The sequence below is a fragment of the Candidatus Thiodubiliella endoseptemdiera genome, from assembly GCF_964212635.1.
Taxonomy (GTDB): Bacteria; Pseudomonadota; Gammaproteobacteria; order PS1; family Pseudothioglobaceae; genus Thiodubiliella; species Thiodubiliella endoseptemdiera.
Genome location: NZ_OZ156463.1, coordinates 1307712 through 1417017, shown reverse-complemented (window position 1 = coordinate 1417017; position 109306 = coordinate 1307712). Strand labels below are relative to the sequence as shown.

142 protein-coding genes, 5 tRNA genes and 5 pseudogenes (2 of these 152 only partly in view) are annotated in these 109306 nt (G+C 38.0%); 47 read left to right on the top strand and 105 right to left on the bottom strand.

Annotation, left to right across the window (positions count from 1 at the left end; genetic code table 11):
• From rpoA to AB8525_RS07635, 32 genes are all read right to left on the bottom strand, one after another.
• Positions 1 to 419 carry the 5' portion of a DNA-directed RNA polymerase subunit alpha gene (gene rpoA, locus AB8525_RS07790; protein WP_369150679.1) on the bottom strand. It extends 562 nt beyond the left edge of the window, so 419 of the gene's 981 nt are visible here — the first part of the coding sequence; it begins with the start codon at positions 417 to 419; the stop codon falls past the left edge of the window.
• 10 nt (positions 420 to 429) lie between these two features.
• The gene (gene rpsD, locus AB8525_RS07785) at positions 430 to 1056 is read right to left on the bottom strand and encodes a 30S ribosomal protein S4 (protein ID WP_369150677.1); all 627 of its coding nucleotides are present in this window, start codon (positions 1054 to 1056) and stop codon (positions 430 to 432) included.
• A gap of 9 nt (positions 1057 to 1065) precedes the next feature.
• Complete coding sequence (gene rpsK, locus AB8525_RS07780; RefSeq protein ID WP_369150675.1) at positions 1066 to 1449, bottom strand: 30S ribosomal protein S11; 384 nt, start codon at positions 1447 to 1449, stop codon at positions 1066 to 1068.
• Positions 1450 to 1464: 15 nt separating this feature from the next.
• Entirely contained in the window at positions 1465 to 1818 is a 354-nt protein-coding gene (gene rpsM / locus AB8525_RS07775; RefSeq protein WP_369150673.1) for a 30S ribosomal protein S13, read from the bottom strand.
• A 137-nt stretch (positions 1819 to 1955) separates the two neighbouring features.
• On the bottom strand, positions 1956 to 2069 hold the full coding sequence (rpmJ, locus tag AB8525_RS07770) for a 50S ribosomal protein L36 (protein WP_010646235.1): 114 nt from the start codon (positions 2067 to 2069) through the stop codon (positions 1956 to 1958).
• Between the two features lie 12 nt (positions 2070 to 2081).
• Positions 2082 to 3377, bottom strand: a complete 1296-nt coding sequence (secY, locus tag AB8525_RS07765) for a preprotein translocase subunit SecY (protein ID WP_369150669.1) — start codon at positions 3375 to 3377, stop codon at positions 2082 to 2084.
• 5 nt (positions 3378 to 3382) lie between these two features.
• Positions 3383 to 3817 (bottom strand): 50S ribosomal protein L15, encoded by a 435-nt coding sequence (rplO, locus tag AB8525_RS07760; protein ID WP_369153093.1) that lies wholly within the window; start codon positions 3815 to 3817, stop codon positions 3383 to 3385.
• A 13-nt stretch (positions 3818 to 3830) separates the two neighbouring features.
• Entirely contained in the window at positions 3831 to 4094 is a 264-nt protein-coding gene (gene rpmD, locus AB8525_RS07755) for a 50S ribosomal protein L30 (protein ID WP_369177235.1), read from the bottom strand.
• Positions 4094 to 4612: a 30S ribosomal protein S5 gene (rpsE, locus tag AB8525_RS07750; RefSeq protein WP_369150665.1), complete on the bottom strand. Its 519-nt coding sequence runs from the start codon at positions 4610 to 4612 to the stop codon at positions 4094 to 4096. Before rpsE ends, rpmD begins: the two co-directional genes overlap by 1 nt.
• A gap of 26 nt (positions 4613 to 4638) precedes the next feature.
• A complete protein-coding gene (gene rplR / locus AB8525_RS07745) occupies positions 4639 to 4980 on the bottom strand; it encodes a 50S ribosomal protein L18 (RefSeq protein WP_369150663.1) in 342 nt (113 codons plus the stop codon).
• Positions 4981 to 5007: 27 nt separating this feature from the next.
• The gene (rplF, locus tag AB8525_RS07740; protein ID WP_369177233.1) at positions 5008 to 5553 is read right to left on the bottom strand and encodes a 50S ribosomal protein L6; all 546 of its coding nucleotides are present in this window, start codon (positions 5551 to 5553) and stop codon (positions 5008 to 5010) included.
• Positions 5554 to 5565: 12 nt separating this feature from the next.
• On the bottom strand, positions 5566 to 5961 hold the full coding sequence (rpsH, locus tag AB8525_RS07735; protein WP_369150660.1) for a 30S ribosomal protein S8: 396 nt from the start codon (positions 5959 to 5961) through the stop codon (positions 5566 to 5568).
• Between the two features lie 11 nt (positions 5962 to 5972).
• Positions 5973 to 6278 carry a 30S ribosomal protein S14 gene (rpsN, locus tag AB8525_RS07730; RefSeq protein ID WP_369150657.1) on the bottom strand — a complete coding sequence of 102 codons (306 nt, stop codon included), beginning with the start codon at positions 6276 to 6278 and terminating at the stop codon, positions 5973 to 5975.
• Positions 6271 to 6822 carry a 50S ribosomal protein L5 gene (gene rplE, locus AB8525_RS07725; RefSeq protein ID WP_369150655.1) on the bottom strand — a complete coding sequence of 184 codons (552 nt, stop codon included), beginning with the start codon at positions 6820 to 6822 and terminating at the stop codon, positions 6271 to 6273. The genes rpsN and rplE overlap by 8 nt, the downstream gene beginning before the upstream one ends.
• A 27-nt stretch (positions 6823 to 6849) precedes the next feature.
• Positions 6850 to 7161: a 50S ribosomal protein L24 gene (gene rplX, locus AB8525_RS07720; protein ID WP_369177232.1), complete on the bottom strand. Its 312-nt coding sequence runs from the start codon at positions 7159 to 7161 to the stop codon at positions 6850 to 6852.
• Positions 7161 to 7529, bottom strand: a complete 369-nt coding sequence (gene rplN, locus AB8525_RS07715) for a 50S ribosomal protein L14 (protein ID WP_066043068.1) — start codon at positions 7527 to 7529, stop codon at positions 7161 to 7163. Before rplN ends, rplX begins: the two co-directional genes overlap by 1 nt.
• Positions 7530 to 7559: 30 nt before the next feature.
• Complete coding sequence (gene rpsQ, locus AB8525_RS07710; RefSeq protein ID WP_369150652.1) at positions 7560 to 7826, bottom strand: 30S ribosomal protein S17; 267 nt, start codon at positions 7824 to 7826, stop codon at positions 7560 to 7562.
• Positions 7823 to 8011, bottom strand: a complete 189-nt coding sequence (rpmC, locus tag AB8525_RS07705) for a 50S ribosomal protein L29 (RefSeq protein ID WP_369150649.1) — start codon at positions 8009 to 8011, stop codon at positions 7823 to 7825. The genes rpsQ and rpmC overlap by 4 nt, the downstream gene beginning before the upstream one ends.
• Entirely contained in the window at positions 8011 to 8421 is a 411-nt protein-coding gene (gene rplP, locus AB8525_RS07700; protein ID WP_369150647.1) for a 50S ribosomal protein L16, read from the bottom strand. Before rplP ends, rpmC begins: the two co-directional genes overlap by 1 nt.
• A gap of 11 nt (positions 8422 to 8432) precedes the next feature.
• On the bottom strand, positions 8433 to 9125 hold the full coding sequence (rpsC, locus tag AB8525_RS07695; RefSeq protein ID WP_369150646.1) for a 30S ribosomal protein S3: 693 nt from the start codon (positions 9123 to 9125) through the stop codon (positions 8433 to 8435).
• A 2-nt stretch (positions 9126 to 9127) separates the two neighbouring features.
• The gene (gene rplV, locus AB8525_RS07690) at positions 9128 to 9463 is read right to left on the bottom strand and encodes a 50S ribosomal protein L22 (protein WP_071564514.1); all 336 of its coding nucleotides are present in this window, start codon (positions 9461 to 9463) and stop codon (positions 9128 to 9130) included.
• A gap of 16 nt (positions 9464 to 9479) precedes the next feature.
• Positions 9480 to 9749, bottom strand: coding sequence for a 30S ribosomal protein S19 (gene rpsS / locus AB8525_RS07685; protein WP_369150642.1), 270 nt, complete (start codon positions 9747 to 9749; stop codon positions 9480 to 9482).
• A gap of 8 nt (positions 9750 to 9757) precedes the next feature.
• Positions 9758 to 10585, bottom strand: a complete 828-nt coding sequence (rplB, locus tag AB8525_RS07680; protein WP_369150640.1) for a 50S ribosomal protein L2 — start codon at positions 10583 to 10585, stop codon at positions 9758 to 9760.
• 10 nt (positions 10586 to 10595) lie between these two features.
• Positions 10596 to 10886, bottom strand: coding sequence for a 50S ribosomal protein L23 (rplW, locus tag AB8525_RS07675; protein WP_369150638.1), 291 nt, complete (start codon positions 10884 to 10886; stop codon positions 10596 to 10598).
• Positions 10883 to 11497: a 50S ribosomal protein L4 gene (rplD, locus tag AB8525_RS07670; RefSeq protein ID WP_369150636.1), complete on the bottom strand. Its 615-nt coding sequence runs from the start codon at positions 11495 to 11497 to the stop codon at positions 10883 to 10885. The genes rplW and rplD overlap by 4 nt, the downstream gene beginning before the upstream one ends.
• A gap of 10 nt (positions 11498 to 11507) precedes the next feature.
• Entirely contained in the window at positions 11508 to 12287 is a 780-nt protein-coding gene (gene rplC, locus AB8525_RS07665) for a 50S ribosomal protein L3 (RefSeq protein ID WP_369150635.1), read from the bottom strand.
• A gap of 29 nt (positions 12288 to 12316) precedes the next feature.
• Positions 12317 to 12628 carry a 30S ribosomal protein S10 gene (rpsJ, locus tag AB8525_RS07660; protein ID WP_369150633.1) on the bottom strand — a complete coding sequence of 104 codons (312 nt, stop codon included), beginning with the start codon at positions 12626 to 12628 and terminating at the stop codon, positions 12317 to 12319.
• A 91-nt stretch (positions 12629 to 12719) separates the two neighbouring features.
• On the bottom strand, positions 12720 to 13910 hold the full coding sequence (tuf, locus tag AB8525_RS07655) for an elongation factor Tu (RefSeq protein WP_369150815.1): 1191 nt from the start codon (positions 13908 to 13910) through the stop codon (positions 12720 to 12722).
• A gap of 26 nt (positions 13911 to 13936) precedes the next feature.
• Complete coding sequence (gene fusA, locus AB8525_RS07650; RefSeq protein WP_369177230.1) at positions 13937 to 16039, bottom strand: elongation factor G; 2103 nt, start codon at positions 16037 to 16039, stop codon at positions 13937 to 13939.
• Between the two features lie 21 nt (positions 16040 to 16060).
• The gene (gene rpsG / locus AB8525_RS07645) at positions 16061 to 16528 is read right to left on the bottom strand and encodes a 30S ribosomal protein S7 (protein WP_369150627.1); all 468 of its coding nucleotides are present in this window, start codon (positions 16526 to 16528) and stop codon (positions 16061 to 16063) included.
• Between the two features lie 25 nt (positions 16529 to 16553).
• Positions 16554 to 16928, bottom strand: a complete 375-nt coding sequence (gene rpsL, locus AB8525_RS07640; RefSeq protein ID WP_066042982.1) for a 30S ribosomal protein S12 — start codon at positions 16926 to 16928, stop codon at positions 16554 to 16556.
• Positions 16929 to 17033: 105 nt separating this feature from the next.
• Positions 17034 to 17510 (bottom strand): low molecular weight protein-tyrosine-phosphatase, encoded by a 477-nt coding sequence (locus AB8525_RS07635; RefSeq protein WP_369177228.1) that lies wholly within the window; start codon positions 17508 to 17510, stop codon positions 17034 to 17036.
• Positions 17511 to 17558: 48 nt separating this feature from the next.
• On the opposite strand from AB8525_RS07635, the gene AB8525_RS07630 reads away from it, so the two are divergent.
• Entirely contained in the window at positions 17559 to 18524 is a 966-nt protein-coding gene (locus AB8525_RS07630) for an SIS domain-containing protein (protein WP_369177226.1), read from the top strand.
• Positions 18525 to 18728: 204 nt separating this feature from the next.
• Here the strand turns inward: AB8525_RS07630 and AB8525_RS07625 are convergent, their stop codons facing one another.
• From AB8525_RS07625 to AB8525_RS07580, 10 genes are all read right to left on the bottom strand, one after another.
• Positions 18729 to 19652, bottom strand: coding sequence for an autotransporter outer membrane beta-barrel domain-containing protein (locus tag AB8525_RS07625; protein ID WP_369177224.1), 924 nt, complete (start codon positions 19650 to 19652; stop codon positions 18729 to 18731).
• 151 nt (positions 19653 to 19803) lie between these two features.
• Positions 19804 to 20142 (bottom strand): hypothetical protein, encoded by a 339-nt coding sequence (locus tag AB8525_RS07620; protein ID WP_369177222.1) that lies wholly within the window; start codon positions 20140 to 20142, stop codon positions 19804 to 19806.
• Between the two features lie 181 nt (positions 20143 to 20323).
• A complete protein-coding gene (locus tag AB8525_RS07615) occupies positions 20324 to 20962 on the bottom strand; it encodes a hypothetical protein (RefSeq protein ID WP_369177220.1) in 639 nt (212 codons plus the stop codon).
• 256 nt (positions 20963 to 21218) lie between these two features.
• Positions 21219 to 21341 carry a hypothetical protein gene (locus tag AB8525_RS07610; RefSeq protein WP_369177218.1) on the bottom strand — a complete coding sequence of 41 codons (123 nt, stop codon included), beginning with the start codon at positions 21339 to 21341 and terminating at the stop codon, positions 21219 to 21221.
• 300 nt (positions 21342 to 21641) lie between these two features.
• Positions 21642 to 21989 carry a hypothetical protein gene (locus tag AB8525_RS07605; RefSeq protein ID WP_369150608.1) on the bottom strand — a complete coding sequence of 116 codons (348 nt, stop codon included), beginning with the start codon at positions 21987 to 21989 and terminating at the stop codon, positions 21642 to 21644.
• Positions 21990 to 22339: 350 nt separating this feature from the next.
• On the bottom strand, positions 22340 to 23887 hold the full coding sequence (locus tag AB8525_RS07600) for a tetratricopeptide repeat protein (protein WP_369177216.1): 1548 nt from the start codon (positions 23885 to 23887) through the stop codon (positions 22340 to 22342).
• Positions 23888 to 23927: 40 nt separating this feature from the next.
• Positions 23928 to 24074: a hypothetical protein gene (locus AB8525_RS07595; RefSeq protein WP_369149988.1), complete on the bottom strand. Its 147-nt coding sequence runs from the start codon at positions 24072 to 24074 to the stop codon at positions 23928 to 23930.
• Between the two features lie 30 nt (positions 24075 to 24104).
• Complete coding sequence (locus AB8525_RS07590; protein ID WP_369177214.1) at positions 24105 to 25220, bottom strand: HupE/UreJ family protein; 1116 nt, start codon at positions 25218 to 25220, stop codon at positions 24105 to 24107.
• Positions 25221 to 25967 carry a DUF4395 domain-containing protein gene (locus AB8525_RS07585; protein WP_369177212.1) on the bottom strand — a complete coding sequence of 249 codons (747 nt, stop codon included), beginning with the start codon at positions 25965 to 25967 and terminating at the stop codon, positions 25221 to 25223. It lies immediately after the preceding gene.
• 6 nt (positions 25968 to 25973) lie between these two features.
• Positions 25974 to 27863, bottom strand: coding sequence for a 5'-nucleotidase C-terminal domain-containing protein (locus AB8525_RS07580; protein ID WP_369177210.1), 1890 nt, complete (start codon positions 27861 to 27863; stop codon positions 25974 to 25976).
• A gap of 134 nt (positions 27864 to 27997) precedes the next feature.
• On the opposite strand from AB8525_RS07580, the gene AB8525_RS07575 reads away from it, so the two are divergent.
• Positions 27998 to 29413: a UDP-N-acetylmuramoyl-L-alanyl-D-glutamate--2,6-diaminopimelate ligase gene (locus AB8525_RS07575; protein WP_369177208.1), complete on the top strand. Its 1416-nt coding sequence runs from the start codon at positions 27998 to 28000 to the stop codon at positions 29411 to 29413.
• Here AB8525_RS07575 and AB8525_RS07570 read toward each other — a convergent pair.
• Positions 29308 to 29538 (bottom strand): hypothetical protein, encoded by a 231-nt coding sequence (locus AB8525_RS07570; RefSeq protein ID WP_369177207.1) that lies wholly within the window; start codon positions 29536 to 29538, stop codon positions 29308 to 29310. The two genes, AB8525_RS07575 and AB8525_RS07570, sit on opposite strands and share 106 nt — an antisense overlap.
• A gap of 149 nt (positions 29539 to 29687) precedes the next feature.
• Between AB8525_RS07570 and AB8525_RS07565 the strand changes: the two genes are divergently transcribed.
• Complete coding sequence (locus tag AB8525_RS07565; protein ID WP_369177205.1) at positions 29688 to 30560, top strand: Fic family protein; 873 nt, start codon at positions 29688 to 29690, stop codon at positions 30558 to 30560.
• 84 nt (positions 30561 to 30644) lie between these two features.
• Here AB8525_RS07565 and AB8525_RS07560 read toward each other — a convergent pair whose 3' ends face one another.
• Together AB8525_RS07560 and AB8525_RS07555 are read right to left on the bottom strand one after the other, a co-directional pair.
• On the bottom strand, positions 30645 to 31235 hold the full coding sequence (locus tag AB8525_RS07560; RefSeq protein ID WP_369177203.1) for an outer membrane beta-barrel protein: 591 nt from the start codon (positions 31233 to 31235) through the stop codon (positions 30645 to 30647).
• A 362-nt stretch (positions 31236 to 31597) separates the two neighbouring features.
• A complete protein-coding gene (locus AB8525_RS07555) occupies positions 31598 to 31777 on the bottom strand; it encodes a hypothetical protein (protein WP_369177201.1) in 180 nt (59 codons plus the stop codon).
• Between the two features lie 40 nt (positions 31778 to 31817).
• Between AB8525_RS07555 and murF the strand changes: the two genes are divergently transcribed.
• The 6 genes from murF to AB8525_RS07525 all read left to right on the top strand — a co-directional run bounded on the left by murF (position 31818) and on the right by AB8525_RS07525 (position 34425).
• A complete protein-coding gene (gene murF / locus AB8525_RS07550) occupies positions 31818 to 33062 on the top strand; it encodes a UDP-N-acetylmuramoyl-tripeptide--D-alanyl-D-alanine ligase (protein WP_369177199.1) in 1245 nt (414 codons plus the stop codon).
• A 135-nt stretch (positions 33063 to 33197) separates the two neighbouring features.
• Positions 33198 to 33274 (top strand) — tRNA-Arg (locus AB8525_RS07545).
• 56 nt (positions 33275 to 33330) lie between these two features.
• Positions 33331 to 33918: a CDP-diacylglycerol--glycerol-3-phosphate 3-phosphatidyltransferase gene (gene pgsA / locus AB8525_RS07540; protein WP_369177197.1), complete on the top strand. Its 588-nt coding sequence runs from the start codon at positions 33331 to 33333 to the stop codon at positions 33916 to 33918.
• Positions 33919 to 33943: 25 nt separating this feature from the next.
• Positions 33944 to 34019 (top strand) — tRNA-Gly (locus AB8525_RS07535).
• 57 nt (positions 34020 to 34076) lie between these two features.
• Positions 34077 to 34150: transfer RNA gene (locus tag AB8525_RS07530), tRNA-Cys, on the top strand.
• Between the two features lie 77 nt (positions 34151 to 34227).
• Positions 34228 to 34425 carry a hypothetical protein gene (locus AB8525_RS07525; RefSeq protein ID WP_369150576.1) on the top strand — a complete coding sequence of 66 codons (198 nt, stop codon included), beginning with the start codon at positions 34228 to 34230 and terminating at the stop codon, positions 34423 to 34425.
• On the opposite strand, the gene AB8525_RS07520 is transcribed toward AB8525_RS07525, so the two are convergent.
• Genes AB8525_RS07520 through efp form a run of 8 tightly spaced genes read right to left on the bottom strand, consistent with a single transcriptional unit; the run spans position 34375 to position 39222 of the window.
• Complete coding sequence (locus tag AB8525_RS07520) at positions 34375 to 34824, bottom strand: RDD family protein (RefSeq protein WP_369150574.1); 450 nt, start codon at positions 34822 to 34824, stop codon at positions 34375 to 34377. The two genes, AB8525_RS07525 and AB8525_RS07520, sit on opposite strands and share 51 nt — an antisense overlap.
• 12 nt (positions 34825 to 34836) lie before the next feature.
• A complete protein-coding gene (locus AB8525_RS07515; RefSeq protein WP_369177195.1) occupies positions 34837 to 36033 on the bottom strand; it encodes an argininosuccinate synthase in 1197 nt (398 codons plus the stop codon).
• Positions 36030 to 36413, bottom strand: a complete 384-nt coding sequence (locus tag AB8525_RS07510; protein ID WP_369177194.1) for a DUF2914 domain-containing protein — start codon at positions 36411 to 36413, stop codon at positions 36030 to 36032. Before AB8525_RS07510 ends, AB8525_RS07515 begins: the two co-directional genes overlap by 4 nt.
• Before the next feature lie 35 nt (positions 36414 to 36448).
• The gene (locus AB8525_RS07505) at positions 36449 to 36577 is read right to left on the bottom strand and encodes a hypothetical protein (RefSeq protein WP_369177192.1); all 129 of its coding nucleotides are present in this window, start codon (positions 36575 to 36577) and stop codon (positions 36449 to 36451) included.
• 52 nt (positions 36578 to 36629) lie between these two features.
• On the bottom strand, positions 36630 to 37070 hold the full coding sequence (locus AB8525_RS07500) for a YcgN family cysteine cluster protein (RefSeq protein ID WP_369177190.1): 441 nt from the start codon (positions 37068 to 37070) through the stop codon (positions 36630 to 36632).
• Positions 37060 to 37800, bottom strand: a complete 741-nt coding sequence (locus AB8525_RS07495) for a tetratricopeptide repeat protein (RefSeq protein WP_369150566.1) — start codon at positions 37798 to 37800, stop codon at positions 37060 to 37062. Before AB8525_RS07495 ends, AB8525_RS07500 begins: the two co-directional genes overlap by 11 nt.
• A gap of 5 nt (positions 37801 to 37805) precedes the next feature.
• A complete protein-coding gene (gene epmA / locus AB8525_RS07490) occupies positions 37806 to 38675 on the bottom strand; it encodes an EF-P lysine aminoacylase EpmA (RefSeq protein WP_369177188.1) in 870 nt (289 codons plus the stop codon).
• Complete coding sequence (gene efp, locus AB8525_RS07485; RefSeq protein WP_369177186.1) at positions 38659 to 39222, bottom strand: elongation factor P; 564 nt, start codon at positions 39220 to 39222, stop codon at positions 38659 to 38661. The genes epmA and efp overlap by 17 nt, the downstream gene beginning before the upstream one ends.
• Positions 39223 to 39294: 72 nt before the next feature.
• Here efp and AB8525_RS07480 point away from each other — a divergent pair.
• The 6 genes and pseudogenes from AB8525_RS07480 to sucD all read left to right on the top strand — a co-directional run bounded on the left by AB8525_RS07480 (position 39295) and on the right by sucD (position 43874).
• Positions 39295 to 39925, top strand: a pseudogene (locus AB8525_RS07480) (DNA cytosine methyltransferase).
• A gap of 32 nt (positions 39926 to 39957) precedes the next feature.
• On the top strand, positions 39958 to 40740 hold the full coding sequence (locus AB8525_RS07475; protein ID WP_369177184.1) for a DUF3883 domain-containing protein: 783 nt from the start codon (positions 39958 to 39960) through the stop codon (positions 40738 to 40740).
• Positions 40734 to 40982, top strand: a complete 249-nt coding sequence (locus tag AB8525_RS07470; RefSeq protein ID WP_369177182.1) for a hypothetical protein — start codon at positions 40734 to 40736, stop codon at positions 40980 to 40982. The genes AB8525_RS07475 and AB8525_RS07470 overlap by 7 nt, the downstream gene beginning before the upstream one ends.
• A 270-nt stretch (positions 40983 to 41252) precedes the next feature.
• Positions 41253 to 41642 carry a hypothetical protein gene (locus tag AB8525_RS07465; protein ID WP_369179041.1) on the top strand — a complete coding sequence of 130 codons (390 nt, stop codon included), beginning with the start codon at positions 41253 to 41255 and terminating at the stop codon, positions 41640 to 41642.
• 196 nt (positions 41643 to 41838) lie between these two features.
• Positions 41839 to 42999, top strand: coding sequence for an ADP-forming succinate--CoA ligase subunit beta (gene sucC, locus AB8525_RS07460; RefSeq protein WP_369177180.1), 1161 nt, complete (start codon positions 41839 to 41841; stop codon positions 42997 to 42999).
• Positions 42996 to 43874 (top strand): succinate--CoA ligase subunit alpha, encoded by an 879-nt coding sequence (gene sucD / locus AB8525_RS07455; RefSeq protein ID WP_369177179.1) that lies wholly within the window; start codon positions 42996 to 42998, stop codon positions 43872 to 43874. The genes sucC and sucD overlap by 4 nt, the downstream gene beginning before the upstream one ends.
• Here the strand turns inward: sucD and AB8525_RS07450 are convergent.
• Positions 43857 to 44003: a hypothetical protein gene (locus AB8525_RS07450; RefSeq protein WP_369149988.1), complete on the bottom strand. Its 147-nt coding sequence runs from the start codon at positions 44001 to 44003 to the stop codon at positions 43857 to 43859. The genes sucD and AB8525_RS07450 overlap by 18 nt on opposite strands.
• A gap of 300 nt (positions 44004 to 44303) precedes the next feature.
• Between AB8525_RS07450 and AB8525_RS07445 the strand changes: the two genes are divergently transcribed.
• The 3 genes from AB8525_RS07445 to AB8525_RS07435 all read left to right on the top strand — a co-directional run bounded on the left by AB8525_RS07445 (position 44304) and on the right by AB8525_RS07435 (position 45696).
• A complete protein-coding gene (locus AB8525_RS07445) occupies positions 44304 to 44672 on the top strand; it encodes a HigA family addiction module antitoxin (RefSeq protein ID WP_369177177.1) in 369 nt (122 codons plus the stop codon).
• On the top strand, positions 44669 to 45439 hold the full coding sequence (locus AB8525_RS07440) for a hypothetical protein (protein ID WP_369177176.1): 771 nt from the start codon (positions 44669 to 44671) through the stop codon (positions 45437 to 45439). Before AB8525_RS07445 ends, AB8525_RS07440 begins: the two co-directional genes overlap by 4 nt.
• 98 nt (positions 45440 to 45537) lie before the next feature.
• A complete protein-coding gene (locus AB8525_RS07435) occupies positions 45538 to 45696 on the top strand; it encodes a hypothetical protein (protein WP_369150545.1) in 159 nt (52 codons plus the stop codon).
• 25 nt (positions 45697 to 45721) lie between these two features.
• Here AB8525_RS07435 and AB8525_RS07430 read toward each other — a convergent pair whose 3' ends face one another.
• From AB8525_RS07430 to AB8525_RS07405, 6 genes and pseudogenes are all read right to left on the bottom strand, one after another.
• Positions 45722 to 46660, bottom strand: a complete 939-nt coding sequence (locus AB8525_RS07430) for an MBL fold metallo-hydrolase (protein WP_369177174.1) — start codon at positions 46658 to 46660, stop codon at positions 45722 to 45724.
• A 67-nt stretch (positions 46661 to 46727) separates the two neighbouring features.
• The gene (locus AB8525_RS07425; protein ID WP_369177172.1) at positions 46728 to 47159 is read right to left on the bottom strand and encodes a hypothetical protein; all 432 of its coding nucleotides are present in this window, start codon (positions 47157 to 47159) and stop codon (positions 46728 to 46730) included.
• Positions 47160 to 47246: 87 nt separating this feature from the next.
• A complete protein-coding gene (locus tag AB8525_RS07420; RefSeq protein WP_369177170.1) occupies positions 47247 to 47813 on the bottom strand; it encodes a Crp/Fnr family transcriptional regulator in 567 nt (188 codons plus the stop codon).
• A pseudogene (locus tag AB8525_RS07415) lies at positions 47806 to 47892 on the bottom strand (NAD(P)/FAD-dependent oxidoreductase); the annotation flags it as partial. The pseudogene AB8525_RS07415 and the gene AB8525_RS07420, both read right to left, overlap by 8 nt.
• A 52-nt stretch (positions 47893 to 47944) precedes the next feature.
• A pseudogene (locus AB8525_RS07410) lies at positions 47945 to 48597 on the bottom strand (NYN domain-containing protein).
• Between the two features lie 246 nt (positions 48598 to 48843).
• Positions 48844 to 49506: a transposase gene (locus AB8525_RS07405; RefSeq protein ID WP_369150530.1), complete on the bottom strand. Its 663-nt coding sequence runs from the start codon at positions 49504 to 49506 to the stop codon at positions 48844 to 48846.
• A 59-nt stretch (positions 49507 to 49565) separates the two neighbouring features.
• On the opposite strand from AB8525_RS07405, the pseudogene AB8525_RS07400 reads away from it, so the two are divergent.
• A pseudogene (locus tag AB8525_RS07400) lies at positions 49566 to 49823 on the top strand (succinate--CoA ligase subunit alpha); the annotation flags it as partial.
• Positions 49820 to 50602 carry a hypothetical protein gene (locus tag AB8525_RS07395; protein WP_369177168.1) on the top strand — a complete coding sequence of 261 codons (783 nt, stop codon included), beginning with the start codon at positions 49820 to 49822 and terminating at the stop codon, positions 50600 to 50602. The pseudogene AB8525_RS07400 and the gene AB8525_RS07395, both read left to right, overlap by 4 nt.
• Here the strand turns inward: AB8525_RS07395 and AB8525_RS07390 are convergent.
• From AB8525_RS07390 to AB8525_RS07370, 5 genes are all read right to left on the bottom strand, one after another.
• On the bottom strand, positions 50592 to 51356 hold the full coding sequence (locus tag AB8525_RS07390) for a hypothetical protein (RefSeq protein ID WP_369150531.1): 765 nt from the start codon (positions 51354 to 51356) through the stop codon (positions 50592 to 50594). The two genes, AB8525_RS07395 and AB8525_RS07390, sit on opposite strands and share 11 nt — an antisense overlap.
• A gap of 168 nt (positions 51357 to 51524) precedes the next feature.
• A complete protein-coding gene (locus tag AB8525_RS07385; protein WP_369149933.1) occupies positions 51525 to 52187 on the bottom strand; it encodes a transposase in 663 nt (220 codons plus the stop codon).
• A gap of 54 nt (positions 52188 to 52241) precedes the next feature.
• Positions 52242 to 52661: a hypothetical protein gene (locus tag AB8525_RS07380; protein ID WP_369177166.1), complete on the bottom strand. Its 420-nt coding sequence runs from the start codon at positions 52659 to 52661 to the stop codon at positions 52242 to 52244.
• A gap of 299 nt (positions 52662 to 52960) precedes the next feature.
• Positions 52961 to 53575, bottom strand: a complete 615-nt coding sequence (locus AB8525_RS07375) for an L-threonylcarbamoyladenylate synthase (protein ID WP_369177165.1) — start codon at positions 53573 to 53575, stop codon at positions 52961 to 52963.
• Positions 53576 to 53869 carry an antitoxin gene (locus AB8525_RS07370; RefSeq protein ID WP_369177163.1) on the bottom strand — a complete coding sequence of 98 codons (294 nt, stop codon included), beginning with the start codon at positions 53867 to 53869 and terminating at the stop codon, positions 53576 to 53578.
• Between the two features lie 148 nt (positions 53870 to 54017).
• Here AB8525_RS07370 and AB8525_RS07365 point away from each other — a divergent pair, with 148 nt between their 5' ends.
• Complete coding sequence (locus AB8525_RS07365) at positions 54018 to 54167, top strand: hypothetical protein (protein WP_369150050.1); 150 nt, start codon at positions 54018 to 54020, stop codon at positions 54165 to 54167.
• Positions 54168 to 54361: 194 nt separating this feature from the next.
• Positions 54362 to 54514 (top strand): hypothetical protein, encoded by a 153-nt coding sequence (locus AB8525_RS07360; protein WP_369150519.1) that lies wholly within the window; start codon positions 54362 to 54364, stop codon positions 54512 to 54514.
• A gap of 7 nt (positions 54515 to 54521) precedes the next feature.
• On the opposite strand, the gene AB8525_RS07355 is transcribed toward AB8525_RS07360, so the two are convergent.
• Positions 54522 to 55379 carry a PHP domain-containing protein gene (locus tag AB8525_RS07355; protein ID WP_369150518.1) on the bottom strand — a complete coding sequence of 286 codons (858 nt, stop codon included), beginning with the start codon at positions 55377 to 55379 and terminating at the stop codon, positions 54522 to 54524.
• Between the two features lie 20 nt (positions 55380 to 55399).
• On the opposite strand from AB8525_RS07355, the gene glmS reads away from it, so the two are divergent.
• The gene (glmS, locus tag AB8525_RS07350) at positions 55400 to 57241 is read left to right on the top strand and encodes a glutamine--fructose-6-phosphate transaminase (isomerizing) (RefSeq protein WP_369150515.1); all 1842 of its coding nucleotides are present in this window, start codon (positions 55400 to 55402) and stop codon (positions 57239 to 57241) included.
• Between the two features lie 13 nt (positions 57242 to 57254).
• Here glmS and AB8525_RS07345 read toward each other — a convergent pair whose 3' ends face one another.
• The 3 genes from AB8525_RS07345 to AB8525_RS07335 form a co-directional block, all read right to left on the bottom strand.
• Positions 57255 to 58703: a TolC family protein gene (locus tag AB8525_RS07345; RefSeq protein WP_369150513.1), complete on the bottom strand. Its 1449-nt coding sequence runs from the start codon at positions 58701 to 58703 to the stop codon at positions 57255 to 57257.
• Between the two features lie 401 nt (positions 58704 to 59104).
• Positions 59105 to 59938, bottom strand: coding sequence for a UTP--glucose-1-phosphate uridylyltransferase GalU (gene galU, locus AB8525_RS07340; protein WP_369177161.1), 834 nt, complete (start codon positions 59936 to 59938; stop codon positions 59105 to 59107).
• 2 nt (positions 59939 to 59940) lie between these two features.
• Positions 59941 to 61140 (bottom strand): glucose-6-phosphate isomerase, encoded by a 1200-nt coding sequence (locus tag AB8525_RS07335; RefSeq protein ID WP_369179039.1) that lies wholly within the window; start codon positions 61138 to 61140, stop codon positions 59941 to 59943.
• A gap of 50 nt (positions 61141 to 61190) precedes the next feature.
• On the opposite strand from AB8525_RS07335, the gene AB8525_RS07330 reads away from it, so the two are divergent.
• Positions 61191 to 62873, top strand: a complete 1683-nt coding sequence (locus AB8525_RS07330; protein WP_369177159.1) for a glutamine--tRNA ligase/YqeY domain fusion protein — start codon at positions 61191 to 61193, stop codon at positions 62871 to 62873.
• Between the two features lie 71 nt (positions 62874 to 62944).
• Positions 62945 to 63021 (top strand) — tRNA-Pro (locus tag AB8525_RS07325).
• A 47-nt stretch (positions 63022 to 63068) separates the two neighbouring features.
• Here the strand turns inward: AB8525_RS07325 and AB8525_RS07320 are convergent.
• The 3 genes from AB8525_RS07320 to clpA all read right to left on the bottom strand — a co-directional run bounded on the left by AB8525_RS07320 (position 63069) and on the right by clpA (position 68119).
• The gene (locus tag AB8525_RS07320) at positions 63069 to 64739 is read right to left on the bottom strand and encodes a phosphoethanolamine transferase (protein ID WP_369177158.1); all 1671 of its coding nucleotides are present in this window, start codon (positions 64737 to 64739) and stop codon (positions 63069 to 63071) included.
• A 32-nt stretch (positions 64740 to 64771) separates the two neighbouring features.
• Positions 64772 to 65515: a 5'/3'-nucleotidase SurE gene (gene surE / locus AB8525_RS07315; RefSeq protein ID WP_369177156.1), complete on the bottom strand. Its 744-nt coding sequence runs from the start codon at positions 65513 to 65515 to the stop codon at positions 64772 to 64774.
• Between the two features lie 378 nt (positions 65516 to 65893).
• Positions 65894 to 68119 carry an ATP-dependent Clp protease ATP-binding subunit ClpA gene (clpA, locus tag AB8525_RS07310; protein WP_369179037.1) on the bottom strand — a complete coding sequence of 742 codons (2226 nt, stop codon included), beginning with the start codon at positions 68117 to 68119 and terminating at the stop codon, positions 65894 to 65896.
• 31 nt (positions 68120 to 68150) lie between these two features.
• Between clpA and AB8525_RS07305 the strand changes: the two genes are divergently transcribed.
• Complete coding sequence (locus tag AB8525_RS07305; RefSeq protein ID WP_369150498.1) at positions 68151 to 68309, top strand: hypothetical protein; 159 nt, start codon at positions 68151 to 68153, stop codon at positions 68307 to 68309.
• Here AB8525_RS07305 and clpS read toward each other — a convergent pair.
• A complete protein-coding gene (clpS, locus tag AB8525_RS07300; RefSeq protein ID WP_369150496.1) occupies positions 68298 to 68597 on the bottom strand; it encodes an ATP-dependent Clp protease adapter ClpS in 300 nt (99 codons plus the stop codon). The two genes, AB8525_RS07305 and clpS, sit on opposite strands and share 12 nt — an antisense overlap.
• Positions 68598 to 68665: 68 nt before the next feature.
• Between clpS and guaA the strand changes: the two genes are divergently transcribed.
• Together guaA and tadA are read left to right on the top strand one after the other, a co-directional pair.
• On the top strand, positions 68666 to 70240 hold the full coding sequence (gene guaA / locus AB8525_RS07295; RefSeq protein WP_369177154.1) for a glutamine-hydrolyzing GMP synthase: 1575 nt from the start codon (positions 68666 to 68668) through the stop codon (positions 70238 to 70240).
• Positions 70231 to 70686 carry a tRNA adenosine(34) deaminase TadA gene (gene tadA / locus AB8525_RS07290; RefSeq protein ID WP_369177153.1) on the top strand — a complete coding sequence of 152 codons (456 nt, stop codon included), beginning with the start codon at positions 70231 to 70233 and terminating at the stop codon, positions 70684 to 70686. Before guaA ends, tadA begins: the two co-directional genes overlap by 10 nt.
• Here tadA and fabG read toward each other — a convergent pair.
• From fabG to rplU, 4 genes are all read right to left on the bottom strand, one after another.
• The gene (fabG, locus tag AB8525_RS07285; protein ID WP_369177152.1) at positions 70683 to 71429 is read right to left on the bottom strand and encodes a 3-oxoacyl-ACP reductase FabG; all 747 of its coding nucleotides are present in this window, start codon (positions 71427 to 71429) and stop codon (positions 70683 to 70685) included. The genes tadA and fabG overlap by 4 nt on opposite strands.
• On the bottom strand, positions 71429 to 72358 hold the full coding sequence (fabD, locus tag AB8525_RS07280) for an ACP S-malonyltransferase (RefSeq protein WP_369177150.1): 930 nt from the start codon (positions 72356 to 72358) through the stop codon (positions 71429 to 71431). Before fabD ends, fabG begins: the two co-directional genes overlap by 1 nt.
• A gap of 86 nt (positions 72359 to 72444) precedes the next feature.
• A complete protein-coding gene (gene rpmA / locus AB8525_RS07275; RefSeq protein ID WP_369150483.1) occupies positions 72445 to 72702 on the bottom strand; it encodes a 50S ribosomal protein L27 in 258 nt (85 codons plus the stop codon).
• 12 nt (positions 72703 to 72714) lie between these two features.
• Complete coding sequence (rplU, locus tag AB8525_RS07270; RefSeq protein ID WP_369150481.1) at positions 72715 to 73026, bottom strand: 50S ribosomal protein L21; 312 nt, start codon at positions 73024 to 73026, stop codon at positions 72715 to 72717.
• Positions 73027 to 73123: 97 nt separating this feature from the next.
• On the opposite strand from rplU, the pseudogene AB8525_RS07265 reads away from it, so the two are divergent.
• Both AB8525_RS07265 and AB8525_RS07260 read left to right on the top strand, forming a co-directional pair.
• Positions 73124 to 73603: pseudogene (locus AB8525_RS07265) on the top strand (peptidylprolyl isomerase); the annotation flags it as partial.
• 190 nt (positions 73604 to 73793) lie between these two features.
• Entirely contained in the window at positions 73794 to 74501 is a 708-nt protein-coding gene (locus AB8525_RS07260) for a UDP-2,3-diacylglucosamine diphosphatase (RefSeq protein ID WP_369150478.1), read from the top strand.
• Here AB8525_RS07260 and AB8525_RS07255 read toward each other — a convergent pair.
• The 5 genes from AB8525_RS07255 to AB8525_RS07235 are packed head-to-tail and all read right to left on the bottom strand — an operon-like array spanning position 74494 to position 78646.
• Positions 74494 to 76305: a ribonuclease catalytic domain-containing protein gene (locus AB8525_RS07255; RefSeq protein ID WP_369177148.1), complete on the bottom strand. Its 1812-nt coding sequence runs from the start codon at positions 76303 to 76305 to the stop codon at positions 74494 to 74496. The genes AB8525_RS07260 and AB8525_RS07255 overlap by 8 nt on opposite strands.
• 10 nt (positions 76306 to 76315) lie before the next feature.
• Positions 76316 to 76690: a glycine cleavage system protein GcvH gene (gene gcvH, locus AB8525_RS07250; RefSeq protein ID WP_369150472.1), complete on the bottom strand. Its 375-nt coding sequence runs from the start codon at positions 76688 to 76690 to the stop codon at positions 76316 to 76318.
• A 12-nt stretch (positions 76691 to 76702) separates the two neighbouring features.
• On the bottom strand, positions 76703 to 77782 hold the full coding sequence (gene gcvT / locus AB8525_RS07245; protein ID WP_369177146.1) for a glycine cleavage system aminomethyltransferase GcvT: 1080 nt from the start codon (positions 77780 to 77782) through the stop codon (positions 76703 to 76705).
• Between the two features lies 1 nt (position 77783).
• Positions 77784 to 78446: an inner membrane-spanning protein YciB gene (locus AB8525_RS07240; protein ID WP_369177144.1), complete on the bottom strand. Its 663-nt coding sequence runs from the start codon at positions 78444 to 78446 to the stop codon at positions 77784 to 77786.
• Positions 78443 to 78646, bottom strand: a complete 204-nt coding sequence (locus tag AB8525_RS07235) for a PP0621 family protein (RefSeq protein ID WP_369150468.1) — start codon at positions 78644 to 78646, stop codon at positions 78443 to 78445. Before AB8525_RS07235 ends, AB8525_RS07240 begins: the two co-directional genes overlap by 4 nt.
• A 78-nt stretch (positions 78647 to 78724) precedes the next feature.
• Here AB8525_RS07235 and AB8525_RS07230 point away from each other — a divergent pair.
• Positions 78725 to 78811: transfer RNA gene (locus AB8525_RS07230), tRNA-Leu, on the top strand.
• Positions 78812 to 78890: 79 nt separating this feature from the next.
• Here AB8525_RS07230 and AB8525_RS07225 read toward each other — a convergent pair.
• Positions 78891 to 79541 carry a transposase gene (locus AB8525_RS07225; protein ID WP_369177143.1) on the bottom strand — a complete coding sequence of 217 codons (651 nt, stop codon included), beginning with the start codon at positions 79539 to 79541 and terminating at the stop codon, positions 78891 to 78893.
• Between the two features lie 156 nt (positions 79542 to 79697).
• On the bottom strand, positions 79698 to 80717 hold the full coding sequence (locus AB8525_RS07220) for a hypothetical protein (protein ID WP_369177141.1): 1020 nt from the start codon (positions 80715 to 80717) through the stop codon (positions 79698 to 79700).
• A 325-nt stretch (positions 80718 to 81042) separates the two neighbouring features.
• Between AB8525_RS07220 and AB8525_RS07215 the strand changes: the two genes are divergently transcribed.
• The 5 genes from AB8525_RS07215 to cmoA are packed head-to-tail and all read left to right on the top strand — an operon-like array spanning position 81043 to position 84845.
• Positions 81043 to 81429, top strand: a complete 387-nt coding sequence (locus AB8525_RS07215; protein ID WP_369150461.1) for a RidA family protein — start codon at positions 81043 to 81045, stop codon at positions 81427 to 81429.
• Positions 81430 to 83490: an ATP-dependent DNA helicase RecG gene (recG, locus tag AB8525_RS07210; RefSeq protein ID WP_369177139.1), complete on the top strand. Its 2061-nt coding sequence runs from the start codon at positions 81430 to 81432 to the stop codon at positions 83488 to 83490. It abuts the gene before it with no gap.
• 18 nt (positions 83491 to 83508) lie between these two features.
• On the top strand, positions 83509 to 83661 hold the full coding sequence (locus tag AB8525_RS07205; protein ID WP_369150457.1) for a hypothetical protein: 153 nt from the start codon (positions 83509 to 83511) through the stop codon (positions 83659 to 83661).
• 10 nt (positions 83662 to 83671) lie between these two features.
• The gene (locus AB8525_RS07200) at positions 83672 to 84139 is read left to right on the top strand and encodes a chorismate lyase (protein WP_369177137.1); all 468 of its coding nucleotides are present in this window, start codon (positions 83672 to 83674) and stop codon (positions 84137 to 84139) included.
• A complete protein-coding gene (gene cmoA, locus AB8525_RS07195; protein WP_369150454.1) occupies positions 84132 to 84845 on the top strand; it encodes a carboxy-S-adenosyl-L-methionine synthase CmoA in 714 nt (237 codons plus the stop codon). The genes AB8525_RS07200 and cmoA overlap by 8 nt, the downstream gene beginning before the upstream one ends.
• An 88-nt stretch (positions 84846 to 84933) precedes the next feature.
• Here the strand turns inward: cmoA and AB8525_RS07190 are convergent, their stop codons facing one another.
• The gene (locus AB8525_RS07190; protein WP_369150451.1) at positions 84934 to 85083 is read right to left on the bottom strand and encodes a hypothetical protein; all 150 of its coding nucleotides are present in this window, start codon (positions 85081 to 85083) and stop codon (positions 84934 to 84936) included.
• Positions 85084 to 85133: 50 nt separating this feature from the next.
• Between AB8525_RS07190 and AB8525_RS07185 the strand changes: the two genes are divergently transcribed.
• Genes AB8525_RS07185 through AB8525_RS07160 form a run of 6 tightly spaced genes read left to right on the top strand, consistent with a single transcriptional unit; the run spans position 85134 to position 88600 of the window.
• Positions 85134 to 85712: an aminodeoxychorismate/anthranilate synthase component II gene (locus tag AB8525_RS07185; RefSeq protein ID WP_369150449.1), complete on the top strand. Its 579-nt coding sequence runs from the start codon at positions 85134 to 85136 to the stop codon at positions 85710 to 85712.
• Between the two features lie 9 nt (positions 85713 to 85721).
• Positions 85722 to 86144, top strand: a complete 423-nt coding sequence (locus AB8525_RS07180; RefSeq protein WP_369150447.1) for a rhodanese-like domain-containing protein — start codon at positions 85722 to 85724, stop codon at positions 86142 to 86144.
• 9 nt (positions 86145 to 86153) lie between these two features.
• Positions 86154 to 86405 carry a glutaredoxin 3 gene (grxC, locus tag AB8525_RS07175; protein ID WP_369177135.1) on the top strand — a complete coding sequence of 84 codons (252 nt, stop codon included), beginning with the start codon at positions 86154 to 86156 and terminating at the stop codon, positions 86403 to 86405.
• Entirely contained in the window at positions 86398 to 87369 is a 972-nt protein-coding gene (locus tag AB8525_RS07170) for an NAD(P)H-dependent glycerol-3-phosphate dehydrogenase (protein ID WP_369150442.1), read from the top strand. Before grxC ends, AB8525_RS07170 begins: the two co-directional genes overlap by 8 nt.
• A complete protein-coding gene (locus AB8525_RS07165) occupies positions 87366 to 87896 on the top strand; it encodes a histidine phosphatase family protein (protein ID WP_369177133.1) in 531 nt (176 codons plus the stop codon). The genes AB8525_RS07170 and AB8525_RS07165 overlap by 4 nt, the downstream gene beginning before the upstream one ends.
• Positions 87893 to 88600 (top strand): glucosaminidase domain-containing protein, encoded by a 708-nt coding sequence (locus AB8525_RS07160; RefSeq protein WP_369177131.1) that lies wholly within the window; start codon positions 87893 to 87895, stop codon positions 88598 to 88600. Before AB8525_RS07165 ends, AB8525_RS07160 begins: the two co-directional genes overlap by 4 nt.
• Before the next feature lie 81 nt (positions 88601 to 88681).
• Here AB8525_RS07160 and AB8525_RS07155 read toward each other — a convergent pair whose 3' ends face one another.
• The 4 genes from AB8525_RS07155 to rplM all read right to left on the bottom strand — a co-directional run bounded on the left by AB8525_RS07155 (position 88682) and on the right by rplM (position 90256).
• Positions 88682 to 89158, bottom strand: a complete 477-nt coding sequence (locus AB8525_RS07155; protein WP_369177129.1) for a hypothetical protein — start codon at positions 89156 to 89158, stop codon at positions 88682 to 88684.
• Positions 89148 to 89339: a hypothetical protein gene (locus AB8525_RS07150; protein WP_369177127.1), complete on the bottom strand. Its 192-nt coding sequence runs from the start codon at positions 89337 to 89339 to the stop codon at positions 89148 to 89150. The genes AB8525_RS07155 and AB8525_RS07150 overlap by 11 nt, the downstream gene beginning before the upstream one ends.
• Before the next feature lie 71 nt (positions 89340 to 89410).
• The gene (gene rpsI / locus AB8525_RS07145; RefSeq protein WP_369150437.1) at positions 89411 to 89806 is read right to left on the bottom strand and encodes a 30S ribosomal protein S9; all 396 of its coding nucleotides are present in this window, start codon (positions 89804 to 89806) and stop codon (positions 89411 to 89413) included.
• A gap of 21 nt (positions 89807 to 89827) precedes the next feature.
• On the bottom strand, positions 89828 to 90256 hold the full coding sequence (gene rplM, locus AB8525_RS07140) for a 50S ribosomal protein L13 (protein WP_369177125.1): 429 nt from the start codon (positions 90254 to 90256) through the stop codon (positions 89828 to 89830).
• Between the two features lie 265 nt (positions 90257 to 90521).
• Between rplM and AB8525_RS07135 the strand changes: the two genes are divergently transcribed.
• The 3 genes from AB8525_RS07135 to AB8525_RS07125 are packed head-to-tail and all read left to right on the top strand — an operon-like array spanning position 90522 to position 92513.
• Positions 90522 to 91196 (top strand): TatD family hydrolase, encoded by a 675-nt coding sequence (locus AB8525_RS07135; protein ID WP_369177123.1) that lies wholly within the window; start codon positions 90522 to 90524, stop codon positions 91194 to 91196.
• Entirely contained in the window at positions 91196 to 91933 is a 738-nt protein-coding gene (locus tag AB8525_RS07130; RefSeq protein ID WP_369177121.1) for a ThiF family adenylyltransferase, read from the top strand. Before AB8525_RS07135 ends, AB8525_RS07130 begins: the two co-directional genes overlap by 1 nt.
• 16 nt (positions 91934 to 91949) lie before the next feature.
• Positions 91950 to 92513, top strand: coding sequence for a thioredoxin family protein (locus AB8525_RS07125; protein WP_369177120.1), 564 nt, complete (start codon positions 91950 to 91952; stop codon positions 92511 to 92513).
• Between the two features lie 155 nt (positions 92514 to 92668).
• On the opposite strand, the gene AB8525_RS07120 is transcribed toward AB8525_RS07125, so the two are convergent.
• From AB8525_RS07120 to AB8525_RS07045, 16 genes are all read right to left on the bottom strand, one after another.
• Positions 92669 to 92980, bottom strand: a complete 312-nt coding sequence (locus AB8525_RS07120; protein ID WP_369177118.1) for an ArsR/SmtB family transcription factor — start codon at positions 92978 to 92980, stop codon at positions 92669 to 92671.
• Positions 92981 to 93033: 53 nt separating this feature from the next.
• On the bottom strand, positions 93034 to 93912 hold the full coding sequence (gene ccoP, locus AB8525_RS07115) for a cytochrome-c oxidase, cbb3-type subunit III (protein WP_369150425.1): 879 nt from the start codon (positions 93910 to 93912) through the stop codon (positions 93034 to 93036).
• Positions 93905 to 94063 (bottom strand): hypothetical protein, encoded by a 159-nt coding sequence (locus tag AB8525_RS07110; RefSeq protein WP_369150423.1) that lies wholly within the window; start codon positions 94061 to 94063, stop codon positions 93905 to 93907. Before AB8525_RS07110 ends, ccoP begins: the two co-directional genes overlap by 8 nt.
• Positions 94063 to 94665, bottom strand: coding sequence for a cytochrome-c oxidase, cbb3-type subunit II (ccoO, locus tag AB8525_RS07105; protein WP_369150422.1), 603 nt, complete (start codon positions 94663 to 94665; stop codon positions 94063 to 94065). Before ccoO ends, AB8525_RS07110 begins: the two co-directional genes overlap by 1 nt.
• Positions 94666 to 94675: 10 nt before the next feature.
• The gene (gene ccoN / locus AB8525_RS07100) at positions 94676 to 96115 is read right to left on the bottom strand and encodes a cytochrome-c oxidase, cbb3-type subunit I (RefSeq protein ID WP_369177116.1); all 1440 of its coding nucleotides are present in this window, start codon (positions 96113 to 96115) and stop codon (positions 94676 to 94678) included.
• 4 nt (positions 96116 to 96119) lie between these two features.
• A complete protein-coding gene (locus tag AB8525_RS07095; protein ID WP_369177114.1) occupies positions 96120 to 96689 on the bottom strand; it encodes a Yip1 family protein in 570 nt (189 codons plus the stop codon).
• Positions 96690 to 96821: 132 nt separating this feature from the next.
• Positions 96822 to 96980: a hypothetical protein gene (locus AB8525_RS07090; RefSeq protein WP_369177112.1), complete on the bottom strand. Its 159-nt coding sequence runs from the start codon at positions 96978 to 96980 to the stop codon at positions 96822 to 96824.
• A 2-nt stretch (positions 96981 to 96982) separates the two neighbouring features.
• Positions 96983 to 97768: a Crp/Fnr family transcriptional regulator gene (locus tag AB8525_RS07085; protein WP_369177111.1), complete on the bottom strand. Its 786-nt coding sequence runs from the start codon at positions 97766 to 97768 to the stop codon at positions 96983 to 96985.
• Between the two features lie 819 nt (positions 97769 to 98587).
• Positions 98588 to 99196, bottom strand: a complete 609-nt coding sequence (locus AB8525_RS07080) for a 4Fe-4S binding protein (RefSeq protein ID WP_369177110.1) — start codon at positions 99194 to 99196, stop codon at positions 98588 to 98590.
• Positions 99190 to 99672, bottom strand: a complete 483-nt coding sequence (locus tag AB8525_RS07075) for a hypothetical protein (protein ID WP_369177108.1) — start codon at positions 99670 to 99672, stop codon at positions 99190 to 99192. The genes AB8525_RS07080 and AB8525_RS07075 overlap by 7 nt, the downstream gene beginning before the upstream one ends.
• A 104-nt stretch (positions 99673 to 99776) precedes the next feature.
• Positions 99777 to 100355 (bottom strand): 4Fe-4S dicluster domain-containing protein, encoded by a 579-nt coding sequence (locus tag AB8525_RS07070; RefSeq protein WP_369177106.1) that lies wholly within the window; start codon positions 100353 to 100355, stop codon positions 99777 to 99779.
• Positions 100355 to 101173, bottom strand: a complete 819-nt coding sequence (locus AB8525_RS07065; protein ID WP_369177104.1) for a 4Fe-4S binding protein — start codon at positions 101171 to 101173, stop codon at positions 100355 to 100357. Before AB8525_RS07065 ends, AB8525_RS07070 begins: the two co-directional genes overlap by 1 nt.
• 160 nt (positions 101174 to 101333) lie before the next feature.
• Entirely contained in the window at positions 101334 to 101912 is a 579-nt protein-coding gene (locus AB8525_RS07060; RefSeq protein WP_369177102.1) for a 4Fe-4S dicluster domain-containing protein, read from the bottom strand.
• A complete protein-coding gene (locus AB8525_RS07055) occupies positions 101899 to 104598 on the bottom strand; it encodes a molybdopterin oxidoreductase family protein (RefSeq protein ID WP_369177101.1) in 2700 nt (899 codons plus the stop codon). The genes AB8525_RS07060 and AB8525_RS07055 overlap by 14 nt, the downstream gene beginning before the upstream one ends.
• 67 nt (positions 104599 to 104665) lie before the next feature.
• Complete coding sequence (locus tag AB8525_RS07050; protein WP_369177100.1) at positions 104666 to 105325, bottom strand: cytochrome c; 660 nt, start codon at positions 105323 to 105325, stop codon at positions 104666 to 104668.
• A gap of 582 nt (positions 105326 to 105907) precedes the next feature.
• Entirely contained in the window at positions 105908 to 106060 is a 153-nt protein-coding gene (locus tag AB8525_RS07045) for a hypothetical protein (protein WP_369177098.1), read from the bottom strand.
• 97 nt (positions 106061 to 106157) lie between these two features.
• Between AB8525_RS07045 and AB8525_RS07040 the strand changes: the two genes are divergently transcribed.
• Positions 106158 to 107993 (top strand): DEAD/DEAH box helicase, encoded by a 1836-nt coding sequence (locus AB8525_RS07040; RefSeq protein WP_369177096.1) that lies wholly within the window; start codon positions 106158 to 106160, stop codon positions 107991 to 107993.
• Between the two features lie 4 nt (positions 107994 to 107997).
• Positions 107998 to 109306, top strand: the 5' portion of a protein-coding gene (locus AB8525_RS07035; RefSeq protein ID WP_369179035.1) for a SulP family inorganic anion transporter. Its footprint extends 428 nt past the window's final position; the window shows 1309 of its 1737 coding nt (coding positions 1-1309); its start codon is at positions 107998 to 108000; the stop codon falls past the right edge of the window.

Below are 109306 nucleotides of genomic sequence, written 5' to 3'. Positions count from 1 at the left end.
ATATGTCCGCCTGCATTGACAGTAGCGATCACTTTATCTTTATTAAATACTTTTACATCAGTGCCATTTGCTTCAATATCAGCCACTGTAATTTCACAAGGGCCTTTTTTATCAATAACCACTTCTGTTGATTCAGATGTATTTAGTGCAACTGAAACCTCTTTAAGGTTTAACAGAATGTCTAGGACATCCTCTTGAACACTGTCAATAGTTGAAAATTCGTGCATTACACCGTCAATCGCTACTTCTGTGATTGCTGAACCTGCCATAGAAGACAATAGCGTTCTCCTAAGTGCATTACCCAAAGTATGTCCAAAACCCTTTTCCAAAGGTTCAAGAATAACTCTATATTGGTTATTTGCTGTTTCAGTTAGTTCAACTAACTTTGGCTTTAAAAAATCTTTTGCGCTTCCTTGCATAATATTCCCTTTATTTTGAATATAATTCAACAATTAAATGTTCTGCGATATCAGATGACAAATCATCACGAGCAGGAACATTTTTAAATACACCTTTCAGTGCCTTAATATCAACATCAATCCATTCTGCCTGTTCGCCTTGCTCAGACAATTCAACAGCCAACTGAATACGACTTTGTTTTTTTGCTTTTTCTCTAATAGAAATCTCATCATTAGCACTCACTTGGTAAGAAGGAATGTTAACCACTGAACCATTTACTAAAATAGACTTATGCGAAACCAATTGTCTAGATTCGGCGCGTGTAGAACCAAAACCCATACGGTAAACAACATTGTCAAGACGACACTCTAAAAGACTCAGTAAGTTTTCACCTGTTGAACCTTTCTTTTGAGAGGCTTTCTTGTAATATGAGCGGAATTGCTTTTCTAAAATACCGTAAATGCGTCTTACTTTTTGCTTTTCGCGTAATTGTAAACCATATTCAGTAGGTTTTGCTTGACGGGCAGTTGCACCGTGCATGCCAGGTAGTTGTGTTACTTTACATTTAGAATCTAATGATCTAATGCCACTTTTTAGAAATAAGTCCGTGCCTTCGCGACGGGCTAATTTACAAGTAGGTCCAGTATATCTAGCCATAATTTATCCTTATACTCTGCGTTTCTTAGAAGGACGACAACCGTTATGAGGGATTGGCGTCACATCTGTGATTGATTGAATTTTTAAGCCCTCTGCATTCAAACCACGAATGGCTGAATCTCTACCAGGACCAGGACCCTTAACACGAACTTCTAAGTTCTTCATGCCAAAAGCCAGTGCTTTTTCACCACAGTTTCCCGCTGCTACTTGCGCTGCAAATGGCGTTGATTTTCTAGAACCTCTAAAACCAGAACCACCAGAAGTTGCCCAGCATACTGCGTTGCCATGACGGTCTGTAATCATAACAATGGTGTTATTAAATGTTGCATGAATATGTGCAATACCGTCGGTAACGACTTTTTTATTCTTTTTCTTTGCAGGTGCCTTAGCCATAATATTTACCTATAATTATTTAATTAAACGACGAGGACCCTTGCGAGTTCTAGCATTTGTTTTTGTTCTTTGACCACGAAGTGGTAATGATTTTCTGTGACGAATACCACGATAACAGCCTAAATCTTTTAAGCGTTTAATATCCATTGCGATTTGACGACGAAGGTCACCTTCAACTTCGAATTTTGCAACGGCTGCACGAATTAGCTCTAACTGGTCTTCAGCCAAGTCCGATACTTTAGCACTCTCGTCTAATTTAAGTTCTGCACAAATCGCTTTTGCACGCGTTGCGCCAATACCGAAAATTGACTGCAAGCCAATTACGATGTGTTTATGTGTTGGAACATTTATTCCCGCTATTCTAGCCATTTACCTTTCCCTTATATCCTATTTTTATTAAAATTCATTATTGCTATTTTTTTAACTCTTTCTTTAAAGCAATAACGAAGTTAAAATTTGCAAAGCGGGCAATTATACCTTGCCAACCTCTCCCTGTCAATTATCAATTAACCTTGTCTTTGTTTGTGTCTAGGTTCTTTACAAATCACACGAACCACGCCATGTCGCTTAATAATTTTACAATTGTTACAAATTTTCTTGACTGATGCTCTTACTTTCATAATACTTACCTTCTAATTTAAACCTGATTTTTTCATTAATGACTCATACTGATTAGACATTAAATGCGATTGCGCTTGTTGAATGAAATCCATTACTACAACCACGATAATTAACAAACTGGTGCCGCCAAAATAAAATGGCACATTCCAATATAAAATCAAAAACTCTGGCAACAAACAAACTGCGGTAATATAAACCGCACCAGATGCTGTTAAACGCGATGTTACTGCGTCAATATAATCTGCCGAATGCTGACCCGGGCGAATACCTGGGATAAAACCACCCGATTTACGCAAATTATCAGCCATTTCTTTTGAATCAAAAGTTAACGCTGTGTAGAAAAATGTAAAAAATACAATCGCCAAACCATAAAACATAACATATAGCGGTTGACCTGGAGAAATACTCGCAGTCAAATCAGCTAGCCAACCCATGCCTTCCGATTGTGAAAACCAACCCCCTAAAGTCGCTGGGAATAAAATAATCGAAGAGGCAAAAATCGGTGGAATTACGCCCGCCATATTAATCTTCAATGGCAAATATGAACTCTGACCACCGACCATATTACGGCCCTGCTGGCGTTTGGCATAATTCACCGTAATACGGCGTTGCCCTCGTTCCATAAATACCACAAATGCCGTTACTAATAAGGTCATTGCCAATAAGATTGCAACCAAAATAACTGCCAACTCGCCAGTAGAAACCAACGATAAAGTTGAACCTAATGCCGAAGGTAAGCCTGATACGATACCTGCAAAAATAATCATCGAAATACCGTTACCAATACCTTTTTCTGTAATCTGTTCGCCTAACCACATCAAAAATAAGGTGCCTGTGGTTAAAGTAACTACAGTAACCAAGCTGAATGTAAAACCACCATTGGTTACCAAAGCGACACCACCTGCACTTTGTGACTGCAAAGCAATCGAAATACCATACGACTGAAACACTGCCAATATCACTGTACCCAAACGCGTATATTGGGTAATTTTGCGTTTTCCAGTCTCACCTTCTTTTTTAAGTTGTTCTAATTTTGGCACTACCGAAGTCATTAATTGAACAATAATCGATGCCGAAATATAAGGCATAATACCCAGTGTAAAAATAGACAATCTTTCTAGCGCACCGCCAGAAAACATATTAAACATATCCAAAATCGTGCCTTGCTGATCTTGCACCAAAGACGCCAATGCGGTTGATGAAATAAAGGGAATGGTAATATGTGTACCCAGTCTAAAAACAATTAACGCGCCCAATAAAAAGAAGATGCGTTTTGATAAATCTTGAGAAATTCCAGGCTGACTCATATAAGTTATTCTTTTACTGAACCTTTGGCAGCTTCAATTGCTGCTTTTGCGCCTTTAGTTGCCTTAATACCTGTCAATGTTATTGCTCTAGTAATTTCACCCGAAAGCATCACTTTAACCCGCTTAATATTCTTAGTAACTAAGTTGTGTTGCTTTAACACTTCAACGGTAATTTCTTTTTCTTCTAATTTGTTTAACTCAGATAAAGTAACTTGAGAAGTAATAATTGAAACACGCGAAGAGAAACCGACCTTAGGAAGACGACGCTGTAATGGCATCTGACCACCTTCAAAACCAATCTTACTAAAACCACCTGAACGAGATTTTTGACCCTTGTGCCCACGGCCACAAGTTTTACCAAAACCACTACCAATACCACGGCCAACGCGTTTTCTAGATTTCTTTTCACCTTCAGCAGGTGACAATGTATTTAATTGCATAATATTCATAATTTTAACCTTCTACCTTCAATAGGTAAGATACCTTGTTAATCATACCTCTAACTTCAGGTGTATCAACCAGTTCTACTGTATGGTTAATACGCTTAAGCCCAAGACCTTTTATTGTTGCACGATGTGTTGGCAAGCGACCGTGAAAACTCTTAATCAAAGTAACACTGACTGTATTCTTAATTGCTGCTTTCTTTACAGGTGTCTTTTTGGCTACTGCTTTTTTAACAGGTGCTTTTTTAGTCGCTACTTTTTTCTCTTCAGCCATTAGGTTTCTCCTCTAATTTCTTCAACACTCTTACCTCGTTTAGCCGCTACCGATTGTGGAGATGACATTGAAGTTAAACCCTCAATCGTTGCACGAACAACACTAATAGGGTTACGAGTACCATTACATTTAGCTAAGATATTATGTACACCTACTGCTTCTAATACGCTGCGCATTGGACCACCAGCAATAACACCAGTACCTTCTGAGGCAGGTTGCATATAAACTTTAGCCGCACCCACATTAGAAGTAATCGGATAATAAAGCGTACCATCTTTAAGTGGGACGCTTTTCATTGCTTTCTTCGCTTTATCCATTGCTTTTTGGATAGCCATAGGCACTTCACGCGCCTTACCCGTGCCGTAACCTACTTTACCATTGCCATCACCCACAACGACCAATGCTGAGAAGCCGAAGATACGACCCCCTTTAACTACTTTTACAACACGGCGGATATTAACCAACTTTTCAATATAGTCGTCGCCGTCTTCTTTGTTATTTTTTCTAAAATCTGCCATTCTTTATGCCTTTTTTATAATTTTTTTTAAAAGTCCAAACCGCCATCCCTGGCCGCTTCTGCTAATGCTTTAACGCGACCATGGTATTTAAAACCAGAGCGGTCAAATGCCACTTTGGTTACTTTTACCGCTTTTGCCGCTTTGGCAATCTCAGTACCAATCTTTTTTGCTGCTACGACATTGCCGCCATTTTTTTCTTTTATGCTAGAAGCAGAAGCTAAAGTCTTCGTGCCACAAGCACTGATTAGTTGAACATAAATGTGCTGAGAAGACTTATAAACGCATAAACGCTCAACGCCTTTTTCAGCATGCTTTGCTCTAAACTTAGTTGCTCTTCTTAAACGAGCTTGTTTTTTAGAAAGTTTCATACAATACCTTTAATTAATTAATTCGCTCTATTTCTTTTTCGCTTCTTTGCGAACCACATACTCATCGGTATAACGCACACCTTTACCTTTATAAGGTTCTGGCGGACGATAAGCACGAATTTCTGCAGCCACTTGACCTACTTTTTGCTTGTCCATACCTTTAACAATAATCTCAGTTTGAGAAGGTGTTTCAGCAGTAATGCCTTCTGGCAATTCATACTTCACAGGATGTGAAAAACCCAAAGTTAAATCTAATGCTTTACCTGCTACTTTGGCACGATAACCAACACCAATCAGTGTCAATGTTTTTACCCAACCTTCTGAAACGCCTTTAATCAAATTAGCGGTATTGGCTCTTGCAGTTCCTGCTTGTGCCCATGCTTTCTTTTGATTTTTTTTATCAAGTTTGGCAATATCGAATGTTAAAACATTTTCTGCATTGGTAATCGTTACTGCTGGATGTACCTCCATTTGCATTTGACCTAATTTGCCCTTCACTGTCATTGAGGAACCATTTAAGGATACTTCAATACCTGCTGGGATTGCGATGGGTTCTTTTGCGACTCTAGACATCTTATAACTCCTTTAAGAAACGCTGCACAAAACTTCACCACCCACATTTTGGGCGGCTGCTTTTTGTCCAGTCATTACACCTTTGGGCGTTGAAACAATAACGATACCTAAGCCATTCATAATGCTTGGCATTTCGGTACTCTTTACATAAACGCGTAAACTTGGCTTTGAAATTCTTTGTAACGAATCAATGACCGGCTTGTTGTCATAATACTTCAACTTAACGCTCAAAGTTTTAGCGGCTTTTTCACCGGCAACACTAAATGATTCAATATAACCTTCTTGCTGCATCACACTAGCGATAGCAGACTTTAAACTTGATGCTGGAATGTTAACTTCTTTCTTTTCAACCATTTGTGCGTTGCGAATGCGGGTTAACATATCAGCGACTGGATCAGACATACTCATAATCTATTCTCCTACCAACTTGCTTTAGATAAACCAGGAACTTCACCGTTCATGGTACGCTCTCTTAGTTTAATCCTAGAGAGACCAAATTTACGGTAAAAACCATGTGGACGACCCGTCAAACCACAACGACTACGTTGTCTTGTTGGTGAAGCGTCACGCGGTAATGCCTGTAACTTAATTGTTGCCTGAAAGCGTTCTTCATCAGAAGAATGTACACTTTTAATTATTTTTTTGAGTTCAAGACGCTTAGTTTGGTATTTTGCAACCAACTTAGTGCGTTTGAGGTCTCTATTTATCATAGACTTCTTAGCCATTATCTTTATCCTTAAATGGGAAATTAAACATTGCCAATAGTTTCTTAGCGTCTTCATTATTTTGTGCACTGGTAGTGATAGCAATATCCATACCGCGCGTTCTTGTTACTTTTTCAAAATCAATTTCTGGGAATACGATTTGCTCCGTTAAACCCATATTGTAATTACCACGACCATCAAACGATTTCTCATTCAAGCCACGGAAATCACGAATTCGTGGAATCGCAATATTAACCAAGCGATCTAAAAATTCATACATCTTTTCTTTGCGTAATGTTACTTTGCAACCAATCGCGTTACCCTCTCTTAACTTGAAACTGGCAACGGATTTGCGTGCAATACAGGTCATTGGTTTTTGACCTGAAATTAAACTCATTTCTTCCAATGCACTTTGCAAAATTTTCTTATCACCTAAGGCACTCCCTAATCCCATGTTAATGGTGATTTTTTCAATCCTAGGGATTGCCATTGGATTTTTCTGACCCAACTCTTTTTGTAGAGCAGGTAGAATCTCATTTTTATATTGTTGTTGTAATCTAGACACTGTATTTTCCTTTATCCTTTAACTGTCTCAAACGATTGCATCGCCGTTTGATTTAAAAAATCTTTCTTTGTTACCGTCTTTGTTGGTGCGAATACCAACTTTGTCCGCTTTCTCAGTCTTTGCATTGTAAAGTGCAACATTTGAAATTGCTATTGGCATTTCTGTATCAACAATACCGCCAGTAACGCCTGCATTTGGATTGGGTTTAACATGCTTTTTAGCAATATTTAAACCTTCGACCACAACTTTGTTTGTAGTTACTTTTGTTACTGTACCCATTGCACCTTTGTCTTTACCTGCAATAACAATAATCTCATCATTTAATTTAATTTTTTGCATTATAGTACCTCTGGTGCTAATGACACAATTTTCATAAATTTCGCATTACGCAATTCACGTGTTACAGGACCAAAGATACGCGTACCTACTGGCTCAAGTTTTGTGTTTAATAACACCACTGCATTGTTATCAAAACGAATGCGTGAACCATCGGCACGGCGAACACCTTGTGCTGTGCGAACAACAACGGCATCATAAACATCGCCTTTTTTCACTTTGGCACGCGGTGCAGCTTCTTTAATACTGACTTTCACCACATCACCAATATTTGCATAACGACGCTTAGAACCGCCCAATACTTTAATACACATTGCTTTGACACCACCGCTATTGTCGGCAATATGTAATTTTGTTTGCATTTGAATCATATCTTATTCTCTTTATTAATAGGCTAACAATTAATCAATCGCAACTGATTTTTCAAGGACTTCTAACAACGCCCAACATTTGGTTTTAGAAAACGGCTTTGCTTCAACAACTCTCACTGTATCACCTAAACCACACTCATTGTTTGCATCATGGGCATGCACCTTGGTGCTGCGTTTGATGTATTTTTTATAAATTGGGTGACGAACTTTACGCTCAATTTCGACCGCAATTGTTTTATCACGACTATTACTAACAACTTTACCTGTTAATACGCGTTCTACTTTTTTATCGTTCATACTTTTTTCTCTTCAATAATAGTTTTAACTCGTGCAATTGACCTCTTAATATTCTTTAACTTGGAAGTGTCATCTAATTGCGCACTTTTATGTTGCATACGCATTTCAAAGTGTTCTTTCAAAAGCCCCATCAAAGTTTCTTTAAGTGCAGAAGCATCTTGACTTCTTAATTCTTTTGCGTTCATTACATTGCCATCCTTTTAATTACTTTCGTTTTTACTGGTAATTTTGCTGATGCAAGTGCAAATGCTTCCATTGCAACAGTTTCATCAACCCCTTGCATTTCAAATAACATTTGACCTGGCTTAATCTGTGCAACCCAATATTCAACACTACCTTTACCTTTACCCATTCGAACTTCTAATGGTTTTTTGGTAATGGGCTTATCTGGAAAAACACGAATCCAAATTTTACCTTGGCGTTTTACATGGCGAGTCATTGCTCTTCGTGCAGATTCAATTTGTCTTGCAGTCATACGGCATCTGCCAACAGCTTGTAAGCCAATTTCACCGAAACTGACTTTGTGACCAGTTGCAAGGCCACGATTACGGCCTTTCATCATTTTTCTAAATTTTGTGCGTTTAGGTTGTAACATTTCTCAATCCTTTATTTCTTACCAATTTGATTAGTAGCACCGCGACGAGCAACCTCATCTAGCGTGCCTTTTTTATGGTCTAAGATTTCACCTTTAAAGATCCAAACCTTAATACCAATCACACCATACTGTGTATTTGCACCATAATGGGCATAATCAACATCAGCTCTAAATGTGTGCAATGGCACACGGCCTTCACGATACCATTCAGAACGCGCAATTTCTGCACCATTCAAACGACCGCTAACCATTACTTTAATACCTTGTGCGCCTAAGCGAGTGGCATTGCCTAATACTCGTTTAACTGCACGACGATACATTACTCGCTTTTCTAATTGTTGTGCAATGTTTTCTGCCACTAGACGTGCATCCAGTTCCGGTTTTTTAATTTCTTCAATACTAATATGAACTGGAATTTCCATCATTTTAGCAACTGTGTTTTTTAATTCTTCAATATCGGCACCTTTTTTACCAATAACGATACCTGGGCGAGCCGTATGAATGACTACTTTGGCATTATTTGCTAAACGTTCAATTTGAACACGACTCACTGAAGCATCTTTGAGTTTTTCAAATAAGAAATCTCTTACTTCGATATCAGATAATAAGTACTTAGAATAATCTTGAGAATTCGCATACCACTTAGAATCCCAATCTTTAACGATGCCTAATCTAATACCTTTTGGATTTACTTTTTGACCCATAATTAACCTGCGCTTACGCCAACTGTAATGTGGCTTGTTCTTTTTAAAATACGATTTGCCCTGCCTTTTGCTCTGGGGCGAATTCTTTTCATTGTTGAGCCTTCGTCAATATAAACGCTGCTCACTTTTAATTCATCAATATCCAGCCCATCATTGTTTTCAGCATTTGAAATAGCTGAATTCAACACTTTCTTAACAAGCACTGATGCTTTTTTATTGCTAAACGACAAAATATTAAGTGCCTCTTCAACTGACTTAGAACGGATTTGATCCGCTACCAATCGCGCTTTAAAAGCCGAGGTCTTTGCATATTTATGTATTGCTTTAACTTCTTTCATTTTTCAATCCTTTAATTTAAGCCTTGCGGTCGCCAGTATGTCCGTGGAAGGTTCTGGTTGTTGCAAACTCACCCAATTTATGTCCTACCATTTGCTCATTAATAGACACTGGCACATGTGCTCTACCATTATGTATTGCAATTGTCAAGCCAATCATCTCAGGCACAATTACCGAACGCCTAGACCAAGTTTTAATTGGTTTTCTTATTTTATTTTCCTGAGCAATTAATACTTTCTTGATTAAATGCTCGTCAACAAATGGACCCTTTCTTAATGATCTAGACATAATTATTCCTATTTATTCCTACGACGCACGATAAGTTTATCGGTGCGTTTATTGCTACGCGTTTTATAACCCTTAGTTGGTGTACCCCAAGGTGAAACTGGGTGACGACCGCCACTAGTTTTACCCTCACCACCACCATGCGGGTGATCAACTGGGTTCATCACTACACCACGAACGGTAGGTCTAACACCTCTCCAACGAGTTGCACCCGCTTTACCTAATTTTCTCAAACTATGTTCCTTCTTAGAAACTTCGCCAATGGTTGCACGACAATCTGCCAATACCTTGCGCACTTCACCAGAACGCAATCTTAAAGTTACATATGTACCTTCTTTTGCAATTAACTGTGCTGAAGTACCTGCACTGCGAGCCATCTGTGCCCCTTTACCTGGCTTTAATTCAATACAGTGAATAACGCTTCCCAATGGAATGTTTGCACAAGGCATTACATTGCCCACTTGAATAGCAACGCTATTACCTGAAACCACTTCATCACCCGCATTCAAACCATTCGGTGCAATAATATATTTCCGCTCACCGTCTGCATATAAAACCAAAGCAATGTTAGCGCTACGATTTGGATCGTATTCTAAACGCTCAACTTTTGCAACGATATCGTCTTTATTGCGTCTAAAATCAATAGCACGATAGCGACGCTTGTGACCACCGCCCTTGTGACGAACTGTAATCTTGCCGCGATTATTACGACCGCTAATTCTATTTTTACTTTCTGTTAGGGGTGCATAAGGTGCACCTTTATGTAAATCTTTATCAACAACATTAACAACAAATCGTCTGCCGGGTGAAGTTGGTTTTCTTTTAATTACTTGTGCCATAATCTCTCTCTTAAGAAGCGCTTACATCAATCATTTGACCTTCAGACACTTTTACCATTGCCTTCTTCCAATTAATACGACGACCCTTCTTACCTTTATAAATTTTTGTTTTACCTTTAACAATAGAAGTAGTTACATTTTCTACAGTAACGCTAAATAATGTCTCAACTGCTGCTTTAATCTCTTTTTTATTACTATCAATACGCACTTTAAATGCATACTGATTGTAGGCTGACAACAATGATGTCTTCTCAGAAACAATCGGTGCCAATAAGGTTTTTAATACTTTTTCTTGGTTCATAATTGTGCCTCAATTTTTTTCAATGCTGCCTCTGTGATAACCACATTTTCATAACCAATCAAACTGACTGGGTCAATACTTTGAGTATCACAAACGCCAACATGGTATAAATTACGCGAAGAAAGATATAAATTTTCATCTAACTCTTCTGTCATTAATAGTGCGTCTTTTATATTTAATGCTTTCAGCAATGCTGTTACATTTTTTGTTTTTGCTTCTGTAATACCAAATTCTTTTACTACTTTTAAACGCTCAGTGCGTGCTAACTCAGAAAAGATAACAGAGATTGCACCTTTGTACATTTTCTTATTCACTTTCTGTGCAAAACTCTTAGGTTTTGCAGCAAATGTAACGCCACCTGAACGCCAAATAGGACCACGGGAAGTACCTGCTCTCGCACGACCTGTACCCTTTTGTGCCCAAGGCTTCTTGCCACCACCACTCACTGCTGCACGATTTTTCTGTGCTTTAGAGCCTTGGCGACCTGTTGCCATGTAAGCCGTTGTTACTTGATGAACCAACGACTGGTTATAGTCTTTTGCAAATACCTTATCCGCAACTTCGGTAGCAGTGGATTTATTGGTACTAATATTTAATACTTTTAATTTCATCTTAAAAACCTTATTCTTCTGTTGCAGTTTCTGTTACTGCTGCCTTCTCGGCTTCTGTTGCTACCTTAGCCGCTTCTTCCTCAGCCAATTGTGCGTTTTTTTGTTCTTGCAATTGCTTGCTGATAGTCTGGTTTACTTTGTCCTTTTTAGCAGACAAATTAACCTTAACAAAACCTTTAGGCGCGCCAGGAATTGCACCTTTAACTAAAATCAAATTTCTTTCACTATCAACACGGATAACTTCTAAACATTCCTGAGTAACTTGTGCGTTACCCATTTGACCTGCCATTTTCTTACCTTTAAAGACACGACCAGGATCTTGACACTGTCCGGTAGAACCAATCGCTCTGTGAGAAATTGAGTTACCATGTGTAGCATCTTGCATTGAGAAATTATGTCGCTTCACACCGCCTTGGAAACCTTTACCTTTAGATTGTCCAGTAACATCAACAAATTGACCTTCGCCAAAAATTGATAAGTCAAAACTGCTTGCACCTGCAATCTCATCAGCATCTACTCTAAATTCCCAAAGACCTAAACCGATGTCTTGTGAAGCCTTAGCATAATGACCTTTAGTTGCTGAGGAAACACGACGCAATTTTGCTTCGCCTTTTTTGTTAACTTTAGCACCAGTAGTCACTTGTATAGCGCTATAACCATCCACTTCTACTGTTTTTGTTTGAACAATACGATTGGACTCAACTTTAATAACGCTTACTGCAGTTGCTGAACCGTCGTCAGCCAAAATACGCGTCATTCCTAATTTTTGCCCTACTAAACCAATTGCCATGATAATTTTTCCTATTACTTATTCGTTTGTTAATTAAGCTGAATTGCTACATCAACACCTGCCGCTAAATCTAATTTCATTAGTGCGTCAACTGTTTTATCTGTTGGGCTGATAACATCCATCAATCTAACATATGTCCTTAATTCGTATTGATCTCTTGCTTTCTTGTTAACATGCGGAGAAGTCAATACAGTCCAACGCTCTTTCTTTGTTGGTAAAGGGATTGGACCTCTAACACTAGCACCTGTACTTTTTGCTGTAGCAACAATCTCAACGGCTGACTTATCGATTAAACGATGGTCAAATGCCTTTAACTTAATTCTAATATTTTGATTGCTCATGTCTTAAATCCTATTTAAAATCGACTTTGTCTTTCAACGAAAAAGCGAACATTATACAATAACATCTGCCTTCTTATTAACTAATTTTTCCTTAATCCGTCACCTTAGCAACAACACCCGCACCAACCGTGCGACCCCCTTCTCTAATTGCAAATCTTAAACCGTCTTCCATTGCAATTGGTGATAATAATTCTACTTCCATCTTAACATTATCACCTGGCATAACCATTTCTACATCTTTTGGTAATTGACAAGCACCTGTTACATCGGTTGTTCTAAAATAAAATTGTGGACGGTAGTTGTTAAAGAATGGCGTGTGTCGTCCACCTTCATCTTTGCTAAGTACATATATTTCTGCTTCAAACTTTGAATGTGGCTTAATTGAACCAGGCTTAGCCAATACTTGACCTCGCTCTACATCTTCTCGTTTTGTACCTCTTAGAAGAACGCCAACATTATCGCCTGCTTCTCCTGAATCTAATAACTTACGAAACATTTCAACACCTGTACAGGTTGTTGTTTGTGTGTCTCTAATGCCAACGATTTCAATTTCGTCATTGACATTAACAACACCCGCTTCAATACGCCCTGTTACTACAGTACCACGACCAGAGATTGAGAATACATCTTCAATTGGCATAATAAAATCTTTATCCGTATCTCGTTTAGGTGTAGGAATATACGAATCTAGCGCTTCAACTAACTTAATAATTGAAGGTACGCCAATATCTGAAGTGTCGCCTTCTAATGCTTTAAGTGCAGAACCGAAGATAACAGGAGTGTCATCACCTGGGAAGTCATATTCAGTGAGTAGTTCACGGATTTCCATTTCAACTAATTCTACTAATTCTTCGTCGTCAACCATATCTGCTTTGTTCATATAAACAAGAATGTATGGAACACCTACTTGCTTAGACAAAAGGATATGCTCACGAGTTTGAGCCATTGGGCCGTCTGTTGCAGCAATAACGATGATAGCACCGTCCATTTGGGCGGCACCCGTAATCATATTTTTAACATAGTCGGCGTGTCCTGGGCAATCAACATGGGCATAATGACGGTTCTCTGATTCATACTCTACATGGGCTGTTGAAATGGTAATGCCGCGTTCTCTTTCTTCAGGTGCATTATCAATATCTGCATAATCGTTAAATTCACCGCCATTTGCTTCTGCCATTACTTTGGTCATGGCTGCTGTTAGGGTTGTTTTGCCGTGGTCAACATGGCCGATTGTGCCGACATTGACATGGGGTTTGGTTCTTTCGAATTTTTCTTTTGACATTTTATTGCTCCTGCTTAACTTTAAATTTATTTGTTTAATTTTTCAATAACATCATCAGCAACATTTTTCGGTGCTGCTGTGTATTTTGAAAATTCCATTGAATAACTTGCGCGACCTTGTGTCATTGAACGCAAATCGTTGGCATAGCCAAACATTTCTGCTAATGGCACATCAGCTTTTAATTGTTTGCCGTTTGGCAAGTCTTCCATAGCACCTACTAAACCACGACGACGATTAAGGTCGCCCATCACATCACCCATATAATCCTCAGGTGTTACAATTTCTACTGCCATCATTGGCTCAAGTAATTGTGGATTAGCCAATCTAACGCCTTCTGCTAAACATTTAGAAGCGGCAATCTTAAACGCCATTTCATTTGAGTCAACATCGTGATAAGAACCATCATAAACGGTAACTTTCATATCTACCAATGGGAAACCTGCCAATACGCCATTTTCCATTTGCTCTTGAATACCTTTGTTAACCGCAGGCACATATTCCTTAGGAATCACACCGCCTTTAATTTCATCAACGAACTCATAACCTGCACCCGGCTCTTGTGGTTCAATGCGTAAATATACATGACCATATTGACCACGACCGCCTGATTGTTTAGCAAATTTATGTTGATGCTCAACTAAGGTTGTAATTGCTTCACGGTAAGCCACTTGTGGTGCACCGACATTACATTCAACATCAAATTCACGCATCATACGGTCAACAATAATATCCAAATGTAATTCACCCATACCGGCAATAATCGTTTGTCCTGATTCCTCGTCACTTGACACACGGAATGAAGGGTCTTCGCCTGCTAATTTACCTAGGGCAATACCCATTTTTTCTTGGTCTGCTTTAGTTTTAGGCTCTACCGCTAAGGCAATGACTGGCTCAGGGAATTCCATTCTTTCCAGCACGATTTTCTCTTTCATATCACATAGAGTATCGCCTGTAGTTACATCTTTAAGTCCAATCGCTGCGGCAATATCGCCAGCACGAACTTCTTTAATTTCTTCTCGTTCATTTGAGTGCATTTGCACCATACGACCAATGCGTTCTTTTTTGCTTTTTGATGAATTGTAAACAAAATCACCTGCTTTTAAAACACCTGAATACACACGGAAGAAAGTCAATGTTCCTACAAATGGGTCGGTTGCAATCTTAAATGCTAATGCCGAAAATGGCTCATCGTCAGATGCAGGTCTAGGGGCTTTGGTTTCATCTTTGTCATCTAAGATACCTTCAATCGCATCAACATCTAATGGCGAAGGCATATACATAATCATTGCGTCTAATGCCGCTTGCACTCCTTTGTTTTTAAAGGCTGAACCACAAAACATTGGAATGATTTGATTGCCAATAGTTTGAATACGAATACCCGCTTTAATTTCATCTGCTGATAATTCACCTTCTTCTAAGTATTTTTCCATTAACTCATCATTGGCTTCCGCAGCGGATTCAATCATAATTTCGCGTTGGGTATCCGCTAAATCTTGTAAATCAGCAGGAATGTCTTTCGCTTCATAAGTTGCCCCCTGATCTGCTTCATTCCAATAGATAGCTTTCATTGTAATTAAATCAACCACGCCCTCAAAATCTTCTTCTGCGCCAATTGCAATTTGCATTGGCACTGGGTTGCCGCCTAAACGCGTTCTAACTTGCTCACAAACGCGTAAGAAATCTGCACCTGCACGATCCATTTTATTAACAAAACCAATTCTTGGCACATTGTATTTATTCGCTTGACGCCATACTGTTTCTGATTGTGGCTCTACACCGCCAACCGCACAAAATAAGGCACAAGCACCGTCTAATACTTTAAGTGAGCGTTCCACTTCAATAGTAAAGTCCACATGTCCCGGTGTGTCAATGATATTAATACGGTGCTCTTCAAACTGTTCATCCATACCTTTCCACATACAGGTTGTTGCCGCAGAAGTGATGGTAATGCCACGCTCTTGCTCTTGCTCCATCCAATCCATAGTGGCACCACCGTCATGTACTTCACCAATTTTGTGGGTGCGACCTGTGTATAAAAGAATGCGTTCTGTTGTGGTGGTTTTACCCGCATCAATATGCGCCATAACACCGACATTGCGGTAGCGTTCAAGTGGATGATTTCTTGCCATTGTTCCTGTCCTTAATTTATATTACCAGCGGAAGTGTGCAAACGCTTTGTTTGCCTCTGCCATTCTGTGTGTGTCTTCTTTTTTCTTAAATGCGGTGCCACGATTTTGCACGGCATCTAATACTTCGCCTGCCAATCTTAACTTCATACCTTTTTCACCGCGTTTGCGTGAGGCTTCAATAATCCAACGCATTGCCAAAGCAATTTTACGCTCTGCTCTTACTTCAACAGGCACTTGATAAGTTGAACCACCTACACGACGAGATTTAATCTCAACTTGTGGACCAATATTATCTAATGCTTGCTTAAAGGTATCAATTGGCTCAGCATTGCCTTTTGCTTCAATGGTGTCTAACGCATCATAAACAATCTTCTCAGCTACCGATTTTTTACCATCTAACATTAAGATGTTAACAAACTTAGCCAATACTAAATCGCCAAACTTCGGGTCTGGTAGGATTTCTCTTTTAGGTGCGGATCTTCTTCTCATAGTTTTTCTCTTGTTTTAAATTAGTTTACTTCTTTGGTTTCTTAGTGCCATACTTAGAACGCCCTTGCATTCTACCATCAACGCCCACAGTATCTAATGCACCACGAACTGTATGGTAACGAACACCTGGTAAATCCTTAACACGACCCCCACGAATTAAAATCACCGAGTGTTCTTGTAAGTTATGCCCTTCACCACCAATATAAGTGGTTACTTCGGCAGCATTTGTCAATCTAACACGAGCAACTTTACGCAATGCTGAGTTAGGTTTTTTAGGGGTTGTTGTATAAACGCGGGTACACACACCACGCTTTTGTGGGCAACTGTCTAACGCAGGTACGCCACTTTTTGTTACTTTCTTTTTACGCGGGTTACGCACTAATTGATTAACCGTTGACATAAGTACAAATCTCCAAATATTTTGTATAAAAAATTTAAGTGCCCACATTTTTTTGGGCAATAAAGGGAAGCATTATACTGTGATTTTTATTTTCGTCAATATGTTTTATGGATTTTTTATCAACTTATTTAATAAAAAACCACTAGCACGGTTCAACATCTGAAAAACATCATCAAAACGCCCCTCAAAATACGGGTCTGGTACACCTTTACCATTGTTATCTGGAATATTATCCAACATCAAAGACAGCTTATATCGATGCTCTGCTGGGCAAATATCCAACAATTCTGCCAAGTTACTCTCATCCATCGCAAAAATATAATCATAATGATAAAAATCAGAATCATGCACCTGTCTAGCACGCTGAGATGATAAATCCACCACATACTTATTTGCCGATAGTTGTGAGCGAGAATCAGGTTGCTCACCTATATGATAAGCGTGCGTCCCTGCTGAGTCGATTTCAAATAAATGTTCAACGCCCTGCTTCTGCATTTGCATACGAAATGTGCCCTCCGCAGTCGGTGAGCGACAGATATTGCCCATACAAACAAATAAAATTTTAGTTTTTTCACTACTCATACTTAATATTAGATAAAATTCACCATTATATCCATTTGTTGCCTATTTATGTCCAACTCACTTTTACACTCTGCCAAGCAAGTTATTCTAACTGAAGCACGGGCTGTTACCCAATTAGCCGACAAACTTGATCAAAATTTTGTCAATACTTGCGCGTTAATTCAAAAATGCACTGGCAAAGTGATTTTAATTGGTATGGGTAAATCAGGACATATCGGCAATAAAATTGCTGCCACTTTCGCATCAACAGGCACACCTGCATTTGCCGTTCACCCTGCAGAAGCGGGGCATGGCGATTTAGGCATGATTGAACAAAATGATATAGTAATTTGTATTTCTTATTCGGGCGAGTCTGATGAAATTATGACCCTAATCCCCGTCATTAAACGCCTTGGCGTGCCTATTATTGGAATGACGGGCAATGCCGATTCTTCTATCGGAATAATCAGCGATGTGCATTTAGATGTCAGCGTTGAAAAAGAAGCCTGTCCGCATAATTTAGCACCAACTTCATCCACCACCGTAGCATTAGCGATGGGCGATGCTTTGGCCGTCAGTTTGTTGAATGACAAAGGCTTTAGCCCCGATGACTTCGCCCGCTCCCACCCCAGTGGTGCACTCGGCAGACGCTTGCTAACCTTCGTTCACAACATTATGAAAACAGACGACGATATACCCAATGTAAGTGCAGACACCAAATTATTAGACGCCTTATTAGTAATGAGTCAAAAAGCATTAGGAATGGTGTTGATTACCAAAAATAACAATTTAAAAGGTATCTTCACCGATGGAGATTTACGCCGTGTGCTAGAAACCCACCCTAACATTCAAGATTTAACCATTGGCGAAGTCATGACCTCAAACTGCAAATCCATCTCATCTGACAAACCTGCCATGGCAGCCGTGGCAATGATGGATGAATTCAACCTCAATTCATTACCTGTGGTTGATGAAAATAATCAAGTAGTCGGTGCAATCAACACCCACACCCTAATGCAAGCGAAAATTATTTAGCCTAATTCAATACCCAGTAAATGCAATTCCCGATGACGGAATAGATACTTGCTTAACAAAACATCCTTTGACAAGGTCGAACCTTGTCAGTTAAAACACATTAAAAAAGGACAATCCTAAGATTATCCTTTTTAAGGTCAGCAACCAACTAACCTGCACAACAAAAAAACTAAAACATCTTTTGACAAGGTCGAACCTTGTCAATTAGAACTTCCAGCGGAGGGTGCCTTCGATGCCGTTGCTGTGGGCTTTGTTGTTGGTGGATTGGGTGCGTTGGTAGTTGATGGTGGTGTTGGTGTCGCCTTTTTGGTAGGTGATGCCTAGTTTTAGGCTTATTTCTTGCTCGGCGTTTTGGCTGATGTAGGTGGTACCTTCTCTGCGAATGTCGGATTTGTATTCGAGGTTGGCGAAGCGGGTGAGGTTGCCGTCTTCGTAATCGCTGGTGTGATTGATGTCAACACCGATGGCAAGGGCTTCGTCGGTGGTGGTTTCGCTGTTGGTAAGGGCGTCGGTGGCTTTCATTTTGATGCGGCTGATGTCGTATCTTGCGTAGGGGGAAAGGTCTAATTTTCCTTTTTGCATATTGCCACGATAGGCGACGGAGGCGAAGTAGCCGTCGCTGTTTTGGTTGTCGCTGGTGGTGGCGGAGTTGACTTTGTGGGTGCCTTTGGCAATGCCGAGGACGGCTTCGATGGCGGTGTGTTGGTTGAGTTCTAATGCACCGTAACTGGAGAGTGTGTATTGGGTGGTGTCCACATCGCTGGTGAAGTCGGTGCCGGTGGCGCTGCGGTCTTCTTTGCCTAAGCCTAAAGCGAAACCGATTGTTTTGGTTTTGTCAATGCGTCTGTCAAGTCCAACATTGATGGATTTGAGGTTGAACTCGGTTTTGTTGGTGCCTGTGCCGTTGCTTTCACCGATGATGATTTTGGCACTTGTCCAAGTGTCCCAGCGGTTAATCTTGTGATTAGGGGTGGGAATGGTGCTGGACATTCCATTGGCATTTAGCACTTGATTAAACGCCGTGCCGGGGTTGCTATTGGCGAAGTTGATTTGAATGCCGTTGACAAAGCCGTTAGTAAAACTACTTTGTTGGTTTTGCTTTTGACGAAGGTGAGAGAGCCTGCCCATCACCGTTTTTCTGACTCTGGAGAGTAGTACTTTGGCAGCGGCTTTGATGTCATTTACGGTTACTTCAAAGGTAAAGGAGAAACAACCATATCTGCATTTTTACCTAACTGTTCTAATAGCCAAGAGGCGGAGAAACCATCATCAGATAAATTTAGTGCTTATATTTAAATTCTTCTTCTAAAGCCCTAATCCGTTTGATTAGTAACTCTCTTGCTTCTGTAGACACACCTCCTGTAAACAAATCCCCTAAAAGCAATTCTATGCTATTAACTCCTAAAGCTAGCCTAGTCTTCAATCTACTAATACCCTTATCTAAACTCCCATTACTGGAAGCTTTCTGATACATACCTGTATAAGAAAAATTGTCAGATAACTGACCTAAGTCTTGAACAAAACCGTTTTTTGTTATATTACCATTCTCTCCTCTAAACCCTAAACGCTTAAGTCTCTCAGAAGGAGCAGCGTTAAAGTTGAGACCTGCTTTGGTCATATAGGAAATTAAGTCTTCCCCTGTTTTTTTGTTAAAGAAAGTTCCGCCAGCTCTTTTAAATTTACCTTTAGCCTTATATGAAGGGTCTTCTTGGAATATAAGACCTCCTTCAGAAAACTTAGTTAAGGCTTCTCGAGTAACACTTTTAGTATAAGCAATTTGGCTGTCTATATCTAAATTTTCAATATTGTTCTTTTTTGACCCATCTATTAAAATTAATATCTTGATTACTCATAGCATAAGGAGACTTTGATACTAAGCCCTGTTTATAGGCTTCAGCATAGGCTTCTTCGCCCATAGCCCTATATTGCTTTAACTGTGTTCCATCTAGGGTATCTAAAGAGATATTAGAGTTTGGGTCTGTTATCCTAATATTCCCTAAATTCTCTAATCCTGGAGTATTCCCAAAATTAAAGGTATCACCATCTAAGGCAATACCAGGTAAATTAAATTGGTTGCCTAAGTCAGTTTGTATTAGAGACCTTTGTCTATTCAAATCTTCAACAATATCTCGAACTAAGAAATTAGTATTTACTACAGTTTGGGGTACTGGAATTTGCCCTTTACGAATAGTTTCTTCTATTTCATCAAGTGGGTATGTTTCCCTAGTAAGCCTGTCTCTTTTTGCAAGCTCTTGGTCTAGTGTCAGTGGAGTTTGTGGATTCAGTGTAAATGGTGCTAAAAGTTTTTTAGCTTCTTCCTCCCCGCTTTTGAGACTGCCGTCGGAGCCGATATAATTGTAGCCGGCAAAGGCTTGAGTGGTAAGCAAAAGCAAAAAAGCACTGATAACAAAACGAGAAAGTGTGTTGATGGTATTCATAATAATAACCCCTAAGGAAAAGTAAAAAATGGGTCTTAATAAGTTAAGACCTAAAAGGTATGTGAGAAAATTTGTCTATTAAGTAATGGCGAATGAGAAATTGGTGCTGTAGGTGCCGACTTCGCCGCTGGTGATGCCGTAGCGGGCAGATAGGTGGCAGAATTGACCGACTTTGTCGGGGGTGAAGTCGAGGTTTAGGGTGGCGGATTGGGTGGTTTTGTGTTCGGAGTAGATGACTTTGGTGCGTTCGGCGGGGTCAAGGTAGGCGGCAAAAGATGTATTGTATTGGGGTTTTGTAGGTGTTAAATTGGGTGAGTTGTTCGGCGTTTAGCCCGAGTTCGATTTGTTTTTCGGGGGTGGAGAATATGTAGGCGTTCATTGTGGTTGGTGTAAGGTTGTTAAGGTTGGAAAAAAAGTTTTAGGGTTAGGAAAAAAACTCCTAAGGTTGGAAAAAACTCTTAGGGGTGTAAGGGGAATTGTTAAGGGTGGTGGTTTTGTTGATAAGGGTAAAAAAACCACTGATAATCGTGGCTGAGTGTTGGATAACGCTATTAAACGCCGTTCGGGCGGTGTTGGTGTTAGATATTGCTAATTGCGTGTGCTGTGCTGTGCGGTATTAGTATGTAAATTTCATAAGTTGGGTATTATCCCTAGTTTTGAGACCTTGTCAAGGGGTGGATTAAAATTTGTCGATGATTTTAGAAAGGGTTACAAAACCGCCCATGACGATTATTAGTAGCACCATATTTTTGTTTAGGGATTTTTGGATGGAATGCTCAACTTGTTCGGCGAGTAAGGTGAATTTGCCTTCTAGGGCGGTGAATTTGCCTTCTAGTTTGGTAACGCTGTCGGTTACTTCGTTGAGTTTTAGGTCAAGGTGGTTGATGTGGTTGTATTGGGATTTGAGTAGTAAAGTGTTGATGTCGTCTTGGGACAGGCCTTCGCCTTTGGAGAAACGCTCTTCAATTTCTTTGACTTTGGGGGTAATCATCTCGATGAGCATGTCATCTACATTGGTTTTGTTCATGGGGGTTGTTTGGTTAAAAATTAGGGGCTATTATGCCATAAATTGGGAAATGTATGGGGGTTTTTAGGGGTATTTGATGATGGCAATGACGAGACCAGCAGCGAGGACGGGGCAAAGGATAGCACTATCTTTGCAATCTCTACTTTTGGATTAGGGGGGGGTGATTATTTTAGCAATTTTGTAAAAATAGTTTATGTTTAATCATATTGAGACCTTTGCATAAATATGAATAATCATCAAAACGCCATCTTTCATCAAATTACAAACTTTTTAAAAACACCCTTAGCCCTGCTAGGAGTGGATTTAAAAAATTTCCAATTTAATAAAATCTGTCATTTTGCTAATCATCCCTATTTATACAAAGGTCTCATATTGTCAATCACTTTGTTAATCACTTCATCCCAATCACCATTTATGGTTTGTCTAAATAGATGGATGGTGTTTGGATACCATGGGGTGTTGTCTTTATTTAGCCCCCAGCGCCAATCTGTATCGTGGCTGGGTAATAGCACCCAACAAGGGATGTTAAGACTGCCAGCAAGATGGGCAATGGCTGTATCGACACAGATGACTAAGTCTAGTTGTGAGACGATGGCGGCGGTATCAGAAAAATCTTGAATATCTGTCCCTAGATGAATTAGGGGTTGGTCGCTTGGTGGGTTTTTTGCTTCGTCTTCTCCTGCGTCTTTTTGTAGGCTGATGAAGTTAATGTGTTTGGATTTGTTTTTTAGATTCCATAGTGGTTTTAGTGTTTTAATGGAGGGTAGTGAGCGGTTTTTATCGTTTTTGTGTTTGGCTTGACCTTTCCAGACTAGACCAATGTTGATTCCTTGTGGTAGTTTATTTTTCCAATTATCTTGTTCTGCTTGTGGGGAATGTAAGTAAGGCAGTTGGTTGGGGATGGTGTCGATTGTGGTATTAAAATGCAGGGGTAGGCTCATGTTAAATACCCAATAATTTAGGCCTTGGATATTAGCGCGTTTAAACTCGTCTTCATCAATGATATATTGAAAACATTCCATTGTGCTAAAGAGTTTTTTCAGGGGTTTTCTGCAGACTAGTATGACATAGGCTGCTTTTTTTTGAGATTTTAGTAAAGAGGCGTATCGAATAAATTGGAGTTCGTCGCCAAAGCCTTGTTCTGGGAATATTAGAATAGATTTTCCTGATAGGTCTTCTCCTTGCCACATGGGGGTGGAAATATTGGGCATGTGCACATTCTCTTTTTCTGGGTGTGGGGTGGTGTATCGAGATTCATAGTATTGCCAGCCTTGGGTCCAATTGCCTGTTTGTAGGAGTAGAAGGGAGAGTTTGGGGGCGGCAGAAGGGTGGTTGGCATCGATATCCAATGCTTTTCTATAATGTGCTTCTGCTGTTTGAAAATCTTCTAAGTTAACAAGTAGTGCTGCCAAATTACTGTGTGCATCGGCAGAATTGGGTTGTAATTTTAAGGTTTGATAGTAGTGTTGTTTTGCTTCTGTGTATTTTTTTTGCTTTGTTAATATTAGGGCTAATTCAAGGCGGGCTTTGATGTGATTTGGGTCAAGTCGAAGTGCTTTTTCATATGCGTTTATTGCTTCTTTGAATTTTTCTTGCAAGGCTTTTGCTTTGGCTAAAAAATAATAGCCACTGGCATTATCAGGATTTAATGTTATATTGCGTTTAAAGTATTTTATCGCTAAAGTGGTGTCGCCAATAGTGGTGGCGAATATGCCTGCATTTGGTAGCAGGGTGGTATCGTTTGGGAATTCTATTAATGCTTGTTGGGAAAGATTTAACGCCTCTTGCACTTGCCCTTGTTGATAGAGTTGTAGGATTTGGGTATTAAACTTTGCTAATTTTTGTTTAGGGTTTGGTGTGTCCTCAAAGGGGGGCTGGAAAGAGTGGGGATTGTTCATATGTGGGTTTTAGATATTGTTTTTAATTAAATGATATTATTTAGAGACCTTTGCATAAATAGGGATGATTAGCAAAATGACAGATTTTATTAAATTGGAAATTTTTTAAATCCACTCCTAGCAGGGCTAAGGGTGTTTTTAAAAAGTTTGTAATTTGATGAAAGATGGCGTTTTGATGATTATTCATATTTATGCAAAGGTCTCTATTAGTATTTTATCAAATAATTCTCTCAATTCCCCACCAAACACCAATCAAAGCAATGGTGATTGATACAGGTATAACGGCTAGTTTTCGATAATCTAGCCTTAATTTGCGTAATACTAATAATACTAATATCACACTCAATACAATCATAATTTGTGCCAATTCTACGCCCACATTAAAGCCAATCAAAGTGGTGGCAAAATTATCATCTGTCATTTCAAATGCTTTGAGCATCGTCGCAAAACCTAATCCGTGAATTAAGCCAAAGAAAAACACGATGCTACTTTTGCGTTTAATTGATTGATTTAAAAACAGATTTTCCGCTGCCACATAGGCAATTGAAAACGCAATCAATGGCTCAATAATACTGGGGGGTATTTTTACTATTCCTAACATTGCCAAACCCAATGTTAGTGTGTGTGCAAGCGTAAAAGTAGTAACTAATAAAAGCAGTTTTCGCCATAAAAGTGATGAAAGTGCCATACCAATAATAAATAAAATATGATCCCAGCCCAATGGTATTACATGGTCAAAACCAATGTTCATAAATTGTGTTAAGCGTTGCAAAGTGCTGATAGGCTCGGGGTGATTAATGTCAATCACGCCACTCGGTTTACCACTACGAAGCCACTGCCATTGACTCCATTTGTATTCATTTTTTTTAAATATTTGATAACGCAATGCACTGTCACCTGATGCTTTATCGTATTGCCACGCCAGTGTTTTTGGCCATTCACTGAGTTGTGTTGTGTAGGTTAATTGTGTTTTTCTTGGGCGTTTTTTGTAGCCGACAATGTCAATAAAGATGTTTTCTAACTGCAAAACTTGTGCTTGGTTATTTACCGTAAATTGAATGTTGTTTAAAAATTCCCCTTCAAAATCCTTAAAATTTTGACGCAAAACATCGGGTGCTAAGGCACGCAATTCGTCATATTCGGTTGAGTTTGGCGCATCGGTGGTTTTTTTATATTGCGTACCAATACCTGTCATCACTGCTTCAAGGCTTAAATCAATGACGACTTTAACTTTTTTATCGGGATAAATTGAGATTTCTACTAAGGCAGGTTTGACAACATCGGCAATTGACGCGCTGACTAATAGCCAAAATAAAACGAAAGATTTGAACATTTATGATTTATTTTTCTTGTCTAACTTCTCTTGTTTTTTGCGTCGAACTTCATCCCAATTAATATTTTCACAGGCGTCACAATGACGATTAACAACCCCAAGATTAACCAGTAGTGCATAAACTTTACAGCCCACACAGTAACCCACAATCGCCTCTAACCACATAAATAATAGACACATCCACACTAAATTCAATGCCAGCCAAGTTGGCACATAATTGACATCTACCGGAATATTCGCACCTAATAGACTATTAATCCACGACGCAACGGCATCCGGATTAAAAAACACAATACACACAGAAATAAAACTTGCACCCATTAGCCAAGCACAGCGTTTCGGCCCAATCGGCTTCCACTCAGGCTTTTTACCAATAGTCAGCAGACTAGCAATTAAAATCGTCGGTGAAAATCTTGCGCCAATCATTGTCATACCCAAGAGCATTTCAACCAGTGCATAAACCAATAATTTAGTTTGAAAAGAATACTCAAACACCCTTTTCGTTGCTTCAATAGCATAAAGCGTGCGGTCTTCCATATCGGTTTCATAAGTATCGGTCGCAATAGCGGCAGGCGGCACTTCCCAAGTTGGTCCATACACAACATTCACAAAAGTGAAAACCATATAAATAGGAATGATTAACAAAATCCCTGCACGAATCCGCACTGCAGTATCGTTGATATAGACTGTTTCCTCGCTTAAATCACGAAACCAAAGATTTTTAAAAGTTTTAAGAATTTTTTCCATAAAAGATTAGATTAATTTTCCTGCATAATTTTCAATACCAGGATTATTTTTCACGCCTTTAATGGTTGGATGATTGACTTTCTTCAAATCAAGGTGTTTTTGCTTACGCAAATAATCCGCTGCCACATCCCACATCAAACGCCCATTGCCAACAGAATTAACCTGCGCCCAACCAGACACTTTATAAGATTTATTTGCATCAATCGCCGTGCCATTGTCATCAACAATATTGCTGATACGATTGCCCAAACTTGCTGCTGGGTCAATGGTGTAATCCAAACCGCCCATTCTCACCATATCACCGCCTGACTGTAAATACGGATCTTGCACGAATAAATTCTCAGCAATGCCTTCTAAAATTTCTTTCAATTGCGATCCCTTCAATTCATTTACATAAGTCTCGCCATAAGTCATTGAGGTATTGGTCATCAAATCTTCCATCGTTACATTGTGTCCTGCTGGGACTGATGTTCCCCAACGCACACCTGCCGACATCGCAAAATCTGCATCGTGTTCTTCACGCAATGAATTGACCAGAACCTGATCCCAAGTGCCCATAAAATTACCACGACGATACAGCGTTTGCTCAGTAGTACATAGTTTTTCAGTCAAAATATCATCATAAGTTTTTCCTACACGGTCTGCATTATTACTCATTGTTGAGGAACGCGCTTCAATCACATTTTTGTCATATTTGGTATTACGCATTTTGTTAATATAAGACACCACTTCCGCATTCGGCTTGATAAAGTTGGTCAAAATCGGCAACATTTTGTAATGATAGCCCACTACTTTATGCCCTTTAATATCCAAATCCATCACCCCGATATATTTGCCCGAGCAACCTGCATTGGTTACCACCGTCATACCACCCGCATTCTTTACTTCTATGGGTTTCGGCATTCCATCATGTGTATGTCCGCCAAAAATCGCATCAATGCCTACTACTTGTGATGCCATTTTAATATCCACATCCATACCATTATGAGAAATCACAATCACCGCATCAGGCTTTTCATTTTTACGAATATCGGCCACCAATTCTGCCATATCGTCTTCACGCAAACCGAACGACCAATCAGGGAAAAAGTATTTTTGCGGGTTGGCATTGGAGGTTCTTGGGAAGGCTTGACCAATCACTGCGATACGATGTCCGCCCACATTTTTAATCACATACGGCTTAAATGGAGTTGCATCGTCTTCGTTATAAAGCCCGTTACCGTCGTATTTTTCCGTCATCGAAATATACTCATCACCCAACAAAGCATCTTCCATAATGCGCACATTTTGACCTAAGAAATCACCCTTAAAGAAACCAATATTTTTCAGTACTTCGTCTTCTTTATAAGTAAATTCCCAATGTCCGACCATCACATCAACACCGAGCAAATTACAGGCTTCCACCATATCTGCACCCCGTGTCCATAGCGATGTACCAGAACCTTGCCAAGTATCTCCTCCATCAAGCGTTAGGGTATTTTGCACACCGCCCGCACTCTCACGCAATGAATCCAACACTGTTTTAATTTGTCCAAAACCGCCCGTTTTGCCGTATTTAGCCGCCAATTCTTCAAAGTTATTATAAGTAAATGCATAGGCTTCACGCGAACCTGGTTTAACGCCAATTTCTTTCAATAGTTTATCGCCAACCACATGGGGCAATTTCCCAAAAGTCGAACCAAAGCCCAAATTTACATTTGGCTCACGGAAATAATTAGGTAGCAAGTTGCCGTGCGTATCCGTAATGTGCAAAATGCGTGCATTGCCTGTTTTGGCAACTTCATACATATTATCCTGCGACGATAATTTATCCGCATCATTACCACAACCACTAATCAAACCTGCTGCCGAACCAGCACCCAATACTTTAATAAATTCTCTACGCGTTAAAGTCATTACCTTCTCCTTAATATAACTAAATAACAAAAAAAATTAATTCTACTATGTTTTTCCATTTAATGCAAAACTATCACTAAATTATAATATTCTAAAATAGATAATGGGTATATATAAGTATCTATAATAGCCATATGAATATCAAACAACTGCTACAAAAAATTGCCCCTACCGAATTTGATTTTGCCGTAGATGGGCTATGCCTCAACTCACAACAAGTCCAAAATGGCGATATTTTCATCGCCCTGCAAGGGGTAACAGGTCATGGTTCTGACTATATTAAACAAGCGATTGATAAGGGGTGTATTTGTGTATTAGTCGATTCAAAAGATATCGAATGTGGCGTACCCGCCATTCGCATTGACAATTTACCCGCACATTTACCCACATTAGCAGCCACTTTTTACACTGACGCTAGCAAAGTCAATGTCATCGGTATTACGGGTACAAATGGTAAAACTTCTGTCGCCTGTTTTATCTCACAATTATTGACAATGCTAGGCAAAAAAAACGGACTCATTGGCACACTTGGTATTAGCAATTCTGGGCAAAATTCTACCAATACCACCCCCGATATTATCACCCTATATCGCACGATAGATGGCTACGCAAAAAACGGCATTGACACTGCCGTTTTAGAAGTGTCATCACATGGCATCAAGCAAAATAGAATTGCAGGGCTTAACATTACTCATGCTATTTTTACTAATTTCACCCAAGACCACTTGGATTACCACTCTGATTTAGCCACTTATAAAGAAATAAAAACCTTATTATTCTCATTAGACAGCGTGAAATCTGTCATTCTCAACCAAGATGATGACAGTTATTCTGATTTCCTAAACGCTGCCAAAGGCAAAAAAGTTATCGACTATTCATTGTCCAATTTCACTGACATCAAAACCACTGAACAAGGCTTTTTAACCATCTTACATACCTATGTTTTTGAGGTGCCATTTTTAGGAAAATTCAATTTATCCAACATCTTAGCCGCATTTAGCACCCTAAAAGCACTTGGTTTTAGCGATGAAAAAGTCATTCCTTTACTACACAAACTCACACCGCCGCCTGGCAGAATGCAGAAAAATCCTAAAAAATTAATATGGATAGACTACGCCCACACCCCAGACGCGATAGAAAATGCCATCACCACCTTAAAATCACACTACCCAGAACACACCGTTCGCATCGTCTTCGGCTGTGGTGGCAATCGTGACCAAGATAAACGCAGTAAAATGGGGAAAATCGCCTCAAAACTCGCTGATGCCATCATTCTAACCAACGATAACCCAAGAACTGAATCTCCCCGTGCCATCATCGATGATATCCTAAACGGCATTGACGACAGTTACGCCGTTGACATTACCGAAGATCGTCAACTCGCCATTGAAACAGCTGTTATCACTTTAGGTGAAAACGAATGCCTGCTCATTGCTGGAAAAGGTCATGAGACTACCCAAATATTCAAAGACAAAACCATCAAATCAAACGACGAAGATATTATTCTCGCTGCAATTATTGAAGGCATAAGGGGACCTTTGCATAAATAGGGATGATTAGCAAAATGACAGATTTTATTAAATTGGAAATTTTTTAAATCCACTCCTAGCAGGGCTAAGGGTGTTTTTAAAAAGTTTGTAATTTGATGAAAGATGGCGTTTTGATGATTATTCATATTTATGCAAAGGTCTCATAAGGTTAAAAAAGTTAAAGAATAAACAATAAAACAAGTATATTGGATTATTTTACTTTTAACGGTTATATCCTATATAATCGTTAAAAATTACAAAATAAAACAACTTTTAACGGTTATAATGGTTAATTATGGCAAAAACTTCAGAAACCTTTGAAAATATTCAACGCTTGCGTCAGCGTTATTATGCGTCGTTCCAAGGAAAACAAGCTTTATTGGATTTAATTTCAGAAACCGAGGTTGGAGAGCAGGTTTATAACTCAAATGCCATTGAAAACTCCACGCTAACGCTAGGTGATACCGAAAAAGTTTTATTGCAAATTGATTTAGACAAATACATTTCTGAACGAGAATTGTTTGAGGCAAAAAATTTGGCTAGAGTGGTGGACTATATCAATAAAAAATCCACGCAATCAGAACTCACTTTAGAAATTATTTTGTTACTGCATCAAATGTTATTAACCAATATTGATGATAATTTTGCTGGCAGATGGCGAAAAAAAGACGAATGGGTACGGGTTGGCAATCATATCGCTATTGCTCCTGAACAAATTATTACTAAATTACACAAAATATTAGCCCATTACTTTGCCACAAATAACGAACATATTATTAAACGCATTGCTCTATTCCACTTAGATTTCGAACAAATTCACCCCTTTATTGATGGCAATGGCAGGATTGGCAGAGTGCTAAATAATTACCTGCTGATTCGTGATGGTTTTGTGCCAATCAACATTAAATTTATTGATAGAGCGGATTATTACACCGCCTTTAATGAATTTAACCAATCAGGAAAAACCAAAATTATGGAAAACATTATCGGCAAAGCACTCACCAATAGTTACCACAAACGCTTGGCATATTTAGAAGGCAAAGAGATTGTCTCTCTAGTGGATTATGGCAAAAAATACAAAATATCACATTCCAACCTTATCAACAAAGCCAAACGCCAAACCATTGAAGCCTTTTCAGAAAAAGGCAAATGGAAGATTGGCGATTAACTTCTTCAGTAAGACTTGTATCTAAACAAGCAATAAAAAGCCCCGTTTACACAGGGCTTTTTATTAAAAGTCGCTTTTGTTTGTTTAAAAATCAACCAGCAAAGTCACACCAATATTGTCCATACTGTTGCTTTTCTCTTTCTTCATTTTCATACGCTCAAACTCAACACGATATTTCATTGTCTCGTTGATTTTTCCATCTACACCAACACCATAAAGTTCATCATTACCTTTTACTTTCGTATCAGCAAATTTTAAATTCCAAGAATGCCAACCTAATTTCATAAAAGGTGAATAACTTGCCTGCGGATTAAAATGGTAAAGTCCCACCACACCTAAACTGTCGCCAGATAGATCAAAAAGCGTTAAATTGGCGGCATTGTTACCTACTACTTTAGTAATCTTTACGCTATCTTTAGAAAAATTAAAATAATGCGCTTCAACTGACCAATTGTTGTTTATACGCTTACCTATTAACGCCTTATAATTATTATTTTTGTATTCTACATCTCCACTAGTAATAGCGCCGCTTGCCGCTGTATAAGTAGTTGTCATGCCATCTATCTTTGATTGATATGCTCCAATACCAAAATACATATCATCATAGTTGCCTGCATATAAGGATGATGCTAATAAACTGGCTGTTAATGCGATAACTTTTGTTAAGTTTTTCATTTGATTTTTCTCATATTATTATAAATAATAAAAACTACTATAAGTAGTTTTAAAATGTAAATTTTACCTATAAAAACTACCTATTTAGGTAAAAAATGAAAAATACAATAGAAATAACCGATTTAACACTCAAAAAAATCGTTGGAAATGTAAAGCGTGAAAGAAAAAAGCAGAAAATATCACGACTCAATTTAGCATTGGCAATGGGCATGAGTCTGTTGGTTTAATTTCTTTTATTGAGGCAGGAATAAACAATAGACGATATAATTTGATACATTTAATTAATATCGCTAAAATTTTAGATATTTCAATTCTAGAATTGTTTGAAGGGATCGATGAAATCCTACAAACTGGCGTTGACACTAAATAATTTTGGAAAAATCCATTTTTGAAGCCATTGAGACCTTTGCATAAATAGGGATGATTAGCAAAATGACAGATTTTATTAAATTGGAAATTTTTAAATCCACTCCTAGCAGGGCTAAGGGTGTTTTTAAAAAGTTTGTAATTTGATGAAAGATGGCGTTTTGATGATTATTCATATTTATGCAAAGGTCTCTTATTGTTTATAATAAACCTTAAATGTTGAAAACTACTACTCAAACCCTCGCTAAAGTCTTAAAAACAGATTGCTCTATTGATGTGGCAATTTTTGGCGTTTACACAGATACCCGTCAGCGGATGGAAGGCGGGTTGTTTTTGGCGTTAGTTGGGGATAATTTTGATGCACACGATTATGTCAAACAGGCGGAAAAAATGGGGGCTATAGCATTGGTTGTTAATCGAAAAGTAGAAACGACTTTGCCGATTCTACTGGTTAAAGATACGCAGGATGCATTGGGTGAAATTGCTAAATGGCATTTGAATAATGTAAAGCCAAAGGTGATTGCCATTACGGGAAGTAATGGCAAAACGACGACTAAGAATATGTTAAAAAATATTCTGCAATTAAAAGCACCGACTTTGGCAACCAAAGGTAATCTTAATAACCATTTCGGCGTGCCAATGACCTTGCTTGAATTAGAAGAAAAACACCAATATGCGGTGATTGAAATGGGGGCGAATCATTTGGGTGAAATTGCCCATTTGTGTGAGATAGCCAGTCCTGATATTGCGGTAGTAACCAACACGCTTGATGCGCATATCGGTGAGTTTGGTGGATTTGATAATTTAGCCAAAGCCAAAAGTGAGATTTATTCGCCTAATTCTCAGAATGTTGTGAATACTGAGACTGGGTTTTCAGGTGATATTAGTTTTGGTGATGGGGGTGATATTTTTGCGGACAATATTGAGAATAATCATTTTGATTTGCATATTTTTGATGAAAAAATAACGATTATTTTGCAACTCCTTGGACGACATAATATTGATAACGCCTTGGCAGCGAGTGCTTGCGCTTGTGCCTTGGGTGTTGATATTACTACTATCAAGCAGGGACTGGAAAGCACGGAGGCCGAAAAAGGTAGGTTAAGCATTATTCAAAATTCTACACAGATAATTATTGATGATACTTACAATGCAAGCCCAAGTTCAAATCAATATGCGTTGGAAGTATTGAGTAAATTTGTGGGTGAAAAGGTAGCAGTGCTTGGGGAAATGGCAGAACTTGGCGATGAATCTGACGCCTATCATCAGCAGGTGGGGGTGTTTGCAAAGTCGCTAAGGATTGATCATTTGTATAGTTATCAAGCCAATTATGGGGTACAAAATTTTGATGATGCCGATGAATTGGTAGCAACACTCAAACGACACACCAATACAACGATTCTTTTTAAAGGCTCAAGGGTTGCAAAATTAGAGCAAATCATTGGGCGATTATGCGTATAATTTGCCACCTTGTGAAAGGTAGCAGTTTACACCCTATAATATTTTTTGTTTAAGGGCGTAAAATACATGACATTTCTTATCAGGCACTATTCCATATAAGAAATAACAGTAGTTTGTGTCCTTAAAGCAACAATTGCGCCCGTGGCTCAACTGGATAGAGTACTCGGCTACGAACCGAGCGGTTGCTGGTTCGACTCCAGCCGGGCGCACCATATTTTTAAAAAACCCTTGCAAATACGCAGGGGTTTTTTGTTTATACTGAGACCTTATGATGACAATACCCAACATTTTAACTTTATCAAGAATTGCGTTAATTCCGTTGTTTGTGGTGTTGTATTATTTGCAACCTGCGTATAGTGAAACGCCAATATTCACTTGGATAAATTTTGCAGTGACTGGGGTTTATGCAACGATTAGCGCGACGGATTATTTAGATGGATATCTCGCTAGAAAACTCAATATGACTTCAAAACTCGGTGCTTTTTTAGATCCCGTTGCAGATAAATTAATGGTTTCAACAGCATTGGTTTTGCTAGTGGATTATTATCCAAGCGACACACATTGGTATATCAGTGTTTGCGCGTTGATTATTGTTTCTAGGGAAATTCTGGTGTCAGCTTTGAGAGAATGGATGAGTACAATTGGTCAGCGTTCCACTATCAATGTGTCCTTTGTTGGTAAGGTTAAGACCTTTGTGCAAATCTTTGCCATTCTGTTTTTACTCTATCAGCAACCTTTTTTTGACTTGCCAAGTTTTGAGATTGGTGTGACTTTATTGATTGTCGCCACCGTATTAACTTTATACTCTGGATTTATTTATTTAAAAGAAGGTATAAAAAACCTCAAATCAGAATAAAAACACATTATAATGTGTCGCTTATGCGGGAGTAGCTCAGCTGGTAGAGCATCACGTTGCCAACGTGAATGTCGCGAGTTCGAATCTCGTTTCCCGCTCCAAATTCAAAATCCTGTAAAAACAGGATTTTTTTTTATTACCGATTTTTTGCAAACCTTGGCCGGATAGCAAATCGGTTATGCAGGGGCCTGCAAAGCCTTACAGACCAGTTCGATTCTGGTTCCGGCCTCCATATAAAGTGCAATAAAAAGCCCGACTATTGTCGGGCTTTTTATTGTATTTTATAATACTTGAGACCTTTGCATAAATATGAATAATCATCAAAACGCCATCTTTCATCAAATTACAAACTTTTTAAAAACACCCTTAGCCCTGCTAGGAGTGGATTTAAAAAATTTCCAATTTAATAAAATCTGTCATTTTGCTAATCATCCCTATTTATGCAAAGGTCTCTACTTAAAACTCTATATTTTTCCGTTTTCTTTTAACGATTACAACTGTTTTTGATAATTTATCATGCCAGCCTTGTTTTCTTTTATCAAATGCCACCCAAATAATACCTAGCATAAATATTAACATCGCTGGAATATATGCAAAATATCGACCTATGCTTTGTCCAAAGTTTAATTTTCCACCAGTATCGGCATCCACTATTTTTATATTTAACGCCATTTTTCCAGGAGTAGCAGATTTGTAAAACCAAAATAATATAGTTGCAATAAATGGTAATGTGTAATTTATTAAAAAATCAGCAGAGCCCAAAATTACTCCTTGACCTTCCCATGTTAAATCACCATATATCATTATTGTTAGCGGTAGAATGATGATAGAAAGTAACAAAACATCAATTAATGACGCACCAACCCTTATCCAAAAACCGGCGTATTCATACTCTTCATTATTCACTTTCTATCTTTCTTATTTTAAAGATTTTAAACGCAATCTCAGCGCATTCAGTTTAATAAAGCCTGCTGCGTCTTTCTGATCGTAAGCACCTTGGTCGTCTTCAAAGGTTGCGATTTTTTCACTAAAAAGTGAATTGTTAGATTTTCTGCCAACGATGATGACATTGCCTTTGTAGAATTTAAGACGAACTGTGCCGTTGACGACTGATTGTGTTTGGTCGATGGCAGCTTGCAGCATTTCTCGTTCAGGGGCAAACCAAAAACCGTTGTAAACCATTTTGGCATATTTTGGCATTAATTCATCTTTAAGATGTGCAGCTTCTCTGTCTAAAGTTAGGCTTTCCATAGCACGATGTGCTTTAAGCATAACGGTGCCAGCGGGGGTTTCGTAGCAACCACGGGATTTCATACCGACGAAACGGTTTTCGACAATGTCATCACGACCGATGCCATGTGCACCTGCGCGTTCATTTAAATATTCCATCACAGTAGCTGGACTCATCGTTGTGCCGTTAATAGCAACAATGTCGCCTTTTTCATAGGTGAGTTCTACATATTCGGCTTTATCAGGGGCATTTTCGGGGGAAACTGTCCAACGCCACATATCGTCTTCTGGCTCTGCCCACGGGTCTTCTAAAATATCGCCCTCATAAGAAATATGCAATAAATTTGCGTCCATTGAATAGGGGGATTTTTTACCTTGTTTTTGATAATCAATCTCAATGCCATGGTCTTCAGCATATTTCATCAAAGACTCACGAGATGATAATTCCCACTCACGCCAAGGGGCGATGACTTGAATATCAGCATCAAGTGCATAGGCATTTAACTCAAAACGCACTTGGTCGTTACCTTTTCCTGTTGCACCGTGACTGATAGCATCTGCACCAACCTTGTTGGCAATTTCTACCAATCGCTTAGAAATTAAGGGGCGAGCAATAGAAGTGCCAAGTAAATATTCACCTTCATAAATAGCATTGGCACGGAACATTGGGAATACAAAATCACGAGCAAATTCTTCGCGTAAATCTTCAATGTAAATGTCTTTTACACCTGCTGCTTTTGCTTTGGCACGGGCAGGTTCTACTTCTTCGCCTTGTCCAATGTCAGCTGTGAAAGTCACGACTTCACATTGATAAGTATCCTGCAACCATTTAACAATAATACTGGTGTCTAATCCGCCTGAATAGGCTAATACCACTTTATTCATAATTTTTTATACTCGAATGTTTTTGTTAATAAAATTTTCTCGTTCTGGTCGATAACTTCAACCGTCCATTCCCCTGTCCATGTGTGCCATAAGTTTTTACTTGACCAAACACGCCATCTGTTACCTTTAATATCAAAACTGATTTTTGCTTTTACTTTGCCGTTGTACGACCAACGGTGGGTGATTTTATCACCTTTTAAATGGCGAATATTAGTGAAAAAATACACTTTTTTTAGGGAATTATCAGCTTCTGTAATGATTTCAATCGGGGTTCTTTCATTAACTGATTTGGCAAATACTGCTTGTGCAATATCCTTGTGTGGCCATGCAGAAAATGCTTGAGTAGATAATAACAACGATAACAATAGTATTTTTTTCATATTATATTTTCAATAAATAGAGACCTTTGCATAAATTAGGGATGATTAGCAAAATGACAGATTTTATTAAATTGGAAATTTTTTAAATCCACTCCTAGCAGGGCTAAGGGTGTTTTTAAAAAGTTTGTAATTTGATGAAAGATGGCGTTTTGATGATTATTCATATTTATGCAAAGGTCTCAAATAATAATGAGATAAATTTTAACAGATTTTCCTTTAATCTACCCAAGTAATGACATGCTTGTAAATTTCGTCATCTGCCACTTCATCATCTCTAAAAGTGCGGCCACGAATGGAAATCCCTGCCAAGTGTACTGAATTAGCATTGCCACTAATCAGCGGATGCCAATCAAATAAAGGTTTGCCTTCGGATAATAGGCGATACGCACAGGTGGACGGTAGCCAATTAAATTTTTTACCCCAATCTGGGTAAATGGTTAAGCAATCGGGCACAAAAGATTGACGCAATTCATAGTGTGGGCATTGACAGGTTTCTTCGTTAAGATAGCGACAAGCAACATCGGTAAAGTAGATTTCTTCGGTATCTTCATCTTCAATTTTATGCAAACAACAACGCCCGCAACTGTCACATAATGATTCCCATTGCACTCGTGTCATTTCTTCAAGTGAGTGCGTTTGCCAAAATTTATCTTGCATTTTTTTCTGTATTGCTCTGTGTCGTTTGATTGATTTTGGCATTCAACATCTCAGCATTTTTCGCGAGAGAATCAGTGATTTCTTGTGTGCTTGGCATATTCATCACTGATTTTTTTGTATTAATGAGTTTGTTCAAACGCGATTGTGCTTCGGCGTTAAATTGCATAGTGGCTTTTTCATACCAATACTGTGCCAATTTTAAATTCTTCTTTTTCTCATATAATTCACCTAAATCCAATTGCGCTAGAGAGAAACCCAATTTTGCCGACTTTTCATACCAATGTCTTGCCTCTTCTATATTACCTTGACGGTGGTATATTTTGGCTAATTTATATTGTGCTTTAATCAGATTTTGCTCAGCTGCTTTTTCATACCAAGACAGTGCTTTTTCTAAATTTCTCTCTGTGGCAACGCCATTATAATAAAGATCACCCACATTAAATTGAGCACTCGGATAGCCCAATTTAGCCACTTGCACATACCAATAAAGTGCCAATTTCATATCTTGATTGGTGTTAATACCATGATGATACATATTCGCCAAACTGAACTGTGCTCGTGCATTACCACTCTTGGCTTCTTTTTTTAATTGCGTTAAAAGTGCCTTTGCCTTAGCAGGCAACATAGATCGCCCTAATTGTTGCTTGACAGTATTATGCCCTTCCTTGGATTGCAAAAGTTGCAAAGCCTGAACATTTAAACTAAATAGTAATAAAAACAATAATCTCATAACGCTTATTTTACCGATAATAATCGCTCAATACCAATTGCTACACCCGAACATTGTGGCAAAGGATTTTTGAGATTTGATAAAAATCCTTCATCTAATTCAACCGTTGTTTTGCCTAAAATAGTGCGTTTATCAATCTCACTTTTAAAACGCTGACGATATTCATCTACATTTTGCAATTCATCATAGCCATTAGCCACTTCTATACCTTTGATATATAATTCAAATCGCAGAGCGACATCGCCATCTACTTTTGCTAAAGCCGATTGACAGGCAGGATAATCATAAATAAAACACGCATCTAATTTTGCCAATTCTGGCTCAATAAGGTGTGTGAATAATAGAATTTGCAAGTCCTCAATCCACTCAAAGTCAGTGCATAAATCATGTGTTTTTGCCACCTTTTTTAACCCGTCAAAATCAGCCTCTAAAATATCAATATCCGCAAATTTAATGAACGCCTGTTCATAAGATAAAAGTGATATATCACCTTTAAAATCTAAGTATCGCAACAATTCAACAATTTCATTCATCAATTCAAGACTGTCAAAACCAAGACGGTAATATTCCAGCATTGTAAATTCATTAAAATTTTGAGACCCCTGCTCATTGTCACGAAATACCGAGCAAATCTGATAAATATCGCCACTGCCATTCGCCAGCAGTTTTTTCATCTCTAACTCAGGAGAAGTGTGTAAATATTGTGTCTTTTGCTTAATATCTTGATTGACTTGCATAACAATGCTGTCAATATAAACATCAGTGGTGGGGGTGTCTAAAAGTTGTGAAGTTTGCACCTCAATAACATTTCTTTCAGAGAAAAATTGTCGGATTTGACTGACAAATAAACTGCGTTTTTTAAGTGCGTCCCGCATACTCGTTGGTGCGTGTGTCCACTTTAACTTTCTCGCCAATGCTGATAAATAATGGCACTTGCACCACCGCACCCGTGTTCATCGTCGCAGGTTTTCCGCCTGTACCAGCTGTGTCGCCTTTCAATCCTGGGTCAGTATCCATCACTTCCAGCATCACATGATTAGGCGGTGTTACTGAAATCGGATTACCATTCCAAAGCGTTATCACACACATATCCTGCTCCACCAAATACTTCTTTGCATCACCCATCCCTGCTTCGCTCAGCGTGTATTGCTCAAAAGTTTTTGGGTCCATAAAACTATACCCATCACCGTCACTATACAAATATTGCATATCCGTTTCCATCACATCTGCCCCTTCCACCGATTCGCCAGATTTAAAAGTTTTTTCCAAAGTTTTACCCGTAATTAAATCCTTAAGTTTCACCTTATTAGACGCCTGCCCCTTGCCAGGTTTACGAATTTCATTATTGATAATCGAACAAGGATTACCATCCAAGATGAGTTTTAAGCCGTTTTTGAATTGACTGGTGGAGTAAGTTGCCATAATTAAAAGTTACAAAAATAAAATATCTTATTTTACTTAAACTACACTATATTTTGTTTGTAAAATAATGTCATGCTAAAAGACATTGACTACACCCAAGAAAATTCCCTCAAAAAAAACACTGACTGTGTAGAGGATGCCTTTCAAATGGGATTACTAGATCGCTTTGAGATAAAAGAGCCTGATGTCAATAAAAAACCCAATTTTACTTTTATTGATTTGTTTGCAGGTATTGGTGGCTTTCACCTAGCCGCCTCAAATCTAGGTGGAAAATGTGTTTTCGCTAGTGAGCTTGATGATAATGCTAGAAAGACTTATGAAGCTAATTTTTTAAAACACAATAAAGATTTGTTTTATTCAGGTAACTTTGCTGGCAATATCATCGAAGTTGATGCAAAGGATATACCCGATTTTGATTTTTTATTTGCGGGCTTTCCTTGCCAACCATTTTCTATTGCAGGTCATAGACAAGGTTTTGATGATAAAAATGGCAGAGGAAATTTGTTTTTTAATATAGTTAAAATCCTTAAAGAAAAAAACCAAAAGTCATTATTCTTGAGAATGTTAAAAATCTTAAAACACACGGCAAAGGTAATACAGTCAAGGTGAATTACAAAAGTTAGGCTATAAGGTTACCGATAAAATTTTGAATACTATGGAATATGGCGACATACCTCAAAATAGAGAGCGGATTTTTAGGTAAAGAGGTCATTTTTAACCAATCAGGATATTGAAATGAGTAAAGGCAAACATGAAAATTACGAGATTTTAAATTTGATAGGATATGGCTTATCAAAATTTGATAATGAACTTATAAAACAATTTGGATTTTCAACTAAAATAAGTTTTTATCAATTTTTTGTTGATAATAAGATAGTAGAAACAGCAAGTACTGTTAAAAACAGGATGGACTTATTTGATCATTTTTTTCCAGGTAATGGCAGGCAAGGCTGGTGGCAGAAAGGGGATGCTTATATTCATAGAAAAATTTTAATAGATAGTTTATTTGGAAATGAAAATGTTGAAGGGTATGCTAATATTATCAAAACATACCTAAAAGATAAGTTTCCCATTGAAGAGGCGAATTTAGGAGACATATATTATCAAGAAGTACCTATTATTCAAAGCAAGTTTAAAAAGTTACAAGAAACAGGGCTGGAGGCAGAATTATTTTTTATGAATAATTATGATTCGGTTGATATATTTAAAGATGGGTCAATAGAGGACGCTAGATTGTATGGAGATGGTTACGATTTTCAAGTCAGCGTTAATGAGCATTTGTATTTAGCAGAAATAAAAGGTGTTAGGGAGTCAAAAGGAAAATTTAGATTGACCGAAAATGAGTATAAACAAGCGTTAAAACACAAAGATAATTATATTGTCAGTGTAATACTTAACCTTAATCAGAGTCCAACAGTTTTAACGATAGAAAACCCTATTAAAAACTTATCATTTGATGAAAGAATTGTCAATCCTAGAGCAATTAAAGAATATCATTTAAGTAAAGCCATATGCTAAGTTTTGATAAAAAATTAAGCATATTTTCTTCAGTATTGAATCAAGATGAGAAGTCTTATGCAGATAGTTTTAATGGATTAATATTCATGTATTCTAAAAATGGAGATTATGATTTTTTGCACAAACTTAGTTCAAAACAAGATATAATTAACTGGATTGAAAGGCTTAAAAGTAGAATTGTTATGCATGAAGATGAAGCAGAGATGGAAGATATTATTGATGATTATATTGCTTGCGGTTAGGAGTAATGGGGGCGCTACCTTTTTAAGGCAAATAAAAGGGTAGCGTTCCCATTATTTCCTTCTCTCTTTCAAAAAGCACCCTATCGAAAAGATTTGATAGCACTAATCCTAACTTAATTCTTGATGAGTTTGATATTGACATATTAAAAGACCCGCTGTTAACTTTACAGGAGTGTTTTGCACAAGAAAAAATATTTTTAACTGACACTAAAATTAAACAAACTGTTTATTTGCCTTTATACGGTCGAAATATAGAAGTTTTTGAAAAAAGTGGACTTAATCAATGGAATGCAAAAAGGTAGGGCAAGGCACGCAAATGAAATTTACATACCAGTCCCTATAGCAATCCATAACAACTTTCCAAATTTTTTCCCAAGTAGAGATACGCCTTTTTCACTAAAACTGCCAAATGGTAAAATAATGAAAAGTAAAATGTGTCAAGATAGCAGTAAAGCCTTAATGTCATATTCTAATAGAGAACTAGGGCAATGGCTTCTTAGAGATGTTTTAGAATTACCTGAAGGTGAATTACTAACTTACACAAAATTACAGTTTTTAGGAATAGATTCTGTACGAATTGATAAGATAAATGATTTAGAATTTGAAATAAATTTTGCCAAAGTTGGTAGTTACGAAACATTTAAAGAAGCATATTTATAAAACCTATAATAAAAATTACCGATACAGAAAGTCCTAGAAGTGGGTATCACCCATTTTGGGTATGACATTTTCTTGACTGGTTCTTGATTTTGATTAAGTATTTCATATTTTTTAATAAAAAAACATTATAAATCAATTACTTATATAAATATTATTTTCTTGACTGGTTCTTGACTCTAACTAAAAAATAAACATTATGCACATACACGAATATCAAGCTAAAACATTATTTAGCCACAACAACATTCAGACACCTAAAGGTATTTTAATCTCAAATACAAAACAAGCAAGCAAGGCTTGCTCAGAATTGGGAGGCAGTGTTTGGGTGGTAAAAGCCCAAGTTCATGCAGGGGGTCGGGGTAAAGGCGGCGGGGTGATTTTGTGTCGTTCGGTGATGGAAGTTGAGGTGGCTTGTGATAAATTATTAGGGGGGCAACTAATTACGCCACAAACAGATGCCAAGGGTTTACCGATTAACCAAGTGTTGGTTGAGGCGGGGCAAAATATTGAGCAGGAATTGTATTTAGGCTTATTGATTGATAGGCAAACGCAAAAAATTACGGTGTTGGCATCGACTGAAGGTGGGATGGATATTGAGAAAGTGGCTAGTGAAACGCCTGATAAAATTATTAAATTTGGGGTTGAACCATTAGGTGCTTTGTCTGAAAAATCCTGTGCTGAAATTGCGGAAAAATTAGGTTTAAATGCTGAATTGACGGAGCAATTTAATCGGGCATTATTAGGTTTGTATGATATTTTTGTGCAAAAAGATGTGAGTTTAATTGAAATTAACCCACTGATTACCACGGCAGAAAACACGCTATTGGCACTCGATGGCAAGATTGATTTTGATGATAACGCTTTATACCGCCATGAAGATATTTTGGCATTGCGTGATATCTCCCAGGAAGATGAAAAGGAAATGACTGCTAGCGAATATCAGTTAAATTACATTTCACTTAACGGCACAATCGGCTGCATGGTCAACGGCGCAGGATTAGCAATGGCAACAATGGATTTGATTGAGCATCACGGTGGCTCATCTGCGAATTTTTTGGATGTTGGCGGCGGTACAACGGCACAGCGTGTTGCTAAAGCATTTGAATTAATTCAAACTGAGAAAAATGTTAGTGGTGTTTTAGTCAATATTTTTGGTGGCATTGTGCGTTGCGATTTGATTGCGGAAGGAATTTTGCAAGCGATTGAAAAAGTGGGGTTGAATTTACCGATTGTGGTGCGACTGGAAGGCACGAATGCGGCTGCGGGGCTTAAATTGTTAGATGAATCTGGGGTTGCTATTCATACGGAATCTGATTTGACCCAAGCAGCGATTAAAATTGTGGAGTTGTCAAAATGAGTGTATTAATTAACAAAGAAACCAAAGTTATCACGCAAGGTTTTACTGGAAAACAAGGCACTTTTCACTCCGAACAATCCATCGCTTATGGTACACAATTTGTCGGCGGTGTTACCCCGGGTAAAGGCGGACAGGTGCATTTAGATTTACCTGTTTTTAATTCGGTCAGAGATGCAATGCAGGAAACGCAAGCAAGTGCGACAATGATTTATGTGCCACCGCGTTTTGCCTATGCATCAATTGTTGAGGCGATTGAAGCACAAATGCCCGTGATTGCTTGTATCACCGAAGGCATCCCCGTGCAAGATATGCTTAAAATTAAAGCCATTTTAAAGACTTCAAATTCAATCTTAATCGGTCCAAACTGCCCCGGCGTCATCACCCCAAATGAATGCAAACTCGGCATTATGCCTGGCAATATTCATCAAGCAGGCAGCGTTGGTGTGGTATCTCGTTCTGGCACATTGACTTATGAGGCCGTGCATCAAACCACCCAAGCGGGATTGGGGCAAAGCACTTGCATCGGCATCGGTGGCGACCCAATTCATGGGATGGATTTCATTGATTGCCTCGCCCTATTCGAAGCAGATGAACAAACCAAATCCATTATTATGGTCGGAGAAATTGGCGGTTCTGCCGAAGAAGAAGCAGCAGAATATATTCAATCTCATATTTCTAAACCTGTAGTGTCTTACATCGCAGGGCTTAGCGCCCCGAAAGGTAAACGCATGGGTCATGCGGGTGCGGTCATCAGCGCAGGTTCAGGCAAAGCCATTGATAAAATTAATGCTTTGAAAAAAGCAGGTGTTGCCGTTGCCCCTACCCCTGCAACGATGGGCGAGACTTTGATTAAATTACTAGAGACCTTTGCATAAATAGGGATGATTAGCAAAATGACAGATTTTATTAAATTGGAAATTTTTTAAATCCACTCCTAGCAGGGCTAAGGGTGTTTTTAAAAAGTTTGTAATTTGATGAAAGATGGCGTTTTGATGATTATTCATATTTATGCAAAGGTCTCTACTAAAATAAAAGATTAAATCTTTAAAATAGCACACTATCCGTGTTATCGTTATAACTTATGATAGAATCTTTCAAAAATCAAGCAACAAAAGACCTATTTAATGGCGTAAATGCCAAACAAACTAGAAAGTTATTGCCCAATAAATTATTAAAAATTGCATGGCGATAGAATAGGCCAATATAGCATTAGAATTAATGATAAATATAGAATGTGTTTTATGTGAGACAACGCACCCACTAAGCTAGAAATAATTGACTACCATTAATAAGAGGATTAAAAAATGATCAGTATTCCAACTAATAGAGAGCCGACGCATCCTGGTGAAATTTTGCTAGAAGAATTTTTGAAACCAATGCATCTTTCACAGGTAAAACTGGCAAATGCTTTACAAGTTTCATATCAAAGGGTCAATGAATTAGTAAATAAAAAGCGTGGGGTAACACCTTCTAGCGCATTAAGACTTGCCAAGGTTTTTAATATCTCTGAAGATTTTTGGCTTAACCTTCAATTGTGTTTTGATTTATATCACGCTAAGAAAAAAGAAAATACAATTCTTGAATCTATTCATTTAACAGGATTTGGTTATCGTCCAAATTTGGAGAATACTGACAACTTGGTATTTGAAAATAAAGAGGATTATAAGCCATGAAAAACCCTATTGTTGTATTAGGTATTGGTGAACTTGGCAGTGTATTTTCGCGTGCTTTTTTAAAGAATAATTACCCGGTTTATCCGATAACGCGTGAAACGAATATTGATGAATTAGCGGATACTATTGACCCCGAATTGATTTTAGTTTGCACGGCAGAGGTTGATTTACAAAGTGCGTTAAAGTCTATTCCTGAAAAATGGAAAAACCGTGTGGCAATGATGCAAAATGAACTTTTACCACACGATTGGGAAGTCCATAATTTCACAAATCCTACGGTGATTTCTGTTTGGTTTGAGAAGAAAAAAGGCATGGATTTCAAAGTGTTGATTTCTTCACCCGTATTTGGTGCTAAAGCAAGAATTTTAGTCGCATCATTGGCGCTAATTGACATACCAGCACACAGCGTGGACAGCGAAGAGGCATTATTATTTGAACTGGTGCTAAAAAATCTCTACATTCTCACCACTAATATTGCAGGCTTAGCAATTCAAGCGGGAGCAACGGTTGATGATTTACGCAACCATCACCTTGATTTAATGCGCAATGTCTCCAGTGATATTTTGAAATTACAAAGCGCCATCACCAACAAAGTTTTTGCTAAAGAGGCATTAGAAAGAGGCATAATAAATGCCTTCGAAGGTGACTTAGCACATCAATGCATGGGAAGATCCGCACCCGAAAGATTAGATAGAGCGTTAAAACTCGCTAAAGCACTTAAGCTCAGCGTGCCGACTTTAGAAAATATCGCCAATCAAGTTTTTTAGCCGCTCCGAACAAATTTTATTTACTTTTTGCTTAGGGTGCAAAATAAGGCACCTTATTAGGTGATTTTATAATCATAAGTTGAGACCTTTGCATAAATATGAATAATCATCAAAACGCCATCTTTCATCAAATTACAAACTTTTTAAAAACACCCTTAGCCCTGCTAGGAGTGGATTTAAAAAATTTCCAATTTAATAAAATCTGTCATTTTGCTAATCATCCCTATTTATGCAAAGGTCTCAAGTTATTTTTTTAAAATATCACTTAATCACACGCTAAACCTAATTATTCTTTAATTGTGAAAGTGCTTCTATCTCTTGTGCCATGTGTAGTGCATTCTTACTTCTGAAAGATAAATTTGAATAATTTTTTAAATAAGAGAATTCTGACTGATCAAGTTCTTGTATAGCCTCAAAAGCATCGAACGCATCATTATTAAACCCCTCAATGACACCATTCTTTAGCATTAGCAGGTAATCATATGTATCGTGTAATGCTGTTTTAAGGTTGGTAACAGCACCATGACCAGGTATTACAATATGGGGTTTTATATTATCTCTTAAATATGCCAATGTTTTAATCCAATGTAGCCCTCCATTGGGTTGTACACCTAATAAGCGTTGAGAAAATATTATATCCCCTGTAAATACAATACCCTGCTTTTTTAAAATGACAAAAATATCACCTTTTGTGTGGCCTCCACCCGTATAGAGCAAGGTTATCTGCTTATCCTTTATAGGTAGTTGATAGCTTGTTTTGAATGTTTTATTGGGAAAGACTGGAGCAGTATCTTCAAATTTATCTTTAATATTTTTTTTTGCCATAGAAAATTGAAAATCTTTTCTTTCAATCATATCGGCTTTACAGGCTTCAGAAGCAATGATTGTTACCCCTAGCTTATTAAAATAACTATTTCCTATCCAGCGATGATCTTGGCCTCCTGTATTTATTACCCATTTAACAGGCTTGGAAGTTACTTTTTTAATTGCCTGATGAATCGCTTTTGCATCTGCAATACTTCCACCTGCATCAATAACGACAACACCCTCGTTAGTAATGATAAAGCCAGATGTCATATTGTGACCCAAGTTCGCTTCGGATCGTTGACCTAAATCTCCAACCAAAGCATAGACATCATCAGCAACTTTAACCGTTTCAAAAGCAAAAGCCTGAAAACTAAAGGCAAGTATTCCTAATAGTATAAATTTCAATATATTCATCTTACTGTTCTCCGAATTTGAGGAAAGTTCGCCCCTATTTTAGTGCATAAAAAATAACTTATACTTTTTAATTAACCGTAAATGCTGCGTGGCAAGCCAAACAATTGCGCATTAACTCGCCTGTCAATTCTGCCAAATCTTTCAACTCATCTGCATCATTTTCATCTACCTCTGCCGCATTAATCGCCAATGCTTCAAATAGCATATGCGTTGGCCCGCCAATTTGCTCAAATGATACAGGTGTCTTATCTTTGACAGACTGAGGTGTTGCTCTCGCCATGCGATTACCAGAATAGCGCGCTGCTTTGATAATCATGGCTTTATCTCCAGTGCCAATGCCGAGTGTAATTTGCTGAATACTGGTTAGCATTTGTCTCATTTCACTCAGAAATTCTGCTTTTTCTGCATCGTTAAAGCCTAAGTGATAACGATTGTCTGTTGAAGCCTTTGTGATTCCCAACATGCTCATCAATACCAAAAATAGAATTGTTCTTTTCACTTTGCTTTCCCTATAAAAAAGTTTGCCAAAACTTAACTAATAAAAACGCATTGTACGATAATTTTAATTATTAGACTATGATTTAAATCATACTAATTTAATAAACTGCGCTTCTCGAATAATCCTACCTTCTTGCTCTAATGTTTTTAAGGTGCGGTAAAAAGTTTCGTGCGCTAAACCAAGTTTCTGTGCCATATCTTTGAGAGAATACGAGAAATATAATTTAGATTCTTGGTTTACTTCAGAAAGTAGGAATGCCCATACTCTGTCATAAGCACTATTAATACTTTTAATCTCATTCAATAGCCTCAAATCTCGTACTTGCTGAGCGTTAATTTTTAACAACTCTATGGCATATTTTGGATGAGATTTCAAATACGCCAAAACCTCATCTTTAGAAAAAGATAATATTGTGGATAAATTATCACAAATTGCATTACAATGGTATTCATCAGAAAATAACGACGCTTCAGCAAAAGTTTCTTGTGAATAAGCAATATGAATAACCAAAGGTTGTCCTTCTATTGTATCTCGTACTAATTTAATCCTACCCTTTTCAAGAAAAAATAACCGCTCAATATTTGCACCTTGGTGAAATAAACATTCCCCTTTCTTTAAATTCAGTATTTGATATTGAATATTATTTTTAAACATACTGCCCTGCAACCCAATCTGATGACCAAGTCCATTGAAAATTATAGCCGTCCAACCAGCCCGTTACATCAACTATTTCCTCTCTCACAAGTCCCTTTTTGGGCGTGCTAGCAGTCGGTTGGAATGATTTGTTATGTTTTTTTGTTTCTTGGTAAAGTAGTGTTTAAGCCATCAATATGTTCTTGTAAATCTGCCTTTATTACTGTTCTCATTGAATCCAAAACAAATTCTATGCCTTCTCTTCGGGCTAATTTTGCAGCAGGAACAAAATCACTATCACCTGAAATTAACACTATTTTATCAACCATTTTTTTGTATGACATAGAGGCAATATCAAGTCCAATTTTCATATCAACACTTTTTTGCTGGGCATAGTAAACAACATCTGCTTCTATTAAATCCTTTTTCAACTTTTTAGCAATAAATTTCTTTTCTTTTTTAGGGTCTTTAACCTTCCATCGGGCATTTTTTCATCAAGCGTTCCTAACCTAAGTGCTAAATTTCTTGTTTGTTTTAATTGACTATGTAAATCATTACGAAATATAGCTATTTTTGATTTACTCAAATCAATCAGGTTTTCTGTGAGTGGATGATGTATCTTTTTTGTAAGCGGAGGACAGTCATAGAAAAATATTCTATAAAGTCGTTCCTCATCTTTAATAATATGTTTTAAACAATGATTTAAGATGTCCTTTCCCACCTGCTTACCATCTGTCTGTTCAAAATATTTACGATGTTGTTTTAAATAAAAGTCGCCATCAACCAAAATTGCTACATTTCTCATATATCCCCTACTATTAAGAGGTTAAAAAAAATCCAGAGGCTTGGCAAAACTCATATTATTTGGTTTTGCTTACTGCTCTGGATTGTGTATGTTGAAACATTATACACTTTAATATTTCAGTTCCTGATATTTTTTTAAACATAACGGCGTGGCAATAACCCGGAATAAATGGGGACACGAATAAATGGGAACAGAATAAATGGGGACAGGCTACTTTTAGGAATAAATGGGGACAGGCTACTTTTATTATAGTTTTTTCTTATTTTTTGGTCTTCCTCTAGCCTTTAGAGTTGACAGCAAACCATGCTTCTTTGCCATTTTTATAACCCAGTTTTCATTGCCAAGTGGTGCTTGTCTATTAATACTGTTTCTGATTTTATCTATTTCTTTTTGAGTTTGTGGCGTATTGACATATTCCACCCAGTTATCTAGTTCTCCATAAGGCTTGTTCAATATCTTTCTATTTCTAAAAACTCTTTCTGATAATGACCCGTATTGCCAATCTTGTGCTGTTTTGCTTAAATCAGCCCTTAACGCATTAGCCTCTATATAGCGCATCAAAGTTAGATAATAATTGTCTTTTTCAACAATAAAACTTTTAAATCTACCTTGCCAAATATGTCCTGAGGTTTTGTTTTTCTTATGATAATAACGCACATGAGAAGTCATCACCCATTGCATAAATTTACTCAGACTATTTTCACCTTGTGGTACAAGTAATAAATGAAAGTGATTAGGCATCAGGCAATAGGCGTGTAACTCAATATTCTCTCTTTCTAGCCCTGTTTTTAATAATTTTAGGAAAAACTCGTAATCATCCTCATCATCAAAAACTTGCATACGCATATTTCCTCTATTGATAATATGATAGATTCCGCCTTGGGTTTGACCTCTTGGTATGCGTGGCATTTTAGTGTTGGGGTAAAAGTGGGGAATTATATCATAAAAAGTAGCCTGTCCCCATTATTCTCATTACGGTCGGAGAAATTGGCGGTTCTACCGAAGAAGAAGCAGAATATATTCAATCTCATATTTCTAAACCTGTAGTGTCTTACATCGCAGGGCTTAGCGCCCCGAAAGGTAAACGCATGGGTCATGCGGGTGCCGTCATTAGTGCTGGCTCAGGCAAAGCGATTGATAAAATCAACGCCTTAGAAAAAGTCGGTGTCGCAGTCTCCCCCACCCCTGCCACCATGGGAGAAACATTGGTGGCACTACTCAAATGAAAAAACCCATTGTTGTCCTAGGTATCGGCGAACTCGGCAGTGTATTTTCTCGTGCTTTTTTAAAGAATAATTACCCTGTTTACCCCATTACTCGCCAAACTGATATTAGTGCGTTAGCCAATACCATTGATCCAGAGTTAATTTTGGTTTACACCGCAGAAGCCGATTTACAAAAAGCACTTTATCGCATTCCCAAACAATGGAAAGACAGAGTAGTGCTAATGCAAAATGAACTGTTGCCACGAGATTGGCAAGCACATAATTTCACCCATCCCACCATAATTTCAGTTTGGTTTGAAAAGAAAAAGGGAATGGATTCTAAAGTCCTAATCTCATCCCCCGCCTTTGGTGCTAAAGCAAAAATATTAGTGGAATCACTGGCATTGATTGATATTCCTGCCAATATAATCGCCAATGAAGACGAATTATTATTTGAATTGGTGCTAAAAAACCTCTACATTTTAACCACCAATATTGCAGGATTAACACTTAAAACAGGTGCCAATGTAGAGAATTTACGCAACCATCATTTGGACTTAATGCGTGCCGTATCAAGCGATATATTAACACTGCAAAGCGCCCTCACCAACAAATCATTTAACAAAAACAAATTAGAACAAGGTATGATGAAAGCCTTTGAAGGCGACCTAGCACACCAATGTATGGGTCGCTCCGCCCCTGGTAGGCTAAAACGCACACTTGAATTGGCAAAAACACTGAACTTATCTGTGCCCACCTTGAAAGATATTGCCGATCAAAATCCAAACCTTATTTTTTAAAAAAACGACAATAATCTTTAAATACTGACTCCTGTTTAATACCTTCTTTATAGGATTTTATCCCCCTAATAACAACATTTTTCCAACGCATAATAGCGTGGCATTGATAGAGTTTTGATGTGATTGCATTTATTTGCACTAAAAATAATCGATGCGGTTGTCCGGATAAAAACTCTGCAAGAAAGCCAATAGGAAGCAAGGCAATTACTCTGAATAACCCAAGTTTTTTTAATGTTGCTATACTCATAGGTGCAAATTGACCGCTATTATCAATTAAAAACGGAGGTAACGGCTCAAAGAAATGACCAATAACGCGTAAAGCAGCACTCAGTATTGTCCATAGCATTAAATATTGTATGTGATTGTCAAAAAGAGTCAGCAGAACCATTAATATTGTTGCTAATATCAAATTGGCTAAAATTGCGAATTTAAATTCCTTGATTAAGAAAGTTTGAACAACAAAAAGCAACAAGGCTATAAACAAAAATCCACTCCATAAATCATTCAGAATCAACAGCCATGCAAACGCATCTACAAAAATAGAATAATGAATCACTCTATTAACAACATTCCTATGTAACGCAACATAAGCAATAGATTGAAAATCTAATTGAATGTTTTTATTGGGCCAAAATGCAGTAAAAAATGGCAAAATTCTGCCTATTATTTTGGGTGGAATTACCAGACATAGTATAAAAAGAATGCAGGCGAAAGTCAGGCAAACAAACCAAATAATATTTATATTTTCCATCATAACTTATTACCCCAATCCAAAAATAGAAATCATTCTTTTAAATGCCCCCTTGAGGGGTACAAACCTAGCACCACCCTTTGCCCCGTCTGAAAATAAATGGGGAAAATAAATGGGGACAAAATAAATGGCAAAATAAATGGCAAAATAAATGGGGACAGGCTACTTTTATTATAGTTTTTTCTTATTTTTTGGTCTTCCTCTAGCCTTTAGAGTTGACAGCAAACCATGCTTCTTTGCCATTTTTATAACCCAGTTTTCATTGCCAAGTGGTGCTTGTCTATTAATACTGTTTCTGATTTTATCTATTTCTTTTTGAGTTTGTGGCGTATTGACATATTCCACCCAGTTATCTAGTTCTCCATAAGGCTTGTTCAATATCTTTCTATTTCTAAAAACTCTTTCTGATAATGACCCGTATTGCCAATCTTGTGCTGTTTTGCTTAAATCAGCCCTTAACGCATTAGCCTCTATATAGCGCATCAAAGTTAGATAATAACTGTCTTTTTCAACAATAAAACTTTTAAATCTACCTTGCCAAATATGTCCTGAGGTTTTGTTTTTCTTATGATAATAACGCACATGAGAAGTCATCACCCATTGCATAAATTTACTCAGACTATTTTCACCTTGTGGTACAAGTAATAAATGAAAGTGATTAGGCATTAGACAATAGGCGTGTAACTCAATATTCTCTCTTTCTAGCCCTGTTTTTAATAATTTTAGGAAAAACTCGTAATCATCCTCATCATCAAAAACTTGCATACGCATATTTCCTCTATTGATAATATGATAGATTCCACCTTGGGTTTGACCTCTTGGTATGCGTGGCATTTTAGTGTTGGGGTAAAAGTGGGGAATTATATCATAAAAAGTAGCCTGTCCCCATTATATCCCCATTATATCCCTTTTGTTAAATTTTGCTGAGCCGTGATGAAAATGTTCAGAAAGAGGCTCTTCTGTATAGTGAATAACTTCACCAATTTCAGGGTCTGTTACTTTTTCAAAATATTTATCATTATCTTTATCTATAATTCTATCTTTAAGCATCCATTTCCCATCATTTTTCCTTAATTCATCGCCATGAAAAAATTTATATCTAGGATTTTTTTTTGAATTATATTTTTTATTTTTGACTTTTCCTTTAATGTTTTTTTTAAAAGAAAAATTATCTACAATATTGATTGTGGTAGTTGTACGGTTTGAGTCACATTTGGGACATATTTTTTTTGTAAAACTACTCCAATTTCTTGGTAAGTCTGTATCACAATTAGAACATTTTATTGTCAAATCCACTTCACTTTCCATTTTGTATGCCTAACTATTATTATAAGGACATATTTCCCTATATTCCGATATTAAAAATAAAATCCTGTAAAAATGTTGTATTTTTACAACTCCATTGGTCTAAAACTAGATTTTTACTTGATATACGATATTGCAAGTAAAAGTATTTCTTACATGAACTTAACTTGTTAATATTGACAGTTATGATAACAGAAATAATAACTATCGGCAAAAAAAATGTGGGTGTTGTGCCATTTATACAAACAACTACATCAAATAACGCCAACCCTATTCATTTTAAATAACTTTAAAAATCAGCATTAGGTCAATATATTGACGCTTCCTGCGCCTTGGCGGATAATGTCAATGTCGCCTGAAGATAAGTCAATTACTGTGGTGGGTTCTGGTGGGCAGTAACCGCCGTCAATGATGATATCCGCCTTGTTTTCTAATGCTTCACGCACATCGTTAATATCATAAAATTCATATCCTTCAAGAATTAAAGAGACGCTCATTAACGGCGTATCAAGTAACTCAAGAATAGCTTGCACCACACTATGTGCAGGGATTCTCAAGCCAATGGTTTTTTTCTTAGGATGTAATAAGCGTTTTGGCACATCAGATGTGCCTTGCAGAATAAAGGTATAAGCACCTGGTAGAATTTTTTTCAATAGACGAAAGGCATTATTATCCAGTTTGGCGTATTCGCCAATGTGTGAAAGATTGCGCATCATCAAAGTAAAGTCGTGGTGCTTGGATAGGTTTCGAATTTTTTTAATGCGTTCCAATCCGTCCTTATTGCCGAGTGCTGTGCCTAACGCATAGCCCGAATCAGTCGGGTAAGCAATCACCCCGCCTGTATTGAGTACATCCACGACTTGTTTGAGCAAACGAGCCTGTGGATTTTGTGGGTGAATTTCTAGCAGTTTTGCCATTTAATGTGTGTTTATCCTACCTGTTGTAACTTTATGCAGAATATAACTAATGTAGGTTTGATAAGGCATTCCTTCGTTCATGGCAATCGCTTTTAATCGATTAATATCATCTTCAAGTAACCGAATACTAATTGATTTCTTTTTAAATAACTTTGTGATGGTGTTAGTAGCCGCCTCTTTTAAAGATTTATTTAATTCATCAAATTCATTTTTTTCAAGCTCAACATAATAACCCTGTTCAAAATCTTTCAAATTTTTCAATTCTGTTGCTGTTTCAATGCTTATTTTTTTCATGCTTTACCTTTTAAATGTTTTTTGGTTTGCTTTCTGCTCGGAAAAATTGTTTTTAAAAAGAAATTGTCTTTTTTCTTTACTAAAGGAACAACATAAGCATAATCGCTAATTTCAATAATAAGACAGTATTGGAGATCTTTGCATAAATATGAATAATCATCAAAACGCCATCTTTCATCAAATTACAAACTTTTTAAAAACACCCTTAGCCCTGCTAGGAGTGGATTTAAAAAATTTCCAATTTAATAAAATCTGTCATTTTGCTAATCATCCCTATTTATGCAAAGGTCTCTATTGATTATTGAAATTTTTACTCGGGTTTTTTGCAATACTTAACAACTTGCCATTGTTGATACTGGTAACCACATCCTCAAAGCAAACTCTTCTTTGCTGTAATAAAAGTTTGTTCTTATCTTCATTCCAAGAAAATTCCATAGATATATATTATATACAATTTATATGCGTTGTATATACTGAGACCTTTGCATAAATATGAATAATCATCAAAACGCCATCTTTCATCAAATTACAAACTTTTTAAAAACACCCTTAGCTCTGCTAGGAGTGGATTTAAAAAATTTCCAATTTAATAAAATCTGTCATTTTGCTAATCATCCCTATTTATGCAAAGGTCTCATACTTTAGGGTATCCCTAATTCCAACTATTCCATATCGTGCGATGCGTGTTAGGAAAATCTTTCAAACGCCCAATTTGCACTCTTTGATTGCCCCAGCCATGATAATCTGAGCCACAAGAATACAACAAATTAGTTTCATCCGCCCACTTAGACATTAAGGTAATTTCTTCGTCTGTGCTATAGGCGGTTATAACTTCTACGCCGTCAAGTCCGGCATTTGATAGATGCGAAAGCATTCGTTGAATTTTAGTATTGGTCATACGGTAACGCAAAGGATGTGCTAATACCGCTTTGCCACCTGCAGCATGAATCCATTCAATCACTGCATCAAACTGTGCCCATTTTCCACCCACACCGCCGGGTTTTTTACCTGTTAAAAAGCGTCTGAATACAGATTTCATATCTTTGCAAATGCCTTCTTGAATAAGCATTTGGGCAAAGTGAGTGCGAGTCAGCATATCAGTTTTAGCGAGTGCCCGGGTTTTTTCCATCGCCCCTACTACGCCTGCACCGCCTAAACCTCGTGCCATTTTTTCGGCTCTAGTTTTACGAAAATCTTGGTGCTGCTTTAGCCCTGAACACAAAATTGGGTTGTTTTTATCAATATTCAGCCCAACAATATGAATGGTCATATTATTCCACATGGCAGATATTTCAACCCCATGAATAAGTTTAATCTGTTGATTGTTTGCTTCTTGTTGTGCCTCAGCCAGCCCATCAGTTGTATCATGGTCGGTGAGTGCAAACACATTACAACCCGACTCTTTTGCCAAACACACGACTTCACTCGGCGACAAAACGCCATCAGAATAATGAGAATGGTTGTGCAAATCAATCATAACTGCCATTATATTGACTATAATTCCACGCATCGTCTTATATGAATTAAATTATGTGCGGAATTATTGGTGGCATTTGTCAAAACAACATTACACCTTTATTGGTTAGTGGGCTTAAACGCTTAGAATATCGTGGTTACGATTCGGCAGGGTTAGTGATTCTAAATGGTGATAACGCCTTGCAACGCGTACGAGCGGCAGGGAAAGTAGTTAATCTTGAAAACAATATTGATTCAAAAACCGTGAATGGCAAAATCGGCATTGCTCACACTCGCTGGGCAACCCATGGCGAACCCACTACAAAAAATGCACACCCGCATATTTGCAATGGTGATGTCGGCGTGGTGCATAATGGTATTATTGAAAATTTTTTAGAGCTCAAAATTGAACAACAGGCACAGGGTTATCACTTTAGCTCTGATACTGATACCGAAATCATTGCCCACGCTATTCATCAAACACTGCAAGATAGTGATGGCTTATTAGCAGCTGTGCAAAAAGCCGTCAAAACTTTTAAAGGTGCGTATGGCATTAGTGTGATTTCACCGAAAAATCCAGGTCATATTATAGTCGCCAGAAGTGGCTCTCCTTTGGTAATTGGCGTGGGTGAAAAAGGCAATTTTGTCGCCTCAGACCAAGTAGCATTATTAGATGTGACTAAACAATTTATTTTTTTAGAAGAAGGTGATATTGCCGATATTACTTTGGATTCTATCACCATTTTTGATAAAAGTGACATACAAGTAGAGCGAAAAATTAAAACTTCAAAACTTCAAAATAGGCAGATTTCAAAAGGCGATTATGCACACTATATGCAAAAAGAAATCTTTGAACAACCACAAGCCATAGCCGACACCTTGGAATCTCGTATCACCAAAGACAAAGTTTTAACTTCGGCGTTTGGATACGAGGCAAAAGATATCTTTGAAAAAATTGAACACATTCAAATCATCGCCTGTGGCACGAGTTACAACGCAGGTTTGGTAGCAAAATATTGGCTAGAAGACATTGCCAAAATTCCCACACACATTGAAGTTGCCAGCGAATATCGCTATCGTAATCCGATTATTTTAGACAATACTTTATTCATCACTATTTCTCAAAGTGGGGAAACTGCTGATACTTTAGAAGCCCTTCGAGCCGTCAAAAAACGCAATGAAAATATCCATTCACTTACGATTTGCAACTGTGCTGAATCTAGTTTAACTCGTGAATCTGAACTGACTTTTTTAACTCACGCTGGCGTAGAAATTGGCGTTGCTAGCACCAAAGCATTTACCACACAATTGGTCTCACTTGCACTTTTATCCGTTGCTATCGGTAGATGTCACGGACAAGTGTCTGCGGAACAAGAAAAGGCAATTGTTACCGGACTCAACCAATTGCCAGGCTTAATTAAAAAAGCATTAGCACAAGAAAATCAAATCATCGAACTTGCCAAAACTTTTAAAAACAAATTCAACGCTCTATTTTTAGGCAGAGGCCCAATGCACGCCATCGCCATGGAAGGCGCTCTCAAACTCAAAGAAATCAGCTACATTCACGCCGAAGCCTACCCCGCAGGCGAACTTAAACACGGCCCCATCGCATTGATTGATAAAGATACCCCCGTCATTGCCGTTGCCCCAAATGATGAACTCTTAGACAAATTAAAATCCAATCTACAAGAGGTTAAATCCCGTGGTTCACAAATGATTGTCTTTGAAGATGAAGATTCTAAAGTTACCCCAATGAATGGTTTAAGTATTATTCCAATTACCAATAACTTAGGTCGTATCACCGCACCGATTATTTTTACTATTCCTTTGCAATTATTAAGCTACCATGTTGCCCTCATTAAAGGCACGAATGTGGACCAACCGCGTAATTTAGCCAAATCGGTTACTGTGGAATAACATTAACTCAGCGTTAATGCCGAATTAACACCCTATCAAGTTTGTCATTATATTTGAGTAAACTTTCCTGATAATCTGTCAATGCTTTAACATAGTCTAACTCAACATCGCGTTTTTCTTGATAAGCGTCAATCAGCACTTCAATTGAAACAGAATTATTTAAATAACCTTTGAGTGTTAAATTAGACTCAGCCCCTACACTAGCCCTTAATTTTTGATAAGTATTAAGTGTCTTTTTTTCTAAATTTAGCCCGACAATCAATGCCTGTGCATCTGCAAGAATATCCTTTAATTTATTGTTGTAATCTATATTGATTTTTTGCAAGTTTAGTCGCGCCACCTGAATATCTTTTTGATTATTCACATCAACACCAATTGGCATAGAAAAACCAAGACCTACAGTATAAAGAACACTTTTGCTCTTGTAATCCGTGGTCATTGTGTTGCCTTTATTATCATTCCTTTCAGCATTAATATTAAAATCTAATTTATAAAGGGATTGATTATTGTGATAATCCAAATCAATCTGCTTTAAACGCTTGTCAATCTCAAATTTCAACAAAGCCCGTACATTATGTTGTAAATATTGTGTTAAATCAGGCATAATTTTTAGGCGTTTGTTGGTATTTATTTGGGGGCTTTCAAACCACAAACTTGAATCATTTAATGCACTCACTAAAGCCCTTTTCAAAGACTGTAATTTGCTATCATTGCTTGATATATCCTGCTTTGCACGCAAAATAGTTGTATTTAATTTTGACCTGTCTCTGGCTTTATTAACTTGAATTATTTTTAATGACTGAGCATAATTTTGGTAAATTTCGGCATTCTTCTGATAAAAATCCCAATCAATAAATTGCTCTAAACGGTCAACTAAAAACCCCTCTTGTGCATCATCAAAATCAAACTTTTCTCGCTCTAAATCTAAAATATCACGATGGTAAGTTTTTAGACTTGATGCATTACTATCATGTCTTAACAATGGATACTTGTAACTAATTTTGTAAGCATTATCAAAAGTAGAAATATTGTACTTAGCATTATTGCCAGTATAAAGTTCGTCTTGCTTGTAACGCGTGATGTCTGTATCTGGCGTTGATCGAGTAGCAGTGAATACTAAACTAGAAGGATTAGATAAAAAACGCTTTGTAACACCAACGCCAAGGGCTTGGGTGTTTTTAAGACGATGTTTTTCGTAAATTTTTGTAGAAGTTGTGTCCTTATCTATATCGTAATAACTATTTGATAACGATGCCGCTAGAATGGCACTCCATCCCGCATAATTTTCTCTACTAGCATCCAGCTCTATCTGTTTAATATTAACATAAATCTGATCTTTCTCAAAATGCGTATCTTGACTTAATACCTTGTCAATAAATGCTTGTTCAGTTAACGCCAAGACATTATTAGCCAATAAAAATAATGCTATGCTAATACCTAATCTGTATTGTTTGCCGTTCATTAGATCGTTCTCCGTTAGATTAAATTAAAGTAGTTCTGTTGTTGTGGCTGGGTTTTTGGGGGATTTGTGGGTGTGGGGTGGTAAGTTGTTAAGGGTAAATAAAAAATAATTAGTGTCAAATAAAAATTCAGTAGTATTAAGTAAAAAGTTGTGGGTATCGGGTAAAAAGTTGTGGATGTTAGGTAAAAAACTGTGGATGTGCGGTGTTTTTTTGTGGGTATTGCTGAATTTGTTCAGTAGTCTGTGTAAAAAATTAATGAATGTCCAAAAACCACTAAGAGTGGCTTGAGGTTTTGATTTCCTATGGATTTCTTTGCTCATTCTCTTATTCTAATTTAGAACAATAAATATCCTATTATAGGATATTTAAAGAGCAACAAAAAAGGTTTATTTAGCTGGAATTACAGTAATTTTTTTGCAAAAACATGGGTTGCTTTAACAAAGCCATTGATACTACCACAATCAAAGCGCTTGCCTTGGAATTGATAGGCAATGACTTTACCTTGTTTGGCAAGGGTCATTAAGGCATCAGTGATTTGAATTTCGCCATTTTTGTCGGCGGGAGTGTCTTTTAAAACTGTAAAAATTTCTGGGGTAAGAATATAGCGACCGATAATCGCCAGATTGCTTGGTGCTTCTACTGCTGTGGGTTTTTCCACCATATTATGCACACGATAGGCGTTGCTTGAATTTGGTAATAATTCGCCATCAATGACGCCATATTTATCCACTTCACTCTCTAGCACTGCTTCGATTGCTACAATGCAACAATCAGGATGTTGTTGATAGAGTTTGGTCATTTGCAACAGCACGCTATCGCTTTCACTGGTACACAAATCATCAGGCAAAATCACGGCAAATGGCGCATTACCAATTAACGCTTGCCCTGTGTAAATAGCATGTCCTAAGCCTAACATTTGCTGCTGTTCGGTATAAGAAAAGTCGCAGTATTCAATCACTTGATTAACTTCATCTAATAAAGATTCTTTGGTTGTGTTTTGAATACTGGCTTCAATTTCTGGGTGGGGTTTAAAGTGATTTTCAATGGCTTTTTTGTGTTTACTTGTTACCATTACCATACTGCAAATGCCCGCACTCATTGCTTCTTCCACGGCATATTGAATTAATGGCTTGGTAAGAATGGGTAGCATTTCTTTGGGGATGGCTTTGGTGGCAGGCAAAAATCTTGTGCCATAACCTGCAACTGGGAAAAGACATTGTTTGATAATACTCACGATTAATCCTGCAAACTTTCTTTAAGGATGACTTTGCCTTTTTCTACGCCTGGCTGGTCGTAGGTGTTAATTTGTAAAAATTCACCGATAGCAGAAACCAATAATTGATAACTAAACATTAACTTGGCAATATTGTATTCATCCACGGTAGAAATGGTAATCACATCGCAAGGGATATCGTCTTGGATTTTAACCGATTCAATGGTAGCATCAGCTTGCTTATTAAGCAAATCATTAAAGCTCAAACCCTCGGCGTATTCTAAACCCAAATTCTTGTCATTAACTTTAGGAATCATGGTGTTGTCCTTTAAATCGGCAATCTTAATAAAGGTAACTGTCTTGTCACGCACACCATCAATAATAAGTTGCAGAAAACTGTGCTGGTCAATAGGACCTGTCAAAGCAATGGGTGTTAGTGCTTGTCGGGTTTTGTTGATGTTAATTTTGCCTAAACTTTCTGCCCAAAGTTGCACATACCATTTGTTAAAACCTTCAAGTGATGAAGAATAAGAAAAAATCGCATTAATATTAAATCGTGCTTTATTTTCTACCAAAAATCGTGCTTTTCTAATAATGGGCTCGTAATAATTAGACTGCTCAAAAAAACTGTTTGACACACGCTTGCAACCATTCAATAAATTGTCAATATCCACACCCACCATCGCAAGTGGCACTAAGCCGACGACGCTAAATGCTGAAAAACGCCCGCCGATATTCTCAGCCAACTCAAAAACTTTGATGTCTTGCTGTTGTGCAAACTTAGTTAGCCCGCTCTTAGCCTCGGAAATAACGGTGCAATTATCACTGTTTATCTCAATCAAAGTGCGTAAATACTTAAATAAACTAATGGTCTCAATAGTATTGCCTGATTTTGAAATCACCACAAGATGTGCATCAGCAATATCAAGTTTGGTCAAGCAATGATTAATTTCAAGCGGGTCAACGGTTTCTAAAAAGACCAAATCTTTTTGATATTTATTTGAGGGTAGTAAAAACTCATAAATCGCTTTAGCACCCAAACTTGAGCCGCCGATGCCAACCACCACGATATGTTTTTGCGTTATCATCTTAGCATACGCCTTAATATCACTGGTCTCCTGATAAGGTAAATCGTAATAACCAATTGTTCCTCGTTCGCTCTGAATGCGTTGGAAAATATCATCATTAGAGTGAATTTGATAGAAGTTTTTATTGTATTCCATTTGCTTATTATAACCATTGGTAGTGATAATCACGCTATAATTTAACACCTATGAGCGACAATACAACAAACAACAAACCCATCGTTAATTTTATCCGTCATCAGATTGACGATGACTTAAATGCAAAATTATACAATGGTATTCAAACACGCTTTCCACCTGAGCCAAACGGCTATTTACATATTGGTCATGCAAAATCTATTTGCCTAAATTTTGGTTTGGCGAAGGATTATAAGGGTAAATGTAATTTGCGTTTTGATGATACTAATCCTGCCAAAGAAGCGTTAGAATTTGTTGAATCCATTAAAAATGATGTGCAATGGCTGGGTTTTGATTGGGAGGCTGAGGTTCGATACAGTTCCAGTTATTTCTCAAAATTTTACCAATATGCGATTGAATTAATTAATAAAGATTTGGCTTATGTGTGTTTTTTGAATGCAGAAGAAACACGGGAATACCGTGGCACGCTAAAAGAAGCAGGTAAAAATAGTCCGCATCGTGAGACTACAAAAGCAGACAATTTAGCATTACTTGCACAGATGAAAGAAGGCAAGTTTTCAGAGGGGGAATGTGTTCTGCGTGCCAAAATTGATATGGCATCGCCGTTTATGTGTATGCGTGACCCTGCTCTTTATCGTATTCGTTTTGACAAACATCATCAAACGAGTAATGAATGGCGAATTTATCCAATGTATGATTTTGCCCATTGCATTAGTGATGCGATTGAAGGCGTTACCCATTCACTTTGTACGCTTGAATTCCAAGATAATCGCCGTTTGTATGATTGGGTGTTGGAAAATTTAGACGATTTTAACCGACCCAATCGCCCACACCAATACGAATTCTCCCGCCTCAATCTTGAATATACGGTAATGAGTAAACGCAAATTACAGCAATTGGTTGAAGATAATTTGGTTTCTGGTTGGGATGACCCACGCTTACCAACACTGTCAGGTTTGCGTCGCCGTGGTTATACGGCTGCCAGTATTCGTGATTTTATCGATAGAATTGGCATCTCAAAAGTTGATAGTATGACCGATATGGCAATTTTAGAAGCGGCTGTGCGTGATGATTTGAATGCCGTCGCACCTCGCACGATGGGAGTTATTGACCCGATTAAAGTCATTATTGAAAACTACCCAGAAACGCAAGTGGAAACTCTGCAAGCCCCTATTCACCCACAAAATGAAGCGATGGGCAAACGGGAAATTTTCTTTTCAAGGGTGCTTTATATTGACAGAGCAGATTTTGAAGAAATTGCACCCAATAAAAAATTTAAACGCCTTGCGATTGGTAAAGAAGTGCGTCTGCGTAACGCCTATGTCATTAACGCCACAACTTTTGACACCGATTTTGACGGCAATGTAACCACAGTATATGCCACTTACGACCCAGAAACTTTGGGTAAAAATCCTGCCGATGGTCGCAAAGTCAAAGGCGTGATTCATTTTGTTGAAGCCAGCAGGGCGATTGAGGCAGAATTTAGATTATACGATAGGTTGTTTACCCTTGAAAACCCTGGTAAAAACGAGCATTTTGAGCAATTACTCAATCCAAAATCTTTAGTAACTACCTATGGCTTTGTTGAGCCAAGTATGAAAAATGCCAAGCCCGAACAGGCGTATCAATTTGAACGAGAAGGTTATTTTTGTCGTGATAATGCGGCTGAGGCAGAGGGTAAATATATTGTCTTTAACAAAACTGTTGGCTTGCGAGATACTTGGAGCAATTGATACTTTTTTTGGAATTAAAGGTTTTAAAAACATAAAAACACAAACACAAATCTTGTAAAATTCTGCTTTAACGGGGCGTAGCGCAGTCTGGTAGCGCACCACGCTGGGGGTGTGGTGGTCACAGGTTCAAATCCTGTTGTCCCGACCATATTAAAATACAATACTAAAAGGCCACACTGTGTTTATACAGTGGTTTCAATTGGGCAGTTTATCCAAGAATATTTGCTGATAGCGTTTATCCCAATCCTTGAATTGAATGGTTTTTTTGTCATCAGGGGCAGTAACGCTCATTTTCTCAAAATCCAGTGTCCAGAATTGTAAATCGGGTTCAACTAATACTGCTTTTGGGTCGTTATGTTGGGTTGGCATATACTGACTGTTTACTCTTAATCGTTTTGGGTTGATGGTATTCAGTAGGGATTTTCCATTGATATTTTTATGTGCTGTCATATTGATAATATCCAAAATGCTTGGCACAATGTCTGCTTGTGATATGGGTGCATTTTGATTGCGTAGTAGTTGGGCAACTTGGGATTTGGGTGCAGAGATTAGTAGTGGGTTATGGATAGTGTCAAGGTGTGGGTTTTGGTTGAATTTTCCAGATTTTCCACCTAACTCTTGCCCATGGTCAGAGGAATAGAATACCCAACTGCTTGGATATTCTGAGCGTATTTTGGTTATTAATTGAGCTAAATACACATCGGTTTTAATGACGGTATTGTCGTAGGCATTGATAGAATTGGGTTTATTTTCAGGTAAGAACTTTTTATGTGCTTGGGTGGAATGTTGTGCATAGGGATAGTGTGAACCGTCCATTTGTAAGACTAAGAAAAATGGTGTCTTTTGCTGCCCCACTTTATCAATATAGGGTATCGCAATTTCATTTAACACCCGCATATCATCAGCACCCTTATGCACCGATGCATTTTTATTCATACGCACTCCATGCCAAAAATAATCCACACTTTTATCAACAAATAAATCCTTAATATTTCCCCAATTCGTGTCTTGTGCACTAATAAATGCGGTCGTATAGCCACGCGCTTTGGCATAATCAAACACAGTGGGGGTTTGGTAAATCCTGCCGTGTGGGTCAATGCCTTCAATGCCGACCAACATATAAGGCACACTTAAACGGGTATGTGTGCCGATACTCAGTGCATTGGTGTATTTAATCAGTTGTTGATTTTTTTCCAGTTGTGCCAATTGTGGTGTGGTATCTCGTGGATAACCATAAATACCCAGATGTGAGAGCGTTAAGGACTCGCCGACAACATACACAATATTCGGTAACCCTACTGTTGATAATTTGCTCGGCGGCACGCTGGGTTTGTCGTGTTTAAATTCCAGCACTTGGTTGCGTGACATTTGCAACAAGGTTGAATAATACGCCAAAGTTGAGTTTTGAAAATTACTCACCCCGTACCAACTGAAAGTTGTCAATAAATATAATAAGGAAAAGCCAACCATATTTAAGCCGTAACGCCATTTTACTATTTTAGTTGGTGTTGTTATTAACCCCAACAAACTATAAACCACCCATACAATCAAAATAGATTTTAAAATATTAAATTGCTCTAACCACAGTGCTAATACCATCGTTGGGTCTTGTGAAAATTCACGAAAACCAAAACTTGATGCAAAACTACGATACACTTCATAATGCGACATTTGCACCAACATCGGCACCGCAATCAGTAAAAAAACAAAAATTTTCCCAATTTTAGACCGCCCAATAATGGGTTGAAGAATGAACAACAAAGATAGCATTGCCAATGAAGTTAAGCCTAAATTAACAAGCACACGCTTAATATCCCAATGTTCTAAAATCCATGCAAAATCACGCACCACAAAGACATCTAACAATATTAGCCCAAGCCAAACGAAAAGTATTGGTTTTATTTGATTGTTTCTAACCATGTGGCAACCGTGTCAATTTCGTTATATTTAGTCAAATCAATCTGCAAAGGTGTTACTGATACATAACGATTGGCAATCGCATAAAAATCTGTACCCACACCATTGTCAGCCTCTTTGCCGTTTTCGCCAATCCAAAATTTCGAACCATCGTCTTTATCAGGCACGCTTTTTTCCGATTGATGGCGCTTACCCAAACGCGTGGTTTGAAACCCTTGAATATCTGCCAATGGCACATCTGGTATATTGACATTAAGAATCGTATCGTGCGATAATTGTGCGTGCGAAATTTGGGCAACCAGCCTCTGAGCAATGATACCTGCGGTATCAAAATGTTTTCCCTCCCAACTAGCTAAAGAAATTGCCAACGATGGCAACCCCAAAAAACGCCCTTCAATCGCCCCTGCCACTGTGCCAGAATAAATCACATCATCACCTAAATTGGCACCAAAATTGATACCCGTTACCACCAAATCAAACACATCGTCCAACATCCCACTGAGTGCCAAATGCACGCAATCGCTCGGTGTCGCATCAACACTGTAAATATTTTTTTTAATTTCAATCGGTTGCAATGCTCTGTTGAGCGTTAAAGAACTGCTAGCAGCAGATTTATTTTCATTCGGTGCAACCACAACCACCTTATGATCTATGGATAAATATTGCACCAAAGTTTTGATACCTTGTGCGTCAAAACCATCGTCGTTACTGATTAATATTTTCATCTTTGATAAGTTTAGTTAAGTGGGATTGTTTAGCACTTACTTTCCCTGCTTTTATTTGTGCAATGGATTCTTAAAAACGCTACAATGCATTGATAATAACTTTTAAACGAGAAACTTAATAGCCTTTTCGTTCTTTGTTAATTAATTCTATCAGAGAAATATGAATAATCATCAAAACGCCATCTTTCATCAAATTACAAACTTTTTAAAAACACCCTTAGCCCTGCTAGGAGTGGATTTAAAAAATTTCCAATTTAATAAAATCTGTCATTTTGCTAATCATCCCTACTTATGCAAAGGTCTCTATCAAAGATTTTGGGTTTCTAATTGCGACATATCCATTGCCTTTGCTCTCAATGAAAAATTACAATTATATCACTATTGTATTGCAACTGTAATTTTATCTTTTTTAACGCCAACTTTAACCGTGCCACCCTTTACCAACTTGCCAAAGAGCAATTCATCAGCAAGTGGCTTACGAATTTCTTTTTCTATTAAACGCGACATTGGTCGTGCGCCCATTTTGGCATCATAGCCATTTTTAGCAAACCATTTTCTTGCCATTTCGGAGACAATCAAAGACACATTTTTTTCTTCCAATGCTGATTCTAATTCGAATAAGAACTTATTGACGACGAAAACAATTGTGTCTTGGTTAAGTGAGTTGAAATAAATCACTTCCGACAAACGATTTCTAAATTCGGGGGTGAAGGCTTTTTTCAATTCTCCTTCATAATCCAACGAATGGTCTTGTTCGTTAAATCCAATCGACGCACGCCCAACGCTTTGTGCACCGATATTTGAAGTCATCACCAAAATTACATTTCTAAAATCAACTTCACGCCCATTCGCATCTGTGAGTTTGCCATTATCCATCACTTGTAGCAATAAATTGAAAATATCAGGATGTGCTTTTTCAACTTCGTCAAGTAACAATACCGCATACGGATTAGAGTTCACAGATTCAGTTAATAACCCACCTTCATCATAGCCGACATAGCCTGGTGGAGAGCCAATTAATTTGGACATTGAGTGGCGTTCCATATATTCACTCATATCAAAACGCAATAATTTAACCCCCATAATACGGGCAAGTTGTTTACAAATCTCAGTTTTTCCAACGCCTGTCGGTCCTGCAAATAAAAATGACCCCATCGGCTTGTCTTCGTGTGCCAAACCCGAACGGGATAATTTGATGGCGGTGGACAGGCTTTCTACCGCGGTTTCTTGCCCGAATACACCGAGTTTGAGTTCGGATTCTAAATTTTTTAACAATGATTTATCATCATTGGTCACTTGACGAGAGGGAATACGAGCCAATTTGGCAATAATGTCTTCAATATCCCCAACGCCAATATTGGTTTTTCGTTTAGATTTTGGCTGAATTTGTTGTAATGCACCAACTTCATCAATTACATCAATCGCCTTGTCTGGCAGGCGACGGTCATTTATATAGCGATGTGAAAGTTCCACTGCGGATACCAATGACGCTTTAGAATATTTGACTTTGTGATGCTCTTGATAATATTTTTTTAAACCGTGCAAAATCTTAATCGTATCATCAACTGAAGGCTCATCAATATCAACTTTTTGAAAACGGCGTGTGAGTGCATGGTCTTTTTCAAATACTTTGCGATATTCTTCATAAGTGGTTGAACCCATACATTTTAATGAACCATCGGCTAATGCAGGTTTGAGTAAATTTGACGCATCTAACGCACTCCCCGAAACACTGCCTGCCCCAACTATCGTGTGGATTTCATCAATAAACAAAATGGCACCTGGAATTGCTTCTAACTCACTCAACACCCCTTTTAAACGCTTTTCAAAGTCCCCACGATATTTTGTACCCGCAATCAATACGCCAACATCAAGTGAATAAATACTGGCATCTTTCAACACTTCTGGCACTTTGCCATCAACAATTTTTTTAGCAATACCTTGTGCGATTGCCGTTTTACCCACCCCTGCTTGCCCCACAAATAATGGGTTGTTTTTGCGTCGTCTGGACAAAATCTGCACGGTGCGTAATACTTCCTCCTCCCTGCCAAGTAGCGGATCAATCTTGCCCAACTTGGCTTTTTCACACAGGTTGACAGTGTAAGTCTCTAATGTTGTTTTTTTGGCTTTTTTAGGTTTGTTGGCAACCCGACTAAATCGGTATTCTTCTTCGTAATAGGCTGTTTGTGTGGCAATCGCTTCCATCACTTCAAGACGGGAAACATCATTTTGTTTTAATAAGTACACCGCATAAGATTCTTGCTCTGCAAAAATACTGACTAAAATATTCATCGCATAAACAGTATTTTTTTGTGCAGACTGTGCTTGATAAACACTGCGTTGTAACACCCGCTGAAAACCAACAGTCGGCACAATATCCGTTTCCGAAGCCTGAGGAATAAGCGGCGTATGTGTATCAATATAATCCTCCAACTCAAGGCGTAATTCATCAAGATTAATGCGTTTATTGCGTAAAAAACTCACCACTTCATCAATATTAAACAGAGCAATAAGCAAATGCTCAACCGTCACAAATTCCAAACGATTATTACGCGCTTTGGTCATAATAGTGTTGATTTCTTGTTGTAAGGCAGTTTCAATCATAACGGTATTATACTGAGACCTTTGCATAAATATGAATAATCATCAAAACGCCATCTTTCATCAAATTACAAACTTTTTAAAAACACCCTTAGCCCTGCTAGGAGTGGATTTAAAAAATTTCCAATTTAATAAAATCTGTCATTTTGCTAATCATCCCTATTTATGCAAAGGTCTCATACTATTTTTCTAATTCTCTGATAACACACATCAACGGCTGTTCATTTTCACGGGCAAACTTAATCACCTGCTCTACTTTCGTCTGTGCTACATCGTGCGAATAAATACCACATACTCCTTCGCCGTCCAAATGCACTTTAATCATAATCGCATGTGCTGCCTCTTCATTTTTGGCAAAAAATCGTTGCACTACTTCAATGACAAAATCCATTTCTGTATAGTCATCATTCAACAACAGCACTTGAAACTGACTGGGTTTTTTGAGTTTTGGCTTTGCCGTTTTGGTAATCGTTTCGTCCATTTTTAATGATGGGTAAAAAAGGAGCTATTTTACATTAAAATAGACTATTTATTTTTACAGCAATCATTATGGAAAGTATTCACAACGATAAAATCCTTATTCTTGATTTCGGTTCGCAATACACACAATTAATTGCCCGTCGTGTGCGTGAAATCGGTGTTTATTGTGAATTATTTCCTTATGATGTTGACGACAGTTTTATTAAGGCATTTAATCCAAAGGGTATCATTCTTTCAGGTGGTCCTGATACCGTTACTTTGGATGATTCTGCCAGAGCACCGAAAATTATTTTTGACCTTGATATACCGATATTGGGCATCTGCTACGGCATGCAAACGATGGCAACGCAACTCGGTGGCTTGGCAGTGTCAGCGGATAAACACGAATATGGTTTTGCCAAAGTGCGTGCGCGTAATCACTCACATTTACTCGGTGATATTGCCGATGAAACCAATAATGAAGGACACGGACTATTGGATGTGTGGATGAGTCATGGCATTAAAGTGCAAAAATTACCCGAAGGATTTAAACTGATTGCTTCTACTGATAATTGTGAAATTGCGGGTTTTGCGAATGTGGAAAAACATTATTACGGCTTACAATTTCACCCAGAAGTTACACACACCAAACAAGGGGAACATATTTTAAATCGCTTTGTTACAGGTATTTGTGAATGTGAAAAAAATTGGACAACGGATAATATTATTGCCAATTTGGTGCAAAATTTAAAAGAACAGATTGGTGATGGCAATGTTTTACTTGGGCTATCAGGCGGTGTAGATTCATCTGTCGTTGCCGTGCTGTTACACGAAGCTATTGGTGACCAACTCACTTGTGTATTCGTTGATAACGGGCTATTACGACTGAATGAAGGTGATGAAGTCATGCAAACTTTTGCTGACAATATGGGTGTGAAAGTTATCCGTGCCAACGCCCAAGATAAATTTTACAACGCCTTAGCCGACGAATCCGAGCCAGAAGCAAAACGCAAAATAATCGGTCATGCCTTCATCGAAGTATTTGAAGAAGAAGCTCGTCATCTTGATGACATTAAATTTTTAGCACAAGGCACGATTTACCCTGATGTGATTGAATCTGCAGGGACAAAATCAGGCAAAGCCAAAGTTATTAAATCTCATCATAATGTCGGTGGGTTGCCTGATGATTTAGCATTTGAATTAGTCGAGCCACTCAAAGAATTATTTAAAGACGAAGTCCGCACCATCGGTGTCAAACTCGGCATTCCTGCCCATATGCTTTACCGCCACCCCTTCCCAGGACCAGGTTTAGGTGTGCGTATTTTAGGGCAAGTTAAAGCAGAATATGCTGATATTTTGCGTGAAGCTGATGCTATTTTTATGGATGAATTATATAAAAATGATTTATACGATAAAGTCAATCAAGCCTTTGCCGTATTCTTGCCAATTAAATCAGTTGGTGTTACTGGCGATGAACGCCGTTATGATTTCGTCATTGCCCTGCGTGCCGTTGAAACCATTGACTTTATGACGGCTCGATGGGCAAGATTACCGTATGATTTTTTAGACATCGTTTCTAATCGCATCATCAACGAAATCTCCCGAATTTCTCGGGTAGTGTATGACATTTCAGGTAAACCCCCCGCCACGATTGAATGGGAATAACCACAGATAAAGAATGGATGACACTCGCTATCCAACAAGCAAAACTCGCTGAAAAAATAGACGAAGTCCCCGTCGGTGCAGTGCTAGTCCAAGACGGACAACTCATCGCTCAAGCCCACAATCAACCTATCAAAAATAATGACCCGACCGCTCACGCAGAAATTCAACTATTGCGTCAAGCAGGCAAAAAACTCGGCAATTACCGCCTACCGAACACGACTTTATATGTCAGTTTAGAACCTTGCACAATGTGTTTAGGAGCAATGATTCACGCCCGAGTTTCTCGTATTGTGTTTGGTGCTTATGATGAAAAAACAGGGGTTTGTGGATCATGCCAAGACTTATCAAAGAGTGATTGTTTTAATCACACTATTGAAGTTGAAGGTGGCATACTCGCTGATGAATGCAGGGATTTATTACAACAGTTTTTCAAACACCGTCGCTAAACTGTATACATTCCACCATTGATGTGAAGCGTCTGTGCAGTGATATATGAACCGCCATCCCCTGCTAAAAATAACACAGCATTAGCAATTTCTTCTACCGAGCCCAATCTACCCATCGGAATTTGCTTTGCCAACGCATCTTTTTGCTCTTCTGGTAATGCATTGGTCATATCAGTTTCAATAAAACCAGGCGCCACTGCATTCACGGTAATGCCACGAGTGCCAACTTCACGAGCAAGCGACTTAGTAAAACCCATAATGCCCGCTTTTGCAGCAGCATAGTTAGTTTGCCCAGCATTACCCATTGCACCAACAACTGAAGCGATTGAAATAATACGACCTGATTTTTTCTTCATCATACCCCGTAAAACAGCTTTTGACATTTTATAAACAGACGCTAAATTAGTATTCATAATATCGTCCCATTCATCTTCTTTCATACGCATCAATAAATTATCACGAGTGATACCAGCATTGTTAATTAAAATATCAACTACACCATAAGTATCAGCAATAGATTTCATTACCTCAGAAATTTGGTCATTATTGGTAACATTGAGTGCCATTCCTACACCTAAAACACCGTTTTCTTTAAGCGTTGCACTGATTGCATCTGCACCTTTATCGCTGGTTGCTGTGCCGATAATGGTAGCACCTGCTGCACCTAAAGTTAAAGCGATTGCTTGTCCAATACCACGACTTGCACCTGTCACTAAAACGATTTTTCCTATTAGGTTATTCATTATTTTATCTCCTCTAAAGTTGCTGCAACGCTTATTGTGTCTAAAACAGCGTTTACTGTTAATGCTTTTTCAATTCTACGCGTCAAGCCAGTTAATACTTTTCCTGGTCCTGACTCAATCAATTTTTCTACACCCATACTGTGCATTGCTTGCACCGTGCCTGTCCATAAAACTGGCTTATGTAATTGTGCTACTAATTTAGCACGCATATCATCTACATCTATTGCTATTTTTGCATCTACATTGTGCAATACATCTACACTGCCTATCTTAAAATTTACATTTTGCACCGCATTTGCAAAAACAGTCGCTGCATTATTCATTAAAGAACAATGTGAAGGTACACTCACTGGCAATACTACGGCTCGTTTTGCACCTGCTGCTTTCATCAAATCACAAGTTGCATCTACGGATTCTTTATTACCTGCAATCACTACCTGTCCATTAGCATTAAAATTCACCGCTTCAACAACACCTTCACCTGGATAATTTGCACAAACTTTAACCACAGTTTCATCATCCAAGCCTAAAATTGCTGCCATCGCACCTACACCCACAGGCACTGCAGATTGCATCAATTCTGCACGCTTACGAACCAATTGAATGCCGTCAGCAAATCCAAGTGAACCCGCGGCAACTAAAGCTGTATATTCCCCCAAACTATGCCCTGCCATACAAACTGGTGATAAATTCATTTCATTGCTCAACACTCGATAAGTTGCATAACCTGCTGCCAACATTGCTGGTTGCGTATTCTGCGTTTGATTAAGTCCGTCCTGATCTTCTTGCGTGAGTTTCCATAAGTCAAAACCCAAAACATCACTCGCTTCTTCAAAAGTCGCCTTAACCGAAGCAAAGTTGTCCGCCAAATCAGACAGCATACCAAGAGATTGTGAGCCCTGTCCAGGGAATATAAGTGAATATTTCATAATAAGTCCTTTAAATTATTGGTATTATTTTAAGCAATAAAAAAGCACCCGAAAGTGCTTTTTTTAAATACTGTGTAATCAATAAATTATGCAGCTTCAATAGAAACGGTTTGACGCATAAATTTACCTTTTTTAGCAAAAACCACTTTACCGTCTGCAGTTGCAAATAAAGTATCGTCTTTACCTTTGCGGACATTAGTGCCTGGATGAAATTTAGTGCCTCTTTGACGCACTAAAATGTTGCCAGCTAACACAACTTGGCCACCAAATCTTTTAACGCCTAATCTTTTTGATACGGAATCTCTACCGTTATTAGTACTACCGCCTGCTTTCTTATGTGCCATGGTATTTCTCTCCTACGAATTAATTTTGGTAATTTCAATCTCAGTGAACAACTGTCTGTGTCCTTGTTGCTTCATTGAGTGCTTACGACGACGGAATTTAAGGATATGTACCTTTTTACCTTTGCCTTGCGAAACTACTTTTGCCACAACAGTTGCTTTTGCAACAGTTGGCGCGCCAATTTGAACCTTATCACCATCAGCAACCATTAACACCTCGTCAAAGGTAATGCTCTTGCCTGGTTCAACTTCTAATTTTTCAACTTTTAATGTGGTGCCCTGTTCAACTTTAAATTGTTGCCCACCTGTTTTAAATACTGCGTACATAATAAATCTACTTGTGTTTCTTAAAAATGGGCAATTATACGCTAAGGGGCTTACCTATGAAAGGTATAATTTGCATTTTTTCTATAAACACATTGATATGATTATTCTTAAAACTAATATAGGCGATATTCACATTGAATTAGACACCAAAAAAGCACCAAAAACTGCTAAAAATTTTACTGCCTATGTCAAAGATGGCTTTTACGACGGTACAATTTTTCACCGTGTAATTAGAAACTTTATGGCACAAGGTGGCGGATTTACCGAAGAAATGAAAGAAAAATCGACCAAAAAAGAAATTGAAAATGAAGCAAAAAATGGCTTAAAAAATACCAAATACACGGTAGCAATGGCAAGAACAATGATGCCTCACTCGGCAAGTTCACAATTTTTTATCAATACTTCAGATAATAGTTTTTTAGATTATCCTGGGCAAGATGGCTGGGGCTATTGCGTATTTGGCGAAGTGATAAAAGGTTTTGATGTGGTTGATGCGATGAATAAAGTGAATACTGGCAATAAAGGTGGGCACGCTGATGTGCCAGAAGACGCGATTATCATCAAAAAAGCGACTGTAAAAACCGCTGCCAAGAAAAAACCTGCGGTTAAAAAGACAATGGCAAAGAAAACTGCCACCAAAAAACCCGTAACCAAGAAGGTGACTAAAAAGCCTATTACTAAGAAAATAGTAGCCAAAAAAGTAGTAAAAAAGAAGCCTGCTGCAAAGAAAACGACAAAAAAGGCCGCCAAAAAATAACTGAGTTATTATGCCACAAACCTTATTGATTGCAGATTTACATCTTATTTCTGATGAGAGCGAGAAAACCAATCTATTTATCAAGTTTTGTCAAGAACAGGCAACTCAGGCGAATCAACTTTTTATTTTGGGTGATTTATTTAATACTTGGCTGGGTGATGATTTATCTATCGATGCTTATTCAAGTGTTATTTCAGTATTAAAAATGCTGAGTAAAACCACCGAGATTTTTATCACAGGGGGAAATCGTGATTTTCTTCTGGGTGATGAATTTGTCAAACAAACAGGTTGTGTTTTATTAAAAACCCCTTACCTGCTTGAAACTGAATATAAAGATTATGTGCTAATTCACGGCGATGAATTGTGCACTGATGATACCAACTATCAAAAATTAAAATCCATTTTACAACACCCGGTTACCAAGTTCATTTTCTTGCATCTACCAACCCAAACTCGCCTAAAACTCAGCGGACAATTACGCAATAAAAGCATAGAAGCACAACAATATAAAACCCGTGAAATTATGGATGTTAGCCAAGCTACTACGGATAAATTAATGCAAAAATACCCAAATGCAGATTTAATTCACGGACACACGCATCGTCAAAATATCCACATAGGTGGGCAATATACGCGTTTTGTTTTGGGTGATTGGGATACTGACAAAGGTAATGCCATCGTCATTGACAAACAATTAAGCCATCTTGAAATTAGATAACTTTAAAGCTGACTGATTTTTCTACTAAATTTACTCGGCCGACTTTTAGTTGCATTTCTTCGTCTAATTCTGGCAATTTTTTAAACTTAATCTGATCCATCATTCCCAATTCAGGAATCATAAACAAAGCTTTATCGCCCCGTATATCAACCACGATACCTGTGCCTGTCCAATCGGAATTTTGCATTAAATAAATACATTTAAAATGGTCTTTACTAAAACGGTCAACTCTGCCAACATCTGCTAACGCCATATTCACTGAGCCAATAATTTCTTTAATTCGACCAACAGACAACATTGGCTTATTATTAATAAAATTAATAATTTGCTGATGTGCCAGTAAATCATAATAGCGACGCATCGGGCTGGTAACGCGTAAATATGCTGATAGTCCCAAACCATAATGCAAGAGTGGTTTTACCGAAGTGGCTGAACGCTTAAAATTTTTAATGGCTAAGAAAGACTCGCTCAATGTTAAGTTGTCTTTTTTGGCTAAAAATTCTTCAGTGAACGAACCTTTATCTTGTAAGGCATACGGCACAGGAATAAGGTTTTCACTGGTCCATTGTGCCATTGCCCGCCCTGCCATCACCATCATTTCAGCTACCAAATCACGGCTATCACTGGTGGCTTGTGGGGCAACAGATACTTTGCCATCAATGAAATTCACATCAACACTGGGTAAATGTAGGTTGATAGCACCTTGATTGTTACGAAATTTTTTATGTAACTCGCCAATCGCTTTAATCTGTGTCAATTCTGTATTTGAACCTTCTTGCAAAAGTACATCCACTTCATTATAGGTGGTGTTAGTCACACAAATCACACTTTGCATTACTTTGATATTATTAATATGCTCTCCGTCAAATTCAAAACTGAATGATAAGGCATCTGATTTATCACTTGCACCCAATGCCGATGCTTTTGTTACTGAAACAGGCAACATATGAATAATCTCATTCGGCAGATAAAAATTAGCACCCCGTTCTTGCGCATACACATCCAAGTCCGAACCAGACGGCACGATATTTGCCACATCTGCCACATGCACCCACAAAGTATCACCCTCAATACTAATCGCATCATCAGCATCGTTTGAGCCGTCATTGTCAATCGCATAACAAGTAAGATGAGTTAAATCAACCCGCTCAATCGTTGGCACTTGCACGGCAATTTCTTCATCTTTTGGAATGTCAAAGCGTGCAGGATACGGATTAAAATTAGGTTCAAAATAATTAATTTTCAACAACAGTTGATACGCTGCATCAGGGCTATTTTCTACGCCAATATGGCTTAAAATTTTCGCCGTTTTTGATTGGTTGAGTGCCACTCGGCTAATCTCTTTTAGATAAGGCTCATCTTGTTTATCAAAAGTATGTTTAGATAAATTATCTATACAATGTGCCAAACTTTCAGCCACCATTTTCTCTGCATCTCGCTTGGCTTGCACGCTTTCAACCTGCGAAGTCGGACGCACAAAAATACTGTCTTTCTGCCAATAAAAATACAGCCCATCTTCCACCAGTAAACACACACACCACGCATTTTGTGCAGTATATTCATTAAATAACCACTCGGTAATTTCTTGCAAGGACAAAGTTTCTTCTTGAAATTCTGCCAGTATAGACAAGTCTGTCTGTAAACAATCTTCAGTAACCTGAGTAAATTCAGGGTGAATAAAACGAAAGTCTTTTTCTCGTACTTTTAGCGTTGAACCATCGGCAAATTCCAACTCAAACTTGCTTTCAATAATATTGGCAATACGCGCAGGTTTGCTCTTGTAGGCAACCAGAGAATTATTCATTAGAAAGTTTTTAGTCGAGTGTTTCGCTATATGCCGCTGAGTCTATCAAGCCGTCAATACTGTCCGCCTTAAATTTCACCAGCCAACCGTCGTCATAACAACTGGTATTTACCAATTCTGGCTCACTATCAAGTGCATCATTGGCTTCAACTACTTCCAAATCAGTCGGTGCATACACACCACTCGCTGCTTTCACAGATTCTACCACGCAAAACTCGTCTTCGGCGCTCACTTCATCACCTTCTCCTGGCAATTCCACAAATACCATATCACCCAATAACGCCTGAGCATGGTCGGTAATGCCCATTGTGTAAGTGCCATCGCCGTTATCCAAAATCCATTCATGGGTTTCAGTGTATTGTCTATCCTCTCTAATATCGCTCATACTCTCATTCTCCTAAACTAAAATTGTTCCATTACGCACAAAAGGCGGTTTGACTATTTTAGCCGATACCTGTTTGTTACGCATCTCAATTTCACACAATCCTGTACTGCCTTTTGGCACACTGGCTAACGCAATCGCTTTGCCCATTGTTGGTGAAAATGTGCCTGATGTTACTTCGCCATCGCCTAGATTGGTCGTTACTTTTTGATGATTACGAATAACGCCTTTGCCCTCTAATACCAAACCGACAATGGTTTTTTCTGTGCCTTGTGCTTTTAAGGCTTCCAACGCCTCACGACCAACAAAAGCACGGTTCTCATTGGATAAATCCACCGTCCAAGTCAGCGCCGCCTCTAAAGGAGACACCGTTTCATTCATCTCCGAACCATACAAACTCATCCCTGCCTCTAAACGCAAAGTATCCCTTGCACCTAATCCACAAGGCTTTACCCCTGCTTCAAGCAACATTTTCCAAGTAAACTCAGCCGATTTTTCAGGCAACATAATTTCAAACCCATCCTCCCCCGTATAACCCGTTCTGGCAATAAATAAATTCCCCACACTGGCAGCATTAAATGGCTTTAATTCGCCACAAATTTCCTCTACACCCCCCATTGCCTGATACACTTTTTCCCGTGCATTGGGCCCTTGTACCGCAATCATTGCCAAATCAAGTTTTGGCTCAACACACACATCAAAACCCTCTGCCTGCCTATTAATCCAAGCAATGTCCTTTTCTGTCGTGCCTGCGTTAATCACCATCCGATAATCCGTATCATTTTGATAATACACAATTAAATCATCCACTACGCCACCCGCTTCATTCAACATGCAACTATAAAGTGCCTTGCCTGGCGTTTTGAGTTTATCCACATCGTTGGCAATCAAAGTTTGCAAGAATTTTTTTGCCTCGCCTCCCTTAAAATCCACCACTGTCATATGCGACACATCAAACATTCCTGCATCATCACGCACTTGATTATGTTCTTCTAATTGTGAACCGTAATTAAGTGGCATCTCCCAGCCACCAAAATCCACCATTTTCCCGCTAGCATTTAAATGTGCCTGATATAAAGGAGTTTGTTTTATCATATTATTTATCCTTAATGTGTTTTGATATCATTGCCACAGTGATTAAAATCAACACCAAAGTCAACCCCATCGTGCCAAAAAGTTTAAAGTCAACCCAAGATTCTTCCGCTTGTTGTGCTAGTAAGCACAAATTTGGTTTAGAATTTTCAAGACAATTAAGCCCACTTAAACCAAAACGCTCTCCATCGCCAAAAAAATTGGCATTTGCCTGAATAGAAGGCAATACATAATAATAAGCGTTAATAATAGCAATGCCAATAAAACCCAAACCCCAAAGCCAAGTTATCCTAGTCCAGATGATATTTGGCAAATGCATCTCTTTACCCAGCATACGCTGCAATAAACTTTTATTACCAATCCATAAACTAGCAATTAAAACTAAGGCAAAAACAATATACAAAACGCTAACCTTCCACATAATAAAAATCGGATTATCAATATAAATAGTCAAACCACCAAACCCAAGCAAAAATGCTAAGCCTACTATTTGTGCTTTTTCGAATTTTCCGCTACGAATACGAGTGATGGCAATTTGCAGTAATACCGCAACACTCATTGCAATAATTGCGGAATACAGCCCTTCTTGTTGATAAAAATGCAAAGTTTTATTTTTATAAACAATAAAAAATAACGCAATCGGGAAAAAATCTAATAAAAATTTCATAAACACTCCTTAGAACAATAAATTTTACCATCTTGCATAATCGCCTCATCCTCAGGAATGTGCGTTTTACAAGTGCTACATGCTACCATCTTATTGCTTGATGGCTGTTGCTCCGTAACACTGCTCGGTTTTCTATATTTTTTAAACAAATAAAACCCTAAAAATACCAATAAAACAACTGCAATAAATCTAATACCCATAACATACTCCAAAAGAATGGAATTTTACCCACGCTTAGTATATAATTTCCCCTTTTTATGTATCTATATTTATTCATTGCCCGGGTGGTGAAATTGGTAGACACACAGGACTTAAAATCCTGCGCCTTCATCGGCGTGCCGGTTCGATTCCGGCCCCGGGCACCATATATTAAAAAAAAGCCTGCATTATTGCAGGCTTTTTTTTGGAGTAAACCCATTGACAAGGTCGAACCTTGTCAATGGGTTAGAACTCAAAGTCTTTGAGGGATAGAATGATATTTTTATTGTTTGCAAATGCAATAGATGCTTGTTTGATGTATTTTTTATACTCATTTAAGCCGTTAGACTCACAAATAATGTTGTCAATCTCAGTTTGGCTGCAAATACCATCGCCAAAATCCGTGTCTAAATATTCCGATAAGCTTGATTTAACTAAATTCTTATTAGCATCAATTTTGTGATGCTTGTGATTTAGATTCACATAAGCAGATAGCGTTGGCAACGCAAAATCGCCATCAAGATGATTAGATTTGAACTTGCCTTGAAACAAAGCCCCATTTCTGCCCTCTTGTTTATTAAAAAACATTGTATAAGAAGTACCTAATTTTTGCATAAATTTTGCAATGCCATTATCCACATTTTGTTTTAATAATAAATGAAAATGATTTGGCAACAAAGCATAAGCAACAACAATAACCAACTTCTCATCTCCATTGACAAGGTCGAACCTTGTCAGGGATTGGCCTTTGGATTTGGAGGTGGTATTGAGCAGGGGGATACTTTTGAAAAAGTAATTGAGTTGTTCTTTGTTGGAAAAAATGTTTCTCTTATCTACACCACGATTAAAGATATGATAGTACTCGCCATTAGTTAAAGGTATTTTTCTTGTTCCCATAACTTGTATTATAATGACAAGGTTCGACCTTGTCAAGGGTGGGGGATTGACAAGGTCGAACCTTGTCAAGGGGGTGAAAAAAAACCCCAGACTAGCGCCTGGGGTTTTTTAAGTGAGATTTAAAACCGAAATTTTAAATCAGACTTCTAACTAAGATTAGAACTTAACATCAAATCTAAGACCTTTGTTAGTAGAGTTCAAAGCCTTGTTATCAGTGTTTGCACCACTAATTTTGCCTAAGTTAGCTGTTAACATACCACCAGATAAAGGACGAGTAAGGATTAACTCCATGCCTGTAACTTTATCTTCAACGGTACTAGCTACTGCATTAGCAAACAATGTGTTCTTAGTAAAGATAGCTTTAACAGTGTTACCCGCTAACTTAGTTTTTACTGCAAGACCTAAGATTTTAGAGAAGTGACCAACATTAGCTGCTGCAGTAGTTGTACCACCACGAGCACCTGTACCAATAAGCATAGAACCTAATGGTGCAAGCTTAGAGTTGTTCTTTGCAGAGGCGAATCCAGTAGCAGTCTTATCGTTCTTAAGTTGTGCGATATCCCAGTTAACACCAGCTACTTTACCACCAACATGGATTAAAGTTACATCTTTGCCTTCTTTTGAATCGTGGTTTTCAGCTGCAACTGAAATACCGTTAAAAGTACCTTTAGCCATCAAGTTGGTCCAACCTTTGGTTGAATGAGCATTATGTTGAAGTTTAACTGTTGTACCTGCAACCTTAGTAGAGGCGAAGATGTTTGTTGAACCAGTTGTATCTTTACTATCATGTGTGTACACGCCAACTTTAGCAGGACCAATTTTAGTTGACAACATTAAAGCATCAGTATTAGATTCACTCTTAGAGAATGCACCTAAACCAACTGTGCCATAGAAGTCACCTGCTTTAATATCAACAGGACCTACTTTAGTTGTAATGTAGAACTGGTGAAGGCTGAGTTTGCTAGTACGAGTGTCAACATCTTGGTCATCTCCACGAGCACTGGCAATTACAGTTGTAGCACCTGATTTACCTTTAAAGTTGATGTTAACACGCTTAGCGTTTTTAGTATTTACATCACTAATACCATTATCAGCATAAGCGATATACGCGTCACCTGTGATAGAAATGTCAGCCATAGAAACTGACGCCATTGTTGCAGCAACTGCTGCGATCATAATTTTTTTCATTATATTATCCTTTTTTGTTAAAAAATATCCCCCGCAAAATTGCGTAAGATAGTGTCATTATAGCCACTTGTTTTTAAATGTCAACACTTATTTGCAAAAAAAATACAAAAATTAGTAAATTTGATAATTATTACTGATTTTTCGTGGCTATATTGTTATTTTTAGCCTTTTATATCAATGGTTTTGTGATTTTGTTGTTTTTATACAACATTAGGAATAAATTTTCTAAAAATCTTATTTTTATTCTAATTTACTTATTACAATAAACAGATGCAGTAAAATTCAGTCATATTATCAATCTTAGAGGGTTATTATGCAAAAAGACATCATTTCAACGGATAAGGCACCGCAGGCTATTGGCACTTATTCACAAGCAATCTCAGTGATGGGCGGGACGACGGTTTATCTGTCGGGGCAAATCCCTTTAATACCTGAGACGATGGAAATGGTTGAAGGTGATATTAGCACTCAAATTCATCAGGTGTTTAAAAACTTAACGGCGGTGTGTGAAGCGGCGGATGGGGATTTGAATAATATTGTAAAACTCAATATTTTCTTGACAGATTTGGGTCATTTTCCGATTGTGAATACCATTATGGCACAATATTTTGCGCAGCCTTATCCTGCTCGTGCGGCAGTGGGTGTCAAAGAATTGCCAAAGGCAGCACAAGTGGAAATGGACGCTGTTTTCGTTAAATAGATGACGCTGTCTGATCCTATTATTTCAATTCACGGATTAGGTCCTAAGGCACGAGATACCCTGAATGCGATTGGCATTTATAATTTGGAGCATTTATTGTTTCATCTGCCATTTCGCTATCAAAATAAAACTCACTTTACCAAATTAAATAAAGCCTGTGTGGGTGATGAAATTTTGGTGCAATTGACGATTGACGATGTGCAAATTATTCCATCACGAACGCATCAAATGCTGTGTTATTTGTCAGGTGAAAATGGGCAACGATTGTTGTTGCGGTTTTTTCATTTTAATCAATATCAGCGAGAGCAACTGACGCGGGGTGATATTATTCAGTGTTTTGGTGAGGTAAAAATCGGCAAAGATGGCTTGGAAATGCACCATCCTGAATATCGGCTGATTTCCAAAGGACAAGCCACTTTATTGGATAAAACACTCAGTCCGATTTACCCATTGACAGGTAATATTCATCAACCGCAGATGAAAAAATGGGTGGACGCGGCAATGGATGCGTTAAAAAACTCGTCATTAGTGGATAATTTTGAGCAGTTTACTCATTCTATGCCGTCGCTGAAACAGGCGTTATCAACCTTGCACCATCCACAGGAAGATGAAGATTTGGATAAAATTGCCCAATTTCGTCATATTGCACAGCAACGATTGATTATTGAAGAGCTTTGCGCGCAACAACTCAGTTTGCTCAAACTCAAAGAACAACGCAAGCAGAAAATTGCCAATATTTTTACTATTAAAGATACACTTTCTAATCAATTACACCAATATTTGGGTTTTGATTTGACTAAGGCGCAACAACGCAGTATCGCAGAAATCAATGTCGATTTATCGTCTAATCATCCTATGTTGCGGTTGTTGCAGGGTGATGTTGGCTCGGGTAAAACCATTGTTGCGGTATTTGCGTGTTTACAGGCAGTGGAAAATGGATTTCAGGCAGTGGTTATGGCGCCGACTGAAATTCTTGCCCATCAACATTTGCAAGGGTTTTCTGATTATTTAAATCCACTCAATATTGAAGTGGCATTTTTGACAGGTTCACAAAATGCTTCTACTCGCAGAGAGCAATTAGAAAAAATCCAATCAGGTGGTGCACAGGTGGTGGTCGGCACACATGCTTTATTTCAAGAGTCGGTAGAGTTTAGCAAACTTGGTTTGGTGATTATTGACGAGCAACATAAATTTGGTGTGCATCAACGCTTGTCTTTGGCACAAAAAGCCCACAATACCCCGCATCAATTAGTGATGACAGCCACCCCAATACCGCGTTCATTGACAATGAGTGCTTATGCTGATTTGGATTCATCTATCATTGATGAACTGCCCCCTGGCAGAACGCCCGTGCAAACCGTAGCACTCAGCAATGAACGAAAAGGTGAAGTGATTGATAAAATCAAGCAAGTGTGCGATGCTAATAATCAAGTATATTGGGTGTGTACTTTGATTGACGAATCGGAAGCATTGCGTGCTGAATCTGCTACCAATACGCATCTTCATTTGCAAGAAAATTTACCTGGATTGTCGGTAGTTTTAATTCACGGTAGAATAAATAAAGACGAAAAAACGGCAATTATGCAACAATTTGAACAAGGGGAAATTAATGTATTAGTGGCAACCACGGTGATTGAAGTCGGTGTAAATGTGCCGAATGCCTCATTAATGGTGATTGAAAACTCAGAACGACTAGGTCTTGCACAATTACACCAATTGCGTGGGCGTGTCGGGCGGGGTAGTGATAAAAGTATTTGTATTTTAATGTATCAACCGCTGTTAAGTCGCAATGCCACCCAGCGTTTAGATATTCTTAGAAAAACTAATGACGGCTTTGCCATTGCTAATAAAGATTTAGAACTTCGAGGTCCAGGCGAAATCCTTGGCACTCAGCAAACGGGTGTTGCCGATATGAAAATTGCGAATGTGGTGCGTGATGGATATTTAATTGAAAAAGCGCGTTCTTATTGTGAACAATTTATGCAAGAAGATACAATCAAGCAACAAGCTTTAATCCTGCGTTGGATTAGCGATGATAAAAGTCAGTATGCCAATACTTAAAGAGACCTTTGCATAAATATGAATAATCATCAAAACGCCATCTTTCATCAAATTACAAACTTTTTAAAAACACCCTTAGCCCTGCTAGGAGTGGATTTAAAAAATTTCCAATTTAATAAAATCTGTCATTTTGCTAATCATCCCTATTTATGCAAAGGTCTCTTAAAGTAAAATACCCTCTATGAATACTGAAAATCTCATTTGGAAAAATTTAGACACGCAAACAGGCATACCTGCATTGGTGAAACCGTGGCTGATTGATGATACTTCGCTGACTAAAAAACTTAAACAAAATTTTGCAAATTTTGCCGTTACTGTGCTGTCGCAAACACAAGGGAAAGCACAGAATAACGAGATGGGTTTAATTCATTCGAATGCTGATTGCATTATTCGTGAAGTGGAATTATTAGGCAATCAACAAGCGGTGGTTTTTGCGCGTTCTATTATCCCAATTACTAACGACACAAAGGATTTGATTGCCATTGGCTCTAGGCCATTGGGGGAAATTTTGTTTAATAATCCTGATATTGTGCGTGGCAAATTGCAAATTACACAATCGGGTAATATTTGGGGTAGGCGTTCCACTTTTACTATTGGGAAAACGCAATTATTAGTTAGTGAGTTCTTTTTGGAGCGTCTTTATGCGTGATGAAATTTTTACCAAGAAAAATGATTTGGTAGATTTCACTTTTGATGCCAGTGTTGCGGCTGTGTTTGATGATATGGTGCGTCGTTCAGTACCTGGTTATCAATCAATGATTGAGATGATTGGCTTGATGGTGGGAAAATATGGGCAGGATAATTCTCAATATTATGACCTTGGTGCTTCCACTGGTGCCACTTCTATTGCGCTTGGTATCAATAATCTACGGCAGGGTAATCGTATTATTGCGGTGGATAATTCCATAGAAATGACGAAAAAATGTGCAGACAATTTGACGGGTAAGATAGAGAATTTTAAAGTGGTTTGTGCTGATATTGAAGACATTGTTATTCAAAATTCTTCAGTTGTGGTGCTTAATCTTACTCTACAATTCATCAAACCTGAACAAAGACAAGCGTTAATTAATAAGATTTACCAAGGCTTAAATAAAGGCGGCGTGCTGATTGTGTCAGAAAAAATTCACTTTAACGATACACAAAAACAAGAGGAAATTGCCAAATTGCATTTAGATTTTAAACGCGCAAATGGTTATAGCGAGATGGAAATTGCTGCCAAAAGACAATCGATTGAAAATGTATTAATAACTGATGATGAGCAAACCCATTTTGGGCGTTTTAGCACCGCAGGATTTGTAAATAGCCTGTGTCATTTTCAATGTCTTAATTTTGCGTCTTTCTTAGCGGTTAAATAAATTTGCAAAAAAAAACTTGTATAATTCAACCATATCCGTAAGCTTGTAGGCAAGCATAATATATGACCCCTACTTGAATTTAGAAAAATTAGGAGAGACCTTTGCATAAATAGGGATGATTAGCAAAATGACAGATTTTATTAAATTGGAAATTTTTTAAATCCACTCCTAGCAGGGCTAAGGGTGTTTTTAAAAAGTTTGTAATTTGATGAAAGATGGCGTTTTGATGATTATTCATATTTATGCAAAGGTCTCTAGGACTAACCTTTTTAAGAAGAGATAATTACTATGCTTTTAATGATTGACAATTACGATTCCTTTACCTATAACCTATTTCAGTATTTTGGTGAGTTGGGGCAGGAGGTTGTCGTCTATCGGAATGATGAAATTAGCGTAACAGAGATTGAAAAACTCAATCCTGAGTTTTTGGTTATTTCGCCTGGTCCTTGCACACCTAATGAAGCGGGGATTTCTATTGAGGCGATTAAATATTTTGCGGGTAAAATTCCGATGCTTGGTGTGTGCTTGGGTTTTCAGGCGATGACACAGGCATTTGGTGGCAAGGTAATTGGGGCTAAAAAAATTATGCACGGCAAGGTGTCGTTGGTGCATCACATTAATAAAGGATTATTTTCTGATTTGAAAAATCCTTTGAATGCCACGCGTTATCATTCTTTGGTGGCTGAACAATCCAGTTTGCCTGAGTGTTTTGAAATTACTGCTTGGACGCAAAATGAGCAAGGGGAAATAGATGAAATTATGGGTATTCGGCATAAGGAAATGATGATTGAAGGGGTGCAATTCCACCCAGAATCTATTTTGACCGAGCAGGGACACGAGATGTTAAACAACTTTTTAAATCAATAAGGATTAAGTATGGAACTTTTAGAATTTTTACTCAATGACGACCAAATATTTACCACGATTACGCTGGTGGTTTTAATCGCCTTGTTTATCGGCAATCTTGTCGCTGACAAGTTAAGAAAATATGAAGAAATTACAGCAACTGAGGCGATTACGCTAATGGATGAAAAAGATTTAATCATCTTGGATGTGCGTGAAGATAAAGAACGAAAGTCGGGTTTTATTGCCAAAGACACGCACATTCCATTAGGGCAGGTCAAGAATAAATTGGGCGAGTTGGATAGCACTAAAAAAATATTGGTTTATTGTCGTAGTGGCTCTCGTTCAGCACATATTGCAGGTATGCTCACTCGCAATGAGTTTGAGCATGTTTACAGTTTAAAAGGCGGTATCAACGCTTGGAAAAAGGCTAATTTTCCTATCAAAATAAAATAAAAGGACACTATGAAAAAGAATTATATTTATTGCTCTGATACTTGCCCATTTTGCCAAAGAGCTTATCAACTATTGGAAAGCAAAGGCATTCCGTTCAAAAAGCATTATGTCAAAGACCAAAACGATTGGAACGAAGTAATGGAAATAACGGGCAGAAATACTGTGCCGCAAATATTCATCAATGGTACGCATATTGGGGGTTTTGATGATTTATACGCTGCCGACCAATCGGGTAAATTAGACGATATCCTCAATGGCTAATCTTTCCATTATTGGTGCAGGTGCTTGGGGTAGTGCGTTGTCCATCGCCCTGTCTGATAATTTTGATACTATTTTTCTGCATACGCATACGCAAGATGAGGTGACTACTTTGCAAGCACAGCACCCTGCTTTATCGGTGAATTATGCTGAGAATGTAGAACTGACCTTTGATTTGTCCAAGATTCAGCATACTGATGGGGTTTTAATTGCCGTGCCGAGTATTGGTTTTTCCGCTACCCTGAAAACCATTAAACCTTTTTTAAGTCATCAGGCGGTTGCTTGGGTTACTAAAGGGTTTGATACAAATGCGGGTTGTTTTTTGCATCAGAGTTTTGAGTCTATTTTGTGTGCGTATTCGCCTTGTGTGATTTCTGGGCCCAGTTTTGCTTTGGAGGTTGCTAATCGTAAACCGACTGCTTTGGTTGTGGCTTCTAAGGATAAAGAAATGCGGGATTACTGGGCGCGGGCATTTAATGCTAATGCACTTAGGGCTTATACCAATGATGATGTGATTGGTGTGGAGGTTGGTGGGGCAGTTAAGAATATTTTGGCTATTGCTTCGGGGATTGCTTCGGGGTTGGGTTATGGTGCAAATACACAGGCGGCTTTAATTACACGGGGGTTGGCTGAGATGATTCGCTTGGGCGTGGCTTTAGGGTCGCAATTGGCTACTTTTAATGGGTTGTCGGGATTGGGCGATTTGGTGTTAACTTGTTCTGATGATTTGTCGAGGAATCGTCGGTTTGGCAAGGAATTGGCGAATAATCAGAGTGCGGAACAGGCGTTAAAGAATGTGGGGGCGACGGTTGAAGGGGTGAATACTTTGGCGTTAGTTTTGTCTATTGCGCGGAAGAATAGTATTGAGATGCCAATTTGTGAGCAAGTTGCACAAGTGATTAATGGTAAATCTACGCCAACTGAAGCGGTTAATTACTTAATGTCAAGAGTGCAAATTCAAGAATGACTCTTGATTTATTAAGACATGGTGAACCTGAAGGTGGTCGCTTATATCGTGGCAACTTAGTCGATAATCCACTTACCGAAAAAGGCTGGCAACAGATGCTAACATCAACTGCTGGTAAGCAGTGGGATTTTATTGCCACTTCACCGATGATCCGCTGTCGGGCATTTGCCCAACATTTATCACAAACACAAAACATTGAGATGAAAATCTTTGAGCAACTAGAAGAAATTGGCTTTGGTGATTGGCAGGGACGCAGTGCACAAGAGATTGGGCAAAAAATAGTTGAAGAATTTAAACAAAATCCGATAAAAAATCGCCCAAAGGGGGCAGAAAATTTATTGAATTTTCAAAAACGCGTGTTGTCAGTATTTAAAAAAATCATACGGATAAAAAACAATCAATCGGCTTTAATTATTGCCCGCGCAGGAGTAATTAGAGTGATTAAATCTCATTTACTTAACTTGCCGATTGAAAAAATGTTTACAATCAAAGTTATTTCTGCCTCTTGTGAACGGTTTGAATTATGAACTTTAAAAAAATAATTTTGGCACTGACTATGACTTGCACTATTACTGCACAGGCAGGTAATACTTGGCGTATCACTTCTTTAATTAATTCACTCAATACGCCAAAATTTGATGAAATAAAAAACATTAAACAAATGAAAATTGCATTTTTTAATTATTTATTGCCGATAGTGGAAGAAGAAAATAACAAAATTAAAGTTGCTCGTTCTTTGATTAAAAATAACCAATTTAGCAAATTTCAGATGAAAAAAATAGCTCAAAAATATCATCTTAAAAAAGTGGATAAATCTGCCTTGTTAACAATGGTAGATATCGTTCCTACTTCTTTAGTATTAGCACAAGCAGCGATTGAATCTAATTGGGGTAGGTCACGGTTTGCTAAACGCTGGAATAACTATTTTGGTATTTGGTGTTTCAGCAAAGGCTGTGGTGTCATGCCTAAAAATCGCAACAAAGGTGCTAAGCACGAAGTAATGAACTTTGCTTCAACTAATAAATCAATCGAATATTACTTGCTCAATCTAAACCGCAACCATGCTTATAAATTGCTCAGACAAATCAGAGCTTACAAACGCAAGCACGGACTAAAACTTACAGGTAAAAGTCTATCCGAAGGCTTGGATAAATATTCAGCGGTTGGTTACAAGTATATTGAGTTGGTGCAAAGTATCATTCGACAAAATAAGTTAAGTCGTTTTGATTGATACTATTTTTAAAAGGTAATGGGACAAAAAAAGTGCGGATAATTGTTTTTTTTAAGCAGACTAAAATGAGCAAGAATTAGTCTAAACAACACCTTCTAGGGTATCTAATAAATCTTCTGGAAGTTCTTTAGGTATTTGATTGGTATGGGAAGCTGTTTTATACGAAGAATATAGTCCAATCTTTGCAAAAGAAATGTCTTCTAAGGATTCTAAAAACCCATTACAAGCAATAGACTGTATTTTTTTACGCCAATTCTTGTCAATTCTTTTACCTCGCAAATGCAAAATATTATCAAGCATATCCATGGAAATATGAATGAGTTCTTCCCCATCCAAAGAGTCCTTATGTTTAAGCAAGATATAAGGAAACCAAGCATATACCTTGAACAAATCTACCGACTTAACTTTAACTGGGTACGAATTTTTGAAGGTTTCATATATTTGAAAAAATGAATTTGTTGCTAATATTTGCACATCTTCTGATATATCAACAGAAATAGCATCCATATAAATGGCTATGCTTTTTCTGTAAATACTTATACTGATATCATCTAGCATTATTGTTGTTTTTGTAAGGGTTTTTCATAGCACCACTTTCAATTCTGTTAAACAAGGTATTTACGAATTTTTCATCTTCCGTGGAGAACCCATTGTCTATCACAGAATAATCGCCACCAGTTTCTTTAGTAAACTTATTCTCTACAATTTCTCTAATTTTATCTTCACTAATAATGTTCATTTTTTTATTCCTCTCTTTTTAAACTGTATTTTGATTTTACACCCTAAAATAGAACGCCTAGGGGATAAATATTAACGTTTTGAATACTGCTCGCTCTTACGCGCTTTCTTATGACCCACTTTCTTACGCTCTACAACTCTTGCATCACGAGTAACAAAGCCTGCTTTACGCAAATCAGGGCGTAAATCATTGTTATATTCCATCAATGCACGGGTAACACCTAAACGAATTGCACCCGCTTGGCCTGTATCGCCACCACCTTTAACAATGATGTTGAAGTCAAATTTGTCTCTCATCTCAACCGTGTCTAACGGCTGATTGATAATCATAGATGAAGTTTCGCGTCCGAAGTACTCGCTCATTGGGCGTTTATTGACGGTAAACACACCTTTACCTTTGGTCATATAAACACGCGCTACCGAGGTTTTTCTTCTGCCTGTTGCATAAAATGTTTCTGTCTTTGCCATAATCTTTTTATTACCTTAAAATTAAATCTCTAGAAGTTGGGGTTGTTGTGCACTATGCGTATGTTCAGCACCTGCAAATACTTTCATCTTTCTGAACATATCTCTGCCCAAAGGACCTTTTGGCAACATACCTCTCACTGCCTTATTAATAATCTCTTCGGGTTTCTTTGCTTGTAAATCTTTAAATGCAATTGATTTTAAATTGCCCACATAACCTGTGTGGTGGTGATACATCTTATCGTCAAATTTCTTACCCGTTACCGTTACCTTTTCTGCATTGATAATAACAATGTAATCACCTGTATCTGTATGCGGTGTGAACTCGGGCTTATGCTTGCCACGAAGACGAGATGCAACTTCTGTTGCCAAACGGCCTAATGTTTTGCCATCAGCATTCACTAATAACCAATCTCTTTTCACTTCATGTGCTTTAGCGCTAAATGTTTTCATATGTCTGTATTCTTACAAAATAATCGGACTATTATAATCATTTTTGAAGTTGGGTGTTGATTATCTCTTAATAATTTATTAATAGAGACCTTTGCATAAATAGGGATGATTAGCAAAATGACAGATTTTATTAAATTGGAAATTTTTTAAATCCACTCCTAGCAGGGCTAAGGGTGTTTTTAAAAGTTTGTAATTTGATGAAAGATGGCGTTTTGATGATTATTCATATTTATGCAAAGGTCTCTAATAAAGTATCATACTCACTATGATTAATTCACATGCACATCTTGATTTTGAGGAAGTAACTGGTATTGTCGAAAATGCAGTCGCTATTGTTCCGAGTGTTGGTAGTCAAAATTGGACGGCTGTGCAATCGTATCCCTATTTTGCATTAGGTATTCATCCGTGGATGGTGGAATACCACGAGCAACAGGATTTAGAGCAGTTGGAATATCTGATTAAATGTAATAATCCCGTTGCTATTGGTGAGTTTGGCTTGGATTATGCACGAGATATTGACAAAAAAGAACAATTGCATTTTTTTACTTCACAATTAAAATTAGCACAACGCTATGACTTGCCAGTGATTATTCACGCGGTTAAATCTACTGAAGATGTGATTTTTCTCTTGAAAAAATATCCAAAGGTGGTGGGGGAAATCCACGGTTTTTCAGGTAGCGAACAACAAGCAATTACTTTAATCTCAATGGGTTTTTATTTGGGCTTTGGACTACAAGTTACTAATCCAAAATCGACTCGTTTGCAAAAAATTGTAAAAGCCCTACCGATAGAATCACTGCTTATTGAAACTGATGACCATCCCAATGCACAAGATTTATCCTTAGTTGCTGAAACTATTGCCGAAATTAAACAAATTTCAGTGGAAAAATTGGTTGCACAATGTGATAATAACGCCATCTCACTTTTTAGGTTGCAATAATGAGTGGAAGTTGTGCACGCACAGAAATATTACTCGGTCAGCAAGGCTTGGCTCGTTTAGCAGAATCGCACATACTCATTGCTGGATTGGGTGGTGTGGGTGGTGCTTGTGCTGAAGCACTCTGTAGGGCGGGGGTTGGCACTTTGACTTTGGTGGACTTTGATATTATTGAACGCACCGACTTAAATCGACAATTAGTGGCACTCAATTCAACGCTCGGACTCAACAAAATTGATGTCCTTGCCGATAGACTACACGATATCAGCCCCGACACTATGATTATCAAACGCAACGAATTTATTGACCGTAACAAAGCACAAGCCATCGCAGTAGCAGAAGATTTGGATTTTGTCGCAGATTGTATTGATGCAATTGCCTACAAAACGGTATTGATTAACAGTTGCAACCAGTCAGGCAAACCGATTATTTCCAGTATGGGTGCAGGCGGACGATTAGACCCGACCAAAGTTAAAATCTCACACATGGATAAAACCGAAAACTGTGCCTTAGCACGAGAAATGCGCAAACAGCTGCGACGCATCAGAGCATCAATGAAATTTCCCGTTGTGCATTCCACCGAAGTGCCAATTAAGGCATTACCCCATCAAGCAGTTACTGCCACCGACACTGCCCCAACAGGAAGACCAAGGGCTGTGAATGGTGCTATTTCTTATATGCCAAATATTTTTGGTTTAATGATGGCAGGACATATAATACAGACTTTAATTAAAGAATAATAAAAGGGCAATAACAATGGTAAGCACTGAAACTCCAATTTGTGACTTCAATATTCCTGCGATTGATTTTAACCTCAAAGGTACTGATGGAAAAATATACAATTTAGCCAATTGCCGAGGTGAGAATGGATTACTAATAATGTTTATTTGCAACCACTGCCCGTATGTCAAAGCCATTATTGGCCGCATCATTCGTGATACCAAAGAACTCAAAAAATCAGGTCTGAATGCTGTAGCAATTATGTCAAACAACCCTGATGAATATGAAGCCGATTCTTTTGATAATATGCAAAAAATTGCCAAAGAAATGGATTTTTCTTTCCCTTATTTAATTGATGAAACTCAAGAAGTTGCCAAAGCCTACGGTGCAGTTTGCACTCCAGATTTTTTTGGCTATAACGCCAATTTAGAATTACAATACCGTGGCAGACTTGATGCATCACGCAAAGAATCCGCGGACGCTGATGTGAAACGCGATTTGTTTGAAGCTATGCACCAAGTGGCAACTACAGGGCAAGGTCCAAAACAACAAAGCCCTTCAATAGGATGTTCGATTAAATGGAGACCTTTGCATAAATAGGGATGATTAGCAAAATGACAGATTTTATTAAATTGGAAATCTTTTAAATCCACTCCTAGCAGGGCTAAGGGTGTTTTTAAAAAGTTTGTAATTTGATGAAAGATGGCGTTTTGATGATTATTCATATTTATGCAAAGGTCTCAAATGGTATTAAACTAACCTTTAGAACAAAAAGTTGTTTGCATATTGACCATTAATGTCAATATTTTTGCGTCTTTTACCCTACATAAAACCTTATTACCTTCGCGTCGCGATTCAACAATGCCTTTAGCTCTAAGAATATCAATATGCTGAGAAACATTAGATTGACAAGTACCGATTTTCTCACCGATTTTAAATACAGGTAATTCATCATTTTGTAATACACATAGAATTTTTAAACGCAGTGGGTGTGCCATCGCTTTTAAAGCTTTTGCAGCTCTTTCAACATCTTCGTCCTTTTTTAATAATTCTATGTTATTTATCATTTTTAAAAAGACCACCTCAAGGGTGGTCTTTCATTCTCTTTAACTATAGAATACTAATTATTACGGCTTAACCAAGCTGTTAATAACTTAATTTGTAATGGTGTTAATCTATTTTTATGTGCTGGCATGACACCGTTTCTACCTTTGGTAATAGTCGTTTTAATACTGTCTAAATCACCCCCGTAAATCCAAGCGCTGTCACCTAGATTAGGTGCGCCAACTATTGGATTTCCTTGTAAATTTGCACCATGGCAAGCGATACAGAATTGCTGAAATTTTGCCTTTCCAGCGACATGTTGACCCTTAACATAGGTATTGTCGGCAATACTTTTTACATAATTAGCAACCTTATTAACACCCTCTTCACCCAATACGGGGCCCCACGATGGCATTATCGCCTTTCTTCCATGGGTAATAGTTTGCGTAATTTGTTCAACTGAACCACCCCAAATCCAAGCGTTATCCATTAAATTAGGGAAATTCATTTGACCTTCTGCACTATCAGTATGACAAGAGGCACAATACTGTGCAAAAGTATTGCTCGCCAACTTCATTGCATCGGCATTAAATTGCAAAGCAACCATATCTGAACGCTTTAACATATCAAGCTCTTTGTAATATTCATCATCAATATTTTCTTTATGCTTAACATACTCTTTTACATTACTTGAACCAAGCAGACCTTTATAATTACCAAAACTTGGGTAAAAAATCATATATATTATTGCAAAAATTGCCGCACTAATGCCCAACCAAAACCACCATGCTGGTGCTGGATTAGTGCCCTCTTCTAAGGTCTCATCCCAACTCACATCATGAACATCTGATGCTTTACTAAAATAGATACTAATACCCAATGTTAATAAATAAATTAAACCACCAGCCGTTAATATAACGACGACACTCTGCCAAAAAAAAGGTAAATTAGCCATGTTTCTCTCCTGTTACTTCTTCCTCGTCAAATAAAGGAATATTCATACAATAATCTTGCGCTTCTTTGCTTTGTTTCATTGACATCCGCATAACCAAGGCAATCATAAACCCCATGGCTACTATATCACCAATCAAAATAAACTGCCACATTAGCGAAAAGTCCCTAACACTTGTAAATAGGCAATCACTGCCTCTAACTCTGTCTTACCGCTAATCGCCTGCTCTGCTTGTTCAATTTCTGCGTCCGTGTAAGGGTGTCCATACCACTTAAGTAATTCCAATTTGGCAGTAATATCCTTTGCATCAACCTTATTTTTAGCCAACCAAGGGTAAGCAGGCATAATAGAGGCAGGCACAACCGATCTCGGGTTAGTCAAATGCAATTCATGCCATTTATCACTATATTTACCGCCCACTCTGCCTAAGTCAGGTCCTGTGCGTTTCGAGCCCCACAAAAATGGTCTGTCATAAATATGCTCGCCCGCCACTGAAGCCTGACCATAACGCATTACTTCTGCCACCAAAGGTCTAATTTGCTGGGAGTGACAACCGACACAACCTTCACGAATATAAATATCTCTACCTGTTAATTGTAAAGCGGTATAAGGTTTCACATTTTCTGTACCTTTGTGCAAAGACTCATCAAATAAATTCGGTACAATTTGTACAAAGCCACCAATCATGGAGACAATCAAAATACCAAACATTAATAAGGCTGAATTACTTTCAATAGTTCTGTGTAGTTTTAACATTTAAACTCTCCTAAATTTCGTTGCCTGGGTGGACTTTTGGTATTTTCACCAAAACGGGTAAATTATGCTTGCTCATAGCGTAAGTCCGATACAAATTATAAGTCATTAACAATGCACCTGACAAGAACATCAAGCCACCAGCTAAACGCATCCAGTGATAAGGGATAGTCGTCAGCATAATATCAACAAAACTATAACTTAATTGCCCATAATCATCAATCGCTAAATTCATAATGCCTTGTGCTACACCTGATGCCCATAACGCGACAATATAAACCAGAACACCCATCAATGCCAACCAAAAATGTATATTTGCCAAACGCTTACTGTATAAACCAGTTGCACCCACTAACTTAGGCACTAGAAAATAAATCGTGCCAAAGGTAACAAAGGCGTTCCAGCCAAGTGCCCCTGAATGCACATGTCCTACTGTCCAATCGGTGTAATGACTGATAACATTCACACTTTTGATTGCCAACATCGGACCTTCAAAAGTAGATAAGGCATAAAAAATCATTGATACCACAACAAACTTCATTCCTGGGTCGGTGCGTAATTTATCCCAAGCGCCACTCATGGTCATTACCGCATTCAACATCGTTGCCCAAGAAGGTAGGATTAAAATTATACTCATTACTAATGCTACAGTCATTAGCCAATCAGGGATTGAAGTGTAATGTAAGTGATGTGGTCCTACCCAAATATAGGTATAAACAAATGCCCAAAAAGCAATAACTGATAGACGATAACTCCAAACAGGTCTGCCCGCTTGTTTTGGCAATGTGTAATAAAACATACCTAAAAAGCCTGCCGTTAAGAAAAATCCCACTGCGTTATGCCCATACCACCATTGTACGATTGCATCTTGTGCACCTTCGTAAACAGGATATGCTTGAGTCCAGCTATAAGGTATTGCCAAATTATTTACAATATGCAACATTGCTATCACAATAATTAATGCACCATAAAACCAATTAGACACATAAATTGGGCGAATTTTTCGAGTAGCGAGTGTACCGAAAAATACAATGCCAAAACTTACCCAAACAATAGCAACGGCAACATCAACTGGCCATTCAAACTCAGCATATTCTTTAGTAGAGGTGTAACCCATTAACAAACTGGCGACACCTACTGCCACACCAATTTGCCAACCAATTGCTACAACCCATGCTAATTTTGGCGAAAACAAACGCACATGACAGGTGCGTTGCACACTATAAAATGCAGTTGCAATCAATGCTGAACCGCCAAAACCAAAAATAACCGCATTGGTATGGAACGGACGCAAACGCCCAAAGGTAATTTCTGCAATATCAAAATTCAACCATGGCATCACCAGTTCAGATGCCAAATAAGCACCTGCACTCATACCAATAATCGCCCAAATCATGGTGCAAAATATCAGGAAAACAGTGGCAGAATCCGTATAGTAAATATCTTTATTCATAAAATTAAACTCCTAAATTAGGGCCGATACCGTGAACCCAAGCAATGGCACTAATGCCTAATAAAGAGATACCGGCAGTTGATATAAAACCAAACAGCGAACATCCCATAAAAATACCTCGATCATAATCCGTTTTTAATAACACAGGAATGGAAGCAAATATCAAGTAACCACTTAATGCAAAAATGGGGGAAAGCACAATGACATGGAATAAAATTGAAGGATATAAATGCGCTATACCGCCTAACATAATCGGTGTGGTAACCACGGTAACCACAGCAAAAGCATCTTTTAAAGTTGCCTTAGGTGCATAGACAGTGGACATCCATTTAATTGTCAATGCGGTAATAAAAAAACCAGCAATAAGTGCTAAGAAATAAAAAATAGTAATAGCGATTGATTCTGTCAATGGCAAACGAATGGGGTCACCAATACCGAGTGACCAACCGTAATAATGCATACCCAAAAAAGCACTAATAGGTGGAATAAGAATTAACCAAAACGAAAACCCAAAAAATAACTGGGCTGGGGAATATTGTGAATCGGCTAAACGCTGAATACTTTTTTGAATCATAACCTTGCTCTCTTTATGGTTGAATACGATAAATTATACTAAAAAGTGTACTTTTTTCTCTAACATTTTTTAAATATGTTTAAGAACATTATAACTGAGTTGAGCGACATAAGTAAATAACATAGATTGCTTTTACTTAAATAAATTGAGACCTTTGCATAAATAGGGATGATTAGCAAAATGACAGATTTTATTAAATTGGAAATTTTTTAAATCCACTCCTAGCAGGGCTAAGGGTGTTTTTAAAAAGTTTGTAATTTGATGAAAGATGGCGTTTTGATGATTATTCATATTTATGCAAAGGTCTCAAATTGACGAAATGGGTCTTCAATCAAATTAACATCAAATTGTGCAATTGCCGAAAGGCTTTTCTCATCAATCACACGCATTTTTTTATGTCCATAAACAATTAACCCCTGATTTTTAAAACGAGCAATAACTCTATTTACATGCACTTTAGTCAAACCTAAGGCATCGCCCATATCCGCCTGACTGAGAGGGAAAAATGCCTCACCCGTTATAAAGTTAAAGTCTTTAGGAGATTGCACACGCATACGCGCATACAGTTCCATAATTAAATACGCCAAACTTTCAGCGGCAGTTTTATGCCCTAAATTTAATAGCCGCTGTTGACATAAACTGGTTTCATGTGCTTGTAATTCAATGAGTCGCTTAGCAACCTCAGAATTTTCACCCACCATTTTAGTCACATTTTCATCAAAAAATAAACAGGCATGTGAATCGCTTTCTGCTTTAATGGAATAAAGTAATTCCCCTTTATTATTACGACTAAAACCCACAAAATCCCCCGGCAGTACAACCCTTAAAATTTGTCGTTCACCACTACTCAAGTCGTTATATAAAATAAGACAGCCAGTGTGTAAAGTAAACGCATAATCAATACTATGTTGCTCTTGATGGATAATTTCACCCGCTGAAAAATGACAATATTCATTACGATATGTCTGTGTTGCAGGAATTTTATTCTCGTCAACTGTACCAAATAAAGTTCTTGCCCTAACTGTGCATCGATTACAACTAGCAGGTTTTAAATTACCAATGTTTGTCTTATTCGTCATGTTCTCAAGGTATTTATAAAGGAAATAATTAGTATTATCCTAATCTAAAAAAATAAAGCGCACAAACCTAACACTTGTATCTACCCTTGCCAGTTTGTATTGATAAAAAAATAACCACCGAATTTGTGTGTGGGACTCAATATTTTCTAAAAACACAGATAGAGTCAAAGGGTGGCACTATTTTTGCACGCTCTATTTTTTTGAATGATGACAACTTGACATATTATAACAAAAATATCGCTACATATAATGAAATACTAATATTCCAATCTAAAAGTAGAGATTGCAAAGATAGATACAAGCGTCCCTTTTATTATTTGCATTGAGAACTTACAAGAGACCTTTGCATAAATAGGGATGATTAGCAAAATGACAGATTTTATTAAATTGGAAATTTTTTAAATCCACTCCTAGCAGGGCTAAGGGTGTTTATAAAAAGTTTGTAATTTGATGAAAGATGGTGTTTTGATGATTATTCATATTTATGCAAAGGTCTCTACAAGGATTATTTTGTCATTATTACCTTAGGTATTCAAGTGATGATTTATGCTTTGATGAATATAATTTAACGGAGATTACAGGTGGGCTTTAGGGGTTGTTGGTATTCCAAGTATGACTTATACCATTTATAAAAGGAATGACACTAAAAAGTGCTGATAATTGTTTGTTTTAGTGTGCTTAAAAAGAGCCTTGCTAAACAAGCGGGTAAAATCGTCGGTTTGCCTGAGAAGGTAGTTACTAAAAGGTAGTTACTAAAATTTTAATTTAAGGTGTTTTCAAAAAAATGGTATTTTGGGGGTATAAATTATGCTGGGATTTTTAAAAGTGTCTAATGGCAATCGCTTTTGGATTGGCAATACAAACTTCCCTGCACATACCACAACCTACACAAAAATCATTATTGATAACAGGTTTTATGCCATTCCATGTCAGTGCACCTTCAATAGTACAACTGGCAGCACAAGCACCACATTCTGGGCCTTTAAAAGGCAAACACTCTTCAGTAATAATAGTGGCTGTTGCCATTTTTTCAAAGGCAATAGTATTGATTTTTTCATTATCATTGGCAGTAGATTCAGACAATTCAGGCAGTTCTGGCAGTTTAAGTGCCCCCGTATCACACGCAGTAACACAGGGTATATCTGTACACAAATGACAGCCTTTATTGTTTAAATCTAATGCGGGTGTCTTGACAACACTGATACCGTAATTTGCTGGCAATGGAAAGACGACCTTATATTGACAAGCATCTATACAGTTACCACATTGGTTGCATGCCAAAATAAACGCCAGTTCGTTAATCGCATATGGAGGGCGAATCCATTGGGTGGCTTTTGCGGTGGTTTTTTTATCAACATATTGAACGGCAGTTTCTGTTATCTGCTTTAATCCATGTTTAAAAAAAGCTCTGCGGTCTAAATCTACCATTGTCTTTTTTCTGTATCACGAATACGCATTTGCCCTAATCGTCTGCGTTGAATAAAACTGACCACCATTAATAGTATAAAAATACCTGCTACAATCTTCATTGTCCAAGTAATTTGTGATGGAACACCGATGCGTAATGGAAAATCAATCGTATAGGGTTTATCATTGTCTGTAAATCTAGCAGTAACAATATAATCACCAGCTTCTTCCACAACAAATTTTTGTCGGTAAACATTGTCGTCAATTTGTTGCACACCAATAATTTTAGCCTCATCAGAAAAATAACTGTCTGCTTTAATTTCGAAAGTGATGCTGCCATCAAAAGATTGGTTTTCCTCAATTGTGGTCACATAAAGATTAATGCGTCCCGCTACATTAGGACGAGGAAATGCGGGGTAAACCATATAAGTAACAAAAAACTTCCCGAGAAAATTTTCAATTTGTGTGCTGGGTGGCGTATTTGAATCTTCGTTCAAGCCATAAGCGGGTCTTCCCAATATATGGTGTGCTAAAGTTTGTGAAAAAAGGGTTGTCAAACTCAATAGCAATAAAAATAAGAAGGGAATTTTCATAACAAATATTACATTTTTGAGCGTTCAACAATACCTATGGGTAAACTGGGTTGAGGGCAAACTTCAACACACATACCGCAACCCACACAACCCTCTTTAACAACGGGGCGATACTGCTTCCATAGTTTGTAATCAATTGCCTTACTACCGATAGGGCAAACAGAGACACAAGCACCACAAACCCCTTTGTCTGTCCATGGATAACAAGCTGAACGATCAATTTTAGCAACCCCCATACTGACTTCGCTAGGTTTGGTAACGCTGAGTGCCTTTGTTGGACAAACCGTCATACATTTACCACATAATATACAGCCTCTTTGTTCAGGGTTAATATAAGGGGTTTGAGCTGCCGACCCTGCGTCTCTTTTATGAAATTGAATACACTTTGGTGGACAAACTTCGCCACAAAGTCCACAACCTATACAGGCAGAATTAAATTCACCCAAATCCGACAACGCCCCTGGTGGCAATAAATAGGCACCGTCTCCAGCATGCACCTCTGGTGCTAATAACCGAGTTATAGCAAACGGTATGCTGGCAACCACTGTTGAGCCAAGTGTTGAAATAATGAAGTTACGCCGTTTCATCAGTGCGATTGTTTCTCTAAATTACGCAAATATATTTTACCCAAATGCCCCGGACCTTGATTGGGTGCATCTTTTATTTGCACCTTAAATGTCAGTGCATCTGTGGGGCAAATAGCGATACAAGCGGTGCAATTGTTACATTCTTGACCAAAATCATCACGCAAAGGGTCTAATCCAAATTCACATACTGCATTACATTTTGCACAATCATTACATTGATCAACCTTGCGTTGAATACGCAACAATCTATAACGCCCTAGCAAAGAATACAAAGCACCACCCGGACAAAGGTAACGACAAAATCCGCGTCGTGCCACCAATAAATCAAACAACAAAGTGAGGGTAAAAAACACCAATCCAGAGCCAAATCCCCCTAAAGCAATCAGATAAAATATTTCACGCCCAATAATGGCAGGCGGGTAAACGCTGGCAACAAATATGGTGGAAAAAAAGGCCGATAATAAAAGCCCTAAAGCCAAAACATAATATTTAAGACTGCGACTAATATGCTGATTATTTGTTTTAAAACCCAATCGTTTTAGCAATAACCTAATATTGGTATTGAGTTCGTATAGAAAGGTTGCGGGACAAATCCAGCCACAATAAAAACGACCCAATAAAACGGTTAAAACCACTGGTACTGCTATGGCAATTAACAACGGTTGGTATAGAGACAAACTGGCAACAAATTGTCCCAATCCAGCCAACGGATCCGACAGTTTAAAATCAAAGAAGACACCCGACCAAGTTGTCCCTTTAATAGCATCTAAATCATTTGCAGGGTCATTACCAACAAAAGGGTTGGTTATAAATTCCATAACATCATACAATTGTTTTTCAGAAGCGGAAAGTAAATCGTAGGCATGTGCATGTAAAAAAGTTTGATAAATATAAATAAAAGGCAATAAGACAAGCATACCAAAAACCAAGCTCAGCACTAGCCACCGGACTTTATTTAAATGTTTTTGAATACTTAGATTAACCATAATCAGGGATGATTTTAATCGCTTGAGGCAACTGAATACAACTGCGTTCACACAGCCCACAGCCCACACATTGTGCCAAAACATGGGGCTGCTCTAAGCGACCTACACGAATAGCCACATCAGGCAATGGACAGGCACGGTAACAAACACCACAAGTTTTCCCCTGCCACGAAAGGCACAATTGTTTATCAACAACCGCTTTGCCCATCTTAACCTGAGTGGTTATCGCCTCAAAAGTTCGCTTAACAGGTTGAATAGCCCCACTGGGGCAAATATCACCACATTTCATACATAAAATACAAGACTTTTCTCGTGGAATAATATAAGGCGTATCTATTGACGCCAACCCATTTTCAAAGCCAAAATATTTAATACAACGATTTGGGCATATCTCACTACACTGCCCGCAATTAATACAGGTGCTGGCAAACTCTTCTTCTGACAACGACCCAGGCGGTCTTAAAAAACGAAAAGACGCTTGATTTTTTGCAGACAAAACTGGCAAAGCTGCCAATGTTGCCACACTGGCAGTAACTTTTTTTAGAAAGTTTCTACGATTAGATTTTTTCAATTCTGGCTGCACTTTTTTTGAAGTCAACTTGTCCTGATACTGGGTCATACACACGACTGGTGGTTCTATTCGCCAGCCATTTGTTTTTCTCTGGTATTGCACTGTCTGCTACAGACAAGTTCCACGGACCAAACATATAACCACGAGGCACATTATTACGTGCTGGTTTGACTAAACTGTCAACACCGCCAACTTGTGCTCTGGCCTCAAGCGATCCACGACGCGTTACCACGCGGACTTTATCGCCATCTTTAATACCCAAATCACTGGCATCAGCTTCATGCATTTCTACATACATTTCTGGCACCAATCTTGCCGTGGTTGGACTGCGGTTAGATTTTGCCGTATGAAAGTGTTCGTAAACCACACCCAAACCAAACCAATAGGGATACTTATCATCAGGTACCTTGTTCCATTTTTTACCTCTGTATTCCTCATCAGGCAAATCGGGTGTTAATCCTTTATCACGCGCTTCAATTAATAAATCTTTATTGTCAACCGCATAATGATTTTTTTTGACACCAAATTCCATTAATTTATTGGTAATTTCTTGACGGTTAGTATAATCTTGCTCACATAGTTTCATATGCACTTTACCGTCTTTAGTGCGGAAGTAGCCATAAGGTCTATTTTTCCACACACCCTCTTGTGCCATAAAGCGACGCTTCACACCCCCCTCCTTTGCCGTTTTATAAGAAGGGGCAGGCCATTGAATACCACGCAATTGCTTTAACTGTTCATAAGGAGAAGTGCCATCAATTCTTTCCACTTCCAAAATACCGGTTAAATCGGTATCCGTACCTGCGGATGCTCTACAAATATCTCTAAAGATTTCTTCTGCATCAATGAAACCATTTTTACCTGTCTTCCATGGAAATATCTTATCGCCATCCATACCCAATAAATGGGCAATTTCCTTGCCTTTGTGTATCACCAAATCTAAATCCGGGTAACAGCCTTCAGGTGGCATTGCCGCTTGTTCAATAATATTAATTCTGCGTTCTGAACTGATATAAACACCATCCACCTCACCCCAAGTGGCTGCAGGGAAAATAACATCTGCATACAGATTATTGGGGGCATGACGATAGATTTCTTGCACGACATTAAAGGTGTTTTTAAGCCCTGGGCGAATACAATTTTCTTGATCAGGTAAATCAATATGCGTTGCATAAACCCAAAACATTGCCTTAACTTCCCCCTTCATTGCACGCTCCATCATACCAACAGCCATACCAGAGTTATCTGAATTAAGTGCATTATTCAGATTGCTTTCGGGCACTTTCCAATGTTTAGCCATATGTTTTCTATGCTTTTCATCAGCCAAACTAATATTAAACGGCAAACGACCTGTTAGCCCACCTGTAAAGCGTTCTCCCATCGCATTTGGCTGCCCTGTCATTGAAAAAGGCCCACAACCTGGTTTTGCCAAATTACCCGTTAGCGTCAAGAGATTGATAACTGAAATAACATTATGTTGACCATGGATATGTTGATTATAACCAATACCCCACATAATAATAACCCCACCAGAACCCTCATCATGCCCAGCCTTTGCACGCTCTAAACGCTTACGCGTTGCATCAGCAAACATACCTGCAATTCGACGAATCAAGGCGGGAGAAACATCGTGATTCTTACCACCCATAAATTGTTGTACTTGTTCTGGGCTATAACGCTTAGTCACACCCTCAATATAATCTTCCCAACCCGACACATGTGCCTTTAAAAAAGGCCAATCAATCACATCTTTATGGTCTTTCAACAACACATGTGCAATTGCATTTAAGAAAGAAATATCGCCATTTAAGATGGGTACATGTACAGAATTGTCTGGATTAATGTCCTCATAACCCATCGTTGTTCCTGTGCGACGAGGGTCAACCACTACTGTGGCAATGTCTTTTGCTCTTTTATGATCAGCAATACGCCAAAAAATAATTGGATGAGACTCACGCGCATTGTGTCCAAAATGCATGACCATATCAGACAATTCAATGTCATCATATGCCAAGGGTGGCGTATCAGAACCCAGTGTTGCAAAGTATCCCGTAACCGCAGAAGTCATACACATCCTGGCATTTGCTTCGATGGTATTAGAACCCAACACCCCTTTCATAAATAAATTTTCTAAATATTGCCCTTCCATAGTCAATTGACCAGAGCCATACAGAGCAATAGAATTACCGCCGTATTCTTTATGAAAATGAGCGATTTTATGTGCAACCATTTTTGACGCCTCTTCATAAGGCACACGCACAAAATGTTCATCTGAAAAAGAACCTTTACTCGTCGTAATATAGCCCAAATCACCATGCCCAGGCTTATTCCATTCTGCCCACACATCTTTACGCACATAAGGATCCCCCTCCATTCTATCTACATAAATAGGTTCGGCGGCAGTCAACCCCTTAATACACTGTAACCCATAATTTGTTGGATGGTCTTTGTCTGGGCGTATCGATACAATTTTGCCATTTTCTGCTTGAATAATACAACCACAACCCACACCACAATACGGACATTGTGCCAATGCTGTTTTGCGTGTTTTTGGGATATCAGCCGATGAAGCTAATTCAGGGTTTGCATTTGACAGTAAACTACTGGCACCAGCAACTGCACCTGTTGTAAAAGCACTGGTTTGAATAAATTCTCGACGAGTAAACATTGTTTTTAAGCGTTTCATATTTTTACCTTTTTTTTGAGACCTTATACTATTTTTAAAAATGGTATTACACTACAAAGGTCTCCTGTTAATAAAATGTTCTTATATAAGCGATAATATCCTCTATCTCTCCATCACTTAAATTAGCAAGACCTGTGGGACCAGAAAAACTCAGCATTCGGGTATTGCTACGACCGTGTTTAATGGTTTCACGTAAAAAACCATCACTCACTACTTTTAAGAAGTTTTTGTTACCAATAGCCGTGCCAGTACTACCCGACAAATAGCCATCCCCCTTAACACCATGACAAGTAGCACAAATATCCTCAAACCAAATCTTGCCTAATCGTGCATCACCATGTGAATCGTGCTGTGCTTCAACCTCTTTAGAGCGATTAGGTTTTGTGGTTAAAGAGCGTAAATAACCAATAATTTGATAAATTTTCTTACCCCCTAAATGTTTAAACGGTATCATAGAAGTGCCTATACGGCCATTGAAAATAGTGCGATATAGAAAATCATCTGAAGCAATACTTAATAACTCTTCATTTGATAAAGAAGGTGCGAAGCCTGGCTTACCAATCGCATCTGCTTGATGACAAAATACACAATTCTGTTGGTATATTTTTTTACCTTCTGCAACATCCTTTTCGATATTCTTTGCAACATCTTGTGCATAAGAAATCTGAGTTGCCATAACCACCAATACCAGTGCTGTTAATTTAACAAAAATATTTTTTTTCTTCATTATAAACCCAATCCAAAAATAAAAAAATGTAAATCCGATACCAATTTAGTGCTAATACTTGTTTATTCTAACATGCTTAAAAAATCAGGGATACTCTTAATCTTTACCCTTAATTCCAACAGTCTTTACCTGTCAATTAAATCCGTTACTACAAATACTTCTTTTTTACTCATTACCCAAAACCATTTATGATTCTTATTTAAACCACCTGTTTCAAATTCTACACCTTTAAAAACCTTTGTCAAAAGTTTATTAAATTTTTTTTACAAGTACTTGCCTTATGATTGCTTCTATTATTTTTTTGAAAATGTAGATGGGACAAAGGGTCTTGAATTCGCCGGTGGCACTAGGTTTGTGATTTCTATTTTTTGGATTGGGGCAATATTCCCTAATCTAAAAATAAACCTTTGCAGCACACAGATTCCATTTTATGGTACCATTTATAAAAAAGTAATGACACTAAGAAAGTGCTGATAATTGTTTGTTTTAGTGTGCTTAAAAAATCAAGGATACTGATTGCTATCCTTGATTTTTTAAGCACACTAAAACGGACAATAATTAGTGCTTTTGTGTTATTACTTTTTATAAATGGAGACCTTTGCATAAATAGGGATGATTAGCAAAATGACAGATTTTATTAAATTGGAAATTTTTTAAATCCACTCCTAGCAGGGCTAAGGGTGTTTTTAAAAAGTTTGTAATTTGATGAAAGATGGCGTTTTGATGATTATTCATATTTATGCAAAGGTCTCAAATGGTATAAGTTGTGCTAGATTAATGCAGTAGTCTCGTTTAGGGTATAATGACTCTTTCACCACTCAAAAATTACTTCATGTCTGATAATCAAGAAAACAACAAACCACAAGTAAAGTTTAGTGATTTAGGTCTATCTAATTCTATCCTAAATATTTTAGATTCAATCGGCTACGAGACCCCTTCTCCAATTCAGGAGCAATGTATTACTTACCTATTAGATGGCAAAGATGTCATCGGTCAAGCACAAACAGGCACAGGTAAAACGGCTGCTTTCGCCTTGCCATTATTAGACAAAATCGACTTAAATCTCAACACACCACAACTATTAATCTTAGCGCCAACACGCGAATTAGCTATTCAAGTATCAGAAGCAGTGCAAACTTACGCACGGGGTATGAAAGGCTTTCATGTATTGCCAATTTACGGCGGACAATCTTACGATATGCAATTACGACCGTTAAAGCGGGGTGTTCACGCAATTGTCGGCACACCGGGGCGAGTGATGGACCACATTAAGCGAGGCACTTTGAAATTAGATAAATTACAGTCTTTTGTTTTAGATGAAGCCGATGAAATGCTAAAAATGGGTTTCATTGATGATATTAAATGGGTGATGGAACGCATCCCTGAACAACGACAAATCGCTTTATTCTCTGCCACGATGCCGACCGTAATTAAAAAAGTGGCAGAAAAATTCTTAAACGAGCCAGAAATCGTCAAAGTTAAAAACAAAACCGAAACAGCTTCAACCATTACTCAAAAATATATGATGGTAAGCAATATGGCACAAAAACTGGATGCACTGACGCGCATTCTTGAAGTCGTTTCGTTTGACGCAATGATTGTGTTTGCACGCACTAAAACCATGACCGTTGAATTAGAAGAAAAACTCTCAGCTCGTGGCTTTTCCGCTGCTGCAATTAATGGTGACATTGCCCAAAATCAACGGGAACGCATTATTAATAACTACAAAAAAGGTAAAATTGACATTTTAATTGCCACCGATGTAGCCGCCCGTGGTTTAGATGTGCAACGCATTTCTCATGTGGTTAATTACGACATTCCACAAGATGCAGAAACCTATGTTCACCGTATTGGCAGAACAGGTCGTGCGGGGCGTGAGGGTGAAGCAATTTTATTTGTATCTAATCGTGAAAGATGTATGCTCAGTAACATTGAACGAGTTACTCGTCAAAAAATTGAGCCAATTGAACTGCCAACGGCAAAAATTATTAATGCCAAGCGGATTGAAACTTTCAAAAACAACATTGCAGACACCATTAACAATCAAAGTTTAGAAGTATTTGAAAAATTAGTCACTGAATTTCAAGAAGCTAATCCAGAATTAGAATCGATAAAAGTGGCTGCTGCTTTAGCTTTTATTGCACAGGGTAAAGAGCCATTATTGATTTCCGATAAACCACAAAGTTTTGGCAGAACACAAAGACAAGGGGAGGCAAAAACGATTTCAATTGAAGCATCACCCCTCAAAGACAATCCACAAATTCCAATGTTGCGTTATCGTGTTGATGTTGGTAATAACAACAGTGTTAAGCCTGGTAATATCTTGGGTGCGGTGGCGAATGAGGCGGATATTGACAGTGAATATATCGGTTCAATTCAGATTTTTGACAACTTCTCAACCGTTGATTTACCCAATGAAATGCCGCAAGATGTATTAGATTTATTGCAAAAAACAGTAGTTTGTGGCAAGCGTTTAAATATGGTGGCATTAACAAATAAAAATAATACTGCAAGAGTCGGCGGCTCAAGCCCTGATGCTGGCAAAGGGCGTAAAAAATTCTCAAAAGACCGTAAAAGCAGAGGTAGAAATTCAAATTACAGAGGTAAAGACGGCGGTAATAAAAATAACCGACGCAGCAAGAAACCAAAATTTTCACGACAGGAGTAAAGACATTAATTTTAAATCCATTTTTCCATTTTTAGCATGGTTCAAACTCGTTACCAAGGACAGCCTTAAAGCTGATTTAATTGCAGGCTTAACAGGTGCTGTTATCGTGCTGCCACAAGGCGTAGCATTTGCAACTATTGCTGGACTGCCCCCTGAATATGGGCTTTATACCGCAATGGTCACACCGATTATTGCTGCTTTATTTGGCTCGTCACTACATTTAGTATCAGGGCCAACAACGGCAATTTCTATCGTGGTTTTTTCTGCAATTTCTCATCACGCTGAGCCAGGCACCGCTGAATTTGTTTCTTTGACACTCACGCTCACTTTCCTTGCAGGTGTGTATCAATTAGCTTTTGGCTTGGCACGATTAGGTGCAATGGTTAATTTCGTATCACACACCGTGGTGATCGGCTTTACTGCAGGTGCGGCAATTTTAATTGGCAGTAGTCAACTACAACACATCACAGGTATTTTTATCCCCAAAGGCGAATCCTTTCTTTATACTTGGATAGATTTATATCAAGGAATAGGCGACATTAATTTTTATCTTATTACCATCGCTTTAGCAACCTTGGTTATCGCCGTTTTGGTCAAAAAAATATCACCAAAAGCCCCTAACTTATTAATCGGTATGATTGTCGGTAGCATTCTTGCCATCTACTTTAAAGATTTTACCAATGACATTAAATTGGTCGGTGAAATTCCCGCACATTTACCACCGTTGTCAATGCCAAACTTCTCATTTTCTACCATTAAAATGTTAGTACCTGAAGCGTTTGCTGTCGCCCTTTTGGGTTTAATTGAGGCAAGTTCAATCAGTCGTGCTATTGCCACCAAATCCAATCAATGTATTAATTCTAATCAAGAGTTTATTGGGCAAGGTATGTCAAATATGCTGGGTAGTTTTATGTCAAGTTACGCAGGCTCTGGCTCATTTACCCGTTCAGGATTAAATTATGCTTCTGGTGCAAAAACACCGTTATCTGCCATTTTTGCAGCCATTATTTTGATGGCAGTTGTGTTATTAATCGCACCTTTGATGGCGTATTTACCGATTACTGCTATGGCAGGAGTTATCTTAGTTGTTGCCTATAACCTCATTGATTTTCATCACATTCGTGAAACTTTGAGTTTCAGCGTGGAAGAGTCTGCTGTGCTCATCACCACTTTCTTAGCCACCCTTTTCCTTGAATTAGAATTTGCTATTTATCTAGGTGTTTTACTTTCGTTGGTTCTATTTTTAGGTAAAACTTCTACGCCAAGCATTCCTACATTATCAATAGATGAAAATCCGATTAGCGGTAAGAAAA

Excerpts from the sequence above, each read along its gene's own strand:
- rpsD (WP_369150677.1), bottom strand. The coding sequence starts at position 1,056 with ATGGCTAGATATACTGGACCTACTTGTAAATTAGCCCGTCGCGAAGGC.
- rpsK (WP_369150675.1), bottom strand. The coding sequence starts at position 1,449 with ATGGCTAAGGCACCTGCAAAGAAAAAGAATAAAAAAGTCGTTACCGAC.
- rpsM (WP_369150673.1), bottom strand. The coding sequence starts at position 1,818 with ATGGCTAGAATAGCGGGAATAAATGTTCCAACACATAAACACATCGTA.
- rpmJ (WP_010646235.1), bottom strand. The coding sequence starts at position 2,069 with ATGAAAGTAAGAGCATCAGTCAAGAAAATTTGTAACAATTGTAAAATT.
- secY (WP_369150669.1), bottom strand. The coding sequence starts at position 3,377 with ATGAGTCAGCCTGGAATTTCTCAAGATTTATCAAAACGCATCTTCTTT.
- rplO (WP_369153093.1), bottom strand. The coding sequence starts at position 3,817 with ATGCAATTAAATACATTGTCACCTGCTGAAGGTGAAAAGAAATCTAGA.
- rpmD (WP_369177235.1), bottom strand. The coding sequence starts at position 4,094 with ATGGCTGAAGAGAAAAAAGTAGCGACTAAAAAAGCACCTGTTAAAAAA.
- rpsE (WP_369150665.1), bottom strand. The coding sequence starts at position 4,612 with ATGGCAGATTTTAGAAAAAATAACAAAGAAGACGGCGACGACTATATT.
- rplR (WP_369150663.1), bottom strand. The coding sequence starts at position 4,980 with ATGAAACTTTCTAAAAAACAAGCTCGTTTAAGAAGAGCAACTAAGTTT.
- rplF (WP_369177233.1), bottom strand. The coding sequence starts at position 5,553 with ATGTCTAGAGTCGCAAAAGAACCCATCGCAATCCCAGCAGGTATTGAA.
- rpsH (WP_369150660.1), bottom strand. The coding sequence starts at position 5,961 with ATGAGTATGTCTGATCCAGTCGCTGATATGTTAACCCGCATTCGCAAC.
- rpsN (WP_369150657.1), bottom strand. The coding sequence starts at position 6,278 with ATGGCTAAGAAGTCTATGATAAATAGAGACCTCAAACGCACTAAGTTG.
- rplX (WP_369177232.1), bottom strand. The coding sequence starts at position 7,161 with ATGCAAAAAATTAAATTAAATGATGAGATTATTGTTATTGCAGGTAAA.
- rplN (WP_066043068.1), bottom strand. The coding sequence starts at position 7,529 with ATGATTCAAATGCAAACAAAATTACATATTGCCGACAATAGCGGTGGT.
- rpsQ (WP_369150652.1), bottom strand. The coding sequence starts at position 7,826 with ATGAACGATAAAAAAGTAGAACGCGTATTAACAGGTAAAGTTGTTAGT.
- rpmC (WP_369150649.1), bottom strand. The coding sequence starts at position 8,011 with ATGAACGCAAAAGAATTAAGAAGTCAAGATGCTTCTGCACTTAAAGAA.
- rplP (WP_369150647.1), bottom strand. The coding sequence starts at position 8,421 with ATGTTACAACCTAAACGCACAAAATTTAGAAAAATGATGAAAGGCCGT.
- rpsC (WP_369150646.1), bottom strand. The coding sequence starts at position 9,125 with ATGGGTCAAAAAGTAAATCCAAAAGGTATTAGATTAGGCATCGTTAAA.
- rplV (WP_071564514.1), bottom strand. The coding sequence starts at position 9,463 with ATGAAAGAAGTTAAAGCAATACATAAATATGCAAAGACCTCGGCTTTT.
- rpsS (WP_369150642.1), bottom strand. The coding sequence starts at position 9,749 with ATGTCTAGATCATTAAGAAAGGGTCCATTTGTTGACGAGCATTTAATC.
- rplB (WP_369150640.1), bottom strand. The coding sequence starts at position 10,585 with ATGGCACAAGTAATTAAAAGAAAACCAACTTCACCCGGCAGACGATTT.
- rplW (WP_369150638.1), bottom strand. The coding sequence starts at position 10,886 with ATGAACCAAGAAAAAGTATTAAAAACCTTATTGGCACCGATTGTTTCT.
- rplD (WP_369150636.1), bottom strand. The coding sequence starts at position 11,497 with ATGAAATTAAAAGTATTAAATATTAGTACCAATAAATCCACTGCTACC.
- rplC (WP_369150635.1), bottom strand. The coding sequence starts at position 12,287 with ATGGCAATTGGTTTAGTAGGGCAAAAATTAGGAATGACGCGTATTTTG.
- rpsJ (WP_369150633.1), bottom strand. The coding sequence starts at position 12,628 with ATGAGCAATCAAAATATTAGAATTAAGTTAAAGGCATTTGACCATCGT.
- tuf (WP_369150815.1), bottom strand. The coding sequence starts at position 13,910 with ATGTCAAAAGAAAAATTCGAAAGAACCAAACCCCATGTCAATGTCGGC.
- fusA (WP_369177230.1), bottom strand. The coding sequence starts at position 16,039 with ATGGCAAGAAATCATCCACTTGAACGCTACCGCAATGTCGGTGTTATG.
- rpsG (WP_369150627.1), bottom strand. The coding sequence starts at position 16,528 with ATGAGAAGAAGATCCGCACCTAAAAGAGAAATCCTACCAGACCCGAAG.
- rpsL (WP_066042982.1), bottom strand. The coding sequence starts at position 16,928 with ATGTCAACGGTTAATCAATTAGTGCGTAACCCGCGTAAAAAGAAAGTA.
- AB8525_RS07635 (WP_369177228.1), bottom strand. The coding sequence starts at position 17,510 with ATGAGTAGTGAAAAAACTAAAATTTTATTTGTTTGTATGGGCAATATC.
- AB8525_RS07630 (WP_369177226.1), top strand. The coding sequence starts at position 17,559 with ATGTCCAACTCACTTTTACACTCTGCCAAGCAAGTTATTCTAACTGAA.
- AB8525_RS07625 (WP_369177224.1), bottom strand. The coding sequence starts at position 19,652 with ATGGGCAGGCTCTCTCACCTTCGTCAAAAGCAAAACCAACAAAGTAGT.
- AB8525_RS07620 (WP_369177222.1), bottom strand. The coding sequence starts at position 20,142 with ATGACCAAAGCAGGTCTCAACTTTAACGCTGCTCCTTCTGAGAGACTT.
- AB8525_RS07615 (WP_369177220.1), bottom strand. The coding sequence starts at position 20,962 with ATGAATACCATCAACACACTTTCTCGTTTTGTTATCAGTGCTTTTTTG.
- AB8525_RS07610 (WP_369177218.1), bottom strand. The coding sequence starts at position 21,341 with ATGAACGCCTACATATTCTCCACCCCCGAAAAACAAATCGAACTCGGG.
- AB8525_RS07605 (WP_369150608.1), bottom strand. The coding sequence starts at position 21,989 with ATGAACAAAACCAATGTAGATGACATGCTCATCGAGATGATTACCCCC.
- AB8525_RS07600 (WP_369177216.1), bottom strand. The coding sequence starts at position 23,887 with ATGAACAATCCCCACTCTTTCCAGCCCCCCTTTGAGGACACACCAAAC.
- AB8525_RS07595 (WP_369149988.1), bottom strand. The coding sequence starts at position 24,074 with ATGAATAATCATCAAAACGCCATCTTTCATCAAATTACAAACTTTTTA.
- AB8525_RS07590 (WP_369177214.1), bottom strand. The coding sequence starts at position 25,220 with ATGTTCAAATCTTTCGTTTTATTTTGGCTATTAGTCAGCGCGTCAATT.
- AB8525_RS07585 (WP_369177212.1), bottom strand. The coding sequence starts at position 25,967 with ATGGAAAAAATTCTTAAAACTTTTAAAAATCTTTGGTTTCGTGATTTA.
- AB8525_RS07580 (WP_369177210.1), bottom strand. The coding sequence starts at position 27,863 with ATGACTTTAACGCGTAGAGAATTTATTAAAGTATTGGGTGCTGGTTCG.
- AB8525_RS07575 (WP_369177208.1), top strand. The coding sequence starts at position 27,998 with ATGAATATCAAACAACTGCTACAAAAAATTGCCCCTACCGAATTTGAT.
- AB8525_RS07570 (WP_369177207.1), bottom strand. The coding sequence starts at position 29,538 with ATGAATAATCATCAAAACGCCATCTTTCATCAAATTACAAACTTTTTA.
- AB8525_RS07565 (WP_369177205.1), top strand. The coding sequence starts at position 29,688 with ATGGCAAAAACTTCAGAAACCTTTGAAAATATTCAACGCTTGCGTCAG.
- AB8525_RS07560 (WP_369177203.1), bottom strand. The coding sequence starts at position 31,235 with ATGAAAAACTTAACAAAAGTTATCGCATTAACAGCCAGTTTATTAGCA.
- AB8525_RS07555 (WP_369177201.1), bottom strand. The coding sequence starts at position 31,777 with ATGAATAATCATCAAAACGCCATCTTTCATCAAATTACAAACTTTTTA.
- murF (WP_369177199.1), top strand. The coding sequence starts at position 31,818 with ATGTTGAAAACTACTACTCAAACCCTCGCTAAAGTCTTAAAAACAGAT.
- pgsA (WP_369177197.1), top strand. The coding sequence starts at position 33,331 with ATGATGACAATACCCAACATTTTAACTTTATCAAGAATTGCGTTAATT.
- AB8525_RS07525 (WP_369150576.1), top strand. The coding sequence starts at position 34,228 with ATGAATAATCATCAAAACGCCATCTTTCATCAAATTACAAACTTTTTA.
- AB8525_RS07515 (WP_369177195.1), bottom strand. The coding sequence starts at position 36,033 with ATGAATAAAGTGGTATTAGCCTATTCAGGCGGATTAGACACCAGTATT.
- AB8525_RS07510 (WP_369177194.1), bottom strand. The coding sequence starts at position 36,413 with ATGAAAAAAATACTATTGTTATCGTTGTTATTATCTACTCAAGCATTT.
- AB8525_RS07505 (WP_369177192.1), bottom strand. The coding sequence starts at position 36,577 with ATGAATAATCATCAAAACGCCATCTTTCATCAAATTACAAACTTTTTA.
- AB8525_RS07500 (WP_369177190.1), bottom strand. The coding sequence starts at position 37,070 with ATGCAAGATAAATTTTGGCAAACGCACTCACTTGAAGAAATGACACGA.
- AB8525_RS07495 (WP_369150566.1), bottom strand. The coding sequence starts at position 37,800 with ATGAGATTATTGTTTTTATTACTATTTAGTTTAAATGTTCAGGCTTTG.
- epmA (WP_369177188.1), bottom strand. The coding sequence starts at position 38,675 with ATGCGGGACGCACTTAAAAAACGCAGTTTATTTGTCAGTCAAATCCGA.
- efp (WP_369177186.1), bottom strand. The coding sequence starts at position 39,222 with ATGGCAACTTACTCCACCAGTCAATTCAAAAACGGCTTAAAACTCATC.
- AB8525_RS07475 (WP_369177184.1), top strand. The coding sequence starts at position 39,958 with ATGAGTAAAGGCAAACATGAAAATTACGAGATTTTAAATTTGATAGGA.
- AB8525_RS07470 (WP_369177182.1), top strand. The coding sequence starts at position 40,734 with ATGCTAAGTTTTGATAAAAAATTAAGCATATTTTCTTCAGTATTGAAT.
- sucC (WP_369177180.1), top strand. The coding sequence starts at position 41,839 with ATGCACATACACGAATATCAAGCTAAAACATTATTTAGCCACAACAAC.
- sucD (WP_369177179.1), top strand. The coding sequence starts at position 42,996 with ATGAGTGTATTAATTAACAAAGAAACCAAAGTTATCACGCAAGGTTTT.
- AB8525_RS07450 (WP_369149988.1), bottom strand. The coding sequence starts at position 44,003 with ATGAATAATCATCAAAACGCCATCTTTCATCAAATTACAAACTTTTTA.
- AB8525_RS07445 (WP_369177177.1), top strand. The coding sequence starts at position 44,304 with ATGATCAGTATTCCAACTAATAGAGAGCCGACGCATCCTGGTGAAATT.
- AB8525_RS07440 (WP_369177176.1), top strand. The coding sequence starts at position 44,669 with ATGAAAAACCCTATTGTTGTATTAGGTATTGGTGAACTTGGCAGTGTA.
- AB8525_RS07435 (WP_369150545.1), top strand. The coding sequence starts at position 45,538 with ATGAATAATCATCAAAACGCCATCTTTCATCAAATTACAAACTTTTTA.
- AB8525_RS07430 (WP_369177174.1), bottom strand. The coding sequence starts at position 46,660 with ATGAATATATTGAAATTTATACTATTAGGAATACTTGCCTTTAGTTTT.
- AB8525_RS07420 (WP_369177170.1), bottom strand. The coding sequence starts at position 47,813 with ATGTTTAAAAATAATATTCAATATCAAATACTGAATTTAAAGAAAGGG.
- AB8525_RS07405 (WP_369150530.1), bottom strand. The coding sequence starts at position 49,506 with ATGCCACGCATACCAAGAGGTCAAACCCAAGGCGGAATCTATCATATT.
- AB8525_RS07395 (WP_369177168.1), top strand. The coding sequence starts at position 49,820 with ATGAAAAAACCCATTGTTGTCCTAGGTATCGGCGAACTCGGCAGTGTA.
- AB8525_RS07390 (WP_369150531.1), bottom strand. The coding sequence starts at position 51,356 with ATGATGGAAAATATAAATATTATTTGGTTTGTTTGCCTGACTTTCGCC.
- AB8525_RS07385 (WP_369149933.1), bottom strand. The coding sequence starts at position 52,187 with ATGCCACGCATACCAAGAGGTCAAACCCAAGGTGGAATCTATCATATT.
- AB8525_RS07380 (WP_369177166.1), bottom strand. The coding sequence starts at position 52,661 with ATGGAAAGTGAAGTGGATTTGACAATAAAATGTTCTAATTGTGATACA.
- AB8525_RS07375 (WP_369177165.1), bottom strand. The coding sequence starts at position 53,575 with ATGGCAAAACTGCTAGAAATTCACCCACAAAATCCACAGGCTCGTTTG.
- AB8525_RS07370 (WP_369177163.1), bottom strand. The coding sequence starts at position 53,869 with ATGAAAAAAATAAGCATTGAAACAGCAACAGAATTGAAAAATTTGAAA.
- AB8525_RS07365 (WP_369150050.1), top strand. The coding sequence starts at position 54,018 with ATGAATAATCATCAAAACGCCATCTTTCATCAAATTACAAACTTTTTA.
- AB8525_RS07360 (WP_369150519.1), top strand. The coding sequence starts at position 54,362 with ATGAATAATCATCAAAACGCCATCTTTCATCAAATTACAAACTTTTTA.
- AB8525_RS07355 (WP_369150518.1), bottom strand. The coding sequence starts at position 55,379 with ATGCGTGGAATTATAGTCAATATAATGGCAGTTATGATTGATTTGCAC.
- glmS (WP_369150515.1), top strand. The coding sequence starts at position 55,400 with ATGTGCGGAATTATTGGTGGCATTTGTCAAAACAACATTACACCTTTA.
- AB8525_RS07345 (WP_369150513.1), bottom strand. The coding sequence starts at position 58,703 with ATGAACGGCAAACAATACAGATTAGGTATTAGCATAGCATTATTTTTA.
- AB8525_RS07335 (WP_369179039.1), bottom strand. The coding sequence starts at position 61,140 with ATGGAATACAATAAAAACTTCTATCAAATTCACTCTAATGATGATATT.
- AB8525_RS07330 (WP_369177159.1), top strand. The coding sequence starts at position 61,191 with ATGAGCGACAATACAACAAACAACAAACCCATCGTTAATTTTATCCGT.
- surE (WP_369177156.1), bottom strand. The coding sequence starts at position 65,515 with ATGAAAATATTAATCAGTAACGACGATGGTTTTGACGCACAAGGTATC.
- clpA (WP_369179037.1), bottom strand. The coding sequence starts at position 68,119 with ATGATTGAAACTGCCTTACAACAAGAAATCAACACTATTATGACCAAA.
- AB8525_RS07305 (WP_369150498.1), top strand. The coding sequence starts at position 68,151 with ATGAATAATCATCAAAACGCCATCTTTCATCAAATTACAAACTTTTTA.
- clpS (WP_369150496.1), bottom strand. The coding sequence starts at position 68,597 with ATGGACGAAACGATTACCAAAACGGCAAAGCCAAAACTCAAAAAACCC.
- guaA (WP_369177154.1), top strand. The coding sequence starts at position 68,666 with ATGGAAAGTATTCACAACGATAAAATCCTTATTCTTGATTTCGGTTCG.
- tadA (WP_369177153.1), top strand. The coding sequence starts at position 70,231 with ATGGGAATAACCACAGATAAAGAATGGATGACACTCGCTATCCAACAA.
- fabG (WP_369177152.1), bottom strand. The coding sequence starts at position 71,429 with ATGAATAACCTAATAGGAAAAATCGTTTTAGTGACAGGTGCAAGTCGT.
- fabD (WP_369177150.1), bottom strand. The coding sequence starts at position 72,358 with ATGAAATATTCACTTATATTCCCTGGACAGGGCTCACAATCTCTTGGT.
- rpmA (WP_369150483.1), bottom strand. The coding sequence starts at position 72,702 with ATGGCACATAAGAAAGCAGGCGGTAGTACTAATAACGGTAGAGATTCC.
- rplU (WP_369150481.1), bottom strand. The coding sequence starts at position 73,026 with ATGTACGCAGTATTTAAAACAGGTGGGCAACAATTTAAAGTTGAACAG.
- AB8525_RS07260 (WP_369150478.1), top strand. The coding sequence starts at position 73,794 with ATGCCACAAACCTTATTGATTGCAGATTTACATCTTATTTCTGATGAG.
- AB8525_RS07255 (WP_369177148.1), bottom strand. The coding sequence starts at position 76,305 with ATGAATAATTCTCTGGTTGCCTACAAGAGCAAACCTGCGCGTATTGCC.
- gcvH (WP_369150472.1), bottom strand. The coding sequence starts at position 76,690 with ATGAGCGATATTAGAGAGGATAGACAATACACTGAAACCCATGAATGG.
- gcvT (WP_369177146.1), bottom strand. The coding sequence starts at position 77,782 with ATGATAAAACAAACTCCTTTATATCAGGCACATTTAAATGCTAGCGGG.
- AB8525_RS07240 (WP_369177144.1), bottom strand. The coding sequence starts at position 78,446 with ATGAAATTTTTATTAGATTTTTTCCCGATTGCGTTATTTTTTATTGTT.
- AB8525_RS07235 (WP_369150468.1), bottom strand. The coding sequence starts at position 78,646 with ATGGGTATTAGATTTATTGCAGTTGTTTTATTGGTATTTTTAGGGTTT.
- AB8525_RS07225 (WP_369177143.1), bottom strand. The coding sequence starts at position 79,541 with ATGGGAACAAGAAAAATACCTTTAACTAATGGCGAGTACTATCATATC.
- AB8525_RS07220 (WP_369177141.1), bottom strand. The coding sequence starts at position 80,717 with ATGATCGCAGCAGTTGCTGCAACAATGGCGTCAGTTTCTATGGCTGAC.
- AB8525_RS07215 (WP_369150461.1), top strand. The coding sequence starts at position 81,043 with ATGCAAAAAGACATCATTTCAACGGATAAGGCACCGCAGGCTATTGGC.
- recG (WP_369177139.1), top strand. The coding sequence starts at position 81,430 with ATGACGCTGTCTGATCCTATTATTTCAATTCACGGATTAGGTCCTAAG.
- AB8525_RS07205 (WP_369150457.1), top strand. The coding sequence starts at position 83,509 with ATGAATAATCATCAAAACGCCATCTTTCATCAAATTACAAACTTTTTA.
- AB8525_RS07200 (WP_369177137.1), top strand. The coding sequence starts at position 83,672 with ATGAATACTGAAAATCTCATTTGGAAAAATTTAGACACGCAAACAGGC.
- cmoA (WP_369150454.1), top strand. The coding sequence starts at position 84,132 with ATGCGTGATGAAATTTTTACCAAGAAAAATGATTTGGTAGATTTCACT.
- AB8525_RS07190 (WP_369150451.1), bottom strand. The coding sequence starts at position 85,083 with ATGAATAATCATCAAAACGCCATCTTTCATCAAATTACAAACTTTTTA.
- AB8525_RS07185 (WP_369150449.1), top strand. The coding sequence starts at position 85,134 with ATGCTTTTAATGATTGACAATTACGATTCCTTTACCTATAACCTATTT.
- AB8525_RS07180 (WP_369150447.1), top strand. The coding sequence starts at position 85,722 with ATGGAACTTTTAGAATTTTTACTCAATGACGACCAAATATTTACCACG.
- grxC (WP_369177135.1), top strand. The coding sequence starts at position 86,154 with ATGAAAAAGAATTATATTTATTGCTCTGATACTTGCCCATTTTGCCAA.
- AB8525_RS07170 (WP_369150442.1), top strand. The coding sequence starts at position 86,398 with ATGGCTAATCTTTCCATTATTGGTGCAGGTGCTTGGGGTAGTGCGTTG.
- AB8525_RS07165 (WP_369177133.1), top strand. The coding sequence starts at position 87,366 with ATGACTCTTGATTTATTAAGACATGGTGAACCTGAAGGTGGTCGCTTA.
- AB8525_RS07160 (WP_369177131.1), top strand. The coding sequence starts at position 87,893 with ATGAACTTTAAAAAAATAATTTTGGCACTGACTATGACTTGCACTATT.
- AB8525_RS07155 (WP_369177129.1), bottom strand. The coding sequence starts at position 89,158 with ATGCTAGATGATATCAGTATAAGTATTTACAGAAAAAGCATAGCCATT.
- AB8525_RS07150 (WP_369177127.1), bottom strand. The coding sequence starts at position 89,339 with ATGAACATTATTAGTGAAGATAAAATTAGAGAAATTGTAGAGAATAAG.
- rpsI (WP_369150437.1), bottom strand. The coding sequence starts at position 89,806 with ATGGCAAAGACAGAAACATTTTATGCAACAGGCAGAAGAAAAACCTCG.
- rplM (WP_369177125.1), bottom strand. The coding sequence starts at position 90,256 with ATGAAAACATTTAGCGCTAAAGCACATGAAGTGAAAAGAGATTGGTTA.
- AB8525_RS07135 (WP_369177123.1), top strand. The coding sequence starts at position 90,522 with ATGATTAATTCACATGCACATCTTGATTTTGAGGAAGTAACTGGTATT.
- AB8525_RS07130 (WP_369177121.1), top strand. The coding sequence starts at position 91,196 with ATGAGTGGAAGTTGTGCACGCACAGAAATATTACTCGGTCAGCAAGGC.
- AB8525_RS07125 (WP_369177120.1), top strand. The coding sequence starts at position 91,950 with ATGGTAAGCACTGAAACTCCAATTTGTGACTTCAATATTCCTGCGATT.
- AB8525_RS07120 (WP_369177118.1), bottom strand. The coding sequence starts at position 92,980 with ATGATAAATAACATAGAATTATTAAAAAAGGACGAAGATGTTGAAAGA.
- ccoP (WP_369150425.1), bottom strand. The coding sequence starts at position 93,912 with ATGGCTAATTTACCTTTTTTTTGGCAGAGTGTCGTCGTTATATTAACG.
- AB8525_RS07110 (WP_369150423.1), bottom strand. The coding sequence starts at position 94,063 with ATGTGGCAGTTTATTTTGATTGGTGATATAGTAGCCATGGGGTTTATG.
- ccoO (WP_369150422.1), bottom strand. The coding sequence starts at position 94,665 with ATGTTAAAACTACACAGAACTATTGAAAGTAATTCAGCCTTATTAATG.
- ccoN (WP_369177116.1), bottom strand. The coding sequence starts at position 96,115 with ATGAATAAAGATATTTACTATACGGATTCTGCCACTGTTTTCCTGATA.
- AB8525_RS07095 (WP_369177114.1), bottom strand. The coding sequence starts at position 96,689 with ATGATTCAAAAAAGTATTCAGCGTTTAGCCGATTCACAATATTCCCCA.
- AB8525_RS07090 (WP_369177112.1), bottom strand. The coding sequence starts at position 96,980 with ATGAATAATCATCAAAACGCCATCTTTCATCAAATTACAAACTTTTTA.
- AB8525_RS07085 (WP_369177111.1), bottom strand. The coding sequence starts at position 97,768 with ATGACGAATAAGACAAACATTGGTAATTTAAAACCTGCTAGTTGTAAT.
- AB8525_RS07080 (WP_369177110.1), bottom strand. The coding sequence starts at position 99,196 with ATGGTAGATTTAGACCGCAGAGCTTTTTTTAAACATGGATTAAAGCAG.
- AB8525_RS07070 (WP_369177106.1), bottom strand. The coding sequence starts at position 100,355 with ATGAAACGGCGTAACTTCATTATTTCAACACTTGGCTCAACAGTGGTT.
- AB8525_RS07065 (WP_369177104.1), bottom strand. The coding sequence starts at position 101,173 with ATGGAATTTATAACCAACCCTTTTGTTGGTAATGACCCTGCAAATGAT.
- AB8525_RS07055 (WP_369177101.1), bottom strand. The coding sequence starts at position 104,598 with ATGAAACGCTTAAAAACAATGTTTACTCGTCGAGAATTTATTCAAACC.
- AB8525_RS07050 (WP_369177100.1), bottom strand. The coding sequence starts at position 105,325 with ATGAAGAAAAAAAATATTTTTGTTAAATTAACAGCACTGGTATTGGTG.
- AB8525_RS07045 (WP_369177098.1), bottom strand. The coding sequence starts at position 106,060 with ATGAATAATCATCAAAACGCCATCTTTCATCAAATTACAAACTTTTTA.
- AB8525_RS07040 (WP_369177096.1), top strand. The coding sequence starts at position 106,158 with ATGTCTGATAATCAAGAAAACAACAAACCACAAGTAAAGTTTAGTGAT.